Consider the following 114045-nt stretch of genomic DNA (forward strand, 5'->3'; position numbering starts at 1 on the left):
GGGGGGGGGGGGGGGGGGTGGGTGGGGGGGGGGGGGGGGGGGGGGGGGGGGGGGAAGGGGGGGGGGGGGCCCTCCCCCCCCCCCCCCCCCCCCCCCACTCCACTTTTGCGGTCCCCGAGTGACGGGTAAGGTTAGGTTAGCCTTATTGATCTCGGCGGAGGTGAACCGCGTGTTCGTGTGCAACTGCTTCGGGGTGACCGAGGCGCAGGTCCAGCAGCACGCGGACAACGGCGCCTGCACGCCGCGCCAGATAGCCTCCGCCTGCAAGGCCGGCACGGACTGCGGATCCTGCGTCCGTCGGATCCAGGCGATCCTCGGTCGCGGCGCGTACCCCCGGCGTCAGTCGGCCGACCAGGGCGCGACGGCCCTGACCGGACTCGAAGAGCTCGAAGAGGCCGCCTAGCTCTCCGGCTGCTCGATCAGCTGGGCCAGGTAGAGCGCCTCACCGAGCTTCTCCAGCAGTTCCAGCTGGGTGTCCAGGTAGTCGATGTGGTGCTCCTCGTCCTCGAGGATCGACTCGAAGATGTTCGCGGACGTGATGTCGCCCTTGTTCCGCATCACCTCGACACCGCGCCTGAGGCGGTCGATCGCCTCGACCTCGACCTGCCTGTCGGCCTCGAACATCTCCTTGACCGTCTGTCCCACGCGGACGTGGAAGAGGCGCTGGTAGTTCGGCAGTCCGTCCAGGAACAGGATCCGGTCGGTGAGCACCTCGGCGTGCTTCATCTCGTCGAACGACTCGGCCCGCGTGTACTTCGCGAGCTTCGTCCAGCCGAAGTTCTCCTGCATCTTCGCGTGCAGGAAGTACTGGTTGATCGCGGTGAGCTCTGCGGTCAGCTGCTCGTTGAGGAATTCGATGACCTCGGGGTCGCCCTGCATTGCAGAGGCTCCTTCCAACCGGGGGGAACTGGCAGGTTGCGCCGCATGATTCCACCGGTGACGAAGATCGTCCAGTAAGTCTTCACTTAGTAAGTAAGGGCAGGCTTAGTTCGTAATGCCTGTTTTGGGTAGGGGCTGGTCATGTGCACTGCCCGGGGTCTGTCAGGATGGAGTCATGGGTCAGCCGGTGGAACGCGAGTCGGGAGAAGCGGCACACTCCGAGCTTCCGCCGGGGCAGCGCATGCAACGCGGCTGGCCGGTCACCCACTACGGTCCGGTCCCCAAGTTCCGGTCCGAGCGCTGGGAGTTCCGGGTCTTCGGCGCCACCGCGGACGGCGAGAAGCACTGCTGGAACCATGAGGAGTTCACGGCCCTGCCGTACACCAGCGTCGTGGGCGATCTGCACTGCGTCACGAAGTTCAGCATGCTCGGTGCCGAGTGGGGCGGCATCCCCGCCCGGACCATCCTGGACATCGCCCCGCCCGCCCCGGCCGTCACCCATGTGATGGTGTGGGCGGAGTACGGGTTCAGCTCGAACCTGCGCCTGTCCGACTTCGCGTCCGAGCACGCGATCTTCGCCACCCACAAGGACGGCGAACTGCTGACCGCGGAGCACGGCTTCCCGCTCCGCCTGGTCGTCCCCCATCTGTACGCGTGGAAGGGCCCCAAGTGGGTCCGGGGCGTGGAGTACATGACCGCCGACCGCCGCGGCTTCTGGGAGGAGCGCGGTTACCACAACGTCGGCGACCCCTGGAAACAACAGCGCTACTCCTACCAGGAGGGGCCGGGAGACGGGCCCGAGCTCTGACCCAGGGCCACGGTTTCAGCCGTCCCGCAGCTTCTTCAGCCGCTCCACGTCCGCCGCATGCCCTTCCTTGCCGCCGGGCGTCTCGATGATCAGCGGTACGCCCTCGGTCGCCGGGTGCGTCATCAGCGCGCGGAACGGGTCCTCGCCGATGTGACCGGCGCCGATGTTCTCGTGCCGGTCCTTGTGCGCGCCGACCACGTCCTTGGAGTCGTTGGCGTGGATCAGCTTCAGCCGGCCCTCGCCGACCGTGTCCACCAGCAGGTCGAGCGTCTGGTGCATGCCGGCCGGCCCGGTCAGGTCGTGCCCGGCCGCGAAGATGTGGCAGGTGTCCAGGCATACGCCCAGTTTCGGATGGGCGTCCAGCGCCTCGAAGTACGGCCCGAAGTCCCAGGTCCGCGAGCACAGCGAGGCACCCTGCCCGGCCGTCGACTCCAGCAACAGGAACGGGTCGTCGTCGTGGGTGAGCTCGTCGAGCAGCGGCAGCAGGTACTCCCGCACCTGCTTCAGCGCCACGGACCGGTCCCGGCCGCCCGTCGCGCTGCCGGTGTGCACGACCACGCCCAGCGCCCCGATGTCCCGCCCGCGCCGCAGTGAGTGCCGCAACGACTCGACGGACCTCTCCGCGGTCGCCTCGGTGTGCGAACCAAAGTTGATCAGGTACGGGGCATGCACGTACGCCGGGATCGACTCGGCCGCGCACACCTCCCGGAACGCCTCGTCCTGCCGCGGACTGCCGACGGGCGTCGCCCAGCCGCGCGGGTTGGCGACGAAGACCTGCACGGTCTCGGCCTTCAGATCATGGGCGTACGACAGGCCCACGGAGTGCAGACCGCCGGCCACGGGGACGTGACCGCCGACGGGGTTGCGCAGCGCGCCGGGGGCGGTGCCGGACTGTTGACTCTTCACAGAACAAGGGTGTCATGCGGCTCGGACCGGACGGTCAGCGGATCGTGATGGTGATCGTCGATCCCTTGGGAGCCGTCTCCCCGCCCGTCACCGACTGGCTCTTCACCGTGTCGCCGAAGAGCCCGAGCAGCCCGCGGTCCTCGTCGACCTCGAATCCGGCCTCCTGCAGCTGCGCGGTGGCGTCCGCCACGCTGTCGCCGACCACGTCCGGGACCTCGATCATCTCCGGGCCCTTGGACAGTGTCAGCGTCACCGTGTCGCCCTCGGCGGCGGTGCTGCCGTTCTGCGGGGTCTGCCGGGCGACCTGACCCTTGTCGTACTCGGAGGAGTTGATCTCCTTCGCGGAGATCTTCACCTTCAGGCCCGCTTCCTCCAGCTCCGCCTGCGCGTCCGCCTGCGACTCGCCCGTGACGTCCGGCACGTCGATCGGGCTGCCCTTGCTGACGGTGAGCGCGATCGCCGAGCCCGCGCGCCGCTCGGTGCCCTTCTCCGGTTCGGTGGAGATCACGGAGCCCCGGGGGACGTCCTCGCTGAACGCCCGGGAGACCATCCCGGGTTCCAGCCCGCTGTCCTTCAGCAGGGATCTCGCCTTGTCCAGCCGGTAGCCCTCCACGTCGGGCACCCGAACCGTCTCAGGGCCGTCGGAGATCCTGAGCGACACCGAGTCGTTGTCCCGGATCCGGGAGCCAGGCTTCGGGTCGGTACTGATGACAGTGCCGCGCTTCACGCTGTCGCTGTAGGCGTGCTCGACCTTGCCGACGTCCAGACCGGCCTGCTCCAGCCGGTCCCGGGCCTGCGCCTCGGTCTTCGCCAGCAGCGGCGGGACCTGGGTGAACTGGCCGGAGTTGATGTACCAGACGCCCGCACCGACGCCGAGCGTCAGCAGCACGGCGGCCACGATCGCCACCAGCCGGCGCCGGGAGCTGTCACGCCGGCGCGGGGGAAGGGGCGGCGGGCTCTCCAGCCGGCTGGTGCGGTGGAACCGGGCCTCGGCCTCGTCCTCGTTCACCGGCAGCGGGCGCGGCACGGTCAGCGAGCGCGGGATCACGGTCGTGCGGTCGGCGGAGACGTCGCGGTGCTCCCGCTCCGACGACAGCGCCTGCGGCGGCACCGCGTCCAGCTGGTCGTCGCTGAGCACGGCCCGCGCCTCGCGCGCCTGGGCGAGCAGCGCGACCGCGTCGTACGGCCGGATGCCGGGGGTGCGGGCGGTCGCCGACGCGACCAGTTCGTCGAGCTCGTACGGCAGGCCCGGGACGAGGGCCGAGGGCGGCGGCACGTCCTCGTGGAGATGCTTGTAGAGCACCACGGCGGGAGAGTCCCCGTCGTGCGGCTTCTCGCCGGTCAGCATCTCGTAGAGGACGACACCGCACGCGTACACGTCGACGCGGGGGTCGGCGGCGCCCGGCTGCTCGATCTGCTCGGGGGCGAGATAGGAGACGGTGCCGAGAACGGCTCCGGTGGTGCTGGTGACGGTGTTCACGGACCGGACGAGCCCGAAGTCGGCGACCTTGACCCGGCCGTCGTCCCCGATCAGCACGTTCTCCGGCTTCATGTCCCGGTGCACGAACCCGGCCCGGTGCGCGGCGCCGAGCGCGGCGAGCACCGGCTCCAGGATGTCCAGGGCGGCGCGCGGCTGCAGCGCCCCGCGGTCGCGCACGACGTCACGCAGGGTGCAGCCGGCGACGTACTCCATGGCGAGGTAGACGTACGACCCGTCGGTGCCCTGGTCGAAGACCTGCACGACGTTCGGGTGCGCGAGCCGGGCGACCGACTTCGCCTCCCGGATGAACCGCTCGACGAAGGTCCCGTCGGCCGCGAGCGCCGGGTGCATCACCTTGAGCGCGAGCACGCGGTCCAGGCGGGTGTCCAGGGCCCGGTAGACCGTGGCCATCCCGCCGACCGCGATCCGCGCGTCCACGCGGTAGCGTCCGTCGAGCACCTGCCCGACCAGCGGGTCCTGAAGGGTCGTATCCACGCAGGTGAGTGTACGAGCCGCGACCGACAGCGCCGCGGGTTCGGTCACGATCGGAGCGGGACTGAAGCGGACCTGTGACGGAGGTCGCACCGGCTTCCGCTCCGGCCGGGCGCCGGGCGAGCCCCGATCGAACCCGTGTTCAGAACGCGGGCCGTTCGGGATCCAGCCGGGCCATTCCCTGCGCGGGAGACGACGCCTCGGCGAAGTGACGCCGAGGTATCCGGCCCGCCAGCCGGGCCAGCCTCCCCGCTTCGACCGCGTACCTCATGGCGGCGGCCATCAGCTGCGGCTCCTGTGCCCGCGTCACCGCCGAGGCGAGCATCACACCCGCGCACCCCAGCTCCATCGCCAGCGCCGCGTCCGACGCCGTACCGGCCCCCGCGTCCAGGATCACCGGCACGCGTGCGTGCTCGACGATCAGCTGGAAGTTGTGCGGGTTGCGAATGCCCAGTCCCGATCCGATCGGCGACCCGAGGGGCATGATCGCGGCGCAGCCGACGTCCTCCAGCTTCCGGGCCAGCACCGGATCGTCGTTCGTGTACGGCAGCACCGTGAACCCGTCGTCCACCAGCGTCTCCGCCGCGTCCAGCAACTCGATCGGATCCGGCAGCAGGGTCCGCTCGTCGGCGATGACCTCCAGCTTGATGAGGTCGGTGCCGAGCGCCTCGCGTGCGAGACGGGCGGTGAGGACGGCCTCGCCGGCCGTGTAGCAGCCCGCGGTGTTCGGCAGGACTTGGATGCCCAGCTTCTCCAGCACCGACAGTACCGAGCCGTGCACGCCCGGATCGACCCGCCGCATCGCGACCGTCGTCAGCTCCGTGCCGGAGGTGACCAGGGCCCGCTCCAGCACGTCCAGACTGGGCGCCCCGCCGGTGCCCATGATCAGGCGGGACGTGAAGGACGTGTCGCCGAGGACGAAGGGATCGTCGGCCATGGGTCAGCCTCCTTGGACGGCGGTGAGGACTTCGACGCGGTCTCCCTCGGAGAGGGACGTGGCGGACCACTGCGCGCGCGGGACGACGGTTTCGTTGAGCGCGGCGGCCACTCCGGAGGGCGCCGCGGTGAGGGACCTGACAAGGACGTCGAGGGCGGTGCCGGGAGCGACCTGCTGTCGCTCGCCGTTGACCGAGATGTTCATGCCGGCTGCTCCGTGAGGACGGTGCTGAAGCGCTTGGGGGTGAAGGGGCGGGCCTCTTCCGGGAGTTCACCGGTGGTCAGGACGTGTGCCATGGCGTCGCCGGTGACCGGCGTGAGCAGCACGCCGTTGCGGTAGTGCCCGGTGGCCAGCAGCAGCCCGTCGAGGCCGGTCGGGCCGAGCAGCGGCGCGTTGTCGGGGGAGCCGGGGCGAAGACCGGCCCGCGTCTCCGTCAACGGCAGTTCCGTGATCCCGGGCACCAGCTCGTGCGCGTCGCGCAGCAGCTCGTACACGCCGCCCGCGGTCACCGTCGTGTCCCAGCCCAGTTCCTCGCTGGTCGCGCCGACGACCAGCTCGCCGTTCTCGCGCGGTACCAGGTAGACGTGGCTGCCCCGCACCACGGCCCGCACGGTGCGGCTCAGGAACGGCGCGTACCGCTCGGGCACGGTCAGCCGCAGCACCTGCCCCTTCACGGGCCGTACCGGCGGCAGCAGGTCGTCCGGGACGCCCGCCAGCCGCCCGCTGAGGCTGCCGGCCGCCAGCACCACCTGCCCGGCGCCCAAGGCCACGCCCTCGCGCGTGACGACGCCCGCCGCCCGCTCCCGCACGACCGACAGCCGCTCGGCCCAGGTGCGGTGGAAGACGACCCCGGCCCGCTCGCAGGCCGCCAGCAGCGCCGCCGCGAGCCGCCGCGGGTCGATCTGGTGGTCCCCGTCGACCCGCAGCCCGCCGCGCACGCCCGGCGCGAGCATGGGCTCGAGACGTCGGCACTCCCGCCCGGACAGCCACTCGGAGTCCAGCCCCGACTGCCGCTGCAGCGTGTGCAGTTCCCGCAGGTGGGCGCGGTCGTCGGCGTCCAGTGCGACGGCGAGCGTGCCGCACCGGCGGTAGCCGAGGTCCTGCCCGGTGAGGCCGGTGAGCTCGTCCGTGAAGTCCGGATAGCGGCGGGCCGATTCCAGATTGAGGCCGAGCAGGGTCTGCTCGCCGTAGTGCAGTTCCGTGACGGCGGCCAGCATGCCGGCCGCCACCTGGGCGGCCCCGCCGCCCGGTCCGGGGTCCACGACGGCCACGGCGAGACCGCGTTGCGCGGCCCGCCAGGCCGTGACCAGGCCGATGATCCCGCCCCCGACGACCAGGACGTCCGAGGTGTGTGAGGTGTCCGACGTACGCGACATGGGCGTCCAGCCCCTCCCTTCGCCGGCATGACCCGGATCAGGTTCGTACGGTCGGAGGCCGCCAGCCTCCCTCTCAGCCCGGTGCGTCCGGGCTCCCGCGTGTGCTTTCGTTGGCCACCCTAGCCAATGCCGTATGTCTCAGTAAGGGAGCCTCCTCCTGTGACCCGTTCGCTCGACGGCCTCGTCCTCGCCCCCGTCGCCGACCAGGCCCCAGGTCAGGTGGGTACCCGCACCCGGTTCGCGTACCACGAGAAGGACGGCGAGATCTGGGCCGAGTACGCGGGCGGGGACGTCGTGCGCGGGCACCTGGTGGGGACACGGGAGGGCGATCTCCTGGACTTCCGGTACGTACAGCTCAAGGAGGACGGCACGACGTCCTCGGGGCACTGCGTGTCCACGATCGTCGAGCTGACCGACGGCCGGGTACGGCTGGAGGAGACCTGGGAGTGGGAGTCGCAGCCGGGCAGCGGGACGAGCGTTGTGGAGCAGCTCACCGAGCACGCCCCCTGACTGACGCACAGTCAGCTGACTAAGGTGATCAGGTGAGTGAGCAGACGCAGGACCGGGGAACGTCCATGCCGCGGCGGGTCGTCGTGGTCGGTGCGGGCATGGCCGGAGTGCAGACCGCGGTCGCCCTGCGGGAGCAGGGCTTCACCGGCACCGTCACGCTGATCGGCGCCGAACCCCACCAGCCGTACGACCGGCCACCGCTGTCGAAGGCCGTGCTGCTCGGCACGGCCGAGGGCTCCGCCTTCGACGTGGACTTCGAGGCACTCGGCATCGAACTGCGGCTCGGGCGCGAGGTCCTGGGCGTCCGCCCCGCCGAGCACGAGCTGGCCACCGCCGAGGGGCCGGTGCCCTACGACGTCCTGGTCCTCGCCACCGGTGCCGAACCGATCCGGCTGCCCGGCGCGGAAGGCGTGCCCGGCGTGCACCTGCTGCGCACCCTGGACGACGCCGAACGGCTGCGCCCGGTGCTCGCCCGGCGGCACGACATCGTCGTCGTCGGCGCGGGCTGGATCGGCGCCGAGTTCGCCACGGCGGCCCGCGAGGCGGGCTGCGCGGTGACGGTCGTGGAGGCGGCCGACCTGCCGCTCGCGGGCGCGCTGCCCGCCGAGGTGGCCGCGCCGATGGCCGCCTGGTACGCCGACGCCGGTGCCACGTTGCGCACCCACGCGCGCGTGCGGAGCGTCGAAGCAGGCGCGGTACTGCTGGACGACGGCTCCCGGCTGCCCGCGGACGCGGTGGTCGTCGGCATCGGCGCCCGCCCCACCACGGCCTGGCTGGCCGGCTCCGGCATCACGCTCGGCACCCACGGCGAGGTCGTCGCCGACGACGGCCTGCGCACCTCGGCGCCGGACGTCTACGCGGTCGGCGACTGCGCCTCCTTCCCCTCGGGGCGGTACGGCGAACGCCTGCTGGTCCACCACTGGGACAACGCCCTCCAGGGCCCGCGCACGGTCGCCGCGAACATCCTCGGCGAGGCCACCGACGAGCCGGCGGCCGTCTACGACCCGGTTCCCTACTTCTGGTCCGAGCAGTTCGGGCGCTTCGTCCAGTACGCCGGCCACCACGGGTCCGCCGACACCACCCTGTGGCGCGGCGACCCGTCCGGCCCGGCCTGGACGGTGTGCTGGCTGCGGGAGGGCCGCCTGGTCGCCCTGCTGGCGGTGGGCCGTCCACGGGACCTGGCGCAGGGACGGAAGCTGATCGAGGCGGGCACGCCCATGGACGCCACGGCGCTGGCCGACCCGGCGAGGCCTTTGAAAGCGGCCACGGCGTAACGCGAAACCCCTGGTCGGGCGGTCCTGGCTTCCGACTGTCAGTGCGGGATGGCAGGCTTGTCCCGTGACCGAGATTGACGCAAAGATCGATGCTCTCGTCCCCGCCTGGCTCACCCTCCCCGACATCGCGGAAATGCTCGATGTCGAGGTGACGCGTGTGCGGCAGCTGGTCAAGGAGGGCCAGCTCATCGCCGTACGCCGTGGTGAGAACCGTGCGCTGCACGTCCCCGCCGCCTTCATCGACGGGGCCGAGCAGAAGGTCGTCAAGGGCCTGACGGGCACCCTGACGCTCCTGCGGGACGACGGCTTCACCGACGAAGAGATGCTCGAGTGGCTCTTCACCCCCGACCCGAGCCTGCCCGGCACCCCCGCGCAGGCCCTCAGTGAGAATCGCGGCACGGAGGTGAAGCGCCGGGCCCAGGCGCTCGCCGTCTGATCCGAGCACGCTGATCCGAACACCGCCCGACGTACGGGCCGTGGCGAGCAAGAGCCACGGTCGTGGTTGACTGCGGCCCGCCAAGGCCACAGGCGCGGCCCGCCATGGCCCGCGAAGGCCACGGCCGTGGTTCACCACGGCCCGCGGCGGCCCACCGCTTCGGCCCGCGGCCCGTACGCCCATCCACCACGGGGGGATCTACGCATGTCCGACACCACCGCCCGCGCCCAGCTCGCCGACGCCCGGCTCTACCTCTGCACGGACGCCCGCAAGCGGCAGGGAGACCTCGCCGAGTTCCTGGACGCCGTCCTGGCCGGCGGGGTCGACATCGTGCAGCTGCGGGACAAGGGCATGGAGGCGGCGGAGGAGCTGGAGCACCTCCAGGTGTTCGCCGAGGCCTGCGCCCGGCACGGCAAGCTCCTCGCGGTCAACGACCGCGCGGACGTGGCCCACGCCGCCGCGGCCGCCGTCCTGCACCTGGGCCAGGGCGACCTGCCGGTACCCGCCGCCCGCGCGATCCTCGGCGAGGACGTCCTCGTCGGGCGCTCCACGCACGCCGAGTCCGAGGCCGCCGCGGCCGCCGTCCAGGAGGGCGTGGACTACTTCTGCACCGGTCCCTGCTGGCCGACCCCGACCAAGCCCGGCCGCCATGCCCCCGGCCTCGACCTGGTCCGGTACACCGCCTCGCTCGGCACCGACCGCCCCTGGTTCGCGATCGGCGGCATCGACCTCGGCAACCTCGACGAGGTGCTGGCGGCGGGCGCCCGCCGGGTCGTGGTCGTGCGTGCCGTCACGCAGGCGGACGACCCGGGCGCCGCCGCGGCGGAGTTCGCCAAGCGAGTGCGGCAGGAGTGAGACCCGTCACTGTCCGGAGTGTCCGAAGGGTGGACAACAAATCGACAAAACGGGCAAATTTCCGGGATCTGGTTGGGGGACCGCCTCCCCCTGACTAACCTGCCGGTATGGCCCTCGGCACCGCATCCACCAGGTCGGACCACGCCCGCACCGTGCGTGACATGCTCGCGACCGGCAAAACGACGTACTCGTTCGAGTTCTACGCCCCGAAGACCCCGAAGGGCGAGCGGAACCTGTGGAACGCGCTGCGCCGGGTCGAGGCGGTGGCGCCCGACTTCGTCTCCGTGACCTACGGCGCGGGCGGTTCCACCCGCGCCGGCACGGTCAAGGCGACCGAGGCGATCGCGTCCAACACCACGCTCACCCCGATCGCCCACCTCACCGCGGTCGACCACTCGGTGGCCGACCTGCGCAACATCATCGGGCAGTACGCCGACGCCGGGATCCGCAACATGCTGGCGTTGCGCGGCGACCCGCCCGGCGACCCGATGGGCGACTGGGTGCCGCACCCCCGGGGCCTGACCTACGCCGCCGAACTCGTCGAACTGATCAAGGCGTCCGGCGACTTCTGTGTGGGCGTCGCGGCCTTCCCCGCGATGCACCCGCGCTCGGCCGACTGGGACACCGACGTCCGGCACTTCGTCGACAAGTGCCGCGCGGGCGCGGACTACGCGATCACGCAGATGTTCTTCCACCCGGAGGACTATCTGCGGCTGCGGGACAAGGTCGCGGCCGCCGGCTGCGAGACCCCGGTCATCCCCGAGGTCATGCCGATCGCGAGTGTGAAGTCCTTGGACCGGGTGCCGTCCCTCACCAACGCTGCCTTCCCGCCCGCCCTGAAAGAGCGAATCCTCACAGCAAAAGACGATCCGGCCGCTGTACGCTCCATTGGCATCGACTACGCCACGGAGTTCTGCGCCCGGCTGCTGGCCGAGGGAGTGCCCGGTCTGCACTTCATCACGCTGAACAACTCCACGGCGACGCTGGAAATCTACGAAAACCTGGGCCTGCACCACCCACCGCAGGCCTAGACCGGTCGCACCGGTTTACGACACACTGCGTAGCGGCCACTGGGAGAGGGGCGTACATGGGCTGGACGGTCCTCTACATCGCGTTCGGCGTCGTCGCGTTGTGGCTGCTGGGCGAGGTGCTGCTGCAGTACAAGGCGCGCCTGCGCTGGCGGTTGCTCGCCTTCGGCGGCTTCCTCGGCGTCGTGCTGGGCGTCCTGATTCCCTCCGTCGTCGTCATCGGCCTGGGGGCCGTCGCCTTCGCGGTCGGCCAGACGTACGTCACCCTCTCGTTCCGCCGTGGCTTCGCGTCCGGCTGGGCGGTCAGCCGCCCGGGTGCCGACGGCAGCAAGCGACGCCGCGGCAAGGCCGAACACCAGGACCCGACGCTGGAGGTCACCGACCTCGAGGCGGCCGAGGCCGGCTTCGGCGGCGACGCCGAGTACGGCCAGGACACGAGCGCCTACGGCCACGACGACTACGACCGCGACGACGTGTTCTCGCCCGCGCGCCCCGTCAACCCCGCGGCCGCCGAGAGCACCGCCGTGTACGAGCCGCAGCCGCTGCCCGACGACACCGGCTCGTACGGCATATACGGCAACTCCGGGTACGCGGCCCCCGCCGACCCCTCGTACGCCACCGGGGACCAGACCCAGGACCAGTACGCGGCAACCGCCCAGACCTCCGGGTACGAGGGCTACTCCGGCTACGACCAGCAGCAGTACGGCTACGACGCGGCCGGACAGCAGCAGTACGCGGCCTACTCCGACCCCTACATCGGCACGCAGACCTACGGCGGCGGCTCGTACGACGCCTCCTACGGCGGTCAGCAGCAGTACGACCAGCAGGGCTACGGCCAGGACCAGTACGGCAACGGCACGTACGCCGGTGAGACGCCGGCCGGCGGGGTGTGGGTGCCGCAGCAGCGCAGCACCGACGACCCCTACGGCGGCGAACTCCCGCCGGAGCAGCCGTATCCCTACCAGGGCAACGGCCAGACGCAGGGCAACGGCTACGACGAGCACTACCGGTTCTGAACCGCCGCTCGGCCAGGATGCCGGGTGTTCATCGAGAACCCCGGAACTCCGGCCCCTCCACGACCAGTCCGGCGACCAGCGCGCCCGACATGCCGGCGTGCGGAAGACCGCCCCCCGGATGCGACCAGCCGCCGACGGTGAACAGACCTGGTATCGCCGTGCTGTTGGACGGGTGCAGCAGGGTTCCCGCGGCCGAGGCCAGGGCGGGTGCGGGCACGCCGCCGCCCTCGGCGCCCGTCTCCGCGCGGGTGTGCACGGGAGTCCGCACCTCGCGCCACAGCGTCCGCTCCCGCAGCCCCGGCAGCGCCCGCTCGGCGGCGGTGACCATCCGGTCGGCGAACGCGTCGGCGGCACCGGCCGCCGTCCAGTCGTAGCGCGTCAGTGACGGCACCGTCGACGTGAGCACCACGGCCTCGTGTCCGTCGTCGGGGCGCAGGGCCGGATCGTCCGGCCGGTCGATGCGCACGGTCGGCTGCTCGGGCGGCACGCCGTGCGCGAGGAACTCCAGTTCGCTCTCCGAATCCCGGCTGTGCACGACGGTGCGGTGGGCGGCGTCCGCCGCCCGGGCGCCGCGCAGCGCCAGGCAGACGACGACCCGGCCGGCGGCCATGCCCTCGGGGTTCGGCCCGACGGCCTGCGCGTCGTACAGCGCACGCCCCCGCACCAGACCGGCCAGCCGCCAGGGCCCGGTGCCGACGACGGTGTCCGCCTCCGCGACCGTGCCGTCAGCGAGTTCCACGCCCGCCGCCCGGCCGTCCTTGTCCAGCACCCCGGTGATCTCGGCGCCGAAGACGAACTCGACCCTCCTGGCCACGCACCGCTCGTACAGCGCGCGCGCCAACTCCCGCATTCCGCCGCGGACATACCAGGTGCCGAAGGCGTGCTCCATGTACGGCAGCACGGAGGCGCCGGCCGGAGCGTCGCCCGGGTCCAGACCGTAGGTGAGGGCGTGGTTGTCCAGGAGGGCGGCGAGCCGGGCGTCGCGCAGCTCCCAGGCACCGATCTCGGCGAGCGTGCCGGCCCGGCGGGTGCGCAGCAGCCGCTTGTGCGGAACCGCCGGATAGGGCTCGCGCTCGGCCAGCACCGACCAGTTCGGCCACAGCGGCTCCTCCAGGAGCGGCCTGCGCGTCCGGTCCCAGGCCTCGCGTGCCCGGACCAGGAAGTCGCCCCAGCGCTGTCCGGCGCCCGCCCCGAGCGCCTCGTCCAGAGCCGCGACGACGCCCGCGCGCGAGGCGTTGGGCAGCGACACCCGGGTGCCGTCCGCGAAGAGGTGGTGCGAGGACGGGTCGACCTGGACCAGTTCGACGCAGGACTCCAGCGGCTCCTTGCCGGTCTTGACGAACAGGTCGCGGTAGACCGCGGGCAGGGGCAGGAGCCCCGGGCCCGTGTCGAAGGAGAAGCCGTCGCGCTCGAAGCGGCGCACCGCTCCGCCGTACGTCTCCGTACGCTCGTACACCGTCACCCGGTGGCCCGCGACGGCCAGCCGGGCAGCGGCCGCCATCGCACCCATCCCGGCGCCGATCACCGCAATCCGTGCCATGCCTGCGACTTTATCGGCCGCCACCGACAACCCGGTCACGGCCACCGGCCCTCAGGGCGGGGGCCGTCCCGTCCGTGAGGCCAGCCGTCTCTCCTCACGTCGCTGGGCCCTGCGCCGCAGGAACCGGCGGATGCGTGAGACCAGGAAGAAGAGCACGCCGAGACCTGCGACCAGCAGCACGCCCGCGATGATCGCCGCCGCCTCCGGATGGAACATCGCGAAGGTGACGATCCCGGCGACCCCGAGATCCTCGGCCAGGCTCACGATCACGTTGCTGAAGGGCTCCGGCGAGGTGTTGACCGCCATCCGCGTCCCGGCCTTGACCGCGTGGCTGGCCAGCGCCGTCGAACCGCCGACCAGACCCGCCGTCACGTCGGAGAGCGAACCGCTCTGTCCGGCCAGCAGCGCCCCGACCCAGGCACCGGCGACCGGCCGGATCACGGTGTGTGCCGCGTCCCACGCCGAGTCGACGTACGGAATCTTGTCGGCGACCGCCTCGCACAGGAACAGGACGCCGGCCGCGATGAGGATCTCGGGGCGCTGAAGGCTCTCCGGGACCTCGTCGCTCAGCCCTGTCGCGCCGAACACGCCCAGCAGCAGCACCACGGCGTACGCGTTGACGCCGCTGGCCCAGCCGCTCGTGAACACCAAGGGGAGTACGGACACGGACGCGATCGTAACCAGTCGGCGACAGCGAGGCCTGAGGCTGAGTGCGCAGGGCTGAGTATCCGTACTCAGCCGGTGAGATGAGTACGCGCACGGATGGGGCGAGACCTGCGCGAACGAGAGAGTGGGGACACGGAGAAGGGGCAAGGCTCCGGCACCGGCGACACGGGGCGCCGGAACGGAGCCGCCCCCCATCCGCTCCTTCCGCCGGCCGGTGTCGGCGGGAGCGAGACTCGGGGGAACCCGGGGGAACGACCGTACGGGGGAAACGGGGGAGTACGGGGGAACGGGGGAGCAGGAGAAGGCGCCGGTTCGAGGTGGCCCGCGGGGGACGCGGCCACATCGGACCGGCGCTTTCGTGTGTCTGCGTCGGCAGTGCGGGCGGCCTTCGAGGTCGGCCTCGCGGGGCCGGCCGTGTTCAGCCGCGCCCGCTGACCCGCCCCTGAAGCAGCCGGGACAGCGCCGAGTGCACGTCGTCCAGGGTCCGTTCCGGCTGGAAGGACTGCCAGTCCAGGGCGGCCACCAGGACCATGCCGACCAGCGCGGCCGCGGTCAGCTGCACGTCGATCTCGTCGCTGAACTCGCCGTTGTCCACGCCCTCGCGGAGCACGCCCTCCACGACCGCGACGGCCTCCTGCCGGACCACCATCAACGTGGACTGCCAGGCCCGGTTGGTGCGCCACAGCTCCGCCACGTACAGCTGCGTGAAGGACGGGTAGGTCTGGATGAAGACGAGCCCCGCGCGGATCATCGCGTCCAGGGCGTCGACCTTGCTGCCGCCCTGTCGTGCCGTCTGCTCGGCCGCCTCGCGCAGGGACGCGCTGAGGAGCTGTACGCCGTGCCGAAGCAGCTCCTCGAAGAGGACGGACTTGCTCGCGAAGTTGTAGTAGACCGTGCCCTTCGCGACCCCTGCCCGCTCGGCGATCTCGTCCACCGTGGTGGCGGAGAAACCCTGCTCGGCGATGAGCGTGACGGCCGCTTCGTAGAGCTTTTGCCGAGTGGCCTCGCGGCGCGTGCTGACACCCGACGTGGTGCTGCTGCTTTCCATGGTCCTGATTGTCACAGGAGCCGTCCCCCCGGGAAGCACTGGAGGAGTGGCCGGGGGAGTCACCGCCGGGCTCACAGGGTCAGCTCCGGGTGCAGCCGGTCGAGCGTCCACACCTGGCGGCGGCGGGCCGACACGGCGGTCAGCGCGAGGGCCCCCGCGGTGAAGGCCGCCAGGACGGCACACGCCTGCCACACCGGGCCGAGGCCGCCGCCGGTGATGAGCCTCCTGAGGGCGTCGACGACGTAACTCATCGGCAGGAAGGGATGCAGCGCGTTGAAGAACCCGGGACTGGTCTGCACGGGGTACGTGCCGCCCGCGGAGGTCAACTGGAGCATCAGCAGGGCCAGGACGAGGATCCTGCCCGCCGCCCCGAAGCGTGCGTTCAGCCACTGCACGATCGCCGCGAAGCACGCCGTCACCAGGAACAGGAAGACCACCGTCCCGGCCGCCCGCGTCATCTCCAGACCGACCGCCCAGTGCAGCACCGACATCAGAGCGGTCGTCTGCAGCACGCCGATCGCCACCACGGGCAGCCAGCCCGCCAGCGCGATCCGCCAGGCCGAGGCGCCCGTGGCGAGCGCACGCCGGTTCATCGGCGCGATCAGCATGTAGGACACCATCGCGCCCACCCACAGGGACAGCGGGATGAAGTACGGGGCGAACCCGGTGCCGTAGTTGGGCGCCTTGTGCATGTCCTCGGAGACGAGCTGGACCGGATCCGCCATCACCTCGGTGCGCTCGTCGCGGTCCTTCTTGTCGTAGTCGGGGATCTGCTCGGCACCGTCGTGCAGCCCGTCGGAGAGCCGGCCCGAGCCGTCGACAAGCTTGTACATGCCGCCGTTGAGGTCCTCGGCGCCCGTCTTGAGGTCGCCGACGCCCTCGTCCAGGTCGGTGGCACCCGTCTCGGCCGTGCCGAGGCCCGTGTTCAGCTGCTCGGCGCCCGCGGCCACCTTCCCGGCGCCGGCGTTCAGCTCGTTGACCTTCTTCGCGGCGTCGTCGAGGTCCTCGGACAGGTGCGGGGCGCGGACGGAGAGCGCCTGGGCCTGCTTCTGGAGGGTGCCGAGGTGGTGGTCGAGCTTCTTCAGGTCGCCGTCCTGGTCGGCGACCAGCGTGTTGACGTCGTCGGCGATCTCCGCCACGTCGGCGGCGGCCTGCCTGGCCTTCTCCAGGTCGGCGCAGGCGGCGTCCGGCAGTACGGGGTCCTCGCAGCGCGCCTGGTGGACGGCGTCCAGCGTGTCGGAGGCCGCGTGGGCCCCCTTGGCGGCCGGCGGGGCCGTCTTCACCAGCGTGCCGAGGTTGTGACGGATCGCCGCCGCCGAGTCGGCGACGAGCCGGGCCGTGTCGCCGATGGTCTTCTCGTTGTCCTCGAGGAAGGGCCCCACCGTGTCCGCGACCCCGTTGACCCTGTCGGCCAGCGCCTGCGTGCCCTCGGCGACCTGCTGCGAACCCTTCGCCAGGTCCTCCGCGCCGCTGCCGAGCTTCGTCAGCCCGTCGGACAGCTTCCCGCTGCCCTTCTTGGCGTCCTTCAGACCGGCGGCGAGGTCCTCGGACCCCTTCTCCGCCTTGCCGATGCCCCCTTCGAGGTCGTCGGCGCCCTCGGCGGCCTTCACCGTCTCACCGTGGATGTCCGAGAACGAGACGAAGATCCGGTCCAGGAAGGACCGTGACGCCTTGGTGGACGCGGCCGTGCGCACCTCGCTGAACACCGTCCGTGAGATCTGCCCGACGATGTAGTTGTTCGCGTCGTTCGTACGCACCTGGAGCGCACCCGTCTCGGGGGAGTCGCCCGCACTGGAGGCGATCCGCCTGCTGAAGTCGGCCGGCATGGTCAGCGACAGGTAGTACCTGCCGTCCTCCACGCCCGCGCGTGCCTCGGCGGAGCTCACCTCGTGCCAGTCGAAGACCTCGCTCTCGCGCAGTCCCCTGGTGATGTCGTCGCCCGCCGCGAGCTTCTTCCCGTCGGCGGTCGTCCCCCGGTCGTCGTTCACGAGCGCCACGGGAATGCGGTCGAGGCGGCCGTACGGGTCCCAGAACGACCACAGGTACAGGGCGCCGTACAGCAGCGGCAGCACCAGCAGCGCGACCATGGCGGCGCGCGGCAGCTTCCCCCTCCCGAAGCGGCGCAACTCAAGCGCGGCCAGTTTCGGCGAGCGCATCGGCCTTCTCCTCCCCTTGGCTCTGCCCACGCATGTCCTCTTGGTCCTCCGGCGACTGCCGGGTGGAGACCTTCACCGTGTCGTCGGGTGCTTCGCTGCACACCGCCACGACCGTCGTCCCGGCCTCGGCGAGAGACCTCAGGAGCGCCCAGACCTCGGCCCGTTCGGCCTCGGACAGCTTCAGGTCGGTGTCGTCGACCCCCAGCAGGCCGGGACGCCCGATCAGGGCCAGGGCGACGGACAGCCGCAGCGCTTCCAGCCGTTCCAGATCACGGACGGCGGTCCGCGAGCCCTTGGGCAGGGCGTCGCGGTCGAGACCGGCGGCCGCCAACGCGGTGTCGATCCGCCGCCTCGCCTCGGTCGCGCGCTCGGACCGCGGCCGCAGCAGGGCACGCGGCGAACCCCGGAACCGCCGCTGCAGCAGCGCCCGTTCCCACAGGTGCTCCCCCACGGTCAGGGCCTGGTCGAGGTCGGTGACACCGGCGACGTTGGCCACGGCACTGACGCGGCGCGCGGCCGTCAACTGCTTCGGCAGCCGGGCGCCGCCCACGGTCGCCGTCCCCTCGGTCGCCTTCATCCGCCCCGTGAGCGCGAGCAGCAGGCACGTACGCCCGGCCCCGGACGGCCCCTCGACGGCGATCAGCGAACCGGGCTCCGCGTCGACACCGACCCCGCGGAACGCCCAGCCGCGTGGGCCCTCGAGCCCGAAACCCTCGGCTGTGACACCGACTGCTTCCACAGCTCCCCCTGTTTCTGTACTGACTGGTCAGTGCAAAAACTAGCCCGAACTTGCGATCGAGGCAAAAGCCCAGGTCAGAACGGATTGTCAGTGGCATACCTCACGATGGGCACATACGGCACTCCGTATCAGGGCGTGCCGTCACACAGACGACAGGAGGTTCGTCATGGCCACCTACCACGCAGCCGCCGCCCACCGGCGCCGCGCCCCAGGCCCTGCCCCCTCACTGAACGGCCCGGCGAGCGACGTCCACCCCGTCCTCCGCCGGGCGACCGCCCCGCCGGCCGCCCTCGACCTGCTCGCGCAGGCCCGCGCCGGTCTCGACGAGGCCGCCACGCTGGAGGCGTCGAACGAGCGCTACGCGACGGCCCATCTCGCCGCGCTGCGCACGGCCGCCGCCGTGCTCGCCGCCCGTGGACGCCCGGAGCCCACACCCCGACGCAGGGCGCGCATCCGCAGCGCGTGGGAAGTCCTTCCCGAGATAGCGCCCGAACTCGCCGAGTGGAGCGCGCTCTTCGCCGCCGGGGCCCGGCGCCGTGCCCGGGCGGAGGCGGGCATCCAGGGCGCGGCCAGCCGCCGGGACGCCGACGACCTGATACGCGACGTGGCGATGTTCCTCCGCCTGGTCGAACGCATGCTGGTGCTCCAGCCGGTCCTGCCCCAGCCACGCCAGGACGCGGACCGAGCGGAGGACCACGACACCGGTGACCGCGACTACCCGGACGCGAGCTGACGGGCCGGGCGGCAGAGCCCGGGTTCGCCGTGCCGGACGCCCCAGGGCCACACCCGCGGTGACCGGCGAGAGCGCCTCAGGCAATAGGGTGGGGGGCGCCTGAAGCCTTCCCCCTTCCGCAGCCGGGGCGGGGAGGCGCCCCGTTCGCGCCGCCCGTGCCAGAGGCGGTGCCGCGCCGAGGAGTCAACTGCTGTGTCGGACCCGATGCGCCCCCGCGCCTCTCTCCGTACCGCCGTGGTCTGGGAGGTCCTCCAGGACGCCCTCGACCGCCGCGTCAAGGCCACGGGTCGCCAGGCGCTGGACGTCCTCGACACCGGAGGAGGCAGCGGCAACTTCGCGGTGCCCGTCGCCCGCCTCGGCCACCGGGTCACCGTCGTCGACCCCAGCCCGAACGCGCTGTTCGCCCTCGAGCGCCGCGCCGCCGAGGCCGGTGTCGCCGACCGGGTGCAGGGCGTCCAGGGCGATGCCCACGGCCTCTTCGACGTGGTCGAGCGCGGCGGTTACGACGTGGTGCTGTGCCACGGCGTCCTGGAGTACGTCGACGACCCCGCCGAGGGCGTCCGCAACGTGGTGGCCGCACTGCGGGCCGAGGGCGTCCTGAGCCTGCTCGCCGCCGGGCTGGGCGGCGCCGTGCTCGCGCGGGCCCTCGCGGGCCACTTCAAGGAGGCCAAGCAGGCCCTCGACGACCCGGACGGCCGCTGGGGCGCCGGTGACCCCGTGCCGCACCGCTTCACCGCCGACCAGCTCACCCGGCTGGTCGAAGGCGCCGGTCTCACGGTCGGTGCCGTGCACGGCGTGCGGGTCTTCGCCGACCTCGTTCCCGGCGTGCTGGTCGACACCGAGCCCGGCGCGGTGGAGGCGCTGCTGAAGCTGGAGGCGGCGGCGGCAGAGCTGTCCGCCTTCCACTCCGTGGCCACCCAGCTTCATGTGCTCGGCGAGACGCCGGGGGCCGTCGACGGCTGAGCCGCGCGCGTGCCGTGCTGCTGATCAGGAACTTGCGTGCGCATGGAGTACGCCACAGGCCCCCCGATCCGGCGCGGTGCGCCGTATGATCGAGGGAGACCGCCCGGCATGACGGGTCGGCTCCTGGGGAATGGAAGCCTCAGTAGGCCGGGACGCTCATGGCGGATTCCGGTTGCCAATTGGCGTAGAGGGGCGGGTTTCACGGGGGCGATTCCCTGCCTATCCTGAAGGGACCCCCCGGGTCGCCCCGGCGACTGCACGATGAGGAGGACTCCGTGCCGCTCTCGGAGCACGAGCAGCGAATGCTCGAGCAAATGGAGCGAGCGCTGTACGCCGAAGATCCCAAGTTCGCGTCGGCGCTCGAGGGAAGCGGGCTGCGTACGTACACCCGGCGGCGGGTCTACCAGGCGGTCGCGGGCTTCCTCGTGGGTATCGCGCTCCTCATGGCAGGTATGGTCGCCAAGCAGGTGTGGCTCAGCGTGATGGGCTTCCTCGTGATGCTGGGCTGTGCGGTGCTCGCGGTGACCGGCTGGCGCAAGGCCCCCAAGCCGGGTGAACAGCCTGCCGGTGGCCGGCAGCCCCGCAGTCAGGGACGGCAGCGGCGCTCCATGATGGACCGGATCGAGCAGCGCTGGCAGCGGCGCCGCGACGAGCAACAGGGCCAATAGCCCGCCTGACAGCGCTCGCCTTCGCGTGAGGGGGTGACCACCCGAGTGGTGGTCACCCCCTCACGCACGCCCTCGTCCGGATACGAACGACTGAACAGCCGGCTGCCGGCAGGAGTGACCACCGGCTGACGGCACACAGCCGCAGAGCGCAGAAGCATGGCGGGCACAGCCGCGGAGCGCGGCGGGCGCAGAGCACGGAGCACGGCGGGCCCCGGGGTCGTCACGCGACCCGGGGCCCGCCGTGCTCCGTCGAACCGGCCTCAGCCCTGCTGATCCGACGGCCTGCGCAGGCTCGGCCGGGCCGCCGCCGCGCGGGCCAGGACGCCCGTCCACCACTCCGACAGCGCCCACACCACTCGTGCGGTGGAACGCGGGGCGATCACCGCGCGCAGCTTCGTGCCCCGGCCGACCGTGCTCCGCAGCCCGCCGAGCACCTGGCGGACGTCGTCCGCGAGCCCCGCCGTCGGGCGTGGACGCGGCGCGTAGAGGACCTGCTCCACGGCGTCCGCCACCCGGTGCACCGCGGCCGCGGCCGGCGGGTCGAGGTGCCCGAGCCGGACCATCCTGGCGGCCGTCTTGCGCGGGGTCTGCGACTCGTCCGGCGGGATCCCGTGGTCCCACGCCGTGTCGGTCAGCTCCTGCCAGACCGCCAGGGTGTGTGCCGCCGCGTCCGCCTCCGAGCGGCCGTGTGCGCCCAGCCGTACGGCCCGGGTGCGCAGTCGCCACAGCATCGGCGCCGCGGGAATCGCCAGGACGGCGAGGCCGCCGAGAGCCCACAGCAGCGCGACCCACCACTTCGGGCCGCCACCGCCACCCCCCGGCGCGGCCGCCGGGGCCTCGCTCTCGCACGCCTCCAGCTTCTTCTGCTCCGCCGTGCAGCTCTCGCTGGCGGAGGGCGATGCGGAGGGCGCCGTGGACGCCTCCTGGGACGGCAGAGTGACGTCCGGGAGTGAGCTGCCGGACGCGTCCGGCACGGTGTACGAGGGCACCGAACCGCGGTTCGGGGTCGGCTCGAAGCGGGTCCAGCCCACGCCCTCGAAGTACAGCTCGGGCCAGGCGTGGGCGTCCTTCAGCCCCACCGACACCGAACCGTCCGCCTGCGGCGACCCCGGCGCGAAGCCCACCGCGACCCTGGCCGGTATCCCCAGGGACCGGGCCATCGCGGCCATCGCGAAGGAGAAGTGGACGCAGAAGCCCTGCTTGTCCCTGAGGAAGCGGGCGATCGCCTGCGAGCCGCTGCCGACCTGCACCGAGGTGTCGTACTCGAAGCCGCCGGTCAGGGCGAAGTAGTCCTGGAGGGCGACCGCCTGCTCGTAGGGGTTCTTGGCGTCCGAGGTGACCTCACGGGCGGTCCTGGCCACCACGCCAGGGAGGGAGTCCGGCAGCTTGGTGTACTCGCGTTTCAGCGCCGCGGACGGCGGCGGTGCCGCGGCCAGCTGTTCCGCCGTCGGCCGTACCTCCAGGCTCTTCACCTCGTACGTCGCACCGCGCGTGGTCTGGCCGTGGTCGCCGACCAGCGTCATGCCCTCGGGTTCGTAGCGCCAGTTGCCGCTGATCTTCACGCCGCTGGGCGGGTACGGCATCGGCAGCCAGTTCTGCGCGTAGGTGCCGGACGCCGAGACGGTGGTCTCGATCTCCGCGCGCTTGACGTCCGCGCCGAGGCCGATGGGGGTCGGGAACGCGCCGTCCGGTACGGCGGTGATGGACCGCTTGGACGGCTTCCAGGTGGTGCCGTCGAAGTCGTCCAGGGACACGATCCGCAGGTAGAGATTCGAGACGTCCGTGTTGTCGTCGGTCTTCAGGGACAGGACCTGGCGGTCCTCGTCCACGTTCAGGTTGTCCCGCAGGGCCACCAGCGGGTTCACCGCGGAGATCGTGCCGCCGCCACCGCTGCCGGAGCCCACACCCGTCCCGGCGGCGTCCAGCAGGCCGCCGTTCATCGCGGGCAGGGCGAGCGGGACCACGACAGCCACACCCAGGGCGGCCATGCCGATGCGGCGGCCGGTGCGGACCGGGGCCACCGGCCCGCCGGCCTCCCCGCCCCCGGTGCGCGGTGCCCCGCCGAAGACACGGCCCCACTGCGAGAGCCGCTCCCGCCCCTCGGCCAGGAGCAGCAGCAGATAGCCGGCCGCCGCGACCAGGAACCAGAGCCAGTCGGCGCCGCCGTCGGACAGACCGGCGGCGACGGAGTACAGCGCGAGCAGCGGCAGGCCGGCCGGGGCCGCGCTGCGGAAGGTCACCGCGAGGGTGTCCACCGCGAGCCCGATCACCAGCACACCGCCGATGATCATCAGCCGGATGCCGTCGGACGACAGCGGGGCCGGGATCGCGAACCGCGCGATGTCGTCGGTGCCCTGCTGCAGCAGGTCGGCGAAGTACACGAAGGCGTCCGGCCCGGGGAACAGCCCGAGGAAGGCCTGCTCGCGGGCGAAGACGACGGTCAGCAGCACCAGCGTGACCAGGGCCTGCGCCGCCACGGTCAGCGGCCGGGCCAGCGGCACCCGCCGGGTCGCCGCCCCCACGCCCGTCTGTACCGCGAGCAGGAACGCGGCCTGCAGGATCCAGGTGGCCGGCTCGACCAGCGGCAGCAGCGCGCACGACACCATCAACGTGGCCGCCCAGGCGCACAGCGCCAGTCGTGCCCGCCCGCTCATGCCGACCCCTCCCCGCCGCCGACCGCTCCGACGCCTGTGCGGTCCCGGTCCGCCTGACGCCACAGCTCGTCCAGGGAAGCGCCGCGCGGCACGCTCAGCGCCGTCCAGCCCGCCTCACGCAGCATCCGCAGCCGCTCCCCGTTCCTGTCCAACGGGCCGGGCACATCGCTCGGTTCCCGCACCCATGTGTCGCTGTCCAGCAGGAAGGCGACCGCGCCGCCACTGCGTTGGCGTATCTTGGCGGCCACGGTGGCCTGTTCCTCGTCGAGGTCGCCGAAGAAGGCCACCAGCAACCCCTCGTTCCCGCCGCGCAGCACGTCGTACGCCCTGGACAGGCCCGTGCCGTCCGAGTGGTCGATCACCGCGAGGGTGTCCATCATCAGCCCGGCCGCGTCCGCCGACTCCTGGCTCGCGCCCGCGAACCCGTCGGCGCTCTCACCGGGCACGGAGTTGCCGGTGTCCGTCAGCAGCCGGACCGAAAAGCCCCGCTCCAGCATGTGGACCAGGGCGGAGGCGGCGCCCGCCACCGCCCACTCGAAGGCCGATTCGGGGCCGGCGCCCTGGAAGGCGAGGCCCCGGGTGTCGAGGAGCACCGTGCAGCGGGAGCGCTGGGGCTGTTCCTCGCGGCGCACCATCAGCTCGCCGTAGCGCGCGGTGGAGCGCCAGTGCACGCGGCGCAGGTCGTCGCCGTAGCGGTACCCGCGCGGGATGATGTCGTCCTCGCCGGCCAGGGCGAGCGAGCGCTGCCGCCCGTCGCCGTATCCCTTCGCCTCGCCGGTCAGCCGCACCGGCGGCAGCGGCTCCACGCGGGGGATCACCGTCAGGGTGTCGTACGTCGAGAAGGACCGGGTCAGTTCGCACATGCCGAACGGGTCGGTCAGGCGCAGCTGCAGCGGGCCCAGGGGATAGCGGCCGCGCAGGTCGGAGCGGACGCGGTAGGACACCTCGCGGCGGCCGCCCGGCTCCACCCGGTCGAGCACGAAACGGGGGCGGGGGCCGAGGACGTACGGGACCCGGTCCTGGAGCATCAGCAGGCCGGTGGGCAGCCGGGAGACGTTGTCCATCCGCAGATGGACGCGGGCCTCGCTGCCGGCGGGCACGCGCGCGGGGGAGAGCCGACGGCTGCCGGCCACCCGGTAGCGGGTGCGGTAGAGCACGGTGGCGCAGATCAGGGGCAGCACGGCCAGCAGCAGTCCGACGCGCAGCAGGTCGCTCTGTCCGAGGACGTACGCGCAGATGGCCGCGGCGATTCCGGCCGCGAAGAAGGAGCGGCCCCGGGTGGTCAGACCGGCCAGGGCCGTGCGCACACCGCCCTTGTCGCCCCGGTCGGCCTCCGCGAGACCGGTCCCGCCGGTGCTCATCACAGCCTCCGCGGCGGCTGCTGGCCGTACGCCGGTGTGGAGCGGCCCGGACCGAGGCCGACGCCAGGCTGGGGAGCCGCCGCGGGCACCGGGGTGTGCTGCAGGATCTCCTGCACGACCTGCTCGGCCGTACGCCGGTTCAGCTGGGCCTGGGCGGTCGGCAGCAGCCGGTGGGCCAGGACCGCGACCGCGAGGGCCTGCACGTCGTCCGGCAGCGCGTACTCACGGCCGCTGAGGGCGGCGGACGCCTTCGCCGCGCGCAGCAGGTGCAGCGTCGCACGCGGGGAGGCGCCCAGTCTGAGGTCGGGGTGGGTGCGGGTGGCGGCGACCAGGTCCACCGCGTACCGCCGGACCGTGTCGGCGACGTGGACGCCGCGGACGGCGTCGATCAGCTTCACGATGTCGTGCGCGTGCGCCACCGGCTGCAGGTCGTCCAGGGGGCTCGCCCCGCCGTGGATGTCGAGCATCTGCAGCTCGGCCTCCGCGCTCGGGTAGCCGATGGACACGCGCGCCATGAAGCGGTCGCGCTGGGCCTCGGGCAGCGGGTAGGTGCCCTCCATCTCGACCGGGTTCTGGGTCGCCACCACCATGAAGGGGCTGGGCAGCTCGTAGGTCTGCCCGTCGATGGTGACCTGCCGCTCCTCCATGGACTCCAGGAGCGCGGACTGGGTCTTCGGCGAGGCGCGGTTGATCTCGTCGCCGATCACGATCTGAGCGAAGATCGCGCCCGGCTTGAACTCGAAGTCCCGGCGCTGCTGGTCCCAGATGGACACACCCGTGATGTCCGAGGGCAGCAGGTCGGGCGTGAACTGGATGCGCCGCACCGAACAGTCGATGGAGCGCGCCAACGCCTTGGCGAGCATGGTCTTGCCCACGCCGGGGACGTCTTCGATCAGAAGATGTCCCTCGGCGAGCAGTACGGTCAGCGAAAGCCGTACGACCTCGGGCTTGCCCTCGATCACACCCTCCACGGAACTGCGGACACGCTCCACAGTGGCGGTCAGATCAGTGAGGCTCGCTCGATCGTCATAGGTCGTCACCCGGCCCTCCTCGGCCCGTTCTTTCCGGGCCGACGCGCTCGATGCGTGACCGGCCCACCCCGAAACACGGACACCACGCGTGAATCGTTCCGCGTGACGCCACAACCGCATTCTTGCTGCCGTTACCGTTTCGTGTCACTCGCCTGTGGACAACTGCCCGCACTATGTCGGCGCTTGCGGTGTTTTGGGCACCCCAGGTCCGGAAATCAACAGCGAAACGACAGCTTCGGCGGATGGTTACGCGGCGTCTAGGCGGGGTCGATCTCGCGCAGCAGGCCGGTCTTCACGTCGAAGACGAAGCCGCGGATGTCGTCGGTGTGCAGCAGGAACGGCGAGGTGCGCACCCGCTGCATGGACTGCCGTACGTCCTGGTCGACGTCCCGGAACGCCTCCACCGCCCAGGCGGGACGCTGGCCGACCTCCATCTCGAGGTCGGTGCGGAACTCCTCGGTGATCGCCTCCAGGCCGCAGCCGGTGTGGTGGATGAGCACGACGCTGCGCGTACCGAGCTTGCGCTGGCTGATGGTGAGCGAGCGGATCACGTCGTCGGTGACGACACCGCCGGCGTTGCGGATGGTGTGACAGTCGCCGAGCTCGAGGCCGAGTGCGTCGTGCAGGTCGAGGCGGGCGTCCATGCAGGCCACCACGGCGACGCGCAGCACGGGACGGGCGTCCATGCCGGGGTCGGTGAAGGCGGCGGCGTAGCGCCCGTTCGCCTCGACAAGGCGGTCGGTGACGGTGCCGCCGGTGACTATGGCGGCTTCGGGACCTGCGGGAACCGATGCGGAAGTCGTCATACCCATGACGGTACTGGTCACCTGCGATCCGAGCCCGCTGTGAGAGAGGACAAAGAACGTCAACGAGCCTTGTTGTGAGCTAATCCACACAGGTGGTGTGAGGGCCGCCGCGCGGGTGGTTCTGCCGCATTCGTCGCTTCGTCCGCACCCGGCTCGCGACGCGCAGGCCGGTTGATTGACCGCACGACACCGTGGACTAAAGTGACGCGGGCGGGAGGCCGGTCCTCCCTGCGGACTGTTTTTCCCCGGAGACCCCGGTGATGTTCCGGAGATCTCCCCACGTGCGCGGCGCGTACGTACGGCTCGGCCTCCTCCCGCTCCCGGCCGGCTGACGCTTTCGGCGCCGGCAGGCCTCCCCTTCACTGAGGGAGGGCGGGGAGCCGGCGGTGCGTATGGTGCCGCGCGCCGGACCTGAGAGGGCCACTTGAGTCAGAGTCGACACGTCCCGGTGATGCTCCAGCGGTGCCTGGACCTGTTGGCCCCCGCCCTTCAGGAGCGGGGCGGAGCGGTGGTCGTGGACTGCACCCTCGGTCTCGGCGGCCACAGCGAGGCGCTGCTCGCGCGGTTCCCCGAGGCCCGGCTCGTCGCCCTCGACCGCGACAAGGAGGCGCTGCGCCTGTCCGGCGAGCGGCTCGCCCCGTACGGGGAGCGCGCCACCCTCGTGCACGCCGTGTACGACGAGCTGCCCGAGGTCCTGGACCGGCTCGGCATCGCGCGCGTGCAGGGCGTCCTCTTCGACCTCGGTGTCTCCTCCATGCAGCTCGACGAGGCCGACCGCGGCTTCGCCTACGCCCAGGACGCCCCGCTCGACATGCGCATGGACCAGACGACCGGCATGAGTGCCGCCGAGGTCCTCAACACCTACCCGCCCGGCGAGCTCGTCCGGATCCTCAGGGCCTACGGCGAGGAGAAGCAGGCCAAGCGGATCGTGTCCGCGATCGTGCGCGAGCGGGAGAAGGAGCCGTTCAGCAACAGCGCCCGGCTCGTGGAGCTGATCCGGGACAGCCTGCCGCAGGCCGCCAAGCGTACCGGCGGCAACCCGGCCAAGCGCACCTTCCAGGCCCTGCGCATCGAGGTCAACGGCGAGCTCTCCGTCCTGGAGCGGGCGATCCCGGCCGCCGTGCAGAGCCTCGACGTCGGCGGACGCATCGCCGTCCTGTCGTACCACTCGCTGGAGGACCGGCTGGTCAAGCAGGTGTTCGCGGCCGGTGCCGCCACCACCGCGCCGCCCGGGCTGCCGGTGGTGCCCGAGCGCTACCAGCCCCGGCTCAAGCTGCTCACGCGCGGTGCCGAACTTCCCACCGAGGAAGAGGTCGCCGAGAACCGGCGAGCGGCACCGGCGCGACTGCGCGGCGCCGAGCGCATCAGGGAGTCCATCGAGTGAAGGGCGTGCCGGGCGTGAGCTTGTTGGGGAACCAGACTCCGGGGGAGGGCGCGTGGGCGGGAAGCCCCAGCTGAAGGGCCGAGCCGCCCGTCTCGCGCGGCTCATTCCCACAACGGCGGGTTCCGGACAGGCGGCCCGCACCCCCTTCGTCCTCCTCGTCGTCCTGCTCCTCGGCGGCGGTCTCATCGGGCTGCTGGTGCTGAATTCGGCGCTCAGCGAAGGATCCTTCAAGCTCGACGACCTCCAGAAGGAGACCAAGAGCCTCACCGACCAGGAACAGGCGCTCCAGCGGGACATCGACGCCTACTCGGCGCCCGAAGCCCTCCAGCGCCGGGCCCGCGAGCTGGGCATGGTGCCCGGCGGCGATCCGGCCTTCCTGGACCCCGACGGCACCGTCAAGGGCGTACCCAGCCCCGCTCCCGGAGTCGAGCCGGCCGGCGCCTTCACCCCGCTCGTCCTCGCCCCCGAGGCGATCGCCGACGCCACCGTCCCGCCCCCGGCTCCCACGCCGTCCGCCGACGAACCGACGCCGGCGACCGCTCCCTCGACCCCACCGCCCGCCCAGTTCCCCCCGCCCTCGACCTCCGGCAGGTGACGGAAGTGTCCGACAGGCAACCGCCGCGCCGCCGCGTGCCCGGACCCGCACGCCCCGCAGGCCGCCGGCGTCCGGGCCCCGGCGCCCGCCCGCCCCGCCGCCCGGCGGCGTCCCGCCCCGCGGCCCCCGGTGTCATCCGGCTGGGCAGCCCCCGGCCCCGGCTGCGCATGGTCGGCCTGGCGCTGACCCTCGTCCTGATCGCCTTCGTCGTACGCCTGCTCCAGGTGCAGGCCGTCGACGCGAGCACGTACGCCGCCAAGGCCGAACAGAACCGGTACGTCGGCTACACCCTGGCCGCCGAGCGCGGCGGGATCACCGATCGCGACGGCGTAGCACTGGCGACCAGCGAGGACGCGTACAACATCACCGCGGACCCCACGCTGTTCAACCGCAAGCAGCTGAAGATCGACGACGGGCCCGAGCAGGCGGCCGCGCTGCTCGCCCCGATCCTCGGCCAGGAGCAGGACGCGATCGTCAAGAAGCTCAGGCCGGCGGACGAGAACCTCCGCTACGTCGTCCTCGCCAACCGGCAGACCCCGCAGGTCTGGAAGCAGATCAAGGACCTGAAGACCGCGCTGTCCACCAAGGCCGAGACCGACCCGAGCACGGTCAACGTCCTCGGGGGCGTCCTGGCCGTGCCCACCAGCAAGCGCGTGTACCCGAACGGCGACCTCGCCGCCGGGATACTGGGCTGGGTCAACGCCGAGGGCAAGGGCGGCGGCGGTGTCGAGCAGCAGCTGAACGGCCTGCTGGCAGGCAAGGACGGCAAGATCCGCTACGCCCAGTCCGGGGGCCGCCAGGTGCCGACCGTGGGCTCCACCGAGACACCCGCCGTGCCCGGCAGCGACGTCGAACTCACCATCGACCGCGACATCCAGTGGGCCGCGCAGAACGCCATCACCGAGCAGGTCGAGAAGTCCAAGGCGGACCGCGGATACGTCATCGTGCAGGACACGCAGACCGGTCAGGTCCTCGCCATGGCCAACGCGCCCGGCTTCGACCCGAACGACCTGTCCAAGGCGAGCGGGCTCAACATGGGCAACGCGGCGCTCCAGGACGCGTACGAGCCCGGCTCCACCGCGAAGGTCATGTCGATGGCCGCCGTACTGGAGGAGAAGGCCGCCACGCCCGACACGCATGTAGTCGTGCCCAACCGGCTGCACCGCGGCGACCGGCTCTTCAAGGACGACATCGACCATCCGACCTGGTACCTCACGCTCAACGGCGTGCTCGCCAAGTCCAGCAACATCGGCACGATCCTGGCCACCGGGCAGCTCGGCAAGACGCAGGCGGAGGCCAACCAGGTCCTCTACTCGTACCTGCGCAAGTTCGGCCTGGGCAGCTACAGCGGGCTCGGCTTCCCGGGCGAGACGCCGGGCATCCTCGCCGGCCCCGACAAGTGGTCGACCTCGCAGCAGTACACGATTCCTTTCGGCCAGGGCGTGTCCCTCAACGCGATGCAGGCGGCGTCGGTGTACTCGACCATCGCCAACGGCGGTGTCCGCGTCGAACCCACGCTCGTCCGCGGCACGAAGGGACCCGACGGAGGCTTCGCACCGGCCGCTCAGCCCAAGAAGACAAGGGTCGTCAGTGCCGGGACGGCCAAGACCCTCGCCCGGATGCTGGAGTCCGTCGTGGACGACGCGGAAGGCACCGGTACGAAGGCGCGCATCCCCGGCTACCGGGTCGCGGGCAAGACGGGTACGGCCAACCGTGTGGATCCGGCCACCGGCAAGTACAAGGGCTACACCTCGTCCTTCGCCGGATTCGCCCCCGCGGACAAGCCTCGCGTCACCGTCTACTGCGCGATCCAGAACGCCACCGAGGGCAGCTACTTCGGCGGCCAGATCTGCGGCCCCGTCTACAAGCAGGTGATGGAGTTCGCCCTGAAGACCCTCCAGGTACCGCCCACCGGTGCCAAGGCCGCGAAGCTTCCGGTCGCCTTCACACCCTGACCAGCTCTGTTCAGCACGGAACCCCCAGGAACCAGCCCGTGACAACGATCACCCCCGATTCCGGCAACCAGGGCACCCCCGGGCCCTCACTTCGCTCCGAAGCGGGTGCGCCCGGTACGCTCACCGCCGTGCCACACGCCGATCAGTCCCAAACCACCCAGAAGGGCGCACCCGTGACATATCCGGGGCCGCCCAGGCCGGTCCGGATCTCCGCCACACCCCTCGCGGAGCTCGCCGATCAGCTGGGTGCCGTGCAGCCGAAGACCCCGGGCGGCACGGCCGGAGTCTCGGGCATCACCCACGACTCCCGAGCCGTCCGCCCCGGCGACCTGTACGCCGCCCTCCCGGGCGCCCGCCTGCACGGCGCCGACTTCGTCACCCAGGCCGCGGGCCTCGGCGCGGTCGCCGTGCTGACCGACCCGGCGGGCGCCGAGCGGGCCGCCGCCACCGGACTCCCGGTGCTGGTCGTCGACGACCCACGCGCGGAGATGGGCGAACTGGCGGCCACGATCTACGGCCACCCGGGCCCCGATCTGCTCCAGATCGGCATCACCGGCACCTCCGGCAAGACCACCACCGCCTACCTCGTCGAGGGCGGCCTGAGGACGGCCAAGTCCACCGGCCTGATCGGCACGGTGGAGATGCGCATCGGCGACGAGCGCATCAAGTCCGAGCGCACCACCCCGGAAGCCACCGACCTCCAGGCCCTGTTCGCCGTCATGCGCGAGCGCGGGGTCGAAGCGGTCGCCATGGAGGTCTCCAGCCACGCCCTGGTGCTCGGCCGGGTCGACGCCTGCGTCTTCGACATCGCCGTCTTCACCAACCTGAGCCCGGAACACATGGAGTTCCACTCCGACATGGAGGACTACTTCCAGGCCAAGGCCCAGCTGTTCACGCCGAAACGCAGCAGGCTCGGCGTCGTCAACCTCGACGACGAGTACGGGCGCCGGCTGGCCAAGGAGGCCACCGTCCCGGTCGTCACCTTCTCCGCCGAGGGCCACCCGGACGCCGACTGGCGCGCCGAGGACGTCCAGGTAGGGCCCACCGACTCGACGTTCACCGTGATCGGCCCGGAGCGGGAGCGGATCACGGCCAGGTCGCCGCTGGCCGGAACCTTCAACGTGGCGAACACCCTCGCCGCGATCGTCGCCCTCGCCGCCGCCGGCCTCGACCCGCAGACCGCGGCCGACGGCATCGCCGCCGTGCCCGGGGTGCCGGGCCGACTGGAGCGCGTGGACGCCGGACAGCCGTACCTCGCGGTCGTCGACTACGCCCACAAGACGGACGCCGTCGAATCGGTGCTGCGCGCGCTGCGCAAGGTCACCGAGGGCCGGCTGCACATCGTGCTCGGCTGCGGCGGCGACCGGGACAAGACCAAGCGGATGCCGATGGGCGCCGCCGCCGCCCGGCTCGCCGACACCGCCGTACTGACCTCCGACAACCCCCGTTCCGAGGACCCCCTCGCGATCCTCGCGACCATGCTCCAGGGCGCGGCGTCCGTACCGGCACACGAGCGCGGCGAGGTCCAGGTCTTCGAGGACCGGGCCGCCGCGATCGCCGCCGCCGTGTCCCGGGCACGGCCCGGCGACACGGTGCTGGTCGCGGGCAAGGGCCACGAACAGGGCCAGGACATCGCCGGGGTGGTCCGTCCCTTCGACGACCGCCAGGTGCTTCGCGAAGCTATCCAGAAGACCCAGGGATGAACTTGTGATCGCCCTCTCTCTCGCCGAGATCGCCTCAGTCGTCGGCGGGCAGACGCACGACATACCGGATCCGTCCGTGCAGGTCACCGGACCGGTCGTCCGGGACTCCCGCGAGGCCGGGCCCGGCACCCTCTTCGTCGCCTTCGTCGGCGAGCGCGTGGACGGCCACGACTTCGCACAGGCGGTCGTCGAAGCGGGCGCGGTGGCCGTACTGGCGTCGCGCCCCGTCGGCGTGCCCGCGATCGTCGTGGAGGACGTCCAGGCGGCTCTCGGCGCCCTCGCGCGTCATGTCGTACGACGGCTCGGCGCGACCCTCGTCGCCCTCACCGGCTCCGCCGGCAAGACCAGCACCAAGGACCTGATCGCCCAGGTGCTCCGGCACAAGGCGCCGACGGTGTTCACGCCCGGCTCGCTCAACAACGAGATCGGGCTGCCGCTGACCGCGCTCAGCGCCACCGAGGAGACGAAGTTCCTCGTGCTGGAGATGGGCGCCCGCGGCATCGGCCACATCCGCTACCTCGCCGACCTGACGCCGCCGAAGATCGGCCTCGTCCTCAACGTCGGGACCGCCCACATCGGCGAGTTCGGCGGCCGAGAGCAGATCGCGCAGGCCAAGGGCGAACTCGTGGAGGCCCTTCCGGAAGACGGTACGGCGGTCCTCAACGCCGACGATCCCCTCGTACGGGCCATGGCATCCCGTACCAAGGCGAAGGTGATCCTTTTCGGAGAGTCCGGCGAAGCGGACGTACGCGCCGAGAACGTGAGACTCACGGACAGCGGACAGCCCGCCTTCCTGCTTCACACACCCTCCGGTGCAAGCGAAGTGACCATGCGCCTGTACGGTGAGCACCACGTGTCGAACGCGCTCGCCGCGGCCGCCGTCGCCCACGAACTGGGCATGTCCGCGGAAGAGATCGCCACCGCACTCTCCGAGGCGGGCTCCCTCTCCCGCTGGCGTATGGAGGTCACCGAGCGCCCGGACGGCGTGACGGTCGTCAACGACGCCTACAACGCGAACCCCGAGTCCATGCGAGCCGCTTTGCGCGCGCTCGCGGCCATGGGCCGGGGGCGGCGGACCTGGGCGGTGCTCGGCAAGATGGCCGAGCTCGGGGACGAGGCGCTCGCCGAGCACGACGCGGTCGGACGGCTCGCCGTCCGGCTCAATGTCGGCAAGCTCGTCGCGGTCGGGGGCAGGGAAGCGTCCTGGCTGCAACTGGGCGCATATAACGAGGGTTCGTGGGGTGAGGAGTCGGTGCACGTGTCCGACGCACAGGCGGCGATCGACCTGTTGCGCAGCGAGTTGCGCCCGGGAGACGTCGTACTCGTGAAGGCGTCCCGGTCGGTCGGGCTCGAGAGCGTGGCACAGGCGCTGCTCGCGAGCGGCGCCGAGGGTGAGGTCGCCGCCCGATGATGAATCAGATCCTGTTCGCGGGCGTCATCGGCCTGTTCCTGACGCTGGTGGGCACGCCGCTGCTGATCAAGCTGCTGGCCCGCAAGGGCTACGGCCAGTACATCCGCGACGACGGCCCGCGCACGCACGGCAGCAAGCGCGGTACGCCGACCATGGGTGGTATCGCCTTCATCCTGGCGACGGTCGCCGCGTACTTCCTGTCCAAGGTGATCACGGGCAAACCGCCGACGTACTCCGGCCTGCTGGTGCTGGGCCTGATGTGCGGCATGGGTCTGGTCGGCTTCCTCGACGACTACATCAAGATCGTCAAGCGGCGTTCGCTCGGTCTGCGTGCCAAGGCGAAGATGGCCGGCCAGCTGATCGTCGGCATCACCTTCGCGGTGCTCTCGCTGCAGTTCTCCGACTCGCGCGGCAACACTCCGGCCTCCACGAAGCTGTCGTTCATCACGGACTTCGGCTGGACGATCGGCCCGGTGCTGTTCGTCGTCTGGGCGCTGTTCATGATCCTCGCGATGTCGAACGGCGTGAACCTGACGGACGGTCTGGACGGCCTCGCCACCGGCGCCTCCGTCCTCGTCTTCGGCGCCTACACGTTCATCGGCGTCTGGCAGTTCCAGGAGTCCTGCGCCAACGGCGAGACGCTGACCAACCCCAGCGCCTGTTACGAGGTGCGCGACCCCTTGGACCTCGCGGTCATCGCCTCCGCGCTGATGGGCGCCTGCCTCGGCTTCCTGTGGTGGAACACCTCGCCCGCCAAGATCTTCATGGGCGACACCGGCTCCCTGGCGCTCGGCGGCGTGCTCGCGGGTCTGGCGATCTGCTCCCGCACCGAGCTGCTGATCGCTCTCCTCGGCGGCCTGTTCGTCCTGATCACCATGTCGGTGGTCATCCAGGTCGGTTCCTTCAAGCTCACCGGCAAGCGCGTCTTCCGCATGGCGCCACTCCAGCACCACTTCGAGCTCAAGGGGTGGTCCGAAGTCCTTGTGGTGGTCCGCTTCTGGATCATCCAGGGCATCTGTGTGATCGTCGGCCTGGGCCTGTTCTACGCGGGATGGGCGGCGGACAAGTGACCGACTGGCAGGGCAAGCGCGTCACCGTCGCCGGGCTCGGCGTCTCCGGCATCCCGGCCGCCAAGGTGCTGCACGAACGCGGTGCTCTCGTCACCGTCGTCAACGACGGCGACGACGAGCGGGCCCGTGCCCAGGCGGCCGAACTGGAGGCGCTCGGCATCACCGTGCGCCTCGGCGACGGCGCGACCCTGCCCGACGGCACCGAGCTCATCGTCACGGCCCCCGGCTGGAAGCCGGACAAGCCGCTGTTCGCGGCGGCACGCGCGGCCGGCGTGCCGGTCTGGGGCGACGTCGAACTCGCCTGGCGGCTGCGCGGACCCGACGCCGCGCCCTGGCTCGCCGTCACCGGCACCAACGGCAAGACCACCACCGTCCAGATGCTCGCCTCCATCCTGAAGGCGGCGGGCCTGCGCACGGCGGCGGTCGGCAACATCGGCGTCTCGCTGCTGGACGCGGTCCTCGGCGAGGAGCGGTACGACGTCCTCGCGGTGGAGCTGTCGAGCTACCAGCTCCACTGGGCGCCCTCGCTGCGCGCCCACTCGGCCGTCGTCCTCAACCTCGCCCCCGACCATCTCGACTGGCACGGCTCCATGGAGGCGTACGCCGCCGACAAGGGCCGCATCTACGAGGGCAATCGCGTCGCCTGCGTCTACAACCTCGCCGACAAGGCCACCGAGGACCTGGTGCGCCAGGCGGACGTCGAGGAGGGGTGCCGGGCGGTCGGCTTCACCCTCGGCGCGCCCGCACCCTCCCAACTCGGCGTGGTGGACGGCATCCTGGTCGACCGCGCCTTCGTGGCGGACCGGCAGAAGAACGCCCAGGAGCTGGCGGAGGTCTCCGACGTCAACCCGCCCGCCCCGCACAACATCGCCAACGCCCTTGCGGCGGCCGCCCTCGCGCGCGCCTTCGGGGTGCCCGCGACGGCCGTACGGGACGGCCTGAGGGCCTTCACGCCGGACGCCCACCGCATCGCGCACGTGGCCGACATCGACTCGGTCGGCTACGTGGACGACTCCAAGGCCACCAACACCCACGCCGCGGAAGCCTCGTTGGCGGCCTACGAGTCGATCGTGTGGATCGCGGGCGGCCTCGCCAAGGGCGCGACCTTCGACGAGCTGGTGACAGGGGCGGCGAAGCGGCTGCGGGGCGTCGTCCTCATCGGCGCGGACCGCGCGTTGATCCGCGAAGCCCTGGCGCGACACGCCCCGGAAGTACCCGTCGTGGAGCTGGACCGGACCGACACTGGGGCGATGCTCCAGGCAGTCCGGGAAGCGAAGCGGCTCGCCGCCGCGGGCGACACGGTCCTGCTGGCCCCGGCCTGTGCCTCCATGGACATGTTCACCAACTACAACCAGCGCGGTGACGCGTTCGCGGAGGCGGTTCGCGAACTCGGCGCCTGACCCGGCCGCCTGCCGGGCGGACCTTGGGAGGGACGCGTGGGACCGTCGACGTACAGTGAGGTCTGCGATGCCCGGTAGCCGTACCGGGCGGCCGCCCGTGCAGCGGCCGGTCAGACGTCCCGCCACCCCCCGGGCACCGCGCGAGAACCCGGTCCTCGGCCTGTACCTGCGCGCCCGCCGCGCCTGGGACCGGCCGCTGACCGCGTACTACCTGATCCTCGGCGGCAGTCTGCTGATCACCGTGCTCGGGCTGGTGATGGTCTACTCGGCCTCCCAGATCACCGCCCTGCAGATGTCCCTGCCGGGCTCGTACTTCTTCCGCAAGCAGCTCCTCGCGGCCGCCATCGGCGGGGTGCTGCTGCTGGTCGCCTCCCGGATGCCGGTGAAGCTGCACCGGGCGCTCGCCTACCCGATCCTCGCCGGCGCGGTCTTCCTCATGGCCCTGGTGCAGATCCCGGGGATAGGGATGTCGGTCAACGGCAACCAGAACTGGATCTCCCTCGGCGGCTCGTTCCAGATCCAGCCCAGTGAGTTCGGCAAGCTTGCCCTCGTGCTGTGGGGTGCCGACCTGCTCGCCCGCAAGCAGGACAAGAAGCTGCTGACCCAGTGGAAGCACATGCTCGTGCCACTCGTGCCGGTCGCCTTCATGCTGCTCGGGCTGATCATGCTCGGCGGCGACATGGGTACGGCGATCATCCTCACCGCGATCCTGTTCGGCCTGCTGTGGCTCGCGGGCGCGCCGACCCGGCTGTTCGTCGGGGTGCTGTCGATCGCCGCCACGCTCGGTGTGATCCTCATCAAGACCAGCCCCAACCGCATGGCCCGGCTGCAGTGCATCGGCGCCACCGAGCCGAAGTCCGGAGTGGCCGACTGCTGGCAGGCCGTGCACGGCATCTACGCCCTCGCATCCGGCGGACTCTTCGGTTCCGGGCTGGGGGCGAGTGTGGAAAAATGGGGCCAACTCCCAGAGGCGCACACGGACTTCATCTTCGCCGTCACCGGTGAGGAACTGGGTTTGGCGGGGACGCTGTCCGTGCTCGCCCTCTTCGCGGCCCTAGGCTATGCGGGTATCCGCGTGGCCGGACGCACGGAGGACCCCTTCGTGAGGTATGCCGCGGGAGGTGTGACCACCTGGATCACCGCACAGGCGGTGATCAACATGGGTGCGGTGCTCGGCCTGCTGCCCATCGCCGGTGTCCCCCTTCCGCTGTTCTCCTACGGAGGGTCCGCCCTGCTGCCGACCATGTTCGCCATCGGGTTGCTGATCGCCTTCGCGCGTGAGGATCCCGCTGCGCGGATGGCGCTTTCGATGCGGCAACCCCGCTTTGGTAGAAAGCGGGCGGGAGGCCCTGTGCGGGGGCCTCGGAGATGGAACACGATGAGACGGCGTGCCAAGGCGGCGCGTTCGTCCGGAGAGCGGTGAATTTCGGTGCATGTCGTACTCGCCGGTGGGGGGACCGCCGGCCACATCGAGCCCGCGCTCGCCCTCGCGGACGCCCTGCGCAGGCAGGACCCGACCGTGGGAATCACGGCCCTGGGCACGGAGCGCGGCCTGGAGACCCGGCTCGTACCGGAGCGGGGCTATGACCTCGCGCTGATCCCCGCGGTGCCCCTGCCACGCAAGCCGACCCCCGAGCTGATCACCGTCCCGGGCCGGCTGCGCGGCACGATCAAGGCCGCCGAGCAGATCCTGGAGCGCACCAAGGCGGACGCCGTCGTCGGCTTCGGCGGGTACGTGGCCCTGCCCGGCTACCTCGCCGCCAAGCGGCTCGGGGTGCCGATCATCATCCACGAGGCCAACGCCCGCCCCGGCCTCGCCAACAAGATCGGCTCGCGCTACGCCGCCAAGGTCGCCGTCTCCACCCCGGACAGCAAGCTGCGCGACGCCCGCTACATCGGCATCCCGCTGCGCCGCACCATCGCCACCCTCGACCGGGCGGTCATGCGCCCCGAGGCCCGCGCGGCCTTCGGGCTCGACCCGAACCTGCCGACCTTGCTGGTCTCCGGCGGCTCGCAGGGCGCCCGCCGGCTCAACGAGGTGGTCCAGCAGGTCGCGCCGTACCTCCAGCAGGCCGGGATCCAGATCCTGCACGCGGTCGGCCCGAAGAACGAACTGCCGCAGGTGCACCAGATGCCGGGGATGCCCCCGTACATCCCGGTACCGTACGTGGACCGGATGGACCTCGCGTACGCCGCGGCCGACATGATGCTCTGCCGCGCGGGCGCGATGACCGTCGCCGAACTCTCCGCCGTCGGCCTCCCGGCCGCCTACGTCCCACTGCCCATCGGTAACGGCGAACAGCGGCTGAACGCCCAGCCGGTGGTCAAGGCCGGCGGCGGCCTCCTGGTCGACGACGCGGACCTGACGCCCGAGTGGGTGCAGCAGAACGTGCTGCCCGTGCTCGCCGATCCGCACCGGCTGTACCAGATGTCCCGTTCCGCCAGTGAGTTCGGCCGCCGGGACGCCGACGACCTGCTCGTCGGGATGGTGTACGAGGCGATCGCCGCCAGCCGTGCACGCCGATAGGACCGTACTGAGGCCCGTATGACCGGAAGGCAGGGAGCGTGGCCGGATCGACGACCGCCGAGCGCGGTGAACGCCAGCAGGAGTCGTCCGGCCCGCCTCCTGTCCGGAGGATCGCAACCCCCCGCCTTCATACGATCATCATTCTCGCCGTCTCGCTGGTGCTCGTCGGCACCGGATCCCTCTGGGTCCTGTACGGCTCCAACTGGCTGCGCGTGGAGCGGGTATCGGTCTCCGGGACCAGGGTTCTGACGCCCGCACAGGTCCGCGAGGCCGCCGATGTGCCGGTCGGATCGCCGCTGATTTCCATCGACACCGATGTGATTGAGGCACGACTGCGCCGGAAATTGCCCCGAATTGACGTGGTTGACGTGGCGCGTTCCTGGCCCCACGGAATCGGGCTGAAAGTGACTGAGCGTACTCCGGTTCTGCTTGTCCAAAAGGGCGGAAACTTTGTCGAAGTGGACGATGAAGGTGTCCGGTTCGCGACGGTTTCCGAGGCCCCGAAAGGCGTACCCGCACTGGAATTGACGCTGTCCCAGCCGGGCTCGCGCGCCGCGAGCCTGCGCCGGTTCGGCGAGGGCCGATTGGTGCGGGAGGCGGTCCGCGTCGCCCGTGCCATTCCGGCCGCCGTCGCCCACCGGACCCAGGCGGTCAAGGTGCGTTCGTACGACGACATCTCACTGGAGTTCGGTGACGGGCGGACCGTCGCCTGGGGGAGCAGCGAGAAGGGGGCCGCGAAGGCCCGTACGCTCACGGCTCTCATGAAAGCCTCTCCTGACGCGCGGTACTTCGACGTCAGCGTTCCCACGGCGCCCGCGTCATCGGGGAGTTGACGCACATCCGCGCAGGCCAGCACCCTGGTTGGGCAGCGCTATGGCTGATCACATAGGGTGAAAAGAAAAACGGGAGGTTCGGCGTGTTCGTTGAACGTGCGCCACTTGTCGACTTAGTGTCCTGTTCAGAAGACTCCAGGGAACGGACACACTGGTAACCCTAAACTTCAACGTTAGGGTTCGGGTCGGCGATACGGACCGTCCCAATCGGCATCAGTCGTCGGACCGCGGCAAGGCCGCGAGGCGGCGACACGTAACTCGAGGCGAGAGGCCTTCGACGTGGCAGCACCGCAGAACTACCTCGCAGTCATCAAAGTCATCGGTGTCGGCGGCGGTGGTGTCAATGCCATCAACCGGATGATCGAGGTCGGTCTCAAGGGCGTCGAGTTCATCGCCATCAACACCGACGCGCAGGCGCTGTTGATGAGCGACGCCGACGTCAAACTCGACGTCGGCCGCGAACTCACCCGCGGACTCGGCGCCGGAGCCAACCCGGCTGTCGGCCGCAAGGCGGCCGAGGACCACCGCGAGGAGATCGAGGAGGTCCTCAAGGGGGCCGACATGGTCTTCGTGACGGCCGGTGAAGGCGGCGGCACCGGCACCGGCGGCGCGCCCGTCGTGGCCAACATCGCACGCACGCTCGGCGCCCTCACCATCGGCGTGGTGACGCGCCCGTTCACCTTCGAGGGACGGCGCCGCGCCAACCAGGCGGAGGACGGCATCGCCGAACTCCGCGAAGAGGTCGACACCCTCATCGTCATCCCGAACGACCGGCTGCTGTCCATCTCGGACCGCCAGGTCTCGGTCCTCGACGCCTTCAAGTCGGCGGACCAGGTCCTGCTCTCCGGTGTTCAGGGCATCACCGACCTCATCACCACGCCCGGCCTGATCAACCTCGACTTCGCCGACGTGAAGTCGGTCATGTCCGAGGCCGGCTCGGCCCTCATGGGCATCGGCTCGGCCCGCGGCGACGACCGCGCGGTGGCCGCGGCTGAGATGGCGATCTCCTCGCCGCTGCTGGAGGCGTCCATCGACGGTGCCCGGGGCGTGCTCCTGTCCATCTCCGGCGGTTCCGACCTCGGTCTCTTCGAGATCAACGAGGCCGCCCAGCTGGTGAGCGAGGCCGCCCACCCCGAGGCCAACATCATCTTCGGCGCGGTCATCGACGACGCCCTCGGCGACGAGGTCCGGGTCACCGTGATCGCGGCCGGCTTCGACGGCGGCCAGCCGCCGGCCCGCCGGGACAACGTCCTCGGTTCGGCCTCGTCGTCCTCGTCGTCGGGCCGCCGTGAGGAGCCCACTCCGGTACGGCAGACCGAGAGCCGCCCGTCCTTCGGCTCGCTCGGCAGCGTCACGCCGAAGGAGGAGTCGGAGCAGGCGCCCGAGCCGGTGGCCGACCTTCCGGTCTCCCCGCCGGTCCCGCCGTCGCGCTCCTACTCGGACAGCGCGGCCGAGGAACTGGACGTGCCGGACTTCCTGAAGTGATAGATCAGCGCTCCGGAACGAGCACTGTGAACGGCGCGCACTTCGCCTTCACCGACAGGTGGGGCGGGGTGAGCGCCGTTCCGTACGAGGAGCTCAACCTCGGCGGAGCTGTCGGCGACGACCCGGGTGCCGTACGGACCAACCGTGAACTGGCCGCCAAATCCCTGGGGCTCGACGCCGCTCAGGTGGTCTGGATGAACCAGGTGCACGGGGCCGACGTGGCGGTGGTGGACCGGCCCTGGGATCCCGCTTCGCGGATCCCCTCGGTCGACGCGGTCGTCACCGCCCGGCGCGGACTCGCCCTCGCCGTCCTCACCGCCGACTGCACCCCCGTTCTGCTCGCCGACCCGGTCGCCAAGGTCGTCGCCGCGGCCCATGCGGGCCGGCCCGGCATGATCGCCGGGGTCGTCCCCGCCGCCGTACGGGCCATGACGGAACTCGGTGCCGAACCGTCCCGGATCGTCGCCCGCACGGGGCCCGCGGTCTGCGGCCGGTGCTACGAAGTGCCGGACGCCATGCGCGCCGAGGTGGCCGCCGTCGAACCGGCGGCGCACGCCGAGACGAGCTGGGGCACGCCGGCGGTCGACGTGACCGCCGGAGTGCACGCGCAGCTGGAGCGGCTGGGGGTGCACGACCGGGAGCGGTCGCCGGTGTGCACGCTGGAGTCGGGGGACCACTTCTCGTACCGCCGCGATCGCACCACGGGGCGACTCGCGGGATATGTGTGGTTGGACTGAGGGGCATGACGGACCGTAAGGACGAACTCGCCGGAAACCTGGCGAACGTGGAGGAGCGCATCGCGGCCGCGTGTGCGGCCGCCGGGCGGAGGCGTGAGGACGTCACGCTGATCGTGGTCACCAAGACCCATCCCGCGAGCGATGTGCGGATGCTGGCGGAACTCGGTGTGCGACACGTCGCCGAGAACCGCGACCAGGACGCGGCGCCGAAGGCGGCGGAATGCGCGGACCTGCCGCTTGGCTGGCACTTCGTCGGCCAGTTGCAGACCAACAAAGTACGATCCGTGGTCGGTTACGCGGATTTCGTGCAGTCCGTCGATCGTTCCAAGCTGGTGACGGCCCTGTCGAAGGAGGCCGTGCGGGCCGGACGCGAGGTGGGCTGTCTGATCCAGGTGGCGCTCGACGCGGGAGTGAGCGGGAGAGGGGAGCGGGGTGGCGTAGGACCCGGCGGCATCGAGGAGTTGGCCGACCGCGTCGCCGACGCTCCGGGGCTGCGGCTCGACGGGCTGATGACCGTCGCTCCGCTCACCGGGGAGTACGCGGGGCGCGAACAGGCGGCGTTCGAGCGGTTGATGGATTTGTCGACGGACCTGCGCCGAGCGCATCCGGCTGCGAACATGGTCTCCGCAGGGATGAGTGCGGACCTCGAACAGGCCGTGGCGGCCGGAGCGACACATGTACGCGTCGGTACCGCGGTACTCGGAGTACGCCCCAGGCTCGGGTAACGTCGCCAGGAAGTCGGACCACAGCAGAAAATATGGTCATTACCGCAGCACAGCGGGCATAACGACCTCGTGGATCGCGGGCACTTGGCAGTCGTCAGCCGATCCACCACAGAGCGGAGGACTCAGGAAATGGCCGGCGCGATGCGCAAGATGGCGGTCTACCTCGGCCTCGTGGAGGACGATGGGTACGACGGCCGCGGTTTTGATCCCGACGACGACTTCGAACCCGAGCTGGATCCGGAGCCCGAGCGGGACCGGCGACGGCATGAGCTGTCGCATCAGTCGCACGGCTCGCACCAGTCCCACCCGGCACATCAGCCCGAAAGGGACGAACCGGTACGAGTGGTGCAACCCCCGGTGTCACGTGACCCCCTGCCCCGATCCGCTTCGCTAGGCGCGGAATCCGGGCGTCCGGCGCGCATCGCGCCCGTGGCATCCATCACACAAGAACGCGCAAGCCTGGAGAAGAACGCACCGGTGATCATGCCCAAGGTCGTGTCGGAACGAGAGCCTTACCGGATCACCACACTTCACCCCCGGACCTACAACGAGGCCCGTACCATCGGGGAACACTTCCGTGAGGGCACCCCGGTGATCATGAATCTGACTGAGATGGATGACACAGACGCGAAGCGACTTGTCGACTTTGCGGCCGGTCTGGTGTTTGGTCTTCACGGCAGCATCGAGCGGGTGACGCAGAAGGTGTTCCTGTTGTCGCCTGCTAACGTCGATGTCACGGCGGAGGACAAGGCCCGGATCGCAGAGGGCGGGTTCTTCAACCAGAGCTGAGACGCAGGACCGGAAACGGCAGTACAAGTAGGACCCAGCAGTACGGATCAGGGGAGAGGGAAGCGCAAGCAATGAGCGTGGTTCTGGATGTCATCTACATCGCGCTGATGTGCTTCCTCATCGTGCTGATCTTCCGGTTGGTCATGGACTACGTCTTCCAGTTCGCCCGCTCGTGGCAACCCGGCAAGGCGATGGTGGTCGTTCTGGAGGCCACCTACACTGTCACTGATCCACCGCTCAAGCTTCTGCGGCGGGTCATCCCGCCGTTGCGTCTCGGGGGCGTGGCGCTCGACCTGTCCTTCTTCGTCCTGATGATCATCGTCTACATCCTGATCACCGTCGTGGGGAACCTCGCGGGGTGACTGTGGACGATACGGTCTTGCCGACTGCCGATGACTACGTTGAGGTGAAGAGATGCCGTTGACCCCCGAGGACGTGCGGAACAAGCAGTTCACGACCGTCCGCCTCCGAGAAGGCTATGACGAGGACGAGGTCGATGCCTTCCTCGATGAGGTTGAAGCCGAACTGACGCGCCTGCTCCGCGAGAACGAGGACCTGCGCGCCAAGCTGGCGGCGGCCACGCGCGCTGCTGCCCAGAATCAGCAGAACATGCGCAAGCCCCCGGAGCAGCAACAGGACCAGCAGCAGGGAGGCATGCCCCAGCAGGGAATGCCTCAGCAGGGTATGCCGCAGCAAGGCATGCCTCAGCAGGGTATGCCGCAGCAGGGCATGCGAGGTCCCGGCTCTCCGGTGCCGGCCGGCATATCTGGCCCGCCGCAGCAGCAGATGGGTGGCCCCATGGGTGGCCCGCCCCAGCTGCCGAGCGGTGCACCGCAGCTGCCTGCCGGCCCCAATGGCGGCCAGGGCGGCCCGCAGGGTCCCGGTCAGATGGGCCAAGGTCAGATGGGCCAGGGCCAGATGGGTCAGGGCCAGATGGGCCAGGGTCCGATGGGCCAGGGTCCGATGGGTGGCCAGTCCCCCATGCAGCAGCAGATGGGCGGCCCGATGGGTGGCCCCATGGGCCACTCGATGGGCGGCCCCGGTCAGGGCCCCGGTGGCGACAGCGCCGCCCGTGTCCTCTCGCTGGCTCAGCAGACCGCCGACCAGGCGATCGCCGAGGCCCGTTCCGAGGCCAACAAGATCGTCGGCGAGGCGCGTTCGCGTGCCGAGGGTCTTGAGCGTGACGCCCGTGCCAAGGCCGACGCCCTGGAGCGGGACGCGCAGGAGAAGCACCGTGTCGCGATGGGCTCCCTGGAGTCCGCCCGCGCCACGCTGGAGCGCAAGGTCGAGGATCTGCGTGGCTTCGAGCGCGAGTACCGCACGCGTCTGAAGTCCTACCTGGAGTCGCAGCTGCGTCAGCTGGAGACCCAGGCGGACGACTCGCTGGCCCCGCCGCGCACTCCGGCGACCGCGTCGCTGCCGCCGTCCCCGGCGCCTTCCATGGCTCCGGCCGGTGCCAGCGCCCCGTCGTACGGCGGCGGCAACCAGGGCATGGGCGGCGGCCCGTCTCCTGCCGGTCCGTCCTACGGCGGCCAGCAGCAGATGTCCCCGGCGATGACCCAGCCGATGGCGCCGGTACGGCCGCAGGGCCCGTCGCCGATGGGCCAGGCTCCGTCGCCGATGCGCGGCTTCCTCATCGACGAGGACGACAACTGACGGTTATGAGTACGCCGTAGGCGTCGGCAGCGTTCAGGGCGGGGCCCCGGATTTTTGATCCGGGGCCCCGCCCTTTTGCCGTGCGTGTCCGGAGCTTTTGCCGTGCGTGTTCGGGTGCCGGTGCAGTTGTCCTGCGTACGCAACGCCGAAGGCCCGGGTGCACCAGGATCTCCTGGTGCACCCGGGCCTTCGTGGCCTCGGCTACGCCTTGCGCAGGCGGAACGTCAGGGACAGGCCCTCGTCCGTGAACGGGGATCCGTAGGTGTCGTCCGCCTCGCCCCGGGCGAAGTCACTCGCGAGGACCTCGTCGGCGATGAGGCCGGCGTGCTCGGACAGGGCCGCGACGACGGCCGGGTCCGTGGACGTCCAGCGCAGCGCGATGCGGTCGGCCACGTCGAGGCCGCTGTTCTTGCGGGCCTCCTGGATCAGGCGGATGGCGTCACGGGCCAGGCCCGCCTGACGCAGCTCCTCCGTGATCTCCAGGTCGAGGGCGACCGTCGCGCCCGAGTCGGACGCCACCGACCAGCCCTCGCGCGGGGTCTCGGTGATGATGACCTCGTCCGGGGCGAGCGTGACCGTCTCGCCGTCGACCTCCACCGACGCCGTGCCCTCGCGCAAAGCCAGGGACAGCGCGGCGGCGTCCGCGTTCGCGACGGCCTTCGCCACGTCCTGCACCCGCTTGCCGAACCGCTTGCCCAGCGCACGGAAGTTGGCCTTCGCCGTCGTGTCGACCAGCGAACCGCCCACCTCGGACAGCGACGCCAGCGACTCGACGTTCAGCTCCTCCGTGATCTGCGCGTGCAGCTCGGCGTTGAGGGAGCCGAAGCCCGTCGCCGCGATCAGTGCGCGTCGCAGCGGCTGACGTGTCTTCACACCCGACTCCGCGCGCGTGGCACGGCCCAGCTCCACCAGTCGTCGTACCAGGACCATCTGCTTCGACAGGTCCGGGTCGATGGCGGACAGGTCCGCCTGCGGCCAGGACGCCAGGTGCACCGACTCGGGGGCGTCGGGGCTGACCGGCACCACCAGGTCCTGCCACACCCGCTCGGTGATGAACGGGGTCAGCGGAGCCAGCAGCTTGGTGACCGTCTCGACGACCTCGTGCAGGGTGCGCAGCGCCGCCTTGTCGCCCTGCCAGAAGCGGCGACGGGAACGGCGTACGTACCAGTTGGACAGATCGTCGACGAACGCCGAGAGCAGCTTTCCGGCGCGCTGGGTGTCGTACGACTCCAGAGCCTCGGTCACCTGATCGGTGAGGGCGTGGAGTTCGGACAGGAGCCAGCGGTCCAGGACCGGCCGGTCCGCCGGGGCCGGGTCGGCCTCGCTGGGCGCCCAGTTCGACGTGCGGGCGTACAGGGCCTGGAAGGCGACCGTGTTCCAGTACGTGAGGAGCGTCTTGCGGACGACCTCCTGGATGGTGCCGTGGCCGACGCGGCGGGCCGCCCACGGGGAGCCGCCGGCCGCCATGAACCAGCGGACCGCGTCCGCTCCGTGCTGTTCCATCAGCGGGATCGGCTGCAGGATGTTGCCCAGGTGCTTGGACATCTTGCGGCCGTCCTCGGCAAGGATGTGACCGAGGCAGACGACGTTCTCGTACGAGGACTTGTCGAAGACGAGCGTGCCGACGGCCATGAGGGTGTAGAACCACCCGCGGGTCTGGTCGATGGCCTCCGAGATGAACTGCGCCGGGTAGCGGCTCTCGAAGAGCTCCTTGTTCTTGTGCGGGTAACCCCACTGCGCGAACGGCATCGAACCCGAGTCGTACCAGGCGTCGATGACCTCCGGCACGCGCGTGGCGGTCTTCCGGCACGTCGGGCAGGCGAAGGTGACGTCGTCGATGAACGGACGGTGCGGGTCGAGCTCCGACTGGTCGGTGCCGGTCAGCTCGGTCAGCTCGGCGCGGGAGCCGGCGCAGGTGAGGTGGCCGTCCTCGCAAGTCCAGATGGGCAGCGGCGTGCCCCAGTAACGGCTGCGGGAGAGCGCCCAGTCGATGTTGTTGTTCAGCCAGTCGCCGAAACGGCCGTGCTTGACGGAGTCCGGGAACCAGTTGGTCTTCTCGTTCTCCTGGAGGAGGCGGTCCTTGACGGCCGTGGTGCGGATGTACCAGGACGGCTGCGCGTAGTAGAGGAGCGCGGTGTGGCAGCGCCAGCAGTGCGGGTAGCTGTGCTCGTACGGGATGTGCTTGAAGAGGAGGCCGCGCTGCTGGAGGTCCTCGGTGAGCTTTTCGTCCGCCTTCTTGAAGAAGACGCCGCCCACGAGGGGGACGTCCTCCTCGAAGGTGCCGTCCCGGCGGACCGGGTTCACCACGGGCAGGCCGTACGCGCGGCAGACCTTGAGGTCGTCCTCACCGAAGGCGGGGGACTGGTGGACCAGGCCCGTACCGTCCTCGGTCGTCACGTACTCGGCGTTGACCACGTAGTGGGCCGGTTCCGGGAACTCGACGAGCTCGAACGGACGTTGGTAGGTCCAGCGCTCCATCTCGGCGCCGGTGAAGGTCTCGCCGGTGACCTCCCAGCCCTCGCCGAGGGCCTTCTCGACGAGCGGCTTCGCGACGACGAGCTGCTCCTCGCCGTTGGTCGCGACGACGTAGGTGACGCCGGGGTGCGCGGCCACGGCGGTGTTGGAGACCAGCGTCCAGGGGGTCGTCGTCCACACCAGGAGCGCCGCCCGGCCGGCGAGTGGACCGGAGGTCAGCGGGAACCGGACGTACACGGAGGGGTCCACGATCGTCTCGTAGCCCTGCGCCAGCTCGTGGTCCGACAGACCCGTCTCGTCGCGCGGGCACCAGGGGGCGACGCGGTAGTCCTGGACCAGCAGGCCCTTGTTGAAGATCTCCTTCAGCGACCACCAGACGGAGTCCACGTACTCGGGGTCCATCGTGCGGTACGCGTCGTCCAGGTCGACCCAGTAGCCCATGCGGTTCGTGAGCTCGGTGAAGGCGTCGGTGTGGCGGGTCACGGACTCGCGGCACTTGGCGTTGAACTCGGCGATGCCGTACGCCTCGATGTCCTTCTTGCCCTCGAAGCCGAGTTCCTTCTCCACGGCGATCTCGACCGGGAGGCCGTGGCAGTCCCAGCCGGCCTTGCGGGCCACGTGGTAGCCGCGCATGGTCCGGAAGCGGGGGAAGACGTCCTTGAAGACGCGCGCCTCGATGTGGTGGGCCCCCGGCATGCCGTTGGCCGTGGGCGGGCCCTCGTAGAACACCCACTCGGGGCGGCCCTCGGACTGGTCCAGGGTCTTGGCGAAGATCTTCTGCTCGCGCCAGAAGTCGAGCACGGCGTGCTCCAGCGCGGGCAGGTCGACCTGGGCGGGCACCTGGCGGTACGTCGGCGTTGTCATCAGCGAGCTTCCTCCGGCGGACTTGCTGCCTTCCGTCCGGAGGGACGAGAGCTGTGTCATTCCCTGCGCCGCCTTCGGCGCGCTCCCGCGGTACCACCCTCCTTGGCTCTCCGGTGCGCTCCAGGCGCCGGTGAGCCCCCTCATTGGGGTCGCGATGCCGGGTCTACTGGCCGCGTGCTTTCGGCTGCGGCTTTCTTCCGGCGGCTCCGGGGTGATCTTCACGTCGCGCTCGCCCCCGGGCTTCCACCGTCCCCGGGTCGCTCTGGGCTGCGTACGTCGCTACTCGTCCCCATCCACGCTTTTCGCTCCGCCCAGTGTACGGCGCCGTGGGGACAGCGGCCGACCGGATTTCCGGCGGCCGTCGGCGGGGCTCTGTGGGGCCCGGGATGACCCGAATGGCGAGGGGTGCGTGTTCGAGGGCCGGGATGCCCGGCGGGGCGGATTACCCGGCGGGGAGCTGGGCACAACGCATGCAGGTTTGCCGCGCGGCGTTCGCGAGGCGGGCGAATCGGGCGGTGTGCCCCGTTGCCGTGGGACTCAAGTCGATTTATCGTCCCAGCACGATTCGCGTGCAAGATCACAATATGTGAAGGGGCCGCGGCCATGGTGGCGAAGAAGACCGCCGTACAGCAGTCGGCGTCCGGGTCCACGGGTGCCTCCGGCGGTGCGGCCAAGGACGTCGGGGGGAAGAAGAGAACGCAGGGGGGCGCGGCCGAGCGGGAGACCAAGGCCGTGAAGACGGTCGGTACGGCTGCGAGGAAGGCGGCCGCGAAGGGCGCGGGGGCGGGGGCGAGAGCGGGTGTGGGTGCGGGTGCCAAGAAGGCCGTGGCGAAGCAGGCGGCGGCAAGGAAGACGGCATCAGTGAAGAGGGCCGAGAAGGCCGCTGCCGAGAAGGCCGCTGCCAAGAAGACGGCGGCCAAGAAGACTGCGGCCAAGAAGACGGCGGCCAAGAAGGCGGCGGCTACGAAGACGGCGGGCGGGAAGAAGACCGGCGGGAAGTCGGTGGCGGCCACGAAGGCCGAAGCCACGAAGGTGGCGGACGGGCGGGCGGCGGCCGTGAAGGAGACGGGCGGGGAGGCGGCGGCCGGCACGGAGACGGGCGGGAAGGCGGCGGCCACGAAGGTGGCGCCGGCGAAGGAGACCGGCGCGAAGAAGACCGCTGACAAGAAGAGCGGTGCCGCGAAGGGCGGCGCCGTGAAAAGCACCTCCAGGAAGAGCGCAGCCAAGACGACTGCGGCCAAGAAGAGCACGGTCAAGAAGGCGGGCGCGGCGCAGGCCGCGGAGCAGACGGGAGCCACGACGGTGGTTGCGAAGAAGACTCCTGGCACGGCCACAGCGGCGAAGTCCGCACTGCCCAAGGCACGGATCGCCGCGGCGGAGCCCGGCGAGCTCGCGGTACGCCCCGGTGAGGACCCCTGGACGCCGGAAGAGGTCGCGGAGGCGCGCGCCGAGCTGTCGTCCGAGGCGACGCGGCTGCGCGACGAGATCACCTCGTCCGAACAGTCCCTGGTGGGCCTGATGCGGGACTCCGGGGACGGTGCCGGCGACGATCAGGCGGACACCGGCACCAAGAACATCACGCGCGAGCACGAGATGGCTCTCGCGGCCAACGCGCGCGAGATGCTCATCCAGACCGAGCGCGCCCTGCAACGGCTCGACGCGGGCACCTACGGCCTGTGCGAGAACTGCGGCAACCCCATCGGCAAGGCCCGCATGCAGGCCTTCCCGCGGGCCACGCTGTGCGTGGAGTGCAAGCAGAAGCAGGAACGCCGGTACTGATCACCTCGCTGCCCGGGAGCGTGTCGTACCCTCGTCCTCAGTCAGGTATCTAGGTTGAGGGACTCACGTGGCAGAGGCGGAGCGCATCATCGGTACGCCGGATTCCCCAGAGGCGGCGGGAGGCGAGCCGGAGCAGTCCGAGGAGCATGCCGCGGACGCGTCGCAGACCGCCGCCGGGGCCGAGCGGCCCCGGGGCAGGCGGCGGATCGCCGTGCTGTTCACCGTCGCGACCGTGGCGTACGCCCTCGACCTGATCAGCAAGATGATCGTCGTCGCCAAGCTGGAGCACCACGCGCCGATCGAGATCATCGGGGACTGGCTGAGGTTCGAGGCGATCCGCAACGCGGGCGCGGCCTTCGGCTTCGGCGAGGCCTTCACCGTGATCTTCACGGTGATCGCGGCCGCCGTGATCGTGGTCATCGCCCGCCTCGCCCGCAAGCTCTACAGCCTGCCCTGGGCGATCGCGCTCGGCCTGCTGCTCGGCGGTGCGCTCGGCAACCTCACCGACCGGATCTTCCGGTCGCCGGGCGTGTTCGAGGGCGCGGTGGTCGACTTCATCGCGCCCAAGCACTTCGCGGTCTTCAACCTGGCCGACTCGGCGATCGTGTGCGGCGGCATCCTGATCGTGCTGCTGTCGTTCAAGGGTCTCGACCCCGACGGCACCGTCCACAAGGACTGAGGACGCCGGACTCTCGTACGCGAGTGTCGGACCCGTCCGGCATACTCGACGGGTGAGCACCGTTCCCGAGATCCGAACCCTGCCCGTGCCCGACGGCCTGGAGGGCGAGCGTGTCGACGCCGCCATCTCCCGTATGTTCGGCTTCTCCCGTACCAAGGCCGCAGAGATCGCCGCCGCGGGGAAAGTCACGGTCGACGGTTCGGTGGTGGGGAAGTCCGAGCGGGTGCACGGCGGGGCCTGGCTGGAGGTCGAGATGCCGCAGGCGCCCGCGCCGGTGCAGATCGTCGCCGAACCGGTCGAGGGCATGGAGATCGTGCACGACGACGACGACGTGGTCGTGATCGCCAAGCCGGTCGGTGTGGCCGCGCACCCCAGCCCCGGCTGGACCGGCACGACCGTGATCGGCGGGCTCGCCGCCGCCGGGTACCGGATCTCCACCTCGGGCGCCGCCGAGCGCCAGGGCATCGTGCACCGCCTGGACGTGGGCACGTCCGGCCTGATGGTCGTGGCGAAGTCCGAGTACGCGTACACCTCGCTCAAGCGCCAGTTCAAGGAGCGCACGGTCGACAAGCGCTACCACACGCTCGTGCAGGGCCACCCGGACCCGACCAGCGGCACCATCGACGCGCCCATCGGCCGGCACCCGAACCACGACTACAAGTGGGCCGTCACGGCCGAGGGCAAGCCGTCCGTCACGCACTACGACCTCATCGAGGCGTTCCGTGCGGCCTCCCTGCTCGACGTGAAGCTGGAGACCGGCCGTACCCACCAGATCCGCGTCCACATGGCCGCCCACCGGCACCCGTGCGTCGGCGACCTGACGTACGGCGCCGACCCCACGCTCGCCAAGCGGCTCGGCCTGACCCGCCAGTGGCTGCACGCCGTACGGCTGGGCTTCGAGCATCCCGGGGACGGCCGGTGGGTGGAGTTCGAGTGCGGCTACCCGGACGACCTGCAGCAGGCCCTCGACCAGGTCCGCGAGGAGACCTACGCGTGAGCTCCGCGTACGTCGTGCGGGTCGCCGAGGACCCCGCCGACCGTGAGGCGTGCTTCGCGGTCCGCAAGGACGTCTTCGTCGGCGAGCAGGGGGTCCCCGCCGACCTGGAGTACGACGCGTACGACGCCGGCGCCGTGCATGTGCTGGCGGTCCGGGAGGACGGGACACCGCTCGGGACCGGGCGGCTGCTGTACGGCGAGGCGGCCGCGGCCAGGACCGACGGCGATCTGTCGGTGGGTTCGCTGGGACGGCTCGCCGTGACGCAGGACGCGCGGGGCCTCGGCGTCGGGGCCGCTCTCGTCCGCGCCGTCGAGGACGCGGCACGCGCGCGTGGGCTCACGGCGGTCGACCTGCACGCCCAGACGCACGCGCTCGGTTTCTACGAGCGGCTGGGGTACGTGGCGTACGGCCCGGAGTTCCCGGACGCCGGAATGCCGCACCGGGCGATGCGGCGCGTGCTGTAGCCGGCCGTGCCTGCCGTGGCGGCCGTGCCTGCTTGGGTGGCGGCGCCGAAAGGCCGGTGAACACGGTGGCGTGGCAGGCTTGAGGTCTGCTGTGTGAACGCCGAGACGACCCGGAGCCTGACCGTGGATCAGTTGGCCCTGTTGTTCGTGCTGTTGCTCGGGGCCGTGCTGAGCGTGCCGATCGGGGACCGGCTGAAACTGCCGGCGCCGGTGCTGATGACGCTTCTCGGCATCGTCCTCGCGCTGCTCGACTTCGTGCCGAACGTCAGCGTCCCGCCGGAACTCATCCTGCCCCTGCTGTTGCCGCCGTTGCTGTACGCGGCCGTACGGCGCACGTCCTGGCGGCAGTTCACGGCCAACATCAGGCCGATCTTCCTGCTGGCCGTGGCGCTGGTGTTCGTCACCACGGTGTGTGTGGCCGCCGTCGCCAACGCGATCGTGCCGGGGCTGCCGGTGGCCGCCGCCGTGGCGCTCGGCGCGCTGGTCGCGCCGCCCGACCCGGTCGCCGCGACCGCCGTCGCGGGCCAACTCGGGCTGCCGCGGCGGCTGGTGTCCATCCTGGAGGGCGAAGGGCTCTTCAACGACGTGACGGCCATCGTGCTCTACCACGTGGCGATCACCGCGGCCGTGAGCGGGACCTTCTCGCCGTGGCGGGCGGGTCTGGACCTGGTGCTGTCCGCCGTGGTGGCGGTGGCCGTCGGGGTCGTGCTGGGGTGGGGCGCCAACAAGCTGATGGACCTGCTCGGGGACCCGACCCTGCAGATCGGGATGACCCTGCTGGTGCCGTTCGCCTCGTACGTGCTGGCCGAGGAGTTCCGCGGGTCCGGGGTGCTGGCCGTGCTCACCACCGCGCTGTTCCTCGCCGAGTACGCCACCGATCCCGACGACGTGCTGACCCGGCTCGCCGGGCACACCTTCTGGGACATCGTGGACACGCTGGTCACCGGGGTCGCCTTCGGGCTGATCGGCCTCGAGCTGCACAACGCGATCCGGACCGCGTCCGGGCGGTGGGGGGAGATGCTCGGCTGGGCGGGGGCGATCGTGGGTGTGGTCGTCCTCGTACGGCTGGTGTGGCTGTTGCCGGCCACCTGGCTCACCAAGCGGCTGCATGCCAGGCGGGACCACGACGAGGACATCCCGATGAGCCTGCGGGAGACCGTCGTCATGTGGTGGTCCGGGATGCGGGGAGTGGCGTCGGTGGCGCTGGCGCTGGCGATTCCCCTGAAGACCGAGGACGGTTCGGCCTTCCCGAACCGGGACGAGATCGTGTTCATCGCCTTCGGGGTGATCATGGCCACGCTGGTGATTCAAGGGCTGACCCTGCCGTGGCTGGTGAGACGACTGGGAGTGCAGGCCGACACGGACCGCGAGAAGGAGTTCGAGAAGACGCTGGCCGTGCGGGCGGCGAAGGCGGCGAAGCGGCGGCTCAGGGAGATCGAGGCCACGGAGGAGCTGCCGGAGGAGCTGTCCGAGCAGATGCTGCGGCGGGCGCACGACATCGGGGTGCGGATCAGTCCGGACGTGGGGGAGGACGAGCGGCGGGAGGCGCATGAGCAGCGGGTGCGCAGGCTCAAGCGGGTGCGGCGGATCCAGGGGGAGATGTTGAGCGCGGCCCGGCATGAGGTGCTGGCGGCGCGGAGTGAGGCGGGGGCCGATCCGGAGGTGGTGGACCGGGTGCTGCGGCATCTGGATGTGCGTAGTTTGCGGTGATCTGGCGGGGTGTGGCGGGTGGGGGTTGCTGTTTGGTTCCCCACCCGCGCACCATCCGGTTCCAGTTGGTCGAGAGGTGGCCCTCTCCCGTGGGGGTTGATCGCCGTTGGCGGAGGCCCGTAGGTGCGGCGGCGAAGGCCGGCGTGGCGCCACCGCTGACGAGCTTGCTGCGCCGGGTCAGCCGCCCGCGCGCGGTGACTCGTATCCGCGGCTCGCGGCCGCCCCGTCGCGCGCGACGTCGTCCCGGTGGGGGCGGCCGTTCGTGCGGTGGGGGGGCAGGTACGCGTCCGCCGTGTTGACCCGGGGGAGGGCGTACGGGTGTTCCGTGGCCAGCCAGCGGACCATCTGTTCGCGGACCGTGACGCGTACCGTCCAGATGTCGTCGGCGTCCTTGGCGGTCATCAGGGCCCGCACCTGCATGGTGTTCGGGGTGGTGTCCGTCACGTCCAGGCCGTAGGCGCGGCCGTCCCAGGCGGGGCACTCGCGCAGGATGTCGCGGAGCTTGTCGCGCATCATGTCCACCGGCGCGGTGTGGTCGACGTGCCAGAAGACGATGCCGGTCATCTGGGGGGTGCCGCGCGACCAGTTCTCGAACGGCTTGGACGTGAAGTACGAGACGGGCATGGTGATGCGGCGCTCGTCCCAGGTCCGAACGGTCAGGAAGGTCAGCGTGATCTCCTCGACCGTGCCCCACTCGCCGTCCACCACGACGGTGTCGCCGATGCGCACCATGTCGCCGAAGGCGATCTGGAACCCCGCGAACATGTTGCTGAGCGTCGACTGGGCGGCGACACCGGCGACGATGCCGAGGATTCCGGCCGAGGCCAGCAGCGAGGCGCCCGCCGCGCGGAACGCCGGGAACGTCAGCAGCATCGTGGCCACGGCCACCACGCCGACGGTCGCGGAGACCACACGCATGATCAGCGACACCTGGGTACGGACGCGCCGGACCCGGGCCGGGTCGCGGTGGGCGCGCGCGTAGCGGGTGTACGTCGTCTCCACTATCGCGGCGGCGATCCGGATCACCAGCCACGCCGTCGCCCCGATCAGCACCAGCGTGAGGGTACGGCCGACGCCGATGCTGTGCCGTTCCAGAAGCTGCGCCTCGTCGTACGCCCCTCTCAGCATGGCCGCGCAGAGCACGAGTTGGTAGGGGATGCGGCCACGGCGCAGCAGACCCCACAGGGGGGTCTCGTGGTGCCGTCCGTCGGCCTTGCGCAGCAGCAGGTCGGTCGCCCAGCCGATGACCAGCGTGAGCGCGACCGACCCGCCGACCACGATCAGTGGGCGGAGTAGATTCTCCATGCCCACGAACGTAACCGGCCCCGGGCGCTCATGAACATGTGACTTCGCGCTCAAGGTGGGTAGGGCCGCGGCACCGGGCGAAGGCCACCGCCGTGACCTGCGTTGTCGTACCCGGCTGGCACCATGGCTTCATGAACATCGTGCTCTTTCACTCGACCTTCGGTCTCAGGCCCGCGGTGCGCGCCGCGGCGGACCGGCTGCGCGCGGCCGGACACGAGGTGTGGACGCCGGACCTCTTCGAGGGGCGTACGTTCGAGACGGTCGAGGAGGGCATGGCCTTCAACGACGGGATCGGCAAGGACGAGTTGCTCAAGCGGGCCGTCCTGGCCGCCGCGCCCTACTCGGAACGCGGGCTGGTCTACGCCGGGTTCTCGCTCGGCGCGTCCGTCGCACAGACCCTGGCGCTCGGTGACGACAAGGCGCGTGGCCTGCTGCTCCTGCACGGCACGTCGGACATCGCGGGGAACGCGACCGTGGACGAGCTGCCCGTCCAGTTGCACGTCGCCGAGCCGGACCCCTTCGAGACCGACGACTGGCTGAGCGCCTGGTATCTCCAGATGGGCAGAGCCGGCGCGGACGTGGAGGTGTACCGGTACGCCGGGGCCGGTCACCTGTACACCGACCCCGACCTGCCCGACTACGACGAGGAGGCCGCCGAGGCCACCTGGCGGGTGGCGCTCGGCTTCCTCGACAGCCTGTAGGGCCTGCCACCGGGTGGCTACACGGGGTCGTACGTCCGCTCCACCTTCTGCGTGCCGCTGCGGGTGCGGTACGAGCGGGCCCACGACGAGGTCGCGTCCGGCTTGGTGCGGTCGGACAGGACGTAGTAGTCCATCTGCGCGCGGGTGGCCGTGATGTCCAGGACGCCGTAGCCGTGGCGGTCGGTGTCGACCCAGTGGACGTGCCGGTTGGCCGCCTTGATGACCGGCGCGGCGACCGCGGAGATCGTGCCCTCGGGGGCCTTCACGATGTCGTCGAGGTTGTCGGAGGTGACCGAGGTGACGACGAACTCCGTGGCCGCCGAGGCGGACAGCGGATACGTGCCGGCGTCCACCGGCACGTCGTTGGCCCACGCCATGTGGATGTCGCCGGTCAGGAAGACGGTGTTGCGGATGGCGTTCGAGCGCAGGTGGGCGAGCAGTTCGCGGCGGTCGTCGGTGTAGCCGTCCCACTGGTCGGTGTTGAGGGCGAGGCCCTCCTTCGGCAGGCCGAGCAGTTCGGCGAGCGGCCTGAGCAGGCCGGCGGCGAGGGAGCCGATCGCGAACGGCGAGATCATCACGGAGTTGCCGATCAGCCGCCAGGTGGTGTCGGACGCCTTCAGCCCGGCCTTCAGCCAGTCGAGCTGGGCGCGGCCGGTGAGCGTGCGGTCCGGGTCGTCGACCGAGCCGTTGCCGACGGCGGCCTGCTGCGAACGGAAGGAGCGCAGGTCCAGGAGCGAGAGGTCGGCGAGCCTGCCGAAGCGCAGCCGCCGGTAGGTGGTGCCGGCGATCGCGGTGCGCACCGGCATCCACTCGAAGTAGGCCTGCTTGGCGGCGGCCTGACGCGCGGACCAGGCGCCCTCGGCGCCCTCGGTGTGGTTCTCGGCGCCGCCCGACCAGGCGTCGTTGGCGAACTCGTGGTCGTCCCAGATGGCGATGACCGGAGCGGCGGCGTGCAGGGCCTGGAGGTCGGCGTCGGTCTTGTAACGCCCGTGCCGCGTGCGGTAGTCGGCCAGGGTGACGATCTCGTGCGCGGGCGCGTGCGGCCGGACGACGGTGTCGCGCGTCCCGTACTCGCCGGTGCCGTACTCGTAGATGTAGTCGCCCAGGTGCAGCCAGGCGTCCAGGTCGCCGCGGGCCGCGAGATGGCGGTACGACGAGAAGTAGCCGGCCTCCCAGTTGGCGCAGGACACCACGCCGAAGCGCAGGCCGGCGACGGCCGCGTCGGTGGCGGGGGCGGTGCGGGTGCGGGCGACGGGGGAGTCGGTGCCCCCGGCGGAGAAACGGAACCAGTAGTCGGTGGCGGGGTCGAGGCCGCGTACGTCCGCCTTGACGGTGTGGTCGGAGGCGGTGGTCGCGGTGACCGTGCCCTTGGCGACGATGTTCGTCAGCGCCTTGTCCCGGGCCACGACCCAGTCGACCGAGGTGTCCGGGCCGAGCCCGGAGCCGGGTATCGCCTCGGCGGTGGGCGTCACCCGGGTCCACAGCAGGACGCCGTCGGGCAGCGGGTCGCCGGAGGCGATGCCGTGCAGGAAGGCGGGGGAGTCCGTGGCCGCCCGGGCGGGCAGGGCGGCCGCCAGCGGGCCGGCCAGGACAGCGGTCGCCGCCGCGGCCTTGACGACCGTACGGCGGCGCGGGGACGGGGAGTTGAGTTGCTCGGATGCTCTGTGTCGTCTGGTCACGGCCGATCAGGTTACTGATCGGTATGCCCGAGAGCGGGCGAACTCGCGAAAGTTCGCCCGCTCTTTGTCCGACGGTCGCTCTTGGAGCGGCGATCGGGATCAGGCCTTGAGGGCCGCCTCGATCGCGGTGTTGAAGTCGGCGACCGTCATCGGCGCGTTCTTGCTGTTCGGGGCGGTCAGCGTCTTGCCGTCCATCTTCAGGGTCGGGGTGCCGGTCACGCCGCTGTCGTCGAACTTCGCCGACATCTCCAGCGCCCACTTGTCGAAGGTGCCGTTCTTCACGGCGTTCTGGAACTTCGCGTTGCCCTTGAGGGCGGGGACCGTGTCGGCCACCTCGATCAGGTACGAGTCGTCCTTGAACTTGTCGTCGGACTCCTCCGGGTGCCACTTCGCCGAGTACATCGCGGCCTTGTACTCGAGGAAGGCCTCGGGGCTGACGTTCAGCGCCGCGCCCAGGGCACTGAGCGCGTTCTTGGAGCCCTCGCCGCCCAGGCCGTTGTCGAGGAAGGTGGCACCGACGTACTCGACCTTGTACTTGCCGTCCTCGACGCCCTTGTCCACCGTCGCGCCGACGGTCTGCTCGAACTGGGCGCAGACCGGGCAGCGCGGGTCCTCGTACATGACCAGGCTCTTCTTGGCGCTGCTCTTGCCGATGACGACGGTGGTGCCGTTCGTGCCCGTGGTGTTGGCCGGCTTGACGAGCTTGTCGTCCTTCGCGGCGTCCCAGTAACCGGGCTTGTTGCCCTGGACGACCGCGTAGCCGATGCCGCCGGCTATCGCCAGGACGGCGACTATGGAACCGGCGACGATGAGCTGCCGCTTGACCTTGTCGCGCTTGGCCTGGCGTTCGCGCTCCTGGCGCAGCCGCTCGCGGGCTGCGCTCTTCGCGGCCTGGCTGTTCCGCTTTGCCATGGGTGATCTCCGTAAGGGGACGCGCACGTCGTGCGCGGGGTGCGTATGGGGGGACTGGTGGTGCTCAGGCGGAAGCGGCCGAGCACGGCGGTCCACGCCGTCCCAGGGAGTGCACGAGGATCCGCTCGCGCGCGGTGGTCGTACGGCGGCCGGGGCGCTGCGGGCGGCACACGGAGGGCGAGGGCCCGGCGGTCACGGTCACCGCGGTGACCGCCAGCAGCAGCGGCCGGAAGGTGGTCGCGGTCATCGCCCGCAGCAGCTGGGCCAACGCGCGCTCGCCGCGGCGCAGCCAGGCGGCGGCCAGCAGGCCGACGCCGACGTGTGCGCCGAGCAGCAGCCAGGCGGTCGCCGGGTCGGCGTGGGCGAGCAGACCGCCGAGGCGGTCGGGGCCGGCGCCCGTCGCCCGGGCCAGCGGGGCGCCGACACTGGTGCCGTCGCCGCACAGCAGGTCGAGGCCGACGGAGCGCAGCGGGCCGGCGACCGGGCCGCCGGCGGCGCCGTAGCAGACGTGCTGGCCGGTGGTGAAGACGGTGTCGGCGGCCAGCTCCAGGGGGATCAGCAGGGCGGCGATCCGGCCGTAGCCGCGCTCGCCGCCGGCCAGCGCGTAGGCGAGGGCGAACACGGCGGCGGCGACCACGGCCACCGTGTTCAGCGGCAGCGGGGCCCGAGACAGCAGGACGTGCGACGCGGTGCTGAGCGTCACGACGAGTGCCGTGAACAGCGCCGCGCGCACGAATCTGAGCTGGGTCCCGGATATGTCCATAGCGGAGGAGAGTCTGTCACGCGGGCCTGTAAGGGACCCCTAAAGGGTTCCTGTGCGCGGCCGTTCCGTCACAGACCTGGAATCCGGCCGTTGCGGAACAGGTCCACGAAGATCTGGTGGTCGGTACGCGCGCGTGCGCCGTAGCCGTGCGCGAAGTCGACCAGGAGGTCCGCCAGGCCGTTTTCGTCGGCCGCGAGGGCCGCGTCGATGGCCCGCTCGGTGGAGAAGGGCACCAGGGACTCGCCGGACTGGTCGTCCGCCGCCGAGTGCATGGTGGCGGTCGCCCGGCCCAGGTCGGCGACGACCGCGGCGATCTCCTCCGGGTCGTCGATGTCGCCCCAGTCGAGGTCCACGGCGTACGGCGAGACCTCGGCGACCAGCTGGCCCGTGCCGCTCAGCTCGGTCCAGCCCAGCCACGGGTCGGCGTGTGCCTGGAGGGCACGCTGCGAGATCACCGTGCGGTGGCCCTCGTGCTGGAAGTAGTCCCGGATCGCCGGGTCCGTGATGTGACGGGAGACCGCCGGGGTCTGGGCCTGCTTGATGTAGATCACGACGTCGTTCTCCAGGGCGTCGCTGTGGCCCTCCAGGAGGATGTTGTACGACGGCAGCCCGGCCGAGCCGATGCCGATGCCGCGGCGGCCGACGACGTCCTTCACGCGGTACGAGTCCGGGCGGGCCAGGGACGAGTCCGGCAGCGTCTCCAGGTAGCCGTCGAAGGCGGCGAGGACCTTGTAGCGGGTGGCCGCGTCCAGCTCGATGGAGCCGCCGCCCGGGGCGAACCGGCGTTCGAAGTCACGGATCTCGGTCATCGAGTCGAGCAGGCCGAAGCGGGTCAGCGAGCGGGCGTCGCGCAGCGCGTCCAGGAGCGGGCCCTGGGCGGTGTCCAGCGTGAAGGGCGGCACCTCGTCGCTCTTGGCGCCGGTGGCCAGGGCGTGGATCCGCTCGCGGTACGCGTCCGCGTACACCTGCACCAGCTCGGTGATCTGGTCGTCGCCGAGCGCCTTCGCGTACCCGATCAGGGCGATGGAGGCGGAGAAGCGCTTGAGGTCCCACGTGAAGGGGCCGACGTACGCCTCGTCGAAGTCGTTGACGTTGAAGATCAGCCGGCCCTGGGCGTCCATGTACGTGCCGAAGTTCTCCGCGTGCAGGTCGCCGTGGATCCACACGCGGGAGGTGCGCTCGTCCAGGTAGGGGCCGCTGAGCATCCTCCCGCCACCCCGCCCGGCGTTCTCGGCGTCGAGATCGTGGTAGAAGAGGCACGCCGTGCCCCGGTAGAACGCGAACGCCGAAGCCGCCATCTTGCGGAACTTCACGCGGAACGCCGCCGGGTCGGCGGCCAGGAGCTGGCCGAAGGCGGTGTCGAAGACGGCAAGGATCTCCTCGCCGCGGTGCTCGTCGTTGAGCTGCGGGACCGACATCGCTGGGTGCCTCCTGGTGCAGGTGGTGCGTGATATGAGGGGCGGATCGCCCGTCCTCTTGCAACGTGTGACGGTACGCGGGAGTGCCCACGACTCCTCCCCGAAGGTACGGGGGAGACGCCTCCTGGTGTCAGTGCCGAGGCATAGACTTCGACGCTGTCCCCCCAGACTGTCCGCAGCCTGTCGCCGAGCGCCCACCCGTCTCCCGACCACCGCCCCTCAACGAGGCGCTTCGCGCCGCAGCATCTGCCCCATGGAGGCCACGCCGTGTCAAAGCCGCCGTTCACGCACCTGCACGTCCACACCCAGTACTCGCTGCTGGACGGTGCCGCGCGGCTCAAGGACATGTTCAACGCGTGCAACGAGATGGGCATGACCCACATCGCGATGTCCGACCACGGCAACCTGCACGGGGCGTACGACTTCTTCCACACCGCGAAGAAGGCGGGGGTCACCCCGATCATCGGCATCGAGGCGTATGTCGCGCCCGAGTCCCGGCGCAACAAGCGCAAGATCCAGTGGGGCCAGCCGCACCAGAAGCGGGACGACGTCTCCGGTTCGGGTGGTTACACCCACAAGACGATCTGGGCGGCCAACGCCACGGGCCTGCACAACCTCTTCAAGCTCTCCTCGGACGCGTACGCGGAGGGCTGGCTGCAGAAGTGGCCCCGGATGGACAAGGAGACCATCTCCCAGTGGTCCGAGGGGCTCATCGCCTCCACCGGCTGCCCTTCCGGCGAGCTCCAGACCCGGCTGCGGCTCGGCCAGTTCGACGAGGCGCTGAAGGCGGCCTCCGAGTACCAGGACATCTTCGGCAAGGACCGGTACTTCCTGGAGCTGATGGACCACGGCATCGAGATCGAGCACCGGGTCCGCGACGGCCTGCTGGAGATCGGCAAGAAGCTCGGCATCCCGCCGCTGGTCACCAACGACTCGCACTACACGTACGCGCACGAGTCGGTCGCGCATGACGCGCTGCTGTGCATCCAGACCGGCAAGAACCTCTCCGACCCGGACCGCTTCCGCTTCGACGGCACCGGCTACTACCTGAAGTCCACGGACGAGATGTACGCCATCGACTCCTCGGACGCCTGGCAGGAGGGCTGCGCCAACACCCTCCTGGTGGCCGAGCAGATCGACACGGCCGGCATGTTCGAGGCGAAGAACCTCATGCCGAAGTTCGACATCCCCGACGGCTTCACCGAGGTCACCTGGTTCAAGGAGGAGGTCCGCCGGGGGATGGAGCGCCGCTTCCCGGGCGGCGTCCCCGAGGACCGGCAGAAGCAGGTCGAGTACGAGATGGACGTCATCATCCAGATGGGGTTCCCGGGCTACTTCCTCGTCGTCGCCGACTTCATCATGTGGGCCAAGAACCAGGGCATCGCGGTCGGCCCCGGCCGAGGCTCCGCGGCCGGCTCGATCGTCGCGTACGCCATGGGCATCACCGACCTCGACCCGATCCCGCACGGCCTGATCTTCGAGCGGTTCCTCAACCCCGAGCGCGTCTCCATGCCCGATGTCGACATCGACTTCGACGAGCGTCGGCGCGTCGAGGTGATCCGGTACGTGACCGAGAAGTACGGCGCCGACAAGGTCGCCATGATCGGCACCTACGGCAAGATCAAGGCGAAGAACGCCATCAAGGACTCCGCGCGCGTACTGGGCTATCCGTACGCGATGGGCGACCGTCTCACCAAGGCGATGCCGGCCGACGTCCTGGGCAAGGGCATCGACCTGAACGGCATCACCGACCCCTCGCACCCCCGCTACAGCGAGGCGGGCGAGATCCGGGCGATGTACGAGAACGAGCCGGACGTGAAGAAGGTCATCGACACCGCCAAGGGCGTCGAGGGCCTGGTCCGGCAGATGGGTGTGCACGCGGCGGGCGTGATCATGTCCAGCGAACCCATCGTCGACCACGCCCCCATCTGGGTGCGGCACACCGACGGCGTGACCATCACCCAGTGGGACTACCCCCAGTGCGAGTCGCTGGGCCTGCTGAAGATGGACTTCCTGGGCCTGCGCAACCTCACGATCATGGACGACGCCATCAAGATGGTGAAGGCCAACAAGGGCGTCGACCTGGAGATGCTCGCCCTCCCGCTGGACGACCCCAAGACCTTCGAACTGCTCTGCCGCGGTGACACCCTCGGCGTCTTCCAGTTCGACGGCGGCCCGATGCGTTCGCTGCTCCGCCAGATGCAGCCCGACAACTTCGAGGACATCTCCGCCGTCTCGGCCCTCTACCGGCCGGGCCCGATGGGCATGAACTCGCACATCAACTACGCGGAGCGCAAGAACGGCCGCCAGGAGATCACGCCGATCCACAAGGAGCTGGAGGAGCCCCTGGAAGAGGTCCTGGCCGTCACCTACGGCCTGATCGTCTACCAGGAGCAGGTCCAGAAGGCCGCCCAGATCATCGCCGGGTACTCGCTCGGCGAGGCCGACATCCTCCGCCGTGTGATGGGCAAGAAGAAGCCCGACGAGCTGGCGAAGAACTTCGTCCTCTTCCAGGAGGGCGCCAAGAAGAAGGGGTACAGCGACGAGGCCATCCAGGCCCTGTGGGACGTGCTGGTCCCCTTCGCCGGATACGCGTTCAACAAGGCCCACTCGGCCGCGTACGGACTGGTCTCGTACTGGACGGCGTACCTGAAGGCGAACTACCCCGCCGAGTACATGGCCGCGCTGCTCACCTCGGTCAAGGACGACAAGGACAAGTCGGCCGTCTACCTCAACGAGTGCCGGCGCATGGGCATCAAGGTGCTCCCGCCGAACGTCAACGAGTCGATGTCCAACTTCGCCGCGCAGGGCGACGACGTGATCCTCTTCGGCCTCTCCGCGGTGCGCAACGTCGGTACGAACGTGGTCGAGTCGATCATCAAGAGCCGCAACTCCAAGGGCAAGTACGCGTCCTTCCCCGACTACCTCGACAAGGTCGAGGCGGTCGTCTGCAACAAGCGCACCACCGAATCGCTGATCAAGGCGGGCGCCTTCGACAGCATGGGGCACACCCGCAAGGGCCTCACCGCGCACTTCGAGCCGATGATCGACAACGTGGTGGCGGTCAAGCGCAAGGAGGCCGAGGGCCAGTTCGACCTCTTCGGCGGCATGGGCGAGGAGGAGACGAGCGAGCCGGGCTTCGGACTCGACGTCGAGTTCACGACCGACGAGTGGGACAAGGCCTATCTGCTCGCCCAGGAGCGGGAGATGCTCGGCCTGTACGTCTCCGACCACCCGCTCTTCGGCCTGGAGCACGTGCTGTCCGACAAGGCCGACGCGGGCATCGCCCAGCTCACCGGAGGCGAGCACTCCGACGGCGCGGTCGTCACCATCGGCGGCATCATCTCGGGCCTCCAGCGCAAGATGACCAAGCAGGGCAACGCCTGGGCCATCGCCACGGTCGAGGACCTGGCCGGCTCCATCGAGTGCATGTTCTTCCCGGCGACCTACCAGCTCGTGTCCACGCAACTCGTCGAGGACGCCGTGGTGTTCGTCAAGGGCCGCCTGGACAAGCGGGAGGACGTGCCCCGGCTCGTCGCGATGGAGCTCCAGGTGCCGGACCTGTCCAACGCGGGCACCAACGCGCCCGTGATCCTCACCATCCCGGCCACCCGGGTCACCCCGCCGATGGTCAGCCGGCTCGGCGAGATCCTCAGCCACCACAAGGGCGACAGCGAGGTCCGGATCAAGCTCCAGGGCCCGCGCAAGACGACCGTGCTGCGCCTGGACCGGCACCGCGTGAAGCCGGATCCGGCACTCTTCGGCGACCTGAAGGTGCTGCTCGGTCCGTCCTGCCTGGCCGGTTGAGCGGCTGACCGGCCGGGCAACTGACGTACGCGAGGGGCGCGCCCATGATCGGATGCGCCCCTCGGTGTGTGCCCGGGTTTCAACAGCCCGTGACGCGAAGGTCAGTTGTGACCGAAGCGCTTCTCGCGGCTCTTGCGGGCCATGTCGCCGGGTGTCACCTGCGTGGCAGGTGACGGGCTCTGCGGCTCCACCGTGGGCTGCTGGACCGTCTGGTGACCACGCTCGGACGGCGACTGCTTACGTTCACGGTTCTTGTTCTTGGCCATGGTGCTGCCTCCTGTGGGGGATCTAGGGGCCAGGGCCGGGACCAGATTCACATAGGCTGACAAGGAGCGCATGTCGGATAATTACCGTCTGTGACAGGGCTTGTCGGGGAGCGATACCTCGAAACGCCACGCCGAAGATCGAGTTCGGGCCGTTAACCCCCGCACGGTCGGGCAGACTCGAAGGAAGCCCGAAGCAAACCTCCCGGAAAGAGGGTGGATCGCGTGGACCGCTGCATCGTCCTGGTGGACGCCGGGTATCTGCTGGGGGCCGCCGCCAGTCTCCTCGCCGGGGAGCCCTCGCGGTCCCGCATCACCGTCGACCACACCGCCCTCATCCAGGGCCTGCGAGAACGCGCCGAGTCCGACACGGAACGGCCCCTGCTGCGCATCTACTGGTTCGACGGCGCCCCCGACCGCGTCCCGCAGCCCGAGCACCGCAGACTGCGCGTGATGCCCCGGGTCACCGTCCGGCTCGGCGCCCTGACCCGCAGCGACGGACGCTGGGCCCAGAAGGGCGTGGACGCCGCGATGCACGCCGAGCTGACCGAACTGGCCCGCAACCGTGCCTGCTCCGACGTCGTCCTGGTGACCGGCGACGGGGATCTGCTGCCGGGCATGATGGCCGCCAAGGAGCACGGGGTCGCCGTACACCTGTGGGCCGTGCAGGCCGCCGACGGGGACTACAACCAGTCCGAGGACCTGGTCGCCGAGGCCGACGAGCGGCGTGTGCTGGACCGTACGTGGATCACCAAGGCCGTACGCGCCAAGGACGTCGGCGGGATCTGCGCGCCGCCGCCCGTGCCGCGGCCCGAGATCGCCGCGATCCTCTCCGCGCCGCTGCCCGAGTCCAGGCACGCCGCGCAGGCCGAGCGGCCCGTCGAGGAGGAGCACGCCCCGGCGGCCTCCGTCTCGGAGAACGGCACGCAGGAGCGGGCCCCCGCGGCCAAGGGCGTGCCCACGCCGAAGGACCTGGCCGCGCTGCGCGCGCCCGGCCCGCAGCCCGCCCAGCCGCCGCCGACCGCGACCCTGCGCTGGTCCTCCGACAAAGGGTGGGTCGACCGGCCCGGCGGCGCGGCCGAGCCTCCCGAGGTCGCCTCGATGCCGACGCTCGCCCAGGTGACCACGGCGGAGCAGCGGTGGGCCGACCGGGAGGAGGACATCACGACCGTCGGCGGCGACCCGTTCGAGGTCGGGCAGGTGTTCGCGCGGCGCTGGATGGAGCGGCTCGGGGACCAGGTCCACCTGCAGAAACTGTCCGGGATGTACCCGCGGATCCCGCACCGGATCGACGGGGAGCTGCTGCGGTACGCGGCGCGGTTCGGGCTGCTCGCGCACAAGGACGACCAGATCGACGAGCACGACCGTTATGCGATCCGGGCCGGGTTCTGGCGGGAGATCGACGTGCGGACGGCCGCCGAGCACGCGCCCGCGGGGGAGTGAGATCTTTACCGCGGGATGTGCCGTAAGGGCCCGACCCGGGAGCGGACCGGCGTCGCGGACCCCGTAGTCTCGTCCCTTGTGAGTACGCGCGCGGCACAGGCACTTCGGCACGGTGACGATGTCGTGTGCGCGGTGCGCGGGCTGACGAAGACCTATCCGGCGGCCCGGGGCCGGCGCGGCGTTCCGGCAACGCCCGAGGTGAGGGCCACCGACGACGTACGGCTGGAGATCAGGCGCGGCGAGATCTTCGGGCTCCTCGGGCCGAACGGCGCCGGGAAGACCACCCTCGTCCGGCAGCTGACCGGGCTGATGCGGCCCGACCGCGGCAGCGTCGAGATCCTCGGCCACGACATCGTGCGCCATCCCGAGCGGGCCTCGCGGATCCTCGCCTACCTCGGCCAGGAGTCCACCGCCCTCGACGACCTGACCGTGTCGCTCGCCGCCGAGACCACCGGGCGGCTGCGCGGGCTGGAGACGGCACAGGCGCGGGCCGAGCGGGACGCCGTACTCGACGAGCTGGGGCTCACCCCGCTCGCCGGGCGGCCGCTCAGGAAACTCTCCGGCGGGCAGCGCCGGCTCGCCTGCTTCGCCGCGACGCTGGTCGGGGCGCGGCCGCTGCTCGTCCTCGACGAGCCCACCAGCGGCATGGACCCCGTGGCGCGGCGCGCGGTGTGGTCCGCCGTCGACCGGCGCCGGGCCGAGCACGGCACGACCGTGCTGCTGGTCACGCACAACGTCATCGAGGCCGAGACGGTCCTCGACCGGGTCGCCGTCCTCGACCGGGGACGGGTGATCGCCTGCGACACCCCCACCGGTCTCAAGGAGCAGGTCGCCGGCGAGGTGCGGGTCGACCTGGTGTGGCGCGAGTCCGCCCCGCTGCACGTCCCCGAGGTGGCCGCGCTGCGGGACCGGGCCGTGGAGTCCGGACGCCGCTGGACGCTGCGGCTCGCCCCCGAGGAGGCCCGTACGGTCGTCGCCACGGTCACCGGCGGGGCCGCGTTCGCCGCACTGGACGACTTCACGCTGACCACGCCGAGCCTGGAGGACGTGTACCTGGCGCTGGGCGGCGCCGCACGGCAAGGACTGGTGAAGACGTGAGCACGTTGAGTACACGAACCGCCGTATCCGTACCGGACGGGACGACTGCCGGAGTGAAACCGAGTAAGGGGAGCCGCGCGACGTGAGTGTCGTACCCGCCGAGGTTCTGCCGGGCAGCGTCCTGGCCGTGGAGGAGACGGTCCGGGAGGCGGCCGAGCTCGGACCGCGCGCACGGCTGTGGCCGGCGCTCGCGGCCGTGTACCGGGCACAGCTGTCCCGGGCGAGGGTGGCGCGGATCCCGCTGCTGTTCGTCGCGACCTTCCAGTCGATCGGGATCATGATCCTGATGCGGGGGGTCGTGGACGGCGGGGGCGAGGCACAGGCCGTGGTCGCCGGGTCGTCGGTGCTCGTCGTCGCCTTCGTCGCGCTCAACCTGCTCGCCCAGTACTTCGGCCAGCTGCGCGCCAGCGGCGGCCTCGACCACTACGCGACGCTCCCCGTGCCGCCGGCGGCCGTGGTGCTCGGGGCGGCGGGCGCGTACGCGTCCTTCACCGTGCCGGGGACCGTGGCCACCGCGGTCTTCGGATGCGTGCTGTTCGGGCTGCCGCTCGCGAACCTGTGGGTGCTGCTGGCCGTCATCCCGCTCGCGGGCGCCGCGCTCGCCGGGCTCGGGGCCGCGCTCGGACTGCTCGCGCCGCGTCCGGAACTGGCCACACTGCTCGGACAGCTGGGCATGTCCGCGGCGCTGCTGCTCGGCGTCCTGCCCGCGGAACGGATGCCGGAGGCCGTGCGGTTCACGCGGGACCTGCTGCCGTCGACGTACGGCGTCGAGGCCTTCGCCCGGACCTTCGAGCCGAACCCCGACTGGGCGTTCGTGCTCGGTGATCTCGCCGTGTGCGCCGGCGTCGGCGTGGTCTCGCTGGCCGTCGCCACCTGGGCCTACCGCCGGGCGGCCGTCCGATGACGCACCGCACATGCGGGCCTGGCACGATGTCAGGGTGACCGCACCGTTGACTCCTCCTCCGCCGCCCCACGAACACTCCTCGCACAGCGCGTGGCAGTCCGCGCCTCCCGGGTACGCGGCCCCCGCGCCGGACGCCCCGTACGGCGCGCACGGTTCGTACGGACAGGACGGTCCCGGGATGAAGACCGAGGTGCGGGAGGCCGTCGTCATCACGGTGGCGGTGGCGCTCGGCGGGGTCCTGCTCGGGGTGCTGTGGTGGTGGCTGGCGCCGCACGTGCCGCTGGTCGGCGGTCTGGACGAGCAGGGGAACTGGGTCGTCTTCCTGAAGGACACCGAGGGCGAACAGGCGATCGGTGTCGATGGAACGTTCACTCTGCTGGCGTCGGCCTTCGGCGTGGTGAGCGCGCTGGCCGTGTTCCTCGTGCGCAGGCGCGGCGGAGCGCCCCTGGTCGTGGCGCTCACCGTCGGCGGACTGCTCGCGTCGCTGCTGGCATGGCGGCTCGGGATGTGGCTGGGGCCGACCCAGGACGTCATCGCGCACGCCAAGGACGCGGGCAAGGGGGTCACGTTCTCGGCGCCGCTGGAGCTGGGGGCGAAGGGAGCCCTGATGGCCTGGTCGCTGGCCGCGCTCGTGGTGCATCTGGGGCTGACGGCACTGTTCGGGCCCCGGGACCCGGACCCGTACGTCCACCAGCAGGGCCCGGTTCCGAAGGACGGCTACGGGACCCCGCAGGCCTGACCGTCGACCAGGCGGGCCGCCTCCTGTGATTCGAGCGCCCCTTCTCGGTGCGCCACTCGCGTTTGCGCGTGCGCTTCGACGTGCCCGTCGCACTCAACCGAGGAACCGGCCCGCGTCGAGGGGTCACGCACGCCCGAGGGTGCCGGGTCACGCACGCCGAGGGTGTCGGGTCACGCACGCCGAGGGTGTCGGGTCACGCACGCCCGAGGGCGAGGGGGCAGGCGTGCCCGGGGGTGGGTTGAGGGGGTGTGCCCGCCCGCAGGTCGTGGGGCCAGGCGCGCCCTCGGGTTGAACCAGGCGCGCCCGCGGGTTGAAGGGATATGCCCGCCCGCAGGTCATGGGGTCACGCACGCCCGCGGGTCGAGGGGCCAGGCCCGCCCTCGTGTCGAGAGGGCACGTACACCTCGGGTCGAGGGCTCACGCCCGCCGTTGGTTGAGGGGGTTGCACGCCCGCGGGTCGAGGGGCCAGGCACGCCCGCCCGAGGGCCGCACGGGCCAGGCACCCCCGCAGGTCAAGAGGCCAGCCACGCCCTTGTGTCGTGGGGCCTAGGCGCGCCCTCGTGTCGAGAGGGCACGTACACCCGCAGGTCGAGGGGGCACGCTCGCCCGCCCTCGGGTCGAGGGGGCACGCTCGCCCGCCCTCGGGTCGAGGGCTCACGCCCGCCCTCGGTTGAGGGGTTGCACGCCCGTGGATTGAGGGGGCACGCACGCCCGCCCGAGGGCCGCACGGGCCAGGCAGGTCCGCAGGTCAAGAGGCCACGCACGCCCGAGGGCCGTACGGGCCAGGCACGCCCGCGGGTCGAGGGGGAACGCCCGCCGGAGGGGTCACGCACGCCCGCGGGTCGAGGGGTCACGCACGCCCGCCCGAGGGCCGCACGGGCCAGGCACGCCCGCAGATCAAGAGGCCACGCACGCTCGAGGGCCGGAGGGGTCACGCACGCCCGCGGGTCGAGGGGTCACGCACGCCCGATGGGCGCCGTCACCGCTTCGGTGAGCTTGGTCAGGTCGTCGGGGGAGAGTTCGACCTCCAGGCCGCGGCGGCCCGCCGAGACGCAGATCGTCGGGTGGGCGGAGGCCGACTCGTCCAGGACCGTGGCGAGTTTCTTGCGCTGGCCGAGCGGGGAGATGCCGCCGCGGACATAGCCGGTGGTCCGTTCCGCGAGTGCCGGGTCGGCCATCGCCGCGCGCTTGCCGCCGACCGCCGCCGCCAGTGCCTTGAGGTCCAGCTGGCCGGCCACCGGAACGACGGCGACGGTCAGGGTGCCGTCGACGTCCGCGACCAGCGTCTTGAAGACCCGCTCCGGCGAGACGCCCATCGCCTCGGCCGCCTCCTCGCCGTAGGACGGGTGGGCGGGGTCGTGGTCGTAGGAGTGGACCGTGTACGGCACTCCCGCGGCCGTCAGGGCCACCGTCGCGGGCGTGCCGCCCGCCTGCTGCTGCTGCTTCTTCGACTTCTTCGCCATCGCGGCCTGATTCCGCCTGTTCCCCAGAGGTCGTACGTCAGTTGAGACTCGTCCGGCCGCGCGTCAGTTCCGCGGCGGGCAACGACGGCAGATTACGGATGATCGCCGTCTCCGCGCGCAGGAGTTTCAGTTCGTCGCGCAGCCGGGACGCGGTGTCCGGGGCCTGGAGCAGGCGCTGCTTGGTCGGGATGTCCAGCATCATCGCGGCGGCCACCAGGTAGGAGACCACCGACGGTTCGTCCGGCAGGTCGGCGCCGGTGGACAGGGAGCGCTCGCGCGCGCCGGCGAGACGCTTCTGGTACTGGCGGAAGGCCCGCAATACGCCCTCCGCCAGCGCCCCCGCCTCCTCGCCCGGGTCCTCGGGCAGCTCCTCCAGCTCGGCCGTGAGGAACGGGCCCGACGCGTCGACCGAGAGCAGCCGCACCCGGGTGGTGCCCGTCGCCAGTACCTCGAAGGTGCCGTCGGCCCCCTCCCGGATGGTCGCGGCGTCCGCGATGCAGCCGAACCCGTGGAACGCCTTGACCGGGTCGTCGCCGAAGCCGGCCGCGGCACCGTGCTCGGTCACGGCCGTCTGGTCCGGCATGCCGGGTGCGGTCGCCGCCACCTCGTGGCCGTCGCGGATCGCCACCACGGCGAACCGGCGGGGTTCGTCCTCGGGCGTCTTCACCAACTCGCGCATCATGGCGCGATAGCGCTCCTCGAAAATGTTCAGTGGCAGCACGAGCCCCGGAAACAGCACGGAGTTCAGGGGGAAGAGCGGAAGCCGGACGGTGGTCACGACGCAAAAGCCTAATGGTCGCCGGAGTGGGCGCGTCCGCCGTGCTCACTCCGTGGATGGCGGGCAGCCGTGTTCCGGCGGACCTCGTCGCGGACCTCCAGGAACCGGCCGAGCGGATCGTCCGAGAACCGGCTCCAGGGGAAGGACGTGGCGTACGGGCCGATCAGGCGCAGCTGCTCCTCGGCGTCCGTCCAGCGCTCCAGCCGTACCAGCACGTACACCAGCTTGTTCCGCACCTCGGCCGGCCAGGCGTCGGCGGCCGGGAACCGGGCGGAGAGCGCGATCGCCAGGTCCGCCGCCGCGTCCAGTCGCTCGACCGGCACCTCGGGGCCGCAGCCGTCGGTCAGGTAGGAGAAAGCCGTCCGGGCCGGCAGCGCCTGGACGAGGGAGTCGGCCGGAGCGTCCTGCGCGGCCAGATCGGCGAAGTCGAAGCACGCGTGGTGGGAGCCGTGCCACGAGGCGGCGAGGTAGCGCAGGGCGGCCACGTGGCAGCCGTAGTGGTGCGGGGCACGGCGGACCGCCGCCTCCCACAGCTGCTCGAAGTACTTGGGCCCGGCGTTGGCGCCACGGGCGTGGTCCAGCGCGATCCGCCACGGCACCGGATCCCGGTCGTCGCCGTGCGCGGCCGCCGTGATCAGGGGGCTCGCCTGACGCAGCAGTTCCGCCCGCGCCGGTGACTGCCAGGCGCGGTCCAGCACGAGCTGGGCACCGATCAGCAGTGCGTCGGGATCGTAGGGCGTGGCCCTGCGCCAGTCCTCGTACCACTCGCCGCGCGAGCGGGCGAAGCCCGCGAGTCTTCGCGCGTAGCGGTCGCGGTTCTCCCAGTCGGCGTCGGTGCGGGTGGCGGCGAGCAGGAGCGCGGCGGGCTCGTACTCGCCCCGCGCGGCGGCCACGAGTGCGGGGCCGAGCCGGTCGTCGGGCGCGTCGAGGAGAACCTCGTCGTCGGCCGGCAGCGGGCCGGCGAGGCGCGAGGGCTCCCGGGGCGTCCGGGACGAGCGGATGAAGGGGGGCAGCAGAGCCATGGTGCCGACCATTGAAGGTCCGCCGGTCAACGGAGCGCCAGCACGATCGGGCAACTCGTGGAAAGTTGTACGCGCCACGGTCAAGGACAGGTAAAAAGGTGACCGTTCAACAACTCTAGCCCCACCAGCCCCACCAGCCCCACAACCCCCTCTAGCTGCGCCGCAGCAGCCGCGAGGCCCCCGCCGCCACCGTCGTCGCCAGAATCCAGCCCACCAGGATGAGCGCGGCGGCCAGCCACTGCCAGCCGCCCCGCAGCTGCCAGAACCCGGCCTGGCCCAGATCGATCACCGGCAGCAGCAGGTCCAGGGCGAACAGGGCCGGGTTCCACGGGGGGTGCTCGCCGCGCCTGAGCGGTGGATGACTGGCGTGCGCGAAGGCCACCGAACTCGCCGCCCACAGCACCGCCATCCACACGGCGGCCCGGCCCGGCCGGTACCCGTAGGCCACCGTCCAGTCCTGGACGTACCCCCACAGCTTGGCGGCGAGCGGCAGGCTCTCGCGGCGGCGGCGCTGCTTGGCCAGCAGTACCTCACGGGCGTCCTCGTCCTCGCCGCCGGTCCGCAGCACGGCGGCGAGACGTTCGTACGGCTCCGGGTTGTACTCGGCCGTCGCCGCCGCCAGCCACTCCAGCCGTTCGTTCAGCGGGAACGGGCCGCGCGGCACCAGGTTCTCGTAGCTGAAGCCGCCCATGTGCAGGCGGCCCGGGCCCGGCCACGCGTCGGCCCGGTCCATCAGGTTGACGACCCGCGCCCCCGACAGCACGACCATGCCCCGCGTCGGCCGCTCCCCGAGGAAGCGCAGCTCGGGCGTCTGCACGCGGCGCAGCGACAGCTCCTGCTCGTCGGTGAAGGTGAACCGGGCCCGCTCCAGGTCGACCGCGTCCCCGAACCGCCCGTCGTCCAGGCGCAGCCCGCCCTGGCATTCGAACCGCTGGATGCGCGTGCCGCGCGCGGGTGTCGTGCCGCTGAGCAGGACGCTGCCGACGCCCGCCGGCGTCAGGTACAGCGAGCGCTCCACGGTCAGCTGGGGGGCGTTCAGGGCGAGCCGTGAGTAGGGGTTGACCAGCCGGGCGCCGCGCAGGCTCAGCGAGACGCCGATCTTCGCGCTGCGCAGGCTCAGCTCGCCGTGCGACTCCAGCATCTCGGCCTGGAGGTCCTGGCCGACGGTCAGGCCGTCCGCGGCGATGGAGCGTCCGCTGCGGTCGCGGTGGACGATCGACTGGTTGAGCAGCAGATCCGTGCCGATCTGCGCGTCGGTGAGGCGGATGCCGTTGTGGAAACGACAGCGCGGCAGATGCAGGTCGCCCTCGGTGTGCACCCGGGCCGCCTCCAGGCGCGGCACCGAGCAGTCCACCATCCGCACGGTCGTGAAGTGGGCCTCCGGGAGCAGGACGTCCCGCTCGAACCGGCAGCCGCGCATCTCGACGTACGGCACCACCGTGCCGCCCGCGAGATCCAGGCTGTCGCTGATCTGCACCCCGACGAGCTTCAGGGACGACACGCGGCCCGCGAGCGCGGGCGGCCCGTCCAGGAGCAGCCAGCACACGATCCGCGCCCGCACGGTCCGCTCGGGCCCCCAGGGATGCCCGCCGTGCGGATCGTCGACGACCGTGTCGCCGCTGCTCAGGTCGTACACACTGCCGTTGCGGAACGCCTGCCACATCCCGGCCTCGGCGGCGGTCAGATCGTCCGGCAGGTCTCCGTCGTGGACCCCGTCCCGGATGCCGGCCCCCTCGGTCACCAGGCTTCCTTCCTCCCCGGTAGCTGCCAGTAGCGCTTCGTGGTTTCGTACAACCGTTCATGCCCGCTGAGTGACGCCCGGAACACCAGACGTGAAGGGGATCGTCCGGGTTCCGCCCACGTTCTGTATCAGCCATTGATACGCGCGAACGACGCCCGATCGCGGTCTGCGAGAATTGACGACGTGATCTCCCGAATCGATCTGCGCGGCGACGCCCTTCCCGAGGGCCCCGCCCTGCGCGACCTGCTGCCCCGAGCCGACTTCGACGTCTCGGCCGCCCTGGAAAAGGTGCGTCCGATCTGCGAGGCCGTGCATCATCGGGGCGACGCGGCGCTGATCGACTTCGCCGAGAAGTTCGACGGAGTGCGCCTGCGGTCCGTACGGGTTCCTGCCGAGGCGCTGACCCGGGCCCTCGCGGAGCTGGACCCGGCCGTGCGCGCGGCCCTGGAGGAGTCCATCCGCCGCGCCCGTCTCGTCCACCGCGAGCAGCGCCGTACGACCCACACGACCCAGGTCGTGCCCGGCGGTTCGGTGACCGAGAAGTGGGTGCCGGTCGACCGCGTCGGTCTCTACGCGCCCGGCGGGCGGTCCGTCTACCCCTCCTCCGTGATCATGAACGTGGTGCCCGCGCAGGAGGCCGGCGTCGAGTCGATCGCCCTCGCCTCCCCGGCGCAGGCCGAGTTCGACGGCCTGCCGCACCCGACGATCCTCGCCGCCTGCGCACTGCTCGGCGTCGACGAGGTGTACGCGGCCGGTGGTGCGACCGCCGTCGCGATGTTCGCGTACGGCACCGAGTCCTGCCCGCCCGCCAACATGGTCACCGGCCCCGGCAACATCTGGGTCGCCGCCGCCAAGCGCTACTTCACCGGCAGGATCGGCATCGACGCCGAGGCCGGCCCGACCGAGATCGCCATCCTCGCGGACGACACCGCCGACCCGGTGCACGTCGCCTCCGACCTCATCAGCCAGGCCGAGCACGACCCGCTGGCCGCCGCCGTGCTGGTCACCGACTCGGTGGAACTCGCGGACGCCGTGGCGAAGGAGCTGGAACCGCAGGTCGCGGCCAGCAAGCACATCGAGGACCGGATCGTGCCGGCCCTCAGGGGCAGGCAGTCCGCGATCGTGCTCGTCGACGGCGTCGACGAGGGACTCAGGGTGGTCGACGCGTACGGCGCCGAGCACCTGGAGATCCAGACGGCCGACGCGGCCGCGGTCGGCGACCGCGTGCGCAACGCCGGCGCGATCTTCATCGGGCCCTGGGCGCCGGTCTCGCTCGGCGACTACGCGGCCGGGTCCAACCACGTCCTGCCCACCGGAGGCTGCGCCTGCCACTCCTCGGGCCTGTCCGTCCAGTCCTTCCTGCGCGGCATCCACATCGTCGACTACACGAAGGACGCGCTGGCCGACGTGGCGCACCACGTGGTGACGCTCGCGGAGGCGGAGGACCTGCCCGCGCACGGCGCGGCGATCAAGGCGCGGTTCGGATGGAAGGTACCGGCGAGCAAGTGAGCTTCGGAATCGACGATCTCCCCGTACGGGACGAGCTGCGCGGCAAGTCCCCTTACGGCGCCCCCCAGTTGGACGTGCCGGTACGGCTGAACACCAACGAGAACCCCTACCCGCTGCCCGAGCCGCTGGTCGAGCGGATCGCCGAGCGGGTGCGCGAGGCGGCCCGCAGCCTCAACCGCTACCCGGACCGGGACGCGGTGGAGCTGCGCACCCAGCTCGCCAAGTACCTCACCGACACCGCCGGGCACGAGGTCTCCGTCGCCAACCTCTGGGCCGCCAACGGCTCCAACGAGGTCATCCAGCAGCTGCTGCAGACCTTCGGCGGACCGGGCCGTACGGCGATCGGCTTCGAGCCGTCGTACTCGATGCACGGACTCATCGCGCGCGGCACCGGCACGGGCTGGATCTCCGGTCCACGGGGCGAGGACTTCACCATCGACCTCGCCGCCGCCGAGAAGGCGATCGCCGAGCACCGGCCGGACGTCGTCTTCGTCACCACCCCCAACAACCCCACCGGCACCGCCGTCCCGCGCGAGACGGTCCTCGCCCTGTACGAGGCCGCGCAGGCGGCGGGGCCCTCGATGGTCGTGGTCGACGAGGCCTACATCGAGTTCAGCCACGGCGCCTCGCTGCTGCCGCTCATCGAGGGCAGGCCGAACCTCGTCGTCTCGCGGACGATGTCCAAGGCCTTCGGCGCGGCGGGACTGCGCCTCGGCTATCTCGCCGCGCACCCGGCGGTCGTGGACGCCGTCCAGCTCGTACGGCTGCCCTACCACCTGTCGGCGATCACGCAGGCGACCGCCCTGGCCGCCCTGGAGCACACCGACACGCTGCTCGGCTATGTCGAGCAGCTGAAGACCGAGCGGGACCGGCTGGTCGCCGAACTGCTGGCGATCGGCTACGAAGTCACCGCGTCGGACGCCAACTTCGTGCAGTTCGGCCGGTTCGACGACTCCCACGCCGTGTGGCGACAGATCCTCGACCGGGGCGTCCTGGTCCGGGACAACGGCGTGCCCGGCTGGCTGCGGGTCACCGCCGGAACCCCCGAAGAGAACGACGCGTTCCTCGACGCGGTCCGTGAGTTGCAGTGTTTTGTGGGGGACACCCCCACGCCCCCGAAGGAGCAGAGCGCATGAGCCGCGTAGGACGTGTGGAACGGGTGACGAAGGAGACCTCGGTCCTCGTCGAGATCGATCTCGACGGGTCCGGCAAGGTCGACGTGTCGACAGGCGTCGGTTTCTACGACCACATGCTCGACCAGCTCGGCCGGCACGGTCTGTTCGACCTGACCGTGAAGACCGAGGGCGACCTGCACATCGACTCGCACCACACCATCGAGGACAGCGCCCTCGCACTGGGCGCCGCCTTCAAGCAGGCGCTCGGCGACAAGGTGGGCATCTACCGCTTCGGCAACTGCACGGTCCCGCTGGACGAGTCCCTCGCCCAGGTCACCGTCGACCTGTCCGGCCGCCCCTACCTCGTGCACACCGAGCCCGAGAAGATGGCGCCGATGATCGGCGAGTACGACACCACGATGACCCGGCACATCCTCGAGTCCTTCGTCGCCCAGGCGCAGATCGCCCTGCACGTGCACGTGCCCTACGGGCGCAACGCCCACCACATCGTGGAGTGCCAGTTCAAGGCGCTGGCCCGGGCGCTGCGGTACGCGTCCGAGCGGGACCCGCGCGCGGCCGGCATCCTCCCGTCCACGAAGGGCGCCCTGTGACCGGCCTGTCGACCCTCCTGATCGTCGTCGGCCTCTTCCTGGCCGGCGGGATCTACTCCTTCGTCAAGCAGCAGATGCCGAAGAGCCTCATCGTGCTGCTCTCGATCGGCGCCGCGATGTGCCTCGTCGCCGGCGTCATGAGGCTGGAGGTGTGGAATTGAGCACCGGATCGAAGAAAGTGGTCGTCTTCGACTACGGCTTCGGCAACGTCCGTTCCGCCGAGCGTGCTCTCGCGCGCGCGGGAGCCGAGGTCGAGATAACGCGCGACTACGACAGGGCCATGAACGCGGACGGCCTGCTGGTGCCGGGCGTCGGCGCCTTCGCCGCCTGCATGAAGGGCCTCAAGGAAGCACGCGGCGACTGGATCGTCGACCGCCGGCTGTCCGGCGGGCGCCCCGTGATGGGCATCTGCGTCGGCATGCAGATCCTCTTCGCGCGCGGCATCGAGCACGGCGTGGAGAGCGCGGGCCTCGACGAGTGGCCCGGCTCGGTCGAGCCGCTGCAGGCCGAGATCGTGCCCCACATGGGCTGGAACACCGTCGACGCGCCGGCCGACTCGCAGCTCTTCGCCGGGCTGGACGCGGACGCGCGCTTCTACTTCGTGCACTCCTACGCCGTCCACGACTGGAGCCTGGAGACGCGCAACGCGGCGATCCGCGCCCCCAAGGTCACCTGGTCGACCCACGGCAAGCCCTTCGTGGCCGCCGTGGAGAACGGCGCCCTGTGGGCCACGCAGTTCCACCCCGAGAAGTCCGGCGACGCCGGAGCGCAGCTGCTGAACAACTGGATCGGAACCCTCTGATGTCTTCCCACCCCTCAGGACGGCTCGAACTCCTGCCCGCCGTGGACGTCCGTGACGGCCAGGCGGTCCGGCTCGTCCACGGCGAGTCCGGCTCGGAGACCTCGTACGGCTCCCCGCTGGAGGCCGCCCTCGCCTGGCAGCGCTCGGGCGCCGAGTGGCTGCACCTGGTCGACCTGGACGCGGCGTTCGGTACGGGCGACAACCGGGCTGTGATCGGCGAGATCGCCAAGGCGATGGACATCCGGGTGGAGCTCTCCGGCGGCATCCGCGACGACGCCGCCCTCGCCGCCGCCCTCGCCACCGGCTGCACCCGGGTCAACCTCGGCACGGCCGCCCTGGAGACTCCGGAGTGGGTCGCCAAGGTCATCGCCGAGCACGGCGACAAGATCGCGGTCGGGCTCGACGTACGCGGCACGACCCTGCGCGGACGCGGCTGGACCAGCGACGGCGGCGACCTCTACGAGACGCTGGAGCGCCTCGACAAGGAGGGCTGCGCCCGGTACGTGGTGACGGACATCGCCAAGGACGGCACGCTCCAGGGCCCCAACCTGGAGCTCCTGCGCAACGTGTGCGCGGCGACCGAGCGGCCCGTCGTGGCCTCCGGCGGCGTGTCGTCGCTGGACGACCTGCGGGCCATCGCCGAGCTGGTCCCCCTCGGTGTCGAGGGCGCCATCGTCGGGAAGGCCCTGTACGCGAAGGCATTCACCCTCGAAGAGGCCCTGGAGGCGGTAGACCGGTGAGCGATCTGCGACGCGTCACGACCGGCGCGCCCTGGGAGGACACCTTCGGGTACTCCCGTGCCGTGGAACTGCCGAACGGCCTGGTGCTGGTCTCCGGCTGCACGTCGATAGTGGACGGCCAGATCGCCGGGGGCGACCCGTACGAGCAGACGGTCAACGCCTTCAGCGTCGCGTTCACGGCGCTCGGGGAACTGGGTCTGGGCCGCGAGGACGTCGTGCGCACGCGCATGTACATCACCCACGCCCGGGACGTGGACGACATCGGACGCGCTCACAAGGAGCTGTTCGACTCCGTCCGGCCCGCGGCATCCATGATCATCGTCTCCGGCTTCGTGGACCCCAGCCTGGTGGTCGAGGTCGAGGTGGAGGCGTACCGAGGAGCAGACGCGTCATGACCCTGGCGGTCCGAGTCATCCCCTGCCTGGACGTGGACAACGGCCGGGTCGTCAAGGGCGTCAACTTCCAGAACCTGCGCGACGCGGGCGACCCCGTCGAGATGGCCAAGGTGTACGACGCCGAGGGCGCCGACGAGCTGACGTTCCTCGACATCACCGCCTCGTCGGGCAACCGCGAGACGACCTACGACGTGGTGCGCCGCACCGCCGAGCAGGTGTTCATCCCGCTGACGGTCGGCGGCGGCGTCCGTGCCGCCGAGGACGTGGACAAGCTCCTGCGGGCCGGCGCCGACAAGGTGGGCGTCAACACGGCGGCCATCGCCCGTCCCGACCTGATCCGCGAGATCGCCGAGCGTTTCGGCCGGCAGGTGCTGGTGCTGTCGGTGGACGCGCGCCGGACCGAGTCCGGGTCCTTCGAGGTCACCACGCACGGCGGCCGCAAGGGCACCGGCATCGACGCCGTCGAGTGGGCGCACCGGGCCGCCGAGCTGGGCGCGGGCGAGATCCTGCTCAACTCGATGGACGCGGACGGCACGAAGGACGGGTACGACCTGGAGATGATCGCCGCCGTCCGCAAGCACGTGACGGTTCCGGTGATCGCCTCCGGCGGCGCGGGCAAGCTGGCCGACTTCGCGCCGGCCGTCGCCGCCGGCGCGGACGCGGTCCTCGCGGCGTCCGTCTTCCACTTCGGCGATCTGCGGATCGGCCAGGTCAAGGACGCGCTGCGGGAGTCGGGTCACCCGGTGAGGTGACGCCCGGCGCGAGCCCCGGCTGCCTTTCGAGGCGACCGGGGCTCGCCCACCCGCTGCGCACGAAGCTCCACCGGCTGTCCGAAAGGCCCCCCGAAAGGCCCCCGTGAGCGCCGCACTCACCCAGGCGACCGTCACCGGCAGACCGGCCCACCGCGACGGCAACGTCCTGCGCTGGCTCGACGCCTACACCTGCTCGATGCTCGGCGACAGCGTGTACTACATCGCCCTGTCCTGGGCGGCCGTACAGGCCGGGACGCCCTCGCAGGCCGGGGTGGTCATGGCGGTGAGCGCGGTTCCGCGGGCCCTGCTGATGCTGGGCGGGGGCGTGATCGCCGACCGGTTCGGGCCGCGCAGGGTCGTCATCGGCAGCGACGTGGTGCGCTGCGCGGCCGGGCTCGCGGTGGCCGCGCTGCTGTTCCTCACCAGCCCCGGGCTGTGGCCGCTGGCCCTGCTCGCCCTGGTCTTCGGCACCGTCGACGCAGTGTTCATGCCCGCCGTGGGCGCCCTCCCCGCGCACGCGCGCGAGCCGCGACCAGCTCGCGCGCGTGCAGGGCATGCGAGGCCTCGCCATCCGGTTTGCGAGCATCGTCGGCGCCCCGCTCGGCGGCCTCGCCGTGGCGGTCGGCGGCGCGGCGGCGGCGTTCGGGCTGGCGGGCCTGCTGATCGCGGTGTCGGTGCCGCTGCTGGTCTCCGTACGACTGCGGGACCTGCCCCCGGACGACAAGACGGCCGCCCGCGCCGGCACCGCCTGGCGCGACCTGGTGGCCGGACTGCGCTACCTCCGCCGGCACCGCGTGCTCGCCCCGCTGATGGTGGCCATCGCCCTCGGCGACCTCGGCTTCGTCGGCCCGCTGAACGTGGGCCTGGCCCTGCTCGCCGACGAGCGCGGCTGGGGCGCCTCCGGCATGGGCTGGGTGCTCGCCGGCTTCGGCACCGGCGCGGGCGCCGCCTCCCTGCTGCTGACCGTGCGCGGGCGCCTGCCGTACGCCGGGCAGGTCGCGGCGTACGCCATCCTCGCGGGCTCGGTCGCGATCGGTGCCCTCGCCTTCGTCCCGGGCGTCCTCACGGCCGTCGGGGTGGCCCTGCTCATCGGGCTGCTCGCCGGGCTCAGCGGCGCCATGTGCGGCGCCCTGCTGCAGACCCAGGCCGACCCCGCCCACCTCGGCCGGGTCACCGCGGTCTCCGGCCTGGTGAGCCTCGGCTTCGCCCCGCTGAGCATGCCGCTGTCCGCCGCGGCCATCGGTGCCTGGGGGACCGGCCCGGTCTTCGTCGTCAGCGCCGTGGTCTGCGGGCTGGGCGGGGTCGTCGGCCTCGGCGCACGGGACCTGCGGCGCGCGGAACTGCCCCGCTGAGGCCCCCGTGCGCCGGGTCTCAGATACCGAGCTGCTTCGACCCGTGCAGCTTGTCGATGGCCTCCTTGTCGCCGTCCAGCTCCACCTTGGCCGCGTTCTGGCGGCCGTAGAGGAACAGCAGCAGCTCCGACGGCTCGCCGGTCACCGTCACGACCGGCGTGCCGCGGTGGGCGACGGCGGTCTGGCCGTCGGGACGGCGCAGCACCAGGCCCGTCGGAACGCTGCGGCCCATCAGGCGGGCGGTGCGCTCCAGCCGGGACCACAGGGCGTCCTGGAAGACCTTGTCGAGTTCGCGCGGTGACCAGTCGGGCTGGGCGCGGCGGACGTCCTCGGTGTGGACGTAGAACTCGATGGTGTTGGACGCCTCGTCGATCTGCTTGAGGGAGAAGGGCGAGAACCGGGGCGGGCCGGTCCGGATCAGCTGGACCAGTTCCTCGTACGGCTTGGCCGTGAACTCGTCCATCACCTTCTCCAGGCGTGGCCCGAGCTGCTTGATCAGCATCCCGCCGGCCGCGTCGGGGCGGCGCTCGCGCACCACCACGTGCGCGGCCAGATCACGGGTGAGCCAGCCCTCGCACAGAGTCGGGGCCTCCGGGCCCGCGGCCTCCAACAGGTCGGCGAGGAGAAGTCGTTCACGCTTGGCGAAAGTCGACATGACGTCAGCCTACGGCCGTCTCCCCGGTCCGCACAGTGGACACCCCACGGTGACTGTCAGTGGCGGACGGCACAATGGCACCATGACCAGCAGCACGCCCCGCCAGCCCAGCCGGCTCGACCCCGAGATCGCCGCGCGTCTCAAGCGCAGCGCCGACGGGCTCCTGCCCGCCATCGCCCAGCAGTACGACACGGGGGAGGTGCTGATGCTCGGCTGGATGGACGACGAGGCGCTGCACCGCACGCTCACCACAGGCCGCTGCACCTACTGGTCGCGCAGCCGCCGCGAGTACTGGGTCAAGGGCGACACCTCCGGCCACTTCCAGTGGGTCAGGTCCGTGGCCCTGGACTGCGACGCGGACACCGTGCTGGTCAAGGTCGACCAGGTCGGCGCCGCCTGCCACACCGGCGCCCGCACCTGCTTCGACGCCGACGTGCTGGTCAAGGACGCCGATTCCGGCGTACCGGCCGCGGATCAGTAGGGTCAGCCGCCATGGACCTCGAGACGTTCCGCAAGCTGGCCACCGACCGCCGCGTCATCCCCGTCACCCGCAAGCTCCTCGCGGACGGCGACACCCCGGTCGCGCTCTACCGCAAGCTCGCCGCCGAGCGCCCCGGCACCTTCCTGCTGGAGTCCGCGGAGAACGGCCGCTCGTGGTCCCGTTACTCGTTCGTCGGCGTCCGGTCCGCGGCGACCCTCACCGCGCACGACGGGCAGGCCCGCTGGGTGGGCACCCCGCCCGTCGGCGTCCCCGTCGACGGCGACCCGCTCGTCGCCCTGCGCGCCACCATCGAGGCCCTGCACACCCCGCACCAGGAGGGCCTGCCGCCCTTCACCGGCGGCATGGTCGGCTACCTCGGCTACGACATCGTGCGCCGCCTGGAGAAGATCGGCCCCGGCGAGCGCGACGACCTCAGGCTGCCCGAGCTGACCATGCTCCTCACCAGCGACCTCGCCGTGATGGACCACTGGGAGGGCTCGGTCCTGCTGATCGCCAACGCGATCAACCACAACGACCTCGACACCGGCGTCGACGAGGCCCACGCCGACGCGGTGGCCCGCCTGGACGCCATGGAGGCCGACCTGTCGCGGGCGGTCGCCCAGCCCCCGGCCGTCCTGCCCCCCTCCGAACTCCCCGAGTACACGGCCCTGTGGGGCGGCCCCGACTTCCAGGAGGCCGTCGAGGACGTCAAGGAGCGCATCCGCGCGGGCGAGGCCTTCCAGGTCGTCCCGTCGCAGCGCTTCGAAACACCGTGCACGGCAAGCGCGTTGGACGTGTACCGGGTGCTGCGCGCGACGAACCCCTCCCCGTACATGTACCTGTTCCGCTTCGACGGCTTCGACGTCGTCGGCTCCTCCCCCGAGGCACTGGTCAAGGTCGAGGACGGGCAGGCCATGGTCCACCCCATCGCCGGCACCCGGCACCGCGGGGCCACCCCGCAGGAGGACCAGGCCCTCGCCGACGAACTGCTCGCCGACCCGAAGGAGCGCGCCGAGCACCTCATGCTGGTCGACCTGGGTCGCAACGACCTCGGACGGGTCTGCGAGCCGGGCTCGGTCGAGGTCGTCGACTTCATGTCCGTCGAGCGGTACTCGCACGTCATGCACATCGTCTCGACGGTCACCGGCAAGGTCGCCGCGGGCCGCACGGCCTTCGACGTCCTGACGGCCTGCTTCCCGGCGGGCACCCTCTCCGGGGCGCCCAAGCCCCGCGCCATGCAGATCATCGACGAACTGGAACCGTCCCGCCGCGGCCTGTACGGCGGCTGCGTGGGCTATCTGGACTTCGCCGGCGACTCCGACACCGCCATCGCCATCCGCACGGCCCTGCTGCGGGGCGGCACGGCCTACGTCCAGGCGGGCGCCGGCATCGTCGCGGACTCCGACCCGGTCGCCGAGGACCAGGAGTGCCGCAACAAGGCGGCGGCGGTCCTGCGCGCGGTCCACACGGCCAACCGGCTCGGCAAATAGGGCGCTTATCACTGAACCCCGGGTGACGGTTCGCCCGTGGTTCAGGCGATAGTGGAGTACGTGACTCCCGTACCTCACCCCCGTTCCGAAGCCGCAGGACCCGCCCGGGCCGGCCGCCGGAGTCTTGCCGTCGCCCTGCTCAGCGGGGCGCTCGGCGCGGCCGTGGCGTTGCTCGCGACCCGCCAGGAGTGGTCGCAGGGCACCGCGACGGTGGCCGGCGGCAGCTTCCCGCTGACCGCCACGGGCAGCGACGTGACGGGCGTGCCCGCGTCCCTGGCCATAGTGGGCCTCGCCGCGCTCGTCGCCGTCTTCGCCGTCCGCCGGGCCGGCCGCTTCCTGGTCGCCGCCCTGCTCGCGCTCTCCGGCGCCGGCACCATCGCGGCGGCCCTCCTCGGCGTCGGCGACAGCTCCGCGCTCGACGAGCAGGCCGCGAAGGCCTCCGGCGACACCTCGGCCACCGTCGACGCCCTCTCCCACACCGCCTGGCCCTACGTCGCGGTCGCCGGCGGTGCCCTGCTCCTCTTGGCCGGCCTGCTCGCCCTGCGCTACGGACGCCAGTGGCCCGCGATGTCCGGGCGCTACGAGCGCTCCGGCGCACCCCGTCCGCGCCGCCAGGCGCCCGCCGTCGACCCCGACCGCCCCGAGGACATCTGGAAGGCCCTCGACCGGGGCGAGGACCCGACCAGCGCGTAGGCCATCCGGCGGTCGCGCGGTCAAGGCGGCTACGGGGGTGGGGGGTTCGGTGATGTGCCGGGTGCGGGTGTGTGGGGGCTGGTCGCGTAGTTCCCCGCGCCGCTGGGGGGTGCGGGTCCGTGGGGGCTGGTCGCGCAGTTCCTCGTGCCGCTGGGGGGTGCGGGTCCGTGGGGGCTGGTCGCGTAGTTCCTCGTGCCGCTGGGGGGTGCGGGTGCGTGGGGGCTGGTCGCGTAGTTCCTCGTGCCGCTGGGGGGTGCGGGTGCGTGGGGGCTGGTCGCGTAGTTCCTCGTGCCCCTGGGGTGCCCCCGACGCGCGAGGGCCGACCCCCGGACACCGGGCACGCGCGCGTGCGGAACAATGAGGCATGAGCGTCCGGCTCAGACACGTACACAGCAACGAGGAGCAAGTCATGGCGGGCAGCAGCCACGGTCACACCCCGGCCGCCTGGACCGGTGTCATCATCGCCTTCATCGGTTTCACCGTCGCCGGCGCCTTCATGGTGCTGGCCGAGCCGGCGGGCTTCTGGGGCGGCATGGTGATCGTGGTCCTCGGTGGCGTGGTCGGCTGGATCATGCGGAAGATGGGACTGGGGCAGCCGAAGAGCAACCACCCGGTGCACGAGGTCACGGGCGAGCGCGAGCCCGCCCGCGTCGAGGGCTGATCGCGTACGACTTCGTGAAGGGGCGGCCCGGTGTGACGCCGGGGCCGCCCCTCACGCGCGTCCAGGGGCTCGTACAGGGCACAATGCGGGCGTGGACGCCGACAGCCGGAGCACCCGGACGACATCGCCCTGCGACGCCCCCGACAAGGGCGTGCCGGGACGGCTGGCCGTGCCGGCGGGAGTCCTCGCGGCGGTCGTCGGGGCCTTCGCGTACGTGGGCACCGTGGACCCCAACCAGCCCGGCCACTACCCCGTCTGCCCGCTGCTGCGCCTCACCGGCATCTACTGCCCGGGCTGCGGCGGGCTGCGCAGCGCGCACGCCTTCGTCCACGGGGACTTCGTCGCGGCGCTCGGCGACAACGCCCTGGCGGTCGTCGGCTACTTCGCCTTCGCGGTGGTGTGGACCGTCTGGGTGGTCCGTGCGGTGCGCGGACGGCCGGCGAGGATCGTTCTCGGGCCGGTGCAGCTGTGGAGTCTCGGCGCGTTGGTGCTGGTCTTCACGGTTGTCCGGAACCTGCCGTTCGGTGGCTGGCTACACCCTTGATCAATTGACGAAGGTCCAGGTAGTGGGACCGGCGTCAACCGGATGCGAGGCCTACGCCCTCCTGCGGATACCATCGAGGTGACCACCCGTTTCGTCTGATGAGGCGGTCCGGTCGACAGAAGCTTTACCGCTTGAACAGTCAACCGTCTGGAAGGGGGCCGCTCGCGTGAGTGTGCTCGACGAGATCATCGACGGAGTCCGTGCCGACCTCGCGGAACGGCAGGCGCGCGTCAGCCTCGACGAGCTCAAGGAGCGCGCGGCGAAGGCTCCCGCGGCCAAGGACGGGCTCGCCGCACTGCGGGGCGACGGCGTCAAGGTCATCTGCGAGGTCAAGCGCTCCAGCCCGTCCAAGGGCGCGCTGGCCGCGATCGCCGACCCGGCCGGCCTCGCCGCGGACTACGAGGCGGGCGGCGCCGCCGTCATCTCCGTACTGACCGAGGAGCGCCGCTTCGGCGGCTCGCTGGCGGACCTCGAAGCGGTCCGCGCGCGCGTGGACATCCCCCTGCTGCGCAAGGACTTCATCGTCACCTCGTACCAGCTGTGGGAGGCCCGGGCCTACGGCGCCGACCTCGCGCTGCTCATCGTGGCCGCCCTGGACCAGCCGGCGCTCGAGTCCCTCGTCGAGCGCGCCGAGTCGATCGGGCTCACCCCGCTCGTCGAGGTGCACGACGAGGACGAGGTGGAGCGCGCGGTGGACGCGGGCGCCAAGGTGATCGGCGTCAACGCGCGCAACCTGAAGACGCTGGAGGTCGACCGCACGACCTTCGAGCGGCTGGCGCCGGAGATCCCGGACCACCTCGTCAAGATCGCCGAGTCCGGCATCCGCGGCCCGCACGACCTGATCGCGTACGCCAACGCCGGTGCCGACGCGGTCCTGGTGGGCGAGTCCCTGGTGACCGGCAAGGACCCCAAGACGGCGGTCGCCGACCTGGTGGCGGCGGGCGAGCACCCCGCACTCCGGCACGGCCGGGGCTGACGGCTCGCTAAACTGACCGCGATGACGCTCCCGATCACCCTGACGACCCCGGACCGGTACGCCCGCCTGGCGCGCGGCTGCCGGCCCCGCGGCTGCCGTGCGCCCGCACGCAGGGTGCACGGGCGTCGGGTGCGGTACGTCATCGGTGACGAGCCGGGCCAGGTGAACGGCATGCGATGGCAGCGCCCCGCGAGGGGCGCGGGGCAGTTCTGACCATGCGGCTCCGCCGCATGCGCGCGACACGCCACAGCCGGCCCACGGCCGACTGACGAACCCCGCCCCCACGGCGACACGTGTCTGTCCACCACACTCACCGTGAGGCTCAAGCATGCCCAGCGAGTTCTTCATTCCCGACCCCGAGGGCCGGATCCCCAGCACCGAAGGCTACTTCGGCGCGTTCGGCGGCAAGTTCATCCCGGAGGCGCTCGTCGCCGCCGTGGACGAGGTCGCCGTCGAGTACGAGAAGGCGAAGGGGGACCCCGAGTTCGCGCGCGAACTCGACGACCTCCTCGTCCACTACACCGGCCGGCCCAGCTCCCTCACCGAGGTGCGGCGGTTCGCCGAACACGCCGGTGGCGCCCGGGTGTTCCTCAAGCGCGAGGACCTCAACCACACCGGCTCACACAAGATCAACAACGTGCTGGGCCAGGCGCTGCTCACCAAGCGCATGGGCAAGACCCGCGTCATCGCCGAGACCGGCGCCGGTCAGCACGGCGTCGCGACCGCCACCGCCTGCGCGCTGTTCGGGCTCGAGTGCACCATCTACATGGGTGAGATCGACACCCGGCGCCAGGCCCTCAACGTGGCCCGGATGCGGATGCTCGGCGCCGAGGTCATCGCCGTGAAGTCCGGCAGCCGCACGCTGAAGGACGCGATCAACGAGGCGTTCCGCGACTGGGTCGCCAACGTCGACCGCACCCACTACCTGTTCGGGACCGTGGCCGGACCGCACCCCTTCCCGGCCATGGTGCGCGACTTCCACCGGGTGATCGGCGTCGAGGCCCGCCGCCAGATCCTGGAGCGCGCCGGACGCCTGCCCGACGCCGCCATCGCCTGCGTCGGCGGCGGCTCCAACGCCATCGGCCTCTTCCACGCCTTCATCCCGGACGCGGACGTACGCCTCATCGGCTGCGAGCCCGCCGGGCACGGGGTGGAGACCGGCGAGCACGCGGCGACCCTGACGGCCGGCGAGCCCGGCATCCTGCACGGGTCGCGGTCGTACGTCCTCCAGGACGAGGAGGGCCAGATCACCGAGCCGTACTCGATCTCGGCAGGTCTGGACTACCCGGGCATCGGCCCCGAGCACGCCTACCTCAAGGACAGCGGCCGCGGCGAGTACCGCGCGGTCACCGACGACGCGGCCATGCAGGCCCTGCGTCTGCTGTCGCGGACCGAGGGCATCATCCCGGCCATCGAGAGCGCCCACGCGCTGGCCGGTGCGCTGGAGGTCGGCAGGGAGCTCGGCAAGGACGGGCTGATCGTGGTCAACCTGTCCGGGCGCGGCGACAAGGACATGGACACGGCCGCCCGCTATTTCGACCTGTACGACACCGACGCCCAGGTCGCCGCCGACCAGGACGTCGACACCGCCGAGATCGAGGGGGACGCCAAGTGAGCGGGAACATCCAACTGCTGGCCGACACCCTCGCCGCCGCCAAGGCGGAGGGGCGTTCCGCGCTCATCGCCTACCTCCCGGCCGGGTTCCCGACCGTGGACGGCGGCATCGAGGCGATCAAGGCCGTCTTCGACGGCGGCGCGGACATCGTCGAGGTCGGTCTGCCGCACAGCGACCCGGTCCTCGACGGCCCGGTCATCCAGACCGCGGACGACATCGCCCTGCGCGGCGGCGTCAAGATCGCGGACGTCATGCGGACGGTCCGCGAGGCCCACGAGGCGACCGGGAAGCCGGTGCTCGTGATGACGTACTGGAACCCGATCGACCGCTACGGCGTCGAGCGCTTCACCGCCGAGCTCGCCGAGGCGGGCGGCGCCGGGTGCATCCTGCCCGACCTGCCCGTGCAGGAGTCGGCGCTGTGGAGGGAGCACGCGCACAAGCACGGGCTCGCGACGGTCTTCGTGGTGGCGCCCAGCAGCAAGGACGAGCGGCTCGCCAAGATCACCGCGGCGGGCAGCGGATTCGTCTACGCCGCCTCGCTGATGGGCGTCACCGGCACCCGCGCGTCGGTCGGCGAGCAGGCCCAGGACCTGGTGCAGCGCACCCGGGCCACCGGCACCGACCTGCCGGTCTGCGTCGGGCTCGGCGTCTCCGACGCGGGGCAGGCCGCCGAGGTCGCCGGCTTCGCAGACGGCGTGATCGTCGGTTCGGCCTTCGTCAAGCGGATGCTGGACGCGCCGGACGACACCGCCGGGGTCGAGGCGGTCCGCGCGCTCGCCGGTGAGCTCGCGAAGGGCGTGCGCGGGAAGGCGTAGCAAGGCGGGACATTTCGTACGGGTCACTCGAACGGGTGGACCTGGGACCGGGGAGGCGCGGTGCGCCTCCCCGGTTCGTTCTGCGGGATGTGAGCGAGAAGAATCGAGAGGGAAAGCGCACCGCCCGGGAGCGGCTGGCGGAAGAGCGCGAGAAACAGAAGTCCGCGGAGAAGCGGCGCCGGGTGCTGATCGTGGGCGCGAGCGTGGTCTGCGTCCTGGGTCTCGCGGCAGTGATCGGCGTGGTCGCGGCGAACGTGGGCAAGGACGACGGCAGTGACTCCGCGGGCCCGGTCGTGGTGCCCTCGGGGGCCAAGGGCAAGGACAGCCTCGCCATCCCGGCCGGCCAGGAGAGCGCCAAGTCGACGCTCGCCATCTGGGAGGACTTCCGCTGCCCGGCCTGCAAGGCCTTCGAGACCGCGTACCGGCCGGTGATCCACGAGCTGACCGCCTCCGGGCAGCTGAAGGTGGAGTACCACCTGGCGACGATCATCGACGGCAACATGGGCGGCACCGGCTCCCGCACGGCGGCCAACGCCGCCGCCTGCGCACAGGACGCCGGAAAGTTCACGGCGTACCACGACGTGCTGTTCGACAACCAGCCCCCGGAGACCGACGACGCCTTCGCCCGGACCGGCAAGCTCATCGAGCTGGCGGCCAAGGTCGACGGCCTCGACACGACCGCGTTCCGTACGTGTGTCGAGAAGGGCACCCACAACAGCTGGGTCGAGAAGTCCGCCGCGGCCTTCCGCAACGGCGGCTTCAGCGGCACGCCGACGGTGATCCTCAACGGCAAGAACATCTACCAGGACCAGACCATGACCCCGGCGAAGCTGAAGCAGCTGGTGCAGGAGGCCGACACGGCGTGACCGGCGGTTGAGGAGCTTTCACACCCGCCCGTTATGGACCCGTAGCCGGGCTGCCCGCCGTGGGCCCGGTCCGGCACGGTAGCGTCGACCTTGCCATGGAACTTGCCTACATTCCCAGCCCGTCGCGCGGGGTGCTGTACATCGGCCCCATTCCGCTGCGCGGCTACGCGTTCTGCATCATCATCGGCGTCTTCGTAGCCGTCTGGCTCGGCAACAAGCGCTGGCTCGCCCGGGGAGGGCGGGCCGGCACGGTGGCCGACATCGCGGTCTGGGCCGTGCCGTTCGGTCTGGTCGGCGGCCGGCTGTACCACGTGATCACGGACTACGAGCTGTACTTCAGCGAGGGCCGTGACTGGGTGGACGCCTTCAAGATCTGGGAAGGCGGTCTCGGCATCTGGGGCGCGATCGCGCTCGGTGCGGTGGGTGCCTGGATCGGCTGCCGCCGCCGGGGCATCCCCCTGCCCGCCTGGGCCGACGCCCTCGCCCCGGGTATCGCCCTCGCCCAGGCGATCGGCCGCTGGGGCAACTGGTTCAACCAGGAGCTGTACGGCAAGGAGACCGACCTCCCCTGGGCCCTGCACATCACCTCGTCCGCGGACGGCCGGGTGCCCGGCTACTACCACCCGACGTTCCTGTACGAGTCGCTGTGGTGCATCGGCGTCGCCCTGCTCGTCATCTGGGCCGACCGCCGCTTCAAGCTGGGCCACGGCCGGGCTTTCGCGCTGTACGTCGCCTCGTACTGCGCGGGCCGGTTCTGGATCGAGTACATGCGCGTCGACGACGCCCACCACATCCTGGGCCTGCGCCTGAACAACTGGACCGCGATGGTCGTGTTCGTGCTCGCGGTCGTCTACCTCGTGCTGTCGGCGAAGAAGCGGCCGGGCCGGGAAGCGGTGGTCGAGCCGGGCGCCGAGCCCGCCGACGGTGACAGTGCCTCCGGCGGCGAGCCCGGGGACGGCACCGAGGCCGACGAGAAGGCCGGGGACGGGGCCGAGTCGGAAGCCGAGGCAGAGGCTGACAACGAGGTCAAGAACGAGGCCGGGTCGGGGAAGAAGACCTGACGGCCGGTCGCACATCGACGAGGGCGCCCTGGGATCTCCGGGCGCCCTCAGTCATGTGTGGTTCCGGCGGGCCAGTGACAGCGTGCGTCGCGCTGCCGCCACCACCGCCGCGTCGACGAATCTTCCGTCCGGCAGCGCCTGGGCGCCCTGGTCCGTCGTCGCCGCCTTGACGATCGTCTCCGCTTCCTCGATCTCCTGCTCCGTGGGCAGGTAGGCCCGTTCGATGACCGGGAGCTGCCGTGGGTGGATGGCGGCGCGGCCGAGGAAGCCGAGGGCGCGGCCGTGGACGCAGGACGCGGCGAGGGCGTCCAGGTCACGGATGTCGGGGTGGACCGACTGGGGTGGCGGGGCGAGGTCCGCCGCCCGCGCGGCGACCACCACGCGGGAGCGGCACCAGTCGAGGCCCGCGTCGTCCCGCACGCCCAGGTCGGCGCGGAGGTCCGCCTCGCCGACGGCGATGCCGCGCAGGGCCGGGTGTGCACAGGCGATGGCGTAGGCGCGTTCGATACCGAGGGCCGATTCCAGGAGAGCGTGGAGCGGGGGCCCGCCACCGTCGGCGGGGGCCGTGTCCTCGGCGACGCGGATGATCTGCGCGGGGCAGGTCACCTTCGGCAGGCGCAGACCACGCACGCCCGGGAGGGCCGCCACCGCCGCCAGATCCGCCGCCGCGAACGGTCCGTCCAGGGCGTTCACGCGGACGTGGACCGGTACCGGCTGCGGCTCGGAGAGGAGTTCGGCGGTGGCCTCGCGGGCGTACTCCTTGCGGTCGGGGGCGACCGCGTCCTCCAGGTCGATCACGACGACGTCGGCGCCGCAGGCGAGGGCCTTGGTGACCACGCGCGGGCGGTCGCCGGGGACGTACAGCCAGGTGAGCGGGGATGCCGTCATACGGTGCCCTCCTCCCGCAGGGCGTCGAGGTCCGCCGGTGTCAGGCCCAGTTCGGCCAGGACCTCCGCGGTGTCGGCGCCGTGCGGGCGGCCCGTCCAGCGGATCGCGCCCGGGGTGGCGGAGAGGCGGAACAGGACGTTCTGCATGCGGAGGGGGCCCAGTTCGGGGTCGTCGACCGTGGTGACGGTGTCGAGGGCCTGGTACTGCGGGTCGGCCATCACGTCCCTGACGTCCTGGATCGGGGCGACGGCCGCCTCCGCCTTCTCGAACGCCGCGAGGACCTCGGTGCGGGTGCGCTCGGCGATCCAGGAGCCGACCGCCTCGTCGAGGATGTCGGAGTGCGCGGCTCGCTCGGCGCCTGTGGCGAACCACGGCTCGTCGATCAGCTCCGGGCGGCCGACCAGGCACATCACGCGCTCGGCGATCGACTGGGCGGAGGTGGAGACGGCGACCCAGGTGCCGTCCGCCGTGCGGTAGGTGTTGCGCGGGGCGTTGTTCTGGGAGCGGTTGCCGGTGCGCGGCTGGACGTGGCCGAGCTGGTCGTACCAGAGGGGCTGCGGGCCCAGGGCCAGCAGGATCGGTTCGATCAGCGCCATGTCGACGACCTGGCCCTCGCCGGTGCGGTCGCGGGCGGCGAGCGCCGTCATCACCGCGTACGCCGTGGCGAGGCCGGCGATCGAGTCGGCGAGGCCGAACGGCGGGAGCGTCGGGGGCGCGTCCGGTTCGCCGGTGATCGCGGCGAAGCCGCTCATCGCCTCGGCGAGGGTGCCGAAGCCGGGGCGGTGCGCGTACGGGCCGAACTGGCCGAAGCCGGTGACCCGGGTGAGGACCAGGCGGGGGTTGGCGGCCGACAGTTCCTCCCAGCCGAGGTCCCATTTCTCCAGGGTGCCGGGGCGGAAGTTCTCGATCACGACGTCCGCGGTCGCGGCGAGGCGGAGGAGGGTGCTGCGGCCGGCCGGCTTGGAGAGGTTCAGCGTGATCGTGCGCTTGTTGCGGCCGAGCAGCTTCCACCACAGACCCACGCCGTTCTTCGAGGGGCCGTGCCCCCGGGAGGGGTCGGGCTTGGCCGGGTGCTCGATCTTGATGACCTCCGCGCCGAAGTCGCCGAGCATCGTGGCGGCGAGGGGACCGGCGAAGAGGGTGGCGAGGTCGAGGACGCGCAGGCCGGTGAGGGGGGCGGGGGCCGTGGGCCGGTCTGCGCTCATGGGCTGGTCCGCCGTCCTGCGGTGGTCTGGTGTCATGCGGTGTACCCCGCTTCGATCTCGGAGCGGTACGGCATCGAGGCGGAGGCGCCCGGACGCTGTACGGAGAGCGCGGCAGCCGTGGCCGCCCACTCCAGTGCCTCGCGCGTCGGGCGGCCCTCGCCGAGGGCCACGGCCAGGGCGCCGACGAAGGTGTCACCCGCGCCGGTCGAGTCCACGGCGGTGACCCGCGGGGCGGGGACGGTGAACGGCTCGGCTCCGCCGGCCGCGTAGCGGCTGCCGGCCGCGCCCAGGGTGACGACCACCTCCGGGACCCGATCCAGCAGGGCGGCGGCCGCGCTGTGCGGGTCGGTGAGGCCGGTGAGGGCGGCGGCTTCGTGTTCGTTCGGCACCAACAGGTCGGTGGCGGCGAGGAGTTCGGGGGGCAGTGGCTGGGCGGGCGCGGGGGTGAGGACCGTACGCACTCCGTGTTCGCGGGCCGCCCGGGCGCCCGCGAGGACCGCGGCCAGGGGGATCTCCAGTTGGAGGAGCAGGGCGTCGGCGGAGGCGATCAGGCCCTCGTCGCCGGGGGCGAGGTGGTCGACGGTGCCGTTGGCGCCGGGGATCACGACGATCGCGTTGCCGCCCTCGTCGTCCACGACGATGTGCGCGGTGCCGGAGGGGCCCTCGGTGGTGCGCAGGTGGTCGGTGTTCACGCCGATGGGGGTCCCCCCGCTCGAGCGAAGCCGAGAGTGGGGGAGCTCCAGGGTGGAGCGCAGGCGCGCGCCGAACGCGTCGTTGCCGACCGCGCCGATCATCGCGACGGTGGCGCCCGCGCGGGCCGCTGCGATCGCCTGGTTGGCGCCCTTGCCGCCGGGGATCGTGCGGTACTCCCGGCCCGTCACGGTCTCTCCGCGCTGCGGGGCCTTCTCGACGTAGGCGACGAGGTCCATGTTCGTGCTGCCGAGCACGACGATGTGGGTCATGGGCGGGGTGCCTCCAGGTGGGTGAGCTCGTGGGTGAGGCGGGCCGGTGTGTCGAACCCGGTGCCGTTGAAGTCGCCGACGGACGTGGACAGACGGTTCTTGAGAGGGGCCGTCCAGCGGTCGGGGAGGGCGGCGGGGGTGCCGGCTAGGAGGGCGGCGATGCTGCCGGTGGTGGCGCCGTTGGAGTCGGTGTCCCAGCCTCCCGCAACGGCACGGCAGATGGAGCCGGTGAAGTCGCCGTCCGCGTGGGTGAGGGCGGCGGCGATCAGGGCGGTGTTGGGGATGGCGTGGACCCAGTGGTGGGTCGGCGCGTGGGTGGCGTGGAGCGCGTCGACGATGGTGTCGAAGTCGTCGTGTTCCCGGGCCAGTTGCATGGCGTGGGTGACGGCCTGTGCCAGGCGGGAGGCCGGCGGGATGACGGTGAGGCCCGTGCGCAGACAGGTGTGGACGTCGTGGGTGCCGGTGGCTGCCCGGGCGATGGTGGCCGCGACGAACATCGCCGCGTAGACGCCGTTGGCGGTGTGGGTGAGGGTGGCGTCCCGGTGGGTCTGCTCCGCGGCGGCCGCGGGGTCGCCGGGGTTGGTCCAGCCGTGGACGTCGGCGCGGATCAGGGCGCCGATCCATTCGCGGAAGGGGTTGCGGTGGCGGGCCGTACGCGGGGGTTCCAGGCCGGTGAGGAGGTTGCGGTAGGCGATGCGTTCGGCGGTGAACGTGCGGCCGGCCGGGAGTTCGTCCAGCCAGAGGGATGCCACGTCCTTGGTGGTGAAGGACTTGCCGTGGCGTTGGAGCAGGAGGAGGTTGAGGAGGGGGTAGTTGAGGTCGTCGTCCTCCGGCATGCCGTCGATGTTCTCGGCGAGGGAGGTTTGTGCCGAGCGGCGGTTCCAGGGGTGCGCCGTCAGGAGTTCGGTGGGGACTCCTCGGGCGGTGAAGTACGTGTTCAGGGGCCAGTTGCCGGTGGATCGGGCGAGGCGGCGGATGGCTTCCAGGGGGAGCTTCTCGACGGGTTTGCCGAGGAGGCAGCCGACGGCTCTGCCCAGCCAGGCGGCTTCCAGGCGGGCCTGGCCGCCTGCGAGGTCCGTCCGGGCCGCCCCCGCACGACTGCCCGCAGGCTGTGTGGGCCAGGCCGGGCAGACGGCCTTGATTCGCGCGAGGTCCGTGGGCTCGCGGTCCGCCAGCCTGCTCGGCAGGTCCGCCAGTTCGTCCAGCAGGTCCTCGGCGAGCTGCCGTAGGTATCTCGAGACCGGTTCCGGCGAGGCGCCCGCTCGCAGGGGGGCTTCCTTGCCGCCCGCCGCCCTCCATCTCGCCGCGATCGCCGACGGCTCGCGGCCGTCCTGGGCCGCCTGGTGGAGTTCGTGGCCGATCAGGTCCTCGGGCTGGACCCAGGTGAGGCGGAGCATCTCAGGCTCCGAGTTCGGTGCGGGCCGCCTCGTGGGACCGGCGGCGGGTCACGTCCCGTCGGAAGATCTCGCGGGTGACGGTCGTGAGGGTGGTCGCCGGTTCCCACAGGTCCAGGCGACTGGCTTCCGAGACCTGCTTCGCCCAGTCCTGCGGCACCGGGCAGCCCAGGGCGCCCGCCATCGCGCCCGCCATCGTGGCGATGGAGTCGCAGTCGCGGCCGTAGTTCACCGCGCCCAGGACCGCGTGGCGGTAGTCGCCGCGGGAGAGAACCAGCATGCCCAGGGCGACCGGCAGTTCCTCGATCGTGTGCAGGCGGGAGGGGCGGCGGGCGCCGAGAGAGGGCTGCCGGTAGTCGGGGCCGACCGTGTCGTACGGGGCCACCGCTTCGCGCAGCGGGGCCAGCGCGGACTCGAAGTCCGTGTGCTGCGCGGCCGTTTCGCAGACCTCCTCGATCGCCGCCCGGGTGCCGTCCTTCGCCAGGGCCAGGCAGGCGGAGACGACCGAGTCCGGCGTGGCACCGGGCGTGCTCGCCGCCGCCACCGCCGCCGCGAAGACGGCCGCCGCCTCACGGCCGTACGACGACTGGTGGGCGCCCGCGATGTCCAGCGCCTCGGCGTACGCGCCCGCCGGGTCGGCCGCGTTGACCAGGCCGACCGGGGCCATGTACATCGCCGCGCCGCAGTTGACGATGTTGCCGACGCCTGCCTCGCGGGGGTCGACGTGGCCGTAGTGGAGGCGGGCCACCAGCCACTTCTCCGCCAGGAAGACGCGGTGCAGCAACAGCGCCTCCGCCTCCAGCTCCGGGATCCAGCGCGGGTTCGTCATCAGGTCCGGCACCAGGTGATCCGCGATCGCGTACGCGTCCAGGTGGTCGCGGACCCGCGCGTACACCCGTACCAGCGCGTGGGTCATCAAGGTGTCGTCGGTGACGTGGCCGTCGCCCTTGTGGTACGGCGCGATGGGGCGGGCCGTACGCCAGGCGTCACCGTTCCAGGGGCCGACGATGCCGTGGACGCGGCCGGCGTGGCGCTCGACGATCTGCTCGGGGGAGTAGCCCTCCACGGGGCCGCCCAGCGCGTCGCCGACGGCCGCGCCGACGAGGGTGCCGGTGATGCGTTCGTCCAGACCCGACGCGTGAGCTTTTTCCTCTTTGGGTGTCATGCCCCGAATCATCCCCCTGGCGGGGCCGGTTGTGCGGCTTCCAGGAGTTCGGCGAGTTCCACCAGGTCCGTGCCGGTGAGGCGGGGGAGCACGCAGCCCGAGAGGGTGCGGCAGCTGTCGCGCCAGGCAGCGGGGATCGACCCGCCGCCGCCCAGGGCGCCGGTGAGGGCGCCCGCGAGGGCAGGGGCCGAGTCGGCGACGCGGGACAGGCAGGCCGCTGCCGGTACCGCCTCCGCGATCCGGCCCTTCGCCGCGCGGGCCAGGGCCAGGGCGACCGGGACCGTCTCGGCGGCGGCGATGCCGTAGCTGTACACGTGGTCGACGATCTGGTGCTCCAGGAGAGGGACGAGGGCGAAGGCGCTCTCGGCGTCCTCGGCGAGTCCCAGGGCGTGGCGGGCGTTGCGGCCGATCTCGGTGGACTCGGGGAGTTCCGCGAGGGCGGCGGTGACGCAGGCATGTACGTCGGCTCCCGCCAGGGCGAGGGCGAGTGCCGCGGCCATCGCGCGGGCGCCGTGCACACCGTCGCCGTCCTGGGTGTAGCGGGCGTCGAACTCGGCGAGTTCCGCCGCGAGTCGGGGGTCGCCGGGGTGGGCCACGGCCAGGACGCAGGCCCGTACGCAGGCGGCGTCGTCGAAGTAGTGCGGGTTGTCGTGGCCGGTGGCGGGCGGGCGCAGGCCGGTGGCGAGGTTGCCGAGGCCGGCGCGGACGGAGATGCGGGCGCGCAGGGGGATCACCGCGGACTCGATCTCGGGGGCGCGGTCGGCCGCCGCGGCGACCTCGCCGGCCAGGGCGCTCCAGGTGAGGTCGATGGCGGCACGGGTGCGGCGTTCCCGGCTGAGGTCGGGAAGGAGGGTGTCGTCGCCTGCGCGCAGGACCGCTTCCGCCACGAAGACCGCCCACTCGGCGTCGTCGGAGGGGCCGAGCCGCAGGGGTTCGGGCGGTTGGTTCAGGGCGATGGGGACGGGGAGGGTCGTCGTCGCGTTCTGTTCGGCGAAGGTGTCGAGTTCGCGGGTCAGGCGGCGGGTCCAGTCGGGCATGCGGGCGGCGCGGTGGCGGGCGGCGGGCCAGCCGGCGGCGTCGCCTGCGGCGAGGCCGAGCAGGAGGCCTTCGATGCGGCGTGGGGTGCGGTGGTGGGTTGCCGGGGCCTCGGCCTCGCCTTCGGCCTTTGTGTTCCCACCCGCACCACCCGTGCGGCTTTCGTCGTCGGGTGGTGCGAGTGGCCCCTGTGAGGGTTCCTCGCCTTCGGCGGCCGCGGGTGCGAGCAGCGGGGTCATGAGAGGGCCTCCGTCTTGTTCAGGATCTCGTTCACGCTCTCGACCGGGATCTCGCTCGGTACGAAGCCCCCCGCGCCCCATCTCCCGTCCTCGCCCGGCGTCAGCAGCTCCGCCACGTCCAGGACGTGGTGGCCCGCCATGGACGGCAGGCAGCTGCCGCGTGCCGGGCCGATCGCCGCGGCCCAGTCGGCCGGGATCGCCAGGGCGCCGTGGGTGGCGCCGGCCAGGGCGCCCGCCACCGCCGCGGTGGTGTCGGCGTCGCGGCCCATGTTGACGGCGGTGAGTACCGCCTGGACGAAGTCGCCGTCGGCGGCCGCGTAGGCGCCGAAGGCGAGGGCGACCGCCTCGGGGGCCAGGTCGGTCCAGGGGTAGCCGCCGACCACGACCGCCGAGCGGACCGCGCGTTCGCCGCGGTGGGCCACCGCCACCGCGCGGCGCAGCGAGCGGGCCGTCCACGAGTCGTCGGGCACGACCGCCAGGGCCGAGGCGACCACGGCGATCGTCGGTGCTCCCGCCATCGCCGCCGCGACACCCGCAGCGACCGCCTGGCCGCCGTAGATGCCCTCGCCCTCGTGGCTCACCGAGCCGTCGATCGCCACCAGGCGGGCCGCCTCGGCGGGGCGGCCGGAGGCGAAGACGCCGAAGGGGGCCGCGCGCATGGCCAGGCCGTCGCTCCAGGCGTGGCGGTGCTGGGCGGAGATGGGGGCCGCGAGGCCGCGGCGCAGGTTCTCCAGCGTGCCGCGTTCGCTGAAGCCGGCGCCCCGGAAGGGGCCTTCGTCGCGGTCCGCGATCCACTCGTGCCAGGCCGCCTCGACGTGGGCCGGGGTGAGGGCCGAACCGTGCCGGGCCAGCAGGAGGCCGGAGAAGATCGCGTACTCGGTGTCGTCCGTGCCGGACGGGTTGTCCGCGACGTAGCCGGTGATACGGCCCCAGCGGGCGCGGATCTCGGAGGGCTTCATGTTCTCCGCGGGGGCGCCGAGGGCGTCTCCCACGGCCAGGCCGAGCAGGGCGCCGCGGGCCCGCTCACGGAGTTCGGCGGCGTTGCCGGGCGCCGGGACCGGGGGAATGCAGGCGATCGATGCCATACGCGGCCTCTCCTCCGAGGGCTTCCCGCAGGGGGCGGAGCCCTTTGCGGATGTGTCCCACCGGAGCGGTTCGCGAGAGCCTCCGAGGCCTCAGCATCACCCGGTCGACATTTGTGCACTCTCCCGATCGAATGAGCGTCCGAAGGTAAAATCGCAGGTTAGCCGAGCCTTTCCTTGCTGGCGGACCGGAATTCGGAAGCGTAGTCTCTTTGTTGTCGAAAACTAGAAGAAGTCCAAATAGACAGACAAGCAGCCGAACAAGAACCCGGGCAAGACGTCCGGACAAGCTCCCTGGGGGACCGTATGGCCATCATCGAAACCGAGGCGCCACTGCACGAGGCGCACCGCGACAACCACACGCACCGGGATGTGAACGGTGGCTGGCTCAGGCCCGCCGTCTTCGGCGCGATGGACGGGCTGGTCTCCAACCTCGCCCTGATGACCGGTGTCGCGGGCGGTTCGGTGGGTCAGCAGACCATCGTCATCACCGGGCTCGCGGGGCTCGCCGCCGGCGCCTTCTCCATGGCCGCCGGCGAGTACACCTCGGTCGCCTCGCAGCGCGAGCTCGTCGAGGCCGAGCTGGACGTGGAGCGCAGGGAGCTGAGGAAGCACCCGAAGGACGAAGAGGCCGAACTCGCGGCCCTGTACGAAGGGCGGGGAGTCGAGCCGGAGCTGGCCCGGGAGGTGGCCCGGCAGCTGTCCCGCGACCCCGAGCAGGCGCTGGAGATACACGCTCGCGAGGAACTGGGCATCGACCCCGGTGACCTGCCGTCGCCGCTGGTCGCCGCCGTCTCCTCGTTCGGGGCGTTCGCGCTGGGCGCCCTGCTTCCCGTACTGCCGTATCTGCTCGGCTCCGGCGACCTGTGGCCCGCCGTGCTGCTCGCGCTCTTCGGACTCTTCGCTTGCGGTGCGGTCGTGGCCAAGGTGACGGCACGGACCTGGTGGTTCAGCGGGCTGCGGCAGCTCGTTCTGGGGGGTGCCGCGGCCGGTGTGACGTACGCCCTGGGCAGCCTGTTCGGAACGGTCGTAGGATAGGTCGGCTGCAAGTTATGCGATGGGCCGTATAAGTAGCCGTTACTCGCTGGTTTCGAATGCTTAACCACCGGGCATGAGCCGTAAGCGCTGTGGGCAATGAGGCCCGCGGCGCACCCGCGGGGTGGGCGACGACGCTCTCTCCGCCCCCTCGGGTCGACGGACATTGATCTGTCCGCTTCGATCCCCCTATACCTTGCGCCGCCGAGCGCGGTACCCCCGCCGCGACCCCGCGGCGTCCGCATGTTGGAACGGAGTATCCGGTTCCCGAGAACCGCTCCATCATGTAACCTGCACGAAATTTTGCACTCACGCAGAGGGCCAACGTCGTCCCTCGGCAATCTGCATATGCCACATGACGACGACGGGAGAGCCGATGCGTACGCCGCGCCAGCCGTCCCAGCACTCCACGAATGGCCAGAACCGGTCGTTCATGGATGCTCGCCCTGCTGCGCAGGGTATGTACGACCCCCGCAACGAGCACGACGCCTGTGGCGTCGGCTTTGTGGCCACCCTCACCGGCGAGGCGAGCCACGCGCTGGTCGAGCAGGCGCTGACTGTTCTGCGCAACCTGGAACACCGCGGTGCCACCGGCTCCGAGCCCGACTCGGGTGACGGGGCGGGCATCCTGTCCCAGGTGCCGGACGCCTTCTTCCGCGAGGTGGCCGCGTTCGAGCTGCCCGCGGCCGGTGCGTACGCGGTCGGTATCGCCTTCCTGCCGGAGAACGGCGCCGAAGACGCCGTCTCACGCATTGAGACGATCGCCGCGGAGGAGGGCCTGACGGTCCTCGGCTGGCGCGACGTGCCGGTCGCCCCCGAGCTGCTCGGCGCCACCGCCCGTTCCACGATGCCCGCCTTCCGGCAGATCTTCGTCGCGGACGGTTCCTCGACGGACATCACCCTCGACCGCAAGGCGTTCGTGCTGCGCAAGCGCGCCGAGCGCGAGGTCGACGTGTACTTCCCGTCGCTGTCCGCGCGGACGATCGTCTACAAGGGCATGCTGACCACCGGCCAGCTGGAGCCCTTCTTCCCTGACCTGTCCGACCGCCGCTTCGCGTCGGCCATCGCGCTGGTCCACTCGCGCTTCTCGACGAACACCTTCCCGAGCTGGCCGCTCGCGCACCCGTACCGTTTCGTCGCGCACAACGGTGAGATCAACACCGTCAAGGGCAACCGCAACTGGATGGCCGCCCGCGAGTCCCAGATCGTCTCCGACCTGTTCGGAGGCCAGGACACGATCGACCGGGTCTTCCCCATCTGCACGCCGGACGCCTCCGACTCCGCGTCCTTCGACGAGGTCCTGGAACTCCTGCACCTGGGCGGCCGTTCACTGCCGCACTCCGTGCTGATGATGATCCCGGAGGCGTGGGAGAACCACGACTCCATGGACCCGTCCCGGCGGGCCTTCTACCAGTTCCACGCCACGATGATGGAACCCTGGGACGGGCCGGCCTGCGTCACCTTCACCGACGGCAAGCAGGTCGGCGCGGTCCTCGACCGCAACGGTCTGCGCCCGGGCCGCTACTGGGTCACCGACGACGGCCTCGTCGTCCTCGGCTCCGAGGTCGGCGTCCTCGACATCGACCCGGCCAGGGTCGTCCGCAAGGGCCGTCTGCAGCCCGGCCGGATGTTCCTCGTCGACACCGTCGAGCACCGCATCATCGAGGACGACGAGATCAAGGCCGAGCTCGCCGCCGAGAAGCCGTACGCGGAGTGGCTGGAAGCCGGCGAGATCGAGCTGTCCGACCTGCCCGAGCGCGAGCACATCGTGCACACGCACGCCTCGGTCACCCGCCGTCAGCAGACCTTCGGCTACACCGAGGAGGAGCTGCGCATCCTCCTGGCACCGATGGCCAAGGCCGGTGCCGAGCCGATCGGTTCGATGGGCACCGACTCGCCGATCGCCGCGCTGAGCGAGCGTCCGCGACTGCTCTTCGACTACTTCACCCAGCTGTTCGCGCAGGTCACCAACCCGCCGCTGGACGCCATCCGGGAAGAACTGGTCACGAGCCTGCGCTCGTCGCTGGGCCCGCAGGGCAACCTGCTGGAGCCGACCGCCGCGTCCTGTCGCAGCGTCCTGCTGCCCTTCCCGGTCATCGACAACGACGAGCTCGCCAAGCTCATCCACATCAACGCCGACGGCGACATGCCCGGCATGAAGGCCGCGACCCTGTCCGGCCTGTACCGGGTCTCCGGCGGCGGCGAAGCCCTCGCCGCACGCCTGGACGACATCTGCGCCGAGGCCGACGCCGCCATCGACAACGGCGCCCGCCTCATCGTCCTGTCGGACCGCCACTCCGACGCCGAGCACGCGCCGATCCCGTCGCTGCTGCTCACCGCGGCCGTCCACCACCACCTCATCCGCACCAAGCAGCGCACCCAGGTGGGTCTGCTGGTCGAGGCCGGTGACGTCCGCGAGGTCCACCACGTCGCCCTGCTGATCGGCTTCGGCGCCGCGGCCGTGAACCCGTACCTGGCCATGGAGTCCGTAGAGGACCTGGTCCGCGCGGGCACCTTCCTGTCGGACATCGAGGCCGAGCAGGCCATCCGCAACCTGATCTACGCCCTCGGCAAGGGCGTCCTGAAGGTCATGTCCAAGATGGGCATCTCCACCGTCGCGTCCTACCGCGGCGCCCAGGTCTTCGAAGCGGTCGGCCTGGACGCCGAGTTCGTCACCAAGTACTTCAGCGGTACGGCCACCAAGATCGGCGGCGTCGGCATCGACGTCATCGCCAAGGAGGTCGCCGCCCGCCACGCCAAGGCGTACCCGGCCAGCGGCATCGCGCCGGCCCACCGCGCACTGGAGATAGGCGGCGAGTACCAGTGGCGCCGCGAGGGCGAGCCGCACCTGTTCGACCCGGAGACCGTCTTCCGCCTCCAGCACTCCACGCGCAGCGGCCGGTACGACATCTTCAAGAAGTACACCGAGCGCGTGAACGAGCAGTCCGAGCGCCTGATGACGCTGCGCGGCCTGTTCGGCTTCACCTCCGGCCGGCAGCCGATCTCCATCGACGAGGTCGAGCCGGTCAGCGAGATCGTCAAGCGCTTCTCGACGGGCGCCATGTCGTACGGCTCCATCTCCAAGGAAGCCCACGAGACGCTCGCCATCGCCATGAACCAGCTGGGCGGCAAGTCCAACACCGGTGAGGGCGGCGAGGACGCGGACCGTCTGTACGACCCGGCCCGCCGCTCGTCGATCAAGCAGGTCGCCTCCGGCCGCTTCGGCGTGACCTCCGAGTACCTGGTCAACGCGGACGACATCCAGATCAAGATGGCCCAGGGCGCCAAGCCCGGCGAGGGCGGCCAGCTGCCCGGCCACAAGGTCTACCCGTGGGTCGCCAAGACCCGTCACTCCACCCCGGGTGTCGGTCTGATCTCCCCGCCGCCGCACCACGACATCTACTCGATCGAGGACCTGGCCCAGCTGATCCACGACCTGAAGAACGCGAACCCGCAGGCGCGGATTCACGTGAAGCTGGTCTCCGAGGTCGGCGTCGGCACGGTCGCGGCGGGTGTGTCCAAGGCGCACGCGGACGTGGTGCTCATCTCCGGCCACGACGGCGGTACCGGCGCCTCGCCCCTCACCTCGCTGAAGCACGCGGGCGGTCCCTGGGAGCTGGGTCTCGCGGAGACCCAGCAGACGCTGCTGCTCAACGGCCTGCGCGACCGCATCGTCGTGCAGACCGACGGCCAGCTCAAGACCGGCCGTGACGTCGTCATCGCCGCGCTGCTCGGCGCCGAGGAGTTCGGTTTCGCGACCGCGCCGCTCGTCGTCTCCGGCTGCGTCATGATGCGCGTCTGCCACCTGGACACCTGCCCGGTCGGCATCGCCACCCAGAACCCGGTCCTGCGCGACCGGTTCACCGGCAAGGCCGAGTACGTGGTGAACTTCTTCCAGTTCATCGCCGAGGAGGTCCGCGAGATCCTCGCCGAGCTGGGCTTCCGCTCCATCGAGGAGGCCGTCGGCCACGCCGAGACCCTCGACGTGACCCGCGCGGTCGACCACTGGAAGGCGCAGGGCCTGGACCTGTCCCCGCTCTTCTACGTGCCCGAGCTGCCCGAGGGCGCCCCGCTGCACCAGGTCATCCAGCAGGACCACGGCCTGGAGAAGGCGCTCGACAACGAGCTGATCAGGCTCGCCGGCGACGCCCTGGCCGCGGACTCCGCGACCGACGCCCAGCCGGTGCGCGCCCAGGTCGCGATCCGCAACATCAACCGCACGGTCGGCACCATGCTCGGCCACGAGGTGACGAAGAAGTTCGGTGGCGCGGGCCTGCCCGACGACACCATCGACATCACCTTCACGGGCTCCGCCGGCCAGTCCTTCGGCGCCTTCCTGCCGCGCGGTGTCACGCTGCGCCTGGAGGGCGACGCCAACGACTACGTCGGCAAGGGCCTGTCCGGCGGCCGGGTGATCGTCCGTCCCGACCGGGGCGCCGACCACCTCGCCGAGTTCTCGACGATCGCGGGCAACACCATCGCCTACGGCGCGACCGGCGGGGAGCTGTTCCTGCGCGGCCGCACCGGCGAGCGGTTCTGCGTCCGCAACTCCGGCGCGACCGTGGTCTCCGAGGGCGTGGGCGACCACGGCTGCGAGTACATGACCGGCGGTCACGCGGTGGTGCTGGGCGAGACGGGCCGCAACTTCGCGGCCGGCATGTCCGGCGGTGTCGCGTACGTCATCGACCTGAACCGCGACAACGTCAACGTCGGCAACGTGGACGCCGTCGAGGCGCTGGACGACACCGACAAGCAGTGGCTGCACGACGTGGTGCGCCGCCACGCCGAGGAGACCGCCTCGACGGTCGCCGAGAAGCTGCTCGCCAACTGGGACGTCTCCGTGGAGCGCTTCAGCAAGATCATCCCCAGCACGTACAAGGCAGTGCTCGCCGCCAAGGACGCCGCCGAGCGAGCGGGTCTCACCGAGACCGAGATCACCGAGAAGATGATGGAGGCGGCGATCAATGGCTGACCCGAAGGGCTTTCTGAACCACGGGCGCGAGGTCGCCAGGTCCCGCCCCGTCGACGTACGCCTGAAGGACTGGAACGAGGTCTACGTCCCCGGCTCCCTGCTGCCGATCATCAGCAAGCAGGCCAGCCGGTGCATGGACTGCGGCATCCCGTTCTGTCACAACGGCTGTCCGCTGGGGAACCTGATCCCCGAGTGGAACGACTACGCCTACCGCGAGGACTGGGCGAACGCCTCCGAGCGCCTGCACGCCACGAACAACTTCCCGGAGTTCACGGGCCGGCTGTGCCCCGCTCCCTGCGAGTCGGCGTGTGTGCTCGGCATCAACCAGCCGCCGGTGACCATCAAGAACGTCGAGGTCTCGATCATCGACAAGGCGTGGGAGACCGGTGACGTCGCCCCGCAGGCGCCCGAGCGCCTGTCGGGCAAGACCGTCGCGGTCATCGGCTCGGGCCCGGCGGGCCTGGCCGCCGCCCAGCAGCTGACCCGGGCCGGCCACACCGTCGCCGTCTACGAGCGCGCGGACCGCATCGGAGGCCTCCTCCGGTACGGCATCCCCGAGTTCAAGATGGAGAAGCGGCACATCAACCGCCGTATCGAGCAGATGCGCGCGGAGGGCACCCGCTTCCGTACCGGCATCGAGATCGGCCGCGACCTCAAGGCGACCGACCTGAAGAAGCGGTACGACGCGATCGTCATCGCCGCCGGTGCCACGACCGCGCGTGACCTTCCGGTCCCCGGCCGCGAGCTCAAGGGCATCTACCAGGCCATGGAGTACCTGCCCCTGGCCAACAAGGTGCAGGAGGGCGACTTCGTGGCGCCCCCGATCTCGGCCGAGGGCAAGCACGTCGTCGTGATCGGCGGCGGCGACACCGGCGCCGACTGCGTGGGCACCGCCCACCGTCAGGGCGCGGCCTCGGTCACCCAGCTGGAGATCATGCCCCGCCCGAACGAGGACCGGAACCCGGTCTCCCAGCCGTGGCCGACCTTCCCGATGCTCTACAAGGTCACCTCCGCGCACGAGGAGGGCGGCGAGCGGGTCTACTCCGTCTCCACCACCCACTTCGAGGGTGACGAGGACGGCAACGTCCAGTGGCTGCACCTCAGCGAGGTCGAGTTCATCGAGGGCAAGCTGACCCCGAAGCCGGGCACGGAGCGCACGATCCCCGCCCAGCTGGTCACCCTCGCCATGGGCTTCACCGGCACCGACCGCGAGAACGGCCTGGTCGAGCAGTTCGGTCTGGAGCTCGACGAGCGCGGCAACATCGCCCGCGACGCCGACTTCCAGACCAACGTGCCGGGCGTGTACGTCGCCGGTGACGCCGGCCGCGGCCAGTCGCTCATCGTCTGGGCGATCGCGGAGGGCCGCTCCGCCGCGCGTGGCGTGGACCGGTTCCTGACCGGTACCAGTGAGCTGCACGCCCCGATCCGTCCGACGGACCGCTCGCTGATGGTCTGACGGCCACAGGGGAAAAACGTCCCGTACAACGGCGTACGGAACACGAGACGGCGCCTGCCCCAGTCCCCGACCGGACATGGGCAGGCGCCGCCGCATGTGCGGGTGACGTTCCCTGCTCACTCGTCCGCTCGCACCGTTGGCCCAGGGATGACCGTCGTGTCAATCTGGATGGGATCCGACGGGGAGGCGACGACGTATGGACGGCGTACCACCGGTGGACGAGACGAGGGGTTCCGCCCGCTCCCGCAGGGAGCCCCCCGCCACGGGCGAGAAGCTCGCCGACTGGGCCGACGGGCGGCTCGGGCTCTACGCGCTGGCCAAGGCCAACATGCGCAAGGTCTTTCCGGACCACTGGTCGTTCATGCTGGGCGAGGTCTGCCTCTACAGCTTCCTCGTCCTGATCCTCACCGGTGTCTACCTCACCCTGTTCTTCGATCCGAGCACCAGCGAGGTCGTCTACAACGGCTCCTACGAACCGCTCAACGGCGTCCTGATGACCCGGGCCTACGAGTCCACGCTCGACATCAGCTTCGAGGTGCGCGGCGGGCTGCTCATCCGGCAGATCCACCACTGGGCCGCGCTGGTCTTCGTCACCGGCATGATGGTGCACATGATGCGGGTGTTCTTCACCGGCGCCTTCCGCAAGCCCCGCGAGCTCAACTGGGTGTTCGGCTGGACCCTGCTGTTCCTCGGCATCCTCACCGGCCTGACCGGCTACTCGCTCCCCGACGACCTGCTGTCCGGCACCGGGCTGCGCTTCGCACACGGCGCGATCCTGTCCGTGCCGGTCGTGGGAACGTACCTGGCGTTCTTCCTCTTCGGCGGGGAGTTCCCCGGGGAGGACTTCATCGCGCGGCTGTACCCGGTCCACATCCTGCTGCTCCCCGGGATCATGCTCGGCCTGGTGGTCGCCCACCTGATCCTGGTCTTCTACCACAAGCACACGCAGTACCCGGGGCCCGGCCGCGACAACAAGTCCGTCGTCGGCATGCCCTTCCTGCCGGTCTACATGGCGAAGGCGGGCGGCTTCTTCTTCCTGGTCTTCGGCATGCTGGCGATCCTGGGCGGCCTCGCGCAGATCAACCCCGTATGGGCTTTCGGGCCGTACCGCCCGGACCTGGTGACCACCGGCGCCCAGCCCGACTGGTACCTGGGCTTCTCCGAGGGGCTGATCCGGGTGATGCCGGGATGGGAGATCAACTTCTGGGGTCACACCCTGGAGCTGGGCGTCTTCATCCCCTTCTCCCTCTTCCCGCTGATCATGATCGCCATCGGCGTGTATCCGTTCATCGAGGCGTGGATCACCGGCGACAAACGCGAGCACCACATCCTGGACCGGCCGCGCAACGCACCCGTGCGCACCGGTCTCGGCGTCGCCTGGCTGACTCTGTACGCGGTGCTGCTGATCGGCGGCGGCAACGACATCGTGGCCACCCATCTGCATCTGTCCATCAACGCGATCACCTGGTTCGTGCGCGTCGCCGTCTTCGTCGCGCCGGTCCTCGCCTTCATGGTGACCAAACGGATCTGTCTCGGACTCCAGCGCCGCGACCGTGACAAGGTGCTGCACGGCAGGGAGTCCGGCACCGTCAAACGGCTCCCGCACGGGGAGTTCGTCGAGGTCCACGAACCCCTCTCGCAGGCACAGCTGTACACGCTCACCCAGCACGAGCAGGAGCCGCCGTACGAGATCGGGCCGCTCGTCGACGCGGGCGGTGTACGGCGGCGGGTCAAGGCCTCCCAGCGGATGCGGGCACGGCTGGCCAGGGCGATGTTCGGGCCCGACAAGCGGATCGCGAAACCCACGGCCGAGGAGTACCGGGAGCTCACGAGCGGCGATCACCACCACTGAGGAGCACGGTTGCCCGGCACTCGTCCGGGCTGCCCCAGGCGGTGCGCAGCGCTCGGGCCTTGGTGAGCCAGAGGGACAGGTCGTACTCCGCCGTGTAGCCGATCGCGCCGTGCAGTTGGAGGGCCGTGCGAGCGGTGGTGTACGCCGCCTCGCAGGCCGTGACCTTGGCTGCGGCGACGTCCTGCTCGGTCATCGTCAGGGCGGCGCCGAAGAGCAGAGGGCGCGCGAACTCCAGAGCGGTCTTCGCGTCCGCCAGCTGGTGCTTGACGGCCTGGAACGAGCCGACGGGGACACCGAACTGGACGCGCTGCTTGACGTACGCGACGGCTCTGTCGAGGAGGGCGAGGCCGACGCCGAGGGCTTGGGCGGCGGTGGCGAGGCGGGCCCAGGTGAGAGCCAGGGCGGTGGCCGTGGTGACCTGCGGGCCGTTGGCGAGGAGTTCTCCCCCGGGCGGTGGAGCGAAAAGCCGACGGGCGGGGTCGAGGGAGGGGCGCGGGGCACCGGGCGCAGGGGCCAGGCGCAGCTCGCCCGCCCCCGACACCGCCAGCCGTACGTCGGCCATGTCCGCGTCCAGCGCGTACGGCCCCACCGCCAGGGTCGCCGTCGACTCGCCCGAGGCCAGGGCGGGCAGCAGGCGCTTGGCCGGGCCCGTGTCGTCCAGGGCGGTGAGGAGCGCGGCTGCCGCCACCGTCTCCGCCAACGGGCCCGGCACCGCGTGCCTCCCCAACTCCACGAAGGCGACGGCGAGTTCCACAGGACGCGGGCCCAGCCCGTCGTACGCCTCCGGTACCGCCAGCGCGAACACGCCCGCCTCCGCGATGCGGCGCCACAGCGCACGGCCGCTCGCGTGCTCGCCCCGGCTCCGGTCCCGTACCACCGAAGGGGTGTCCGCCGCTGTCAGCATCGCGTCCAGCGCGCCGGCGAACGCGCGCTGGTCGCTGTCCAGCAGGAAGCGCATCAGCGGCGTCCTTTCGGCAGGCCCAGCAGGCGTTCGGCGATGATGTCGCGCTGGATCTCGTTGGTGCCCGCGTAGATCGGGCCGGCCAGGGAGAAGACGTAGCCCTCGGACCAGGGGGTGTCGGCCGACTCGCCGTCCGGACCGAGGAGGTCGAGTGCCGTTTCGTGCAGCGCGATGTCGTACTCGGACCAGAAGACCTTGTTCAGGCTGGACTCGGGGCCGATCGACTCGCCGTCGAGGAACCGGGAGGCGGCGGCGTAGGTGAAGAGCTGGTAGGCGCGGGCACCGATGAGGGCGTCGGCCACGCGATGGCCGGCGCCCGGCGGGCGGCCCAGTGCCTGCCAGAGCTCGGCCAGCCGGGCGGCGCTCGCGAGGAAGCGGCCGGGGGAGCGCAGGGTCAGACCGCGTTCGTTGCCGGCTGTCGACATGGCGACCCGCCAGCCCTGCCCGGGCTCGCCGATCACGTCCTCGTCGGGCACGAACACCTCGTCCAGGAAGAGCTCCGCGAAGGCCGGCTTTCCGTCCAGGCGCCCGATCGGGCGGACCGTGACGCCCCGGGCGCGCAGGTCGAACATCACGTAGGTGAGGCCCTGGTGGCGCTTGGAGGCGTCGGGCTCGCTGCGGAACAGGCCGAACGCGCGGTCCGCGAAGGCCGCGCGCGAGGACCAGGTCTTCTGCCCGCTCAACAGCCAGCCGCCGTCCGTACGGACCGCCCTCGACCGCAGGGACGCCAGGTCCGACCCCGCCTCCGGCTCCGACCAGGCCTGCGCCCAGACCACCTCGCCCGCGGCCATGGGCGGGAGCACACGCGCGCGTTGCTCCTCGGTGCCGTGGTCGAAGAGGGTCGGGGCGAGGAGGTTGACGCCGTTCTGGCCGACCCTTCCCGGTGCGCCCGCCGCGTAGTACTCCTCCTCGAAGAGCAGCCACCGGATCAGGCCCGCGTCCCGGCCGCCGTACGGCGTCGGCCAGTTCACCACCGACCAGCGGTCAGCGGCGAGTTCGGCCTCCCACGCGCGGTGCGCCGCGAAGCCCTCCTCGGTCTCCAGAGAGGGGAGGGGAGCGGACGGCACGTGCGCGTGCAGCCAGGCCCGGGCCTCGGCGCGGAACGCCTCGTCGGCGGGGGAGTGGGCCAGGTCCACGGTCACCCTCCTTCCCTAACAAGTGTTTGGTAGGTTAGCGTGCTGTCATGACGAACGTCGAGGCTCCCGCGTACGTTCCCGGGCACGGGCTGCTCGGCGGGCGCACGGCCGTCATCACCGCGGCAGCCGGCGCGGGGATCGGCGGGGCGACCGCGCGCCGCTTCCTGGAGGAGGGAGCGCGCGTGCTGATCAGCGACGCGCACGCGCGGCGACTGAAGGAGCACGAGAGCGAGCTGAGCCGGGAATTCCCCGGGGCGGTGGCGGCACTCCCGTGCGATGTCACCGACGAGACACAGGTGCGGGCCCTGTTCGACGCCGCCGTGCGGGAACACGGACGGCTGGACGTCGTCGTCAACAACGCGGGTCTCGGCGGCACTTCGGATCTCGTCGACATGACCGACGAGCAGTGGTCGACCGTGCTGGACGTGACGCTGAACGGCACGTTCCGGTGCATGCGGGCAGCCCTTCGCCTGATGAGAGGCACCGGTGGCGTGATCGTCAACAACGCCTCCGTCGTCGGCTGGCGCGCCCAGGCCGGGCAGGCGCACTACGCCGCCGCGAAGGCGGGCGTGATGGCGCTGACCCGGTGTGCGGCGATGGAGGCGGCCGAGTACGGCGTGCGGGTCAACGCCGTGTCGCCGAGCCTCGCCATGCATCCGCATCTGGTGAAGGTGACCTCGGCGGAACTGCTGGAGGAGCTGACCTCGCGCGAGGCCTTCGGGCGGTACGCCGAGCCGTGGGAGGTGGCCAACGTCATCGTGTTCCTGGCGTCGGGCTACTCCTCGTACCTGACGGGCGAGGTCGTCTCCGTCAGCAGCCAGCACGCCTAGTTCACGCCCAGGACGAGAATGGATCCGTGCCTCCTACGAAGAAGAGCCCCCAGGTGACCGCCACAGAGCCGCCCGCGGCCGGCTCCGCTCGCGACCGCCGTCGCGAACTCCTCGGCACCGCCGCCGAGGTCTTCGCCGAGCAGGGCTACAACGCCACCACCGTCCGCAAGATCGCGGACCACGCGGGCATGCTCGCGGGCAGCCTCTACTACCACTTCGACTCCAAGGAATCGATGCTGGAGGAGATCCTGCGGACCTTCCTCGACGAGCTGTGGGACGGCTACGACACCGTCCTGGGCGGTGAGCTCGGGCCGCGCGAGACCCTCGAAGCCCTGGTCACCGAGTCGTTCCGGGAGATCGACCGGCACCGCGCCGCCGTCGCGATCTACCAGAAGGAGAGCAAGCAGCTGGTCGCGCAGGAGCGGTTCGCGTTCCTCGCAGAGTCACAGCGCAGGTTCGAGAAGGCGTGGCTGTCCACGCTGGAACGCGGGGTCGCCGCCGAGGTGTTCCGGGCCGACCTCGACGTCCGGCTCACCTACCGGTTCGTGCGCGACACGGTGTGGGTCGCCGCGTCCTGGTACCGGCCCGGCGGACAGCACAGCCCGGAGGAGATCGCCCGGCAGTACCTGTCGATGGTGCTGGACGGGATCGCCGTACGCGAATAGCCCCCATCTGTGAGGGAGTTGCCATGGCCGAGGCCTACATCGTCGAAGCGGTCCGTACGCCCGTCGGGCGGCGCGGGGGAGGACTGAGCGCGGTCCACCCGGCCGACCTCGGCGCGCACGTGCTCAAGGAGCTGGTCGCGCGGGCCGGGGTCGACCCGGCCGCCGTCGAGGACGTCGTCTTCGGCTGCCTCGACGCCGTGGGCCCGCAGGCCGGTGACATCGCACGGACCTGCTGGCTGGCGGCCGGCCTGCCCGAGGAGGTGCCCGGCGTCACGGTGGACCGGCAGTGCGGCTCCTCCCAGCAGGCCGTGCACTTCGCCGCGCAGGCCGTCCTGTCCGGCACGCAGGATTTGGTCGTCGCCGGCGGTGTGCAGAACATGTCGCAGATCCCGATCGCCTTCGCGACCCGGCAGGCCGCCGAGCCTCTGGGCTTCACCGAGGGCCCCTTCGCGGGCAGCGAGGGCTGGCGGGCCCGGTACGGGGACCGGGCGGTGAACCAGTTCGCCGGCGCCGAGATGATCGCCGCCAAGTGGGGGATCAGCAGGCAGGACCAGGAGGAGTTCGCGCTGCGGTCGCACCGGCGGGCCCTGCGGGCCATCGACGAGGGGCGCTTCGAGCGGGAGATCGTGGCGTACGCCCAGGCCGCCGTCGACGAGGGCCCGCGCAGGGACACCTCCCTGGAGAAGATGGCCGGACTGAAGCCCGTCATCGACGGCGGCACGGTCACCGCGGCCTGCTCCTCGCAGGTCTCCGACGGGGCCGCCGCCATGCTGCTCGCGTCGGAGCGGGCGGTGCACGAGCACGGGCTGCGTCCCCGCGCGCGCGTGCACCATCTCTCCGTGCGCGGCGAGGACCCCATCCGGATGCTGACCGCGCCCATACCGGCCACCGCGCACGCCCTGAAGAAGACCGGCCTGTCCCTCGACGACATCGACCTCGTCGAGATCAACGAGGCCTTCGCCCCGGTCGTCCTGGCCTGGCTGAAGGAGACCGGCGCCGACCCCGACAAGGTCAACGTCAACGGCGGCGCGATCGCCCTCGGTCATCCGCTGGGCGCGACGGGCGTCAAGCTCATGACGACCCTGCTGCACGAACTGGAGCGCACCGGAGGCCGGTTCGGCCTGCAGACGATGTGCGAGGGCGGCGGCCAGGCGAATGTCACGATCATCGAGAGGCTCTGAGGAGGACGGCGCAGGCTCGTCTTTCTTCGCCCCCGCCGCCCCTTCCCGTCCCGTCCCTGAGGGCTGCGCCCCCAGACCCCGCTTTCGGCCCGAAGGGCCTCGTCCTCAAACTCCCCCAGAGGGGGGACCCCCAGACGGGCTGAAAGAATCAGGCCCTCCGGCGGCGGGCAGGCGAACGGCACGGTCACCGAGCGGTCGTGACGTTCACCGGGGCGCGCTCAGCCGCTCCCGTACCTCCTCCGCCTCCTTCATGATCCGCTCCACCAGCTCCGCGCACGACGGCAGGTCGTCGATCACCCCGGCGACCTGCCCCGCGGCCATGACCCCGAGATCCGTACGGCCGTCCACCATCGCCGCCCTCAGCAGCATCGGCGTGTTCGCGGCCAGCAGGACCTGGCTCCACGTCAGGTCCTTGCCGTGCTTCATCGTGAGCCCGTCGCGGACCAGTTGCCGCCAGGTCAGCCCCGACAGCTCGCGGAAGCCCGCCGCTCTGCGCACGGCCTGGAGCAGGGCCCTCGTGCGGCCGGCGTGCTCCAGGGCCTGGACCAGTTCCGTGCGGAGCATGCGGTGCGGAAGGCCGTCGACCGCCCGGGTCACCGTCACGTCCCGGACCGTCGCCGCCAGATACCGGGCCTTCACCGCGTCCGGCACCGTCGAGTCCGAGGTGAGCAGGAACCGCGTGCCCATGGCGACGCCCGCCGCGCCGTAGGCCAGCGCCGCGACCAGGCCCCGCCCGTCGTGGAAGCCGCCCGCCGCCACGACCGGTATCCGCACGGCATCCACCACCTGCGGCAACAGCACGGTCGTCGCCACCTCGCCGGTGTGCCCGCCGCCCTCCCCGCCCTGCACGATCACCGCGTCCGCGCCCCATGCCGCGACCTTCTCGGCATGCCGCCGGGCACCCACGGAGGGGATGACCACGACGCCCGCCGCCTTGAGCTCGGCGATCAGCTCGGGCGAGGGCGCGAGGGCGAAGGAGGCGACCCGCACGCCCTCGTCGATGAGGATCCGCACCCGGTCGCCCGCGTCCTGGGCGTCCGCGCGCAGATTCACCCCGAACGGCTGGTCCGTACGGGACTTGACCTCCCGTACGGCGTCCCGCAGCCGGTCGAGGGTCATCGTCGCGGAGGCCAGGATGCCCAGCACGCCCGCCTCGGCCGACGCGGAGACCAGACGGGGGCCCGACACCCAGCCCATGCCGGTCTGCACGAGCGGATG

At 71.4% G+C, this 114045-nt stretch carries 101 protein-coding genes, 1 pseudogene and 1 riboswitch (1 of these 103 cut by a window edge); of the genes and pseudogenes, 65 read left to right on the plus strand and 37 right to left on the minus strand.

Translation table 11 applies throughout. The annotated features are described in order from the left end of the window. Positions 1 to 169 precede the first annotated feature (169 nt). Positions 170 to 403 (plus strand): (2Fe-2S)-binding protein, encoded by a 234-nt coding sequence (locus tag ACZ5XS_RS24600; protein WP_468654642.1) that lies wholly within the window; start codon positions 170 to 172, stop codon positions 401 to 403. On the opposite strand, the gene bfr is transcribed toward ACZ5XS_RS24600, so the two are convergent. Then, positions 400 to 879 carry a bacterioferritin gene (bfr, locus tag ACZ5XS_RS24605; protein WP_468654644.1) on the minus strand — a complete coding sequence of 160 codons (480 nt, stop codon included), beginning with the start codon at positions 877 to 879 and terminating at the stop codon, positions 400 to 402. The two genes, ACZ5XS_RS24600 and bfr, sit on opposite strands and share 4 nt — an antisense overlap. 175 nt (positions 880 to 1054) lie before the next feature. On the opposite strand from bfr, the gene ACZ5XS_RS24610 reads away from it, so the two are divergent. Next, positions 1055 to 1687 (plus strand): sulfite oxidase-like oxidoreductase, encoded by a 633-nt coding sequence (locus tag ACZ5XS_RS24610; RefSeq protein ID WP_468654646.1) that lies wholly within the window; start codon positions 1055 to 1057, stop codon positions 1685 to 1687. Between the two features lie 15 nt (positions 1688 to 1702). Here ACZ5XS_RS24610 and ACZ5XS_RS24615 read toward each other — a convergent pair whose 3' ends face one another. The 5 genes from ACZ5XS_RS24615 to thiO all read right to left on the minus strand — a co-directional run bounded on the left by ACZ5XS_RS24615 (position 1703) and on the right by thiO (position 6878). Beyond that, positions 1703 to 2593, minus strand: a complete 891-nt coding sequence (locus ACZ5XS_RS24615; protein WP_468654648.1) for a deoxyribonuclease IV — start codon at positions 2591 to 2593, stop codon at positions 1703 to 1705. A gap of 34 nt (positions 2594 to 2627) precedes the next feature. After that, entirely contained in the window at positions 2628 to 4568 is a 1941-nt protein-coding gene (pknB, locus tag ACZ5XS_RS24620) for a Stk1 family PASTA domain-containing Ser/Thr kinase (RefSeq protein ID WP_468654650.1), read from the minus strand. 139 nt (positions 4569 to 4707) lie between these two features. Beyond that, positions 4708 to 5502 carry a thiazole synthase gene (locus ACZ5XS_RS24625; protein WP_468654652.1) on the minus strand — a complete coding sequence of 265 codons (795 nt, stop codon included), beginning with the start codon at positions 5500 to 5502 and terminating at the stop codon, positions 4708 to 4710. Between the two features lie 3 nt (positions 5503 to 5505). Beyond that, complete coding sequence (gene thiS / locus ACZ5XS_RS24630; protein WP_468654654.1) at positions 5506 to 5706, minus strand: sulfur carrier protein ThiS; 201 nt, start codon at positions 5704 to 5706, stop codon at positions 5506 to 5508. Continuing rightward, positions 5703 to 6878 (minus strand): glycine oxidase ThiO, encoded by a 1176-nt coding sequence (gene thiO, locus ACZ5XS_RS24635; protein WP_468654656.1) that lies wholly within the window; start codon positions 6876 to 6878, stop codon positions 5703 to 5705. Before thiO ends, thiS begins: the two co-directional genes overlap by 4 nt. Then, positions 6876 to 6987: riboswitch (TPP riboswitch) on the minus strand. It overlaps the preceding gene by 3 nt. Before the next feature lie 50 nt (positions 6988 to 7037). Between thiO and ACZ5XS_RS24640 the strand changes: the two genes are divergently transcribed. From ACZ5XS_RS24640 to ACZ5XS_RS24665, 6 genes are all read left to right on the plus strand, one after another. Next, positions 7038 to 7388, plus strand: coding sequence for an avidin-fold protein (locus ACZ5XS_RS24640; RefSeq protein WP_468654658.1), 351 nt, complete (start codon positions 7038 to 7040; stop codon positions 7386 to 7388). Between the two features lie 32 nt (positions 7389 to 7420). Next, positions 7421 to 8662: an NAD(P)/FAD-dependent oxidoreductase gene (locus tag ACZ5XS_RS24645; protein ID WP_468654660.1), complete on the plus strand. Its 1242-nt coding sequence runs from the start codon at positions 7421 to 7423 to the stop codon at positions 8660 to 8662. Between the two features lie 64 nt (positions 8663 to 8726). Further along, entirely contained in the window at positions 8727 to 9098 is a 372-nt protein-coding gene (locus ACZ5XS_RS24650) for an Rv2175c family DNA-binding protein (RefSeq protein WP_030051296.1), read from the plus strand. A 204-nt stretch (positions 9099 to 9302) separates the two neighbouring features. Next, on the plus strand, positions 9303 to 9953 hold the full coding sequence (gene thiE, locus ACZ5XS_RS24655; protein ID WP_468654662.1) for a thiamine phosphate synthase: 651 nt from the start codon (positions 9303 to 9305) through the stop codon (positions 9951 to 9953). Between the two features lie 107 nt (positions 9954 to 10060). Continuing rightward, positions 10061 to 10984 (plus strand): methylenetetrahydrofolate reductase [NAD(P)H], encoded by a 924-nt coding sequence (gene metF, locus ACZ5XS_RS24660; protein ID WP_468654664.1) that lies wholly within the window; start codon positions 10061 to 10063, stop codon positions 10982 to 10984. Between the two features lie 56 nt (positions 10985 to 11040). Continuing rightward, entirely contained in the window at positions 11041 to 11997 is a 957-nt protein-coding gene (locus tag ACZ5XS_RS24665) for an SCO2102 family sporulation regulator (RefSeq protein WP_468654666.1), read from the plus strand. 28 nt (positions 11998 to 12025) lie between these two features. Here the strand turns inward: ACZ5XS_RS24665 and ACZ5XS_RS24670 are convergent, their stop codons facing one another. From ACZ5XS_RS24670 to ACZ5XS_RS24690, 5 genes are all read right to left on the minus strand, one after another. After that, positions 12026 to 13537, minus strand: a complete 1512-nt coding sequence (locus tag ACZ5XS_RS24670; protein WP_468654668.1) for a phytoene desaturase family protein — start codon at positions 13535 to 13537, stop codon at positions 12026 to 12028. Between the two features lie 51 nt (positions 13538 to 13588). Beyond that, on the minus strand, positions 13589 to 14203 hold the full coding sequence (locus tag ACZ5XS_RS24675; RefSeq protein WP_468654670.1) for a DUF4126 domain-containing protein: 615 nt from the start codon (positions 14201 to 14203) through the stop codon (positions 13589 to 13591). Between the two features lie 418 nt (positions 14204 to 14621). Further along, positions 14622 to 15251 (minus strand): TetR/AcrR family transcriptional regulator, encoded by a 630-nt coding sequence (locus tag ACZ5XS_RS24680; protein WP_468654672.1) that lies wholly within the window; start codon positions 15249 to 15251, stop codon positions 14622 to 14624. A gap of 71 nt (positions 15252 to 15322) precedes the next feature. After that, on the minus strand, positions 15323 to 17407 hold the full coding sequence (locus ACZ5XS_RS24685; RefSeq protein WP_468654674.1) for a YhgE/Pip family protein: 2085 nt from the start codon (positions 17405 to 17407) through the stop codon (positions 15323 to 15325). Continuing rightward, the gene (locus ACZ5XS_RS24690; RefSeq protein ID WP_468654676.1) at positions 17379 to 18146 is read right to left on the minus strand and encodes an ATP-binding cassette domain-containing protein; all 768 of its coding nucleotides are present in this window, start codon (positions 18144 to 18146) and stop codon (positions 17379 to 17381) included. The genes ACZ5XS_RS24685 and ACZ5XS_RS24690 overlap by 29 nt, the downstream gene beginning before the upstream one ends. A 166-nt stretch (positions 18147 to 18312) precedes the next feature. Between ACZ5XS_RS24690 and ACZ5XS_RS24695 the strand changes: the two genes are divergently transcribed. From ACZ5XS_RS24695 to ACZ5XS_RS24705, 3 genes are all read left to right on the plus strand, one after another. Then, entirely contained in the window at positions 18313 to 18879 is a 567-nt protein-coding gene (locus ACZ5XS_RS24695; RefSeq protein ID WP_468654678.1) for an SAV_6107 family HEPN domain-containing protein, read from the plus strand. 192 nt (positions 18880 to 19071) lie between these two features. Beyond that, positions 19072 to 19842: a methyltransferase gene (locus tag ACZ5XS_RS24700; RefSeq protein ID WP_468654680.1), complete on the plus strand. Its 771-nt coding sequence runs from the start codon at positions 19072 to 19074 to the stop codon at positions 19840 to 19842. Positions 19843 to 20117: 275 nt separating this feature from the next. Further along, positions 20118 to 20510 carry a DUF3040 domain-containing protein gene (locus tag ACZ5XS_RS24705; protein ID WP_468654682.1) on the plus strand — a complete coding sequence of 131 codons (393 nt, stop codon included), beginning with the start codon at positions 20118 to 20120 and terminating at the stop codon, positions 20508 to 20510. A gap of 260 nt (positions 20511 to 20770) precedes the next feature. Here ACZ5XS_RS24705 and ACZ5XS_RS24710 read toward each other — a convergent pair whose 3' ends face one another. The 4 genes from ACZ5XS_RS24710 to ACZ5XS_RS24725 all read right to left on the minus strand — a co-directional run bounded on the left by ACZ5XS_RS24710 (position 20771) and on the right by ACZ5XS_RS24725 (position 26362). Further along, positions 20771 to 23164 carry a transglutaminase TgpA family protein gene (locus ACZ5XS_RS24710; protein ID WP_468654684.1) on the minus strand — a complete coding sequence of 798 codons (2394 nt, stop codon included), beginning with the start codon at positions 23162 to 23164 and terminating at the stop codon, positions 20771 to 20773. Beyond that, positions 23161 to 24525 (minus strand): DUF58 domain-containing protein, encoded by a 1365-nt coding sequence (locus tag ACZ5XS_RS24715; protein WP_468654686.1) that lies wholly within the window; start codon positions 24523 to 24525, stop codon positions 23161 to 23163. The genes ACZ5XS_RS24710 and ACZ5XS_RS24715 overlap by 4 nt, the downstream gene beginning before the upstream one ends. Continuing rightward, positions 24525 to 25565, minus strand: a complete 1041-nt coding sequence (locus ACZ5XS_RS24720; RefSeq protein ID WP_468654688.1) for an AAA family ATPase — start codon at positions 25563 to 25565, stop codon at positions 24525 to 24527. The genes ACZ5XS_RS24715 and ACZ5XS_RS24720 overlap by 1 nt, the downstream gene beginning before the upstream one ends. A gap of 248 nt (positions 25566 to 25813) precedes the next feature. Further along, complete coding sequence (locus ACZ5XS_RS24725) at positions 25814 to 26362, minus strand: beta-class carbonic anhydrase (protein ID WP_468654690.1); 549 nt, start codon at positions 26360 to 26362, stop codon at positions 25814 to 25816. Positions 26363 to 26786: 424 nt separating this feature from the next. On the opposite strand from ACZ5XS_RS24725, the gene rsmH reads away from it, so the two are divergent. The 16 genes from rsmH to ACZ5XS_RS24805 all read left to right on the plus strand — a co-directional run bounded on the left by rsmH (position 26787) and on the right by ACZ5XS_RS24805 (position 44632). Continuing rightward, entirely contained in the window at positions 26787 to 27746 is a 960-nt protein-coding gene (gene rsmH / locus ACZ5XS_RS24730) for a 16S rRNA (cytosine(1402)-N(4))-methyltransferase RsmH (RefSeq protein ID WP_468654692.1), read from the plus strand. Positions 27747 to 27798: 52 nt separating this feature from the next. Next, entirely contained in the window at positions 27799 to 28341 is a 543-nt protein-coding gene (gene ftsL, locus ACZ5XS_RS24735) for a cell division protein FtsL (RefSeq protein ID WP_468654694.1), read from the plus strand. A 5-nt stretch (positions 28342 to 28346) separates the two neighbouring features. Further along, positions 28347 to 30296 (plus strand): peptidoglycan D,D-transpeptidase FtsI family protein, encoded by a 1950-nt coding sequence (locus tag ACZ5XS_RS24740; RefSeq protein ID WP_468654696.1) that lies wholly within the window; start codon positions 28347 to 28349, stop codon positions 30294 to 30296. A 173-nt stretch (positions 30297 to 30469) separates the two neighbouring features. After that, the gene (locus tag ACZ5XS_RS24745) at positions 30470 to 31999 is read left to right on the plus strand and encodes a UDP-N-acetylmuramoyl-L-alanyl-D-glutamate--2,6-diaminopimelate ligase (RefSeq protein ID WP_468654698.1); all 1530 of its coding nucleotides are present in this window, start codon (positions 30470 to 30472) and stop codon (positions 31997 to 31999) included. Positions 32000 to 32003: 4 nt separating this feature from the next. Then, positions 32004 to 33410 (plus strand): UDP-N-acetylmuramoyl-tripeptide--D-alanyl-D-alanine ligase, encoded by a 1407-nt coding sequence (locus tag ACZ5XS_RS24750; protein ID WP_468654700.1) that lies wholly within the window; start codon positions 32004 to 32006, stop codon positions 33408 to 33410. Continuing rightward, on the plus strand, positions 33407 to 34480 hold the full coding sequence (mraY, locus tag ACZ5XS_RS24755) for a phospho-N-acetylmuramoyl-pentapeptide-transferase (protein WP_217237239.1): 1074 nt from the start codon (positions 33407 to 33409) through the stop codon (positions 34478 to 34480). The genes ACZ5XS_RS24750 and mraY overlap by 4 nt, the downstream gene beginning before the upstream one ends. Beyond that, positions 34462 to 35880 carry a UDP-N-acetylmuramoyl-L-alanine--D-glutamate ligase gene (gene murD / locus ACZ5XS_RS24760; protein ID WP_468654702.1) on the plus strand — a complete coding sequence of 473 codons (1419 nt, stop codon included), beginning with the start codon at positions 34462 to 34464 and terminating at the stop codon, positions 35878 to 35880. The genes mraY and murD overlap by 19 nt, the downstream gene beginning before the upstream one ends. A gap of 67 nt (positions 35881 to 35947) precedes the next feature. Then, the gene (ftsW, locus tag ACZ5XS_RS24765; protein ID WP_468654704.1) at positions 35948 to 37303 is read left to right on the plus strand and encodes a putative lipid II flippase FtsW; all 1356 of its coding nucleotides are present in this window, start codon (positions 35948 to 35950) and stop codon (positions 37301 to 37303) included. Between the two features lie 6 nt (positions 37304 to 37309). Beyond that, entirely contained in the window at positions 37310 to 38407 is a 1098-nt protein-coding gene (gene murG / locus ACZ5XS_RS24770; protein WP_468654706.1) for an undecaprenyldiphospho-muramoylpentapeptide beta-N-acetylglucosaminyltransferase, read from the plus strand. A gap of 38 nt (positions 38408 to 38445) precedes the next feature. Beyond that, complete coding sequence (locus tag ACZ5XS_RS24775; protein WP_468654708.1) at positions 38446 to 39240, plus strand: cell division protein FtsQ/DivIB; 795 nt, start codon at positions 38446 to 38448, stop codon at positions 39238 to 39240. Between the two features lie 279 nt (positions 39241 to 39519). Continuing rightward, positions 39520 to 40725, plus strand: coding sequence for a cell division protein FtsZ (ftsZ, locus tag ACZ5XS_RS24780; protein WP_217237244.1), 1206 nt, complete (start codon positions 39520 to 39522; stop codon positions 40723 to 40725). Between the two features lie 26 nt (positions 40726 to 40751). Then, positions 40752 to 41462: a peptidoglycan editing factor PgeF gene (pgeF, locus tag ACZ5XS_RS24785; RefSeq protein ID WP_468654710.1), complete on the plus strand. Its 711-nt coding sequence runs from the start codon at positions 40752 to 40754 to the stop codon at positions 41460 to 41462. Positions 41463 to 41467: 5 nt separating this feature from the next. Beyond that, a complete protein-coding gene (locus tag ACZ5XS_RS24790; protein ID WP_468654712.1) occupies positions 41468 to 42187 on the plus strand; it encodes a YggS family pyridoxal phosphate-dependent enzyme in 720 nt (239 codons plus the stop codon). 129 nt (positions 42188 to 42316) lie between these two features. Next, on the plus strand, positions 42317 to 42976 hold the full coding sequence (locus ACZ5XS_RS24795; RefSeq protein WP_468654714.1) for a cell division protein SepF: 660 nt from the start codon (positions 42317 to 42319) through the stop codon (positions 42974 to 42976). A 71-nt stretch (positions 42977 to 43047) separates the two neighbouring features. Next, complete coding sequence (locus ACZ5XS_RS24800; protein WP_468654716.1) at positions 43048 to 43338, plus strand: YggT family protein; 291 nt, start codon at positions 43048 to 43050, stop codon at positions 43336 to 43338. Positions 43339 to 43390: 52 nt separating this feature from the next. Beyond that, positions 43391 to 44632 carry a DivIVA domain-containing protein gene (locus tag ACZ5XS_RS24805; RefSeq protein ID WP_217237248.1) on the plus strand — a complete coding sequence of 414 codons (1242 nt, stop codon included), beginning with the start codon at positions 43391 to 43393 and terminating at the stop codon, positions 44630 to 44632. A gap of 201 nt (positions 44633 to 44833) precedes the next feature. Here ACZ5XS_RS24805 and ileS read toward each other — a convergent pair whose 3' ends face one another. After that, complete coding sequence (gene ileS, locus ACZ5XS_RS24810) at positions 44834 to 47971, minus strand: isoleucine--tRNA ligase (protein WP_468654718.1); 3138 nt, start codon at positions 47969 to 47971, stop codon at positions 44834 to 44836. Positions 47972 to 48574: 603 nt separating this feature from the next. Here ileS and ACZ5XS_RS24815 point away from each other — a divergent pair. The 5 genes from ACZ5XS_RS24815 (at position 48575) to ACZ5XS_RS24835 (ending at position 53600) form a co-directional block, all read left to right on the plus strand. Then, positions 48575 to 49750 (plus strand): TraR/DksA family transcriptional regulator, encoded by a 1176-nt coding sequence (locus ACZ5XS_RS24815; RefSeq protein WP_468654720.1) that lies wholly within the window; start codon positions 48575 to 48577, stop codon positions 49748 to 49750. 67 nt (positions 49751 to 49817) lie between these two features. Continuing rightward, positions 49818 to 50429, plus strand: a complete 612-nt coding sequence (gene lspA, locus ACZ5XS_RS24820) for a signal peptidase II (RefSeq protein WP_468654722.1) — start codon at positions 49818 to 49820, stop codon at positions 50427 to 50429. 52 nt (positions 50430 to 50481) lie between these two features. Further along, on the plus strand, positions 50482 to 51426 hold the full coding sequence (locus ACZ5XS_RS24825) for an RluA family pseudouridine synthase (protein ID WP_468654724.1): 945 nt from the start codon (positions 50482 to 50484) through the stop codon (positions 51424 to 51426). Continuing rightward, entirely contained in the window at positions 51423 to 51890 is a 468-nt protein-coding gene (locus ACZ5XS_RS24830; RefSeq protein WP_468654726.1) for a GNAT family N-acetyltransferase, read from the plus strand. The genes ACZ5XS_RS24825 and ACZ5XS_RS24830 overlap by 4 nt, the downstream gene beginning before the upstream one ends. A gap of 123 nt (positions 51891 to 52013) precedes the next feature. Beyond that, complete coding sequence (locus ACZ5XS_RS24835) at positions 52014 to 53600, plus strand: Na+/H+ antiporter (protein WP_468654870.1); 1587 nt, start codon at positions 52014 to 52016, stop codon at positions 53598 to 53600. Positions 53601 to 53777: 177 nt separating this feature from the next. Here the strand turns inward: ACZ5XS_RS24835 and ACZ5XS_RS24840 are convergent, their stop codons facing one another. Further along, the gene (locus ACZ5XS_RS24840) at positions 53778 to 54905 is read right to left on the minus strand and encodes a mechanosensitive ion channel family protein (protein ID WP_468654728.1); all 1128 of its coding nucleotides are present in this window, start codon (positions 54903 to 54905) and stop codon (positions 53778 to 53780) included. A gap of 131 nt (positions 54906 to 55036) precedes the next feature. Here ACZ5XS_RS24840 and ACZ5XS_RS24845 point away from each other — a divergent pair, with 131 nt between their 5' ends. Beyond that, positions 55037 to 55606 carry a dienelactone hydrolase family protein gene (locus ACZ5XS_RS24845; protein WP_468654730.1) on the plus strand — a complete coding sequence of 190 codons (570 nt, stop codon included), beginning with the start codon at positions 55037 to 55039 and terminating at the stop codon, positions 55604 to 55606. Between the two features lie 17 nt (positions 55607 to 55623). Here ACZ5XS_RS24845 and ACZ5XS_RS24850 read toward each other — a convergent pair whose 3' ends face one another. The 4 genes from ACZ5XS_RS24850 to ACZ5XS_RS24865 all read right to left on the minus strand — a co-directional run bounded on the left by ACZ5XS_RS24850 (position 55624) and on the right by ACZ5XS_RS24865 (position 60378). Next, entirely contained in the window at positions 55624 to 57285 is a 1662-nt protein-coding gene (locus ACZ5XS_RS24850; RefSeq protein ID WP_468654732.1) for an alkaline phosphatase D family protein, read from the minus strand. 99 nt (positions 57286 to 57384) lie between these two features. After that, positions 57385 to 58197, minus strand: a complete 813-nt coding sequence (locus tag ACZ5XS_RS24855) for a thioredoxin domain-containing protein (RefSeq protein WP_468654734.1) — start codon at positions 58195 to 58197, stop codon at positions 57385 to 57387. A gap of 64 nt (positions 58198 to 58261) precedes the next feature. Continuing rightward, entirely contained in the window at positions 58262 to 58960 is a 699-nt protein-coding gene (locus tag ACZ5XS_RS24860; RefSeq protein ID WP_468654736.1) for a hypothetical protein, read from the minus strand. A gap of 68 nt (positions 58961 to 59028) precedes the next feature. After that, positions 59029 to 60378, minus strand: coding sequence for a DUF2252 domain-containing protein (locus ACZ5XS_RS24865; protein ID WP_468654738.1), 1350 nt, complete (start codon positions 60376 to 60378; stop codon positions 59029 to 59031). A gap of 267 nt (positions 60379 to 60645) precedes the next feature. Between ACZ5XS_RS24865 and dnaE the strand changes: the two genes are divergently transcribed. Next, on the plus strand, positions 60646 to 64185 hold the full coding sequence (gene dnaE, locus ACZ5XS_RS24870; protein WP_468654740.1) for a DNA polymerase III subunit alpha: 3540 nt from the start codon (positions 60646 to 60648) through the stop codon (positions 64183 to 64185). Positions 64186 to 64286: 101 nt separating this feature from the next. On the opposite strand, the gene ACZ5XS_RS24875 is transcribed toward dnaE, so the two are convergent. Beyond that, positions 64287 to 64451 (minus strand): hypothetical protein, encoded by a 165-nt coding sequence (locus ACZ5XS_RS24875; RefSeq protein ID WP_217237261.1) that lies wholly within the window; start codon positions 64449 to 64451, stop codon positions 64287 to 64289. 222 nt (positions 64452 to 64673) lie between these two features. On the opposite strand from ACZ5XS_RS24875, the gene ACZ5XS_RS24880 reads away from it, so the two are divergent. From ACZ5XS_RS24880 to ACZ5XS_RS24895, 4 genes are all read left to right on the plus strand, one after another. After that, positions 64674 to 65891 (plus strand): NYN domain-containing protein, encoded by a 1218-nt coding sequence (locus ACZ5XS_RS24880; RefSeq protein WP_468654742.1) that lies wholly within the window; start codon positions 64674 to 64676, stop codon positions 65889 to 65891. A 123-nt stretch (positions 65892 to 66014) separates the two neighbouring features. Continuing rightward, positions 66015 to 66989 (plus strand): ABC transporter ATP-binding protein, encoded by a 975-nt coding sequence (locus ACZ5XS_RS24885; RefSeq protein WP_468654872.1) that lies wholly within the window; start codon positions 66015 to 66017, stop codon positions 66987 to 66989. Positions 66990 to 67071: 82 nt separating this feature from the next. Continuing rightward, on the plus strand, positions 67072 to 67893 hold the full coding sequence (locus tag ACZ5XS_RS24890) for an ABC transporter permease (protein ID WP_217237263.1): 822 nt from the start codon (positions 67072 to 67074) through the stop codon (positions 67891 to 67893). Between the two features lie 34 nt (positions 67894 to 67927). Beyond that, complete coding sequence (locus ACZ5XS_RS24895) at positions 67928 to 68632, plus strand: AAA family ATPase (protein ID WP_468654744.1); 705 nt, start codon at positions 67928 to 67930, stop codon at positions 68630 to 68632. A gap of 956 nt (positions 68633 to 69588) precedes the next feature. On the opposite strand, the gene ybaK is transcribed toward ACZ5XS_RS24895, so the two are convergent. The 4 genes from ybaK to ACZ5XS_RS24915 form a co-directional block, all read right to left on the minus strand. Further along, positions 69589 to 70095, minus strand: coding sequence for a Cys-tRNA(Pro) deacylase (ybaK, locus tag ACZ5XS_RS24900; protein ID WP_468654746.1), 507 nt, complete (start codon positions 70093 to 70095; stop codon positions 69589 to 69591). 37 nt (positions 70096 to 70132) lie between these two features. Further along, positions 70133 to 70873, minus strand: a complete 741-nt coding sequence (locus tag ACZ5XS_RS24905) for an LON peptidase substrate-binding domain-containing protein (protein WP_468654748.1) — start codon at positions 70871 to 70873, stop codon at positions 70133 to 70135. 11 nt (positions 70874 to 70884) lie between these two features. Beyond that, on the minus strand, positions 70885 to 71907 hold the full coding sequence (locus tag ACZ5XS_RS24910; RefSeq protein ID WP_468654750.1) for a hypothetical protein: 1023 nt from the start codon (positions 71905 to 71907) through the stop codon (positions 70885 to 70887). A 139-nt stretch (positions 71908 to 72046) separates the two neighbouring features. Then, entirely contained in the window at positions 72047 to 73636 is a 1590-nt protein-coding gene (locus ACZ5XS_RS24915; RefSeq protein WP_468654752.1) for an oxidoreductase, read from the minus strand. A gap of 183 nt (positions 73637 to 73819) precedes the next feature. Here ACZ5XS_RS24915 and hisD point away from each other — a divergent pair, with 183 nt between their 5' ends. The 9 genes and pseudogenes from hisD to ACZ5XS_RS24960 all read left to right on the plus strand — a co-directional run bounded on the left by hisD (position 73820) and on the right by ACZ5XS_RS24960 (position 80912). Next, a complete protein-coding gene (gene hisD / locus ACZ5XS_RS24920; RefSeq protein WP_468654754.1) occupies positions 73820 to 75145 on the plus strand; it encodes a histidinol dehydrogenase in 1326 nt (441 codons plus the stop codon). Next, positions 75142 to 76281 (plus strand): histidinol-phosphate transaminase, encoded by a 1140-nt coding sequence (locus ACZ5XS_RS24925; RefSeq protein ID WP_468654756.1) that lies wholly within the window; start codon positions 75142 to 75144, stop codon positions 76279 to 76281. The genes hisD and ACZ5XS_RS24925 overlap by 4 nt, the downstream gene beginning before the upstream one ends. Next, entirely contained in the window at positions 76278 to 76871 is a 594-nt protein-coding gene (hisB, locus tag ACZ5XS_RS24930) for an imidazoleglycerol-phosphate dehydratase HisB (RefSeq protein ID WP_046261880.1), read from the plus strand. The genes ACZ5XS_RS24925 and hisB overlap by 4 nt, the downstream gene beginning before the upstream one ends. After that, positions 76868 to 77032 carry a hypothetical protein gene (locus tag ACZ5XS_RS24935; protein ID WP_358795182.1) on the plus strand — a complete coding sequence of 55 codons (165 nt, stop codon included), beginning with the start codon at positions 76868 to 76870 and terminating at the stop codon, positions 77030 to 77032. Before hisB ends, ACZ5XS_RS24935 begins: the two co-directional genes overlap by 4 nt. After that, complete coding sequence (gene hisH / locus ACZ5XS_RS24940) at positions 77023 to 77673, plus strand: imidazole glycerol phosphate synthase subunit HisH (protein ID WP_468654759.1); 651 nt, start codon at positions 77023 to 77025, stop codon at positions 77671 to 77673. The genes ACZ5XS_RS24935 and hisH overlap by 10 nt, the downstream gene beginning before the upstream one ends. Beyond that, positions 77673 to 78413 carry a bifunctional 1-(5-phosphoribosyl)-5-((5-phosphoribosylamino)methylideneamino)imidazole-4-carboxamide isomerase/phosphoribosylanthranilate isomerase PriA gene (gene priA / locus ACZ5XS_RS24945; RefSeq protein ID WP_468654761.1) on the plus strand — a complete coding sequence of 247 codons (741 nt, stop codon included), beginning with the start codon at positions 77673 to 77675 and terminating at the stop codon, positions 78411 to 78413. The genes hisH and priA overlap by 1 nt, the downstream gene beginning before the upstream one ends. Further along, on the plus strand, positions 78410 to 78808 hold the full coding sequence (locus ACZ5XS_RS24950; protein ID WP_468654763.1) for a RidA family protein: 399 nt from the start codon (positions 78410 to 78412) through the stop codon (positions 78806 to 78808). Before priA ends, ACZ5XS_RS24950 begins: the two co-directional genes overlap by 4 nt. Next, positions 78805 to 79560, plus strand: coding sequence for an imidazole glycerol phosphate synthase subunit HisF (gene hisF / locus ACZ5XS_RS24955; protein ID WP_383860408.1), 756 nt, complete (start codon positions 78805 to 78807; stop codon positions 79558 to 79560). Before ACZ5XS_RS24950 ends, hisF begins: the two co-directional genes overlap by 4 nt. A gap of 196 nt (positions 79561 to 79756) precedes the next feature. Then, positions 79757 to 80912 (plus strand): annotated as a pseudogene (locus ACZ5XS_RS24960) (MFS transporter). Between the two features lie 19 nt (positions 80913 to 80931). Here ACZ5XS_RS24960 and ACZ5XS_RS24965 read toward each other — a convergent pair. Then, entirely contained in the window at positions 80932 to 81567 is a 636-nt protein-coding gene (locus ACZ5XS_RS24965; RefSeq protein WP_468654765.1) for a TIGR03085 family metal-binding protein, read from the minus strand. Positions 81568 to 81649: 82 nt separating this feature from the next. Between ACZ5XS_RS24965 and hisI the strand changes: the two genes are divergently transcribed. The 11 genes from hisI to lgt all read left to right on the plus strand — a co-directional run bounded on the left by hisI (position 81650) and on the right by lgt (position 90769). After that, positions 81650 to 82048 (plus strand): phosphoribosyl-AMP cyclohydrolase, encoded by a 399-nt coding sequence (gene hisI / locus ACZ5XS_RS24970; protein WP_217237277.1) that lies wholly within the window; start codon positions 81650 to 81652, stop codon positions 82046 to 82048. An 11-nt stretch (positions 82049 to 82059) separates the two neighbouring features. Next, positions 82060 to 83538, plus strand: a complete 1479-nt coding sequence (locus ACZ5XS_RS24975; protein WP_468654767.1) for an anthranilate synthase component I — start codon at positions 82060 to 82062, stop codon at positions 83536 to 83538. Between the two features lie 51 nt (positions 83539 to 83589). Further along, positions 83590 to 84231 carry a TIGR02234 family membrane protein gene (locus tag ACZ5XS_RS24980; protein ID WP_468654874.1) on the plus strand — a complete coding sequence of 214 codons (642 nt, stop codon included), beginning with the start codon at positions 83590 to 83592 and terminating at the stop codon, positions 84229 to 84231. Between the two features lie 409 nt (positions 84232 to 84640). Further along, the gene (locus tag ACZ5XS_RS24985) at positions 84641 to 84892 is read left to right on the plus strand and encodes an HGxxPAAW family protein (RefSeq protein ID WP_468654769.1); all 252 of its coding nucleotides are present in this window, start codon (positions 84641 to 84643) and stop codon (positions 84890 to 84892) included. Between the two features lie 91 nt (positions 84893 to 84983). After that, positions 84984 to 85436 carry a DUF2752 domain-containing protein gene (locus ACZ5XS_RS24990; RefSeq protein ID WP_468654771.1) on the plus strand — a complete coding sequence of 151 codons (453 nt, stop codon included), beginning with the start codon at positions 84984 to 84986 and terminating at the stop codon, positions 85434 to 85436. Between the two features lie 166 nt (positions 85437 to 85602). Then, positions 85603 to 86412 carry an indole-3-glycerol phosphate synthase TrpC gene (gene trpC / locus ACZ5XS_RS24995; protein WP_468654773.1) on the plus strand — a complete coding sequence of 270 codons (810 nt, stop codon included), beginning with the start codon at positions 85603 to 85605 and terminating at the stop codon, positions 86410 to 86412. Positions 86413 to 86433: 21 nt separating this feature from the next. After that, positions 86434 to 86625: a tryptophan biosynthesis modulator TrpM gene (gene trpM, locus ACZ5XS_RS25000; protein ID WP_468654775.1), complete on the plus strand. Its 192-nt coding sequence runs from the start codon at positions 86434 to 86436 to the stop codon at positions 86623 to 86625. Positions 86626 to 86740: 115 nt separating this feature from the next. Beyond that, complete coding sequence (gene trpB, locus ACZ5XS_RS25005) at positions 86741 to 88027, plus strand: tryptophan synthase subunit beta (protein ID WP_468654777.1); 1287 nt, start codon at positions 86741 to 86743, stop codon at positions 88025 to 88027. Further along, a complete protein-coding gene (trpA, locus tag ACZ5XS_RS25010) occupies positions 88024 to 88842 on the plus strand; it encodes a tryptophan synthase subunit alpha (protein ID WP_468654779.1) in 819 nt (272 codons plus the stop codon). Before trpB ends, trpA begins: the two co-directional genes overlap by 4 nt. 89 nt (positions 88843 to 88931) lie before the next feature. After that, positions 88932 to 89708, plus strand: a complete 777-nt coding sequence (locus tag ACZ5XS_RS25015; protein WP_468654781.1) for a DsbA family protein — start codon at positions 88932 to 88934, stop codon at positions 89706 to 89708. 95 nt (positions 89709 to 89803) lie between these two features. Beyond that, entirely contained in the window at positions 89804 to 90769 is a 966-nt protein-coding gene (lgt, locus tag ACZ5XS_RS25020) for a prolipoprotein diacylglyceryl transferase (protein WP_468654783.1), read from the plus strand. Positions 90770 to 90820: 51 nt separating this feature from the next. Here the strand turns inward: lgt and ACZ5XS_RS25025 are convergent, their stop codons facing one another. Genes ACZ5XS_RS25025 through ACZ5XS_RS25055 form a run of 7 tightly spaced genes read right to left on the minus strand, consistent with a single transcriptional unit; the run spans position 90821 to position 98742 of the window. After that, a complete protein-coding gene (locus tag ACZ5XS_RS25025) occupies positions 90821 to 91657 on the minus strand; it encodes an HpcH/HpaI aldolase/citrate lyase family protein (protein ID WP_468654785.1) in 837 nt (278 codons plus the stop codon). Next, complete coding sequence (locus ACZ5XS_RS25030) at positions 91654 to 92862, minus strand: CaiB/BaiF CoA transferase family protein (RefSeq protein WP_468654787.1); 1209 nt, start codon at positions 92860 to 92862, stop codon at positions 91654 to 91656. The genes ACZ5XS_RS25025 and ACZ5XS_RS25030 overlap by 4 nt, the downstream gene beginning before the upstream one ends. A gap of 32 nt (positions 92863 to 92894) precedes the next feature. Further along, complete coding sequence (locus tag ACZ5XS_RS25035; protein ID WP_468654789.1) at positions 92895 to 93824, minus strand: ribokinase; 930 nt, start codon at positions 93822 to 93824, stop codon at positions 92895 to 92897. Then, the gene (locus ACZ5XS_RS25040; RefSeq protein WP_468654791.1) at positions 93821 to 95221 is read right to left on the minus strand and encodes an ADP-ribosylglycohydrolase family protein; all 1401 of its coding nucleotides are present in this window, start codon (positions 95219 to 95221) and stop codon (positions 93821 to 93823) included. Before ACZ5XS_RS25040 ends, ACZ5XS_RS25035 begins: the two co-directional genes overlap by 4 nt. Position 95222: 1 nt before the next feature. Then, positions 95223 to 96383 carry an ADP-ribosylglycohydrolase family protein gene (locus ACZ5XS_RS25045; RefSeq protein ID WP_468654793.1) on the minus strand — a complete coding sequence of 387 codons (1161 nt, stop codon included), beginning with the start codon at positions 96381 to 96383 and terminating at the stop codon, positions 95223 to 95225. Between the two features lie 8 nt (positions 96384 to 96391). Next, complete coding sequence (locus tag ACZ5XS_RS25050; RefSeq protein WP_468654795.1) at positions 96392 to 97657, minus strand: ADP-ribosylglycohydrolase family protein; 1266 nt, start codon at positions 97655 to 97657, stop codon at positions 96392 to 96394. After that, complete coding sequence (locus tag ACZ5XS_RS25055; protein ID WP_468654797.1) at positions 97654 to 98742, minus strand: ADP-ribosylglycohydrolase family protein; 1089 nt, start codon at positions 98740 to 98742, stop codon at positions 97654 to 97656. Before ACZ5XS_RS25055 ends, ACZ5XS_RS25050 begins: the two co-directional genes overlap by 4 nt. A 303-nt stretch (positions 98743 to 99045) precedes the next feature. Between ACZ5XS_RS25055 and ACZ5XS_RS25060 the strand changes: the two genes are divergently transcribed. From ACZ5XS_RS25060 to qcrB, 4 genes are all read left to right on the plus strand, one after another. Further along, positions 99046 to 99777, plus strand: a complete 732-nt coding sequence (locus tag ACZ5XS_RS25060; RefSeq protein ID WP_468654799.1) for a VIT1/CCC1 transporter family protein — start codon at positions 99046 to 99048, stop codon at positions 99775 to 99777. Between the two features lie 373 nt (positions 99778 to 100150). After that, positions 100151 to 104746 (plus strand): glutamate synthase large subunit, encoded by a 4596-nt coding sequence (gltB, locus tag ACZ5XS_RS25065; protein ID WP_468654876.1) that lies wholly within the window; start codon positions 100151 to 100153, stop codon positions 104744 to 104746. Then, positions 104739 to 106202: a glutamate synthase subunit beta gene (locus ACZ5XS_RS25070; protein ID WP_468654801.1), complete on the plus strand. Its 1464-nt coding sequence runs from the start codon at positions 104739 to 104741 to the stop codon at positions 106200 to 106202. The genes gltB and ACZ5XS_RS25070 overlap by 8 nt, the downstream gene beginning before the upstream one ends. Positions 106203 to 106398: 196 nt before the next feature. Then, on the plus strand, positions 106399 to 108054 hold the full coding sequence (qcrB, locus tag ACZ5XS_RS25075; protein ID WP_468654803.1) for a cytochrome bc1 complex cytochrome b subunit: 1656 nt from the start codon (positions 106399 to 106401) through the stop codon (positions 108052 to 108054). Here qcrB and ACZ5XS_RS25080 read toward each other — a convergent pair. Next, a complete protein-coding gene (locus ACZ5XS_RS25080; RefSeq protein WP_468654805.1) occupies positions 108029 to 109012 on the minus strand; it encodes an acyl-CoA dehydrogenase family protein in 984 nt (327 codons plus the stop codon). The two genes, qcrB and ACZ5XS_RS25080, sit on opposite strands and share 26 nt — an antisense overlap. Further along, the gene (locus ACZ5XS_RS25085; RefSeq protein WP_468654807.1) at positions 109012 to 110151 is read right to left on the minus strand and encodes an acyl-CoA dehydrogenase family protein; all 1140 of its coding nucleotides are present in this window, start codon (positions 110149 to 110151) and stop codon (positions 109012 to 109014) included. Before ACZ5XS_RS25085 ends, ACZ5XS_RS25080 begins: the two co-directional genes overlap by 1 nt. A gap of 47 nt (positions 110152 to 110198) precedes the next feature. Here ACZ5XS_RS25085 and ACZ5XS_RS25090 point away from each other — a divergent pair, with 47 nt between their 5' ends. From ACZ5XS_RS25090 to ACZ5XS_RS25100, 3 genes are read left to right on the plus strand one after another with little or no spacing between them, the layout of a single operon-like run. Further along, positions 110199 to 110981 (plus strand): SDR family oxidoreductase, encoded by a 783-nt coding sequence (locus ACZ5XS_RS25090; RefSeq protein WP_468654809.1) that lies wholly within the window; start codon positions 110199 to 110201, stop codon positions 110979 to 110981. Positions 110982 to 111007: 26 nt separating this feature from the next. After that, positions 111008 to 111646 carry a TetR/AcrR family transcriptional regulator gene (locus ACZ5XS_RS25095; protein ID WP_468654811.1) on the plus strand — a complete coding sequence of 213 codons (639 nt, stop codon included), beginning with the start codon at positions 111008 to 111010 and terminating at the stop codon, positions 111644 to 111646. Positions 111647 to 111669: 23 nt separating this feature from the next. Further along, on the plus strand, positions 111670 to 112827 hold the full coding sequence (locus ACZ5XS_RS25100; protein WP_468654813.1) for an acetyl-CoA C-acetyltransferase: 1158 nt from the start codon (positions 111670 to 111672) through the stop codon (positions 112825 to 112827). Between the two features lie 204 nt (positions 112828 to 113031). Here the strand turns inward: ACZ5XS_RS25100 and ACZ5XS_RS25105 are convergent, their stop codons facing one another. Then, positions 113032 to 114045, minus strand: the 3' portion of a protein-coding gene (locus tag ACZ5XS_RS25105; protein ID WP_468654815.1) for an NAD(P)H-dependent flavin oxidoreductase. 36 nt of this gene lie beyond the right edge of the window; the window shows 1014 of its 1050 coding nt (coding positions 37–1050); the start codon falls outside the window, past its right edge; its stop codon occupies positions 113032 to 113034.

This window comes from Streptomyces sp. NPDC033131, from assembly GCF_055578365.1.

What these genes read in the sequence shown, in the direction of transcription:
- qcrB (WP_468654803.1), top strand. Translation starts at nt 106,399, where the DNA reads ATGGACGGCGTACCACCGGTGGACGAGACGAGGGGTTCCGCCCGCTCC.
- gltB (WP_468654876.1), top strand. Translation starts at nt 100,151, where the DNA reads ATGCGTACGCCGCGCCAGCCGTCCCAGCACTCCACGAATGGCCAGAAC.
- bfr (WP_468654644.1), bottom strand. Translation starts at nt 879, where the DNA reads ATGCAGGGCGACCCCGAGGTCATCGAATTCCTCAACGAGCAGCTGACC.
- ACZ5XS_RS24680 (WP_468654672.1), bottom strand. Translation starts at nt 15,251, where the DNA reads ATGGAAAGCAGCAGCACCACGTCGGGTGTCAGCACGCGCCGCGAGGCC.
- metF (WP_468654664.1), top strand. Translation starts at nt 10,061, where the DNA reads ATGGCCCTCGGCACCGCATCCACCAGGTCGGACCACGCCCGCACCGTG.
- mraY (WP_217237239.1), top strand. Translation starts at nt 33,407, where the DNA reads ATGATGAATCAGATCCTGTTCGCGGGCGTCATCGGCCTGTTCCTGACG.
- ACZ5XS_RS24875 (WP_217237261.1), bottom strand. Translation starts at nt 64,451, where the DNA reads ATGGCCAAGAACAAGAACCGTGAACGTAAGCAGTCGCCGTCCGAGCGT.
- ACZ5XS_RS24855 (WP_468654734.1), bottom strand. Translation starts at nt 58,197, where the DNA reads ATGGCAAAGCGGAACAGCCAGGCCGCGAAGAGCGCAGCCCGCGAGCGG.
- ACZ5XS_RS25025 (WP_468654785.1), bottom strand. Translation starts at nt 91,657, where the DNA reads ATGACGGCATCCCCGCTCACCTGGCTGTACGTCCCCGGCGACCGCCCG.
- ACZ5XS_RS24800 (WP_468654716.1), top strand. Translation starts at nt 43,048, where the DNA reads ATGAGCGTGGTTCTGGATGTCATCTACATCGCGCTGATGTGCTTCCTC.
- ybaK (WP_468654746.1), bottom strand. Translation starts at nt 70,095, where the DNA reads ATGGCGAAGAAGTCGAAGAAGCAGCAGCAGCAGGCGGGCGGCACGCCC.
- trpM (WP_468654775.1), top strand. Translation starts at nt 86,434, where the DNA reads ATGACGCTCCCGATCACCCTGACGACCCCGGACCGGTACGCCCGCCTG.
- hisI (WP_217237277.1), top strand. Translation starts at nt 81,650, where the DNA reads ATGACCAGCAGCACGCCCCGCCAGCCCAGCCGGCTCGACCCCGAGATC.
- ACZ5XS_RS24975 (WP_468654767.1), top strand. Translation starts at nt 82,060, where the DNA reads ATGGACCTCGAGACGTTCCGCAAGCTGGCCACCGACCGCCGCGTCATC.
- ACZ5XS_RS24965 (WP_468654765.1), bottom strand. Translation starts at nt 81,567, where the DNA reads ATGTCGACTTTCGCCAAGCGTGAACGACTTCTCCTCGCCGACCTGTTG.
- ACZ5XS_RS25090 (WP_468654809.1), top strand. Translation starts at nt 110,199, where the DNA reads ATGACGAACGTCGAGGCTCCCGCGTACGTTCCCGGGCACGGGCTGCTC.
- ACZ5XS_RS24695 (WP_468654678.1), top strand. Translation starts at nt 18,313, where the DNA reads ATGGCCACCTACCACGCAGCCGCCGCCCACCGGCGCCGCGCCCCAGGC.
- ACZ5XS_RS24865 (WP_468654738.1), bottom strand. Translation starts at nt 60,378, where the DNA reads ATGTCGGTCCCGCAGCTCAACGACGAGCACCGCGGCGAGGAGATCCTT.
- hisF (WP_383860408.1), top strand. Translation starts at nt 78,805, where the DNA reads ATGACCCTGGCGGTCCGAGTCATCCCCTGCCTGGACGTGGACAACGGC.
- ACZ5XS_RS25035 (WP_468654789.1), bottom strand. Translation starts at nt 93,824, where the DNA reads ATGACCCACATCGTCGTGCTCGGCAGCACGAACATGGACCTCGTCGCC.
- ACZ5XS_RS25040 (WP_468654791.1), bottom strand. Translation starts at nt 95,221, where the DNA reads ATGCTCCGCCTCACCTGGGTCCAGCCCGAGGACCTGATCGGCCACGAA.
- thiO (WP_468654656.1), bottom strand. Translation starts at nt 6,878, where the DNA reads ATGTCGCGTACGTCGGACACCTCACACACCTCGGACGTCCTGGTCGTC.
- ACZ5XS_RS25100 (WP_468654813.1), top strand. Translation starts at nt 111,670, where the DNA reads ATGGCCGAGGCCTACATCGTCGAAGCGGTCCGTACGCCCGTCGGGCGG.
- hisB (WP_046261880.1), top strand. Translation starts at nt 76,278, where the DNA reads ATGAGCCGCGTAGGACGTGTGGAACGGGTGACGAAGGAGACCTCGGTC.
- ileS (WP_468654718.1), bottom strand. Translation starts at nt 47,971, where the DNA reads ATGACAACGCCGACGTACCGCCAGGTGCCCGCCCAGGTCGACCTGCCC.
- ACZ5XS_RS24670 (WP_468654668.1), bottom strand. Translation starts at nt 13,537, where the DNA reads ATGGCACGGATTGCGGTGATCGGCGCCGGGATGGGTGCGATGGCGGCC.
- murD (WP_468654702.1), top strand. Translation starts at nt 34,462, where the DNA reads ATGGGCGGCGGACAAGTGACCGACTGGCAGGGCAAGCGCGTCACCGTC.
- priA (WP_468654761.1), top strand. Translation starts at nt 77,673, where the DNA reads ATGTCTTCCCACCCCTCAGGACGGCTCGAACTCCTGCCCGCCGTGGAC.
- thiE (WP_468654662.1), top strand. Translation starts at nt 9,303, where the DNA reads ATGTCCGACACCACCGCCCGCGCCCAGCTCGCCGACGCCCGGCTCTAC.
- ACZ5XS_RS24815 (WP_468654720.1), top strand. Translation starts at nt 48,575, where the DNA reads ATGGTGGCGAAGAAGACCGCCGTACAGCAGTCGGCGTCCGGGTCCACG.
- ACZ5XS_RS24805 (WP_217237248.1), top strand. Translation starts at nt 43,391, where the DNA reads ATGCCGTTGACCCCCGAGGACGTGCGGAACAAGCAGTTCACGACCGTC.
- ACZ5XS_RS25060 (WP_468654799.1), top strand. Translation starts at nt 99,046, where the DNA reads ATGGCCATCATCGAAACCGAGGCGCCACTGCACGAGGCGCACCGCGAC.
- thiS (WP_468654654.1), bottom strand. Translation starts at nt 5,706, where the DNA reads ATGAACATCTCGGTCAACGGCGAGCGACAGCAGGTCGCTCCCGGCACC.
- ACZ5XS_RS24910 (WP_468654750.1), bottom strand. Translation starts at nt 71,907, where the DNA reads ATGGTCGGCACCATGGCTCTGCTGCCCCCCTTCATCCGCTCGTCCCGG.
- ACZ5XS_RS25045 (WP_468654793.1), bottom strand. Translation starts at nt 96,383, where the DNA reads ATGACACCCAAAGAGGAAAAAGCTCACGCGTCGGGTCTGGACGAACGC.
- ACZ5XS_RS24625 (WP_468654652.1), bottom strand. Translation starts at nt 5,502, where the DNA reads ATGGCCGACGATCCCTTCGTCCTCGGCGACACGTCCTTCACGTCCCGC.
- ACZ5XS_RS24665 (WP_468654666.1), top strand. Translation starts at nt 11,041, where the DNA reads ATGGGCTGGACGGTCCTCTACATCGCGTTCGGCGTCGTCGCGTTGTGG.
- ACZ5XS_RS24795 (WP_468654714.1), top strand. Translation starts at nt 42,317, where the DNA reads ATGGCCGGCGCGATGCGCAAGATGGCGGTCTACCTCGGCCTCGTGGAG.
- ACZ5XS_RS25050 (WP_468654795.1), bottom strand. Translation starts at nt 97,657, where the DNA reads ATGACCCCGCTGCTCGCACCCGCGGCCGCCGAAGGCGAGGAACCCTCA.
- ftsW (WP_468654704.1), top strand. Translation starts at nt 35,948, where the DNA reads ATGCCCGGTAGCCGTACCGGGCGGCCGCCCGTGCAGCGGCCGGTCAGA.
- ACZ5XS_RS24860 (WP_468654736.1), bottom strand. Translation starts at nt 58,960, where the DNA reads ATGGACATATCCGGGACCCAGCTCAGATTCGTGCGCGCGGCGCTGTTC.
- ACZ5XS_RS24985 (WP_468654769.1), top strand. Translation starts at nt 84,641, where the DNA reads ATGGCGGGCAGCAGCCACGGTCACACCCCGGCCGCCTGGACCGGTGTC.
- ACZ5XS_RS24725 (WP_468654690.1), bottom strand. Translation starts at nt 26,362, where the DNA reads ATGACGACTTCCGCATCGGTTCCCGCAGGTCCCGAAGCCGCCATAGTC.
- lgt (WP_468654783.1), top strand. Translation starts at nt 89,804, where the DNA reads ATGGAACTTGCCTACATTCCCAGCCCGTCGCGCGGGGTGCTGTACATC.
- ACZ5XS_RS24710 (WP_468654684.1), bottom strand. Translation starts at nt 23,164, where the DNA reads ATGAGCGGGCGGGCACGACTGGCGCTGTGCGCCTGGGCGGCCACGTTG.
- ACZ5XS_RS24845 (WP_468654730.1), top strand. Translation starts at nt 55,037, where the DNA reads ATGAACATCGTGCTCTTTCACTCGACCTTCGGTCTCAGGCCCGCGGTG.
- ACZ5XS_RS25080 (WP_468654805.1), bottom strand. Translation starts at nt 109,012, where the DNA reads ATGCGCTTCCTGCTGGACAGCGACCAGCGCGCGTTCGCCGGCGCGCTG.
- ACZ5XS_RS24790 (WP_468654712.1), top strand. Translation starts at nt 41,468, where the DNA reads ATGACGGACCGTAAGGACGAACTCGCCGGAAACCTGGCGAACGTGGAG.
- ACZ5XS_RS24840 (WP_468654728.1), bottom strand. Translation starts at nt 54,905, where the DNA reads ATGGAGAATCTACTCCGCCCACTGATCGTGGTCGGCGGGTCGGTCGCG.
- ACZ5XS_RS24715 (WP_468654686.1), bottom strand. Translation starts at nt 24,525, where the DNA reads ATGAGCACCGGCGGGACCGGTCTCGCGGAGGCCGACCGGGGCGACAAG.
- ACZ5XS_RS24610 (WP_468654646.1), top strand. Translation starts at nt 1,055, where the DNA reads ATGGGTCAGCCGGTGGAACGCGAGTCGGGAGAAGCGGCACACTCCGAG.
- trpB (WP_468654777.1), top strand. Translation starts at nt 86,741, where the DNA reads ATGCCCAGCGAGTTCTTCATTCCCGACCCCGAGGGCCGGATCCCCAGC.
- ACZ5XS_RS25055 (WP_468654797.1), bottom strand. Translation starts at nt 98,742, where the DNA reads ATGGCATCGATCGCCTGCATTCCCCCGGTCCCGGCGCCCGGCAACGCC.
- ACZ5XS_RS25070 (WP_468654801.1), top strand. Translation starts at nt 104,739, where the DNA reads ATGGCTGACCCGAAGGGCTTTCTGAACCACGGGCGCGAGGTCGCCAGG.
- ACZ5XS_RS25030 (WP_468654787.1), bottom strand. Translation starts at nt 92,862, where the DNA reads ATGAGCGCAGACCGGCCCACGGCCCCCGCCCCCCTCACCGGCCTGCGC.
- ACZ5XS_RS24685 (WP_468654674.1), bottom strand. Translation starts at nt 17,407, where the DNA reads ATGCGCTCGCCGAAACTGGCCGCGCTTGAGTTGCGCCGCTTCGGGAGG.